Below are 111,137 nucleotides of genomic sequence, written 5' to 3'. Positions count from 1 at the left end.
CTGCTGATCGCCCCTTCACAGCGGCTGGATGTGATCGCAGCTCGACACGCGGACGCCTTGCCGCAAACGGTCAAAAGCCTGTTGCGCACCCTGGGGGCAAGTCAGACCACTTTTCACGGGCAAGGCAATGCATTGGTCAGCTACCTGCTGTTTGAAGCGGCTTACACCCGCGAACTGATGGCCCTGGGCGAATCCGATGCCCAACAACAACGGGCCGACATCGAGCGGTTCTTCGGTTGGACCGCCAAGGCCTGATGGCCACACAGGCGACCATCCAGCACAGCAGGGCCGCAGGCTGTTAGCGTCTAAAATCAAAAGCTTGCCTTCAAGGTTTTAAGCCACTCCCGACATGTCTAAGCGCCAACTCTTCGTCACCACCGCCCTGCCGTACGCCAACGGCAACTTTCACATCGGCCACATCATGGAATACATCCAGGCCGACATCTGGGTGCGGTTCCAGCGCATGCAAGGCAGCCAGGTCAATTTTGTGGGCGCCGACGACACGCACGGCGCACCGATCATGATCGCCGCCGAAAAGGCCGGCAAAACGCCACAGCAGTTCGTGGCCGACATCGCCGCAGGCCGCAAGCCCTATCTGGACGGTTTTCACATCGCCTTTGACAACTGGCACAGCACCGACGCGCCTGAAAACCACGCGCTGGCCCGCCAGATTTACCGCGACCTGCGAGACATCAGCGCCGCCGACGGCGGCTCGCTGATCGAGGTGCGCTCGGTTGAACAGTTCTTTGACCCCCAAAAGAACATGTTTTTGCCCGACCGCTTCATCAAAGGCGAGTGCCCCAAGTGCCACGCCAAAGACCAGTACGGCGACAACTGCGAAGTCTGCGGCGCGGTCTATGCCCCGACCGACCTGATCAACCCGTTTTCGGCCCTGTCCGGGGCCAAGCCCGAGCTGAAAACCTCAGAGCACTTTTTCTTCAAGCTGTCTGACCCGCGCTGCGTCGCGTTTTTGACCCAGTGGACACAAGACGGCAAGCTGCAACCCGAGGTGGCCAACAAGGTCAAAGAATGGTTCAGCGTGCGCACCAACCCCGATGGCACGACCAGCGAAGGCCTGGGCGACTGGGACATTTCGCGCGATGCGCCCTACTTCGGCATTGAGATCCCCGATGCGCCCGGTAAATACTTTTATGTGTGGCTGGATGCGCCTGTGGGCTACTTGGCATCGCTCAAAAACCTGCTGGACAAGCGCGGCGAAGACTACGACGCCTACATGGCCAACCCGAATCTGGAGCAGATCCACTTCATCGGCAAAGACATCGTCACCTTCCACACCCTGTTCTGGCCCGCCATGCTGCACTTTTCTGGCCGCAAAACGCCCAACAAGGTGAACGTGCACGGCTTCTTGACGGTGAACAACGGCGAAAAAATGAGCAAGAGCCGAGGCACGGGCCTGGACCCGCTCAAGTACTTGAGCTTGGGCATGAACCCCGAGTGGCTGCGCTACTACCTGGCCGCCAAGCTGTCGGGCCGCAACGAAGACATCGACTTCAACGCCGAAGACTTCATGGCCCGCGTCAACAGCGACTTGGTGGGCAAGTTCATCAACATCGCTTCGCGATCAGCCGGTTTCATTGCCAAGCGTTTTAACGGCCAACTGGGCACCGTCAGCGCCGACGGCCAAGCCCTGCTGGCGGCACTGCAAAGTGCAACGCCCGGCATTGCCGCCTTTTACGAAGAGCGCGAATACGGCAAAGCCTTGCGCGAAGCCATGCTGCTGGCCGACAAGGTCAACGCCTATGTGGACCAAAACAAGCCTTGGGAGCTGGCCAAGCAAGAAGGCATGGATGCACGCCTGCACGATGTGTGCAGCGCCTGCATCGAAGCCTTCCGCCTGCTCACTCTGCAGCTCAAACCCGTCCTGCCCGCTTTGGCCGCTCAGGTCGAATCGTTCTTGAACGTCGCCCCCTTCACCTTTGACGCAGCGCAGACCCTGCTGGGTACGGGCCACGGCATCAACGCCTACCAGCACCTGATGCAGCGTGTGGACATCAAGCAACTTGAATCGCTCTTTGAAGCCCCCGAAGTGGCGGTGCCTGTGCTGATCCCCGGTGGCGAAGAGATCGCACCCACCATCAGCATCGATGACTTTGCCAAGGTCGATCTGCGCATCGCTGAAATCGTCAACTGCGAGCCCGTCGAAGGCTCGGTCAAGCTCTTGCGCCTGACACTGGATGTGGGCGAAGGCCGCACCCGCAATGTGTTCAGCGGCATCGCCAGCATGTACAAGCCCGAAGACCTGATCGGCAAACTGACGGTGATGGTGGCCAATTTGGCACCGCGCAAGATGAAATTTGGCGTGAGTGAAGGCATGGTGCTGGCCGCCAGCCACGCCGATGAAAAAGCCGAACCGGGCATCCATGTGCTCCATCCCTGGCCCGGTGCCAAGCCCGGCATGCGGATTCACTGATCCCTGAGCACACCCTGGAACGCTGCACATGTTTCCCCTGATCCGTGGATGGACCGATGTGCAACGAAGCCCAGAGGCCAATTTGCGTCTGGGCTGGGTGCTGAGTTTTGTGGCAGGTGCCACCAATGCGGGCGGTTTTTTGGCTGTTGGGCAATACACCTCGCACATGACCGGCATCGTCTCATCGGTGGCGGACGACGTGGTGCTGGGTCATTTCGGCCTGGCTGCGGCTGGACTGACCTGCCTGATGGCCTTTGTGTTGGGCGCGATGTGCACCGCCATCATGGTCAACTGGGGTCTGCGCCAGCGTTTGCACAGCAGTTACAGCCTGCCTCTCATGCTCGAGTCTTTTGCCCTGCTGGTATTTGGCCTGTTTGGGGCCGCCATTGCAGCCTGGTCACAGCTGTTCTTGCCCATCACCGTGCTGTTGCTTTGCTTCATCATGGGTTTGCAAAACGCGGTCATCACCAAAATCTCCAAAGCCGATATCCGAACCACCCACATCACGGGCCTGGTCACCGACATCGGCATTGAGCTGGGCAAATGGGTTTACATCAACCGTTTGGATGGTTCAACCTCGGTGCGGGCCAACCGCGAACGTCTGAGGGTTCAAACCGGCTTGGTCATGGGATTTTTGATAGGCGGGCTGCTGGGTGCGCTCGGGTTCAAGCACTTGGGCTATGTGACCACCGTGCCCTTGGCTGCGCTGCTTTGGCTGCTGAGCCTGCGCCCCTTGCTCGATGACTTGCGACAACGTGCCGCATGATTTTCGACCACGCCATGAATAAACACCCTCCAATCCCATGAACTGGCCACAAGCAACCCACTTTTTCAGACCCCGATTGCTGGACAGTCTGGCTGGCTACAACCGCCAAAGGTTGACCCAAGACATGGGCGCGGGCATCACAGTCGGGGTGGTGGCTTTGCCGCTGGCCATGGCCTTTGCCATCGCCTCGGGCCTGAAGCCCGAAGCGGGTCTGTTCACGGCCATCATTGCGGGCTTTTTGATCTCAGCCTTGGGCGGCAGTCGCGTGCAAATTGGCGGTCCCGCAGGCGCGTTCATCGTCATCGTCTACGGCATCGTCGAACGCTACGGCCTGGCCAATCTGATTCTGGCCACGGCCATGTCGGGGGTTTTGCTGTTTTTGATGGGCCTGTTCCGACTCGGTTCCTTGATCCGTTTCATCCCGGTGTCGGTCGTGATCGGCTTCACCAACGGCATCGCGGTGCTGATCATGCTGTCGCAGATCAAGGACTTGATGGGTCTGAAAATCCAGGCCATGCCCGCTGACTTTTTCAGCATGCTGAATGTCTTGGGCCAAAACCTGCACACCGCCAATCTGGCCGCTTTGTTGGTGGCCTTGGGCTCTTTATCGCTGTTGGTCGGCTGGATGCGCTTGGGCCGCCGCCTCGAAAACACCCCTTACCGCTGGGTCAGCTTGGTGCCGGGCTCCATCATTGCGCTGCTGTTTGCCACACTGGCCTGCTTGGGCCTGTCTTTGCCGGTGGAAACCATCGGCAGCAAATTCGGTGGCATTCCGGCCGTCATGCCCAGCTTCCAGTGGCCTGCGTTCAGCTGGGACAGTGCGCGCTTTTTGCTCATGCCCACCCTGACGCTGGCGCTTTTGGGGGCAATCGAATCGCTGCTCTGCGCCCGGATTGCCGACGGCATGATCGGCGATCGTCACAACCCCAACCAAGAGTTGATGGCGCAGGGCGTGGCCAACTTTGTCACCCCCTTCTTTGGAGGCATGCCGGCGACCGGCACGATTGCCCGCACCATCACCAACATCAAAAGCGGGGGCAACAGCCCCATTTCGGGCATGGTGCATGCACTGACCTTGCTCGCCGTGGTGTTGCTGGCGGCGCCTTTGGCTGGGCATGTGCCCCTCGCGGCGTTGGCGGCCATCTTGATGTTTGTGGCCTGGAACATGGGCGAATGGCGCGAGTTTTTGCTGCTGCGCCATTACCGCCTACCCTACCGCGCCACCTTGTTGGCGGTGTTCTTTTTGACGGTCGTGTTTGACCTCACAGTCGCTGTTGAGGTGGGCCTGATCACGGCCTGCCTGACCTTCATTTACCGAATCTCGAGCCTGAGCCGCAGCGAACCCGTCAGTTGTCTGGAGCATCCCGGACTGGCAGGGCACGAGGCCCGCATTCAGGCTTGGCGCTTGTACGGTGCGCTGTTTTTTGGGGCCGTCAAGTTGGTCGAGGACATCGAAGACAAGACCCACACCCCCGTGCTGGTGCTTGACCTGAAAAACGTGATTTATGTGGATTCTTCGGGGGCCGATGCCCTGATGAACCTGATCGACACCTGTCGTAAAAAAGAGGTGCAGCTGATCATTTGTGGTTTGTTGCACCAACCCCTGGACATCGCCGGACGCAGTGGCCTGCTGGAACACCTGGAAGGGCGGCTCGAGCCAGACCTGCCTGCCGGCCTGCAGCGGGCCGTCAGCCTGGTGATGCGTCCGGGCCAGTAAAATCCTCACCTTCGGTTTGCAGCGTGCCTGATTGGGCACCCGGCTCACCCCACTTTGTCTGCCAGAAAGTCCTCCATGTCCATTTTTCGCCGTCCTGACTACACCTCGGACACTACACAGTTCATTGAGCAACTGAAGGCGCAACGCCCCGAGCTGGAAGCCGAACAGCGCCAAGGCCGTGCTTTGCTGTGGGACAAACAACTGAGCCGTAACGAACAACAAGAATTCAAAGAAGCGCGTGTGGCCCAAAAGCCCTACGTTTACCAGACCCAACCGACCTGAATTTCAGGCTGAGCGCTGCGCGGGCGAAGCCATTTCCCGCTGCGGCGTTCACCACTGGCTCGCCCATGACCGCATCTACCCCACCCACCGAGCTGCCTGTGCCGCTGCAAGACGCACCTGCGTCCATGCCGCTGGTGGTTGACCATGTGGCTGTGGCCCGTTTGTACGGCGAACCGCTGTTTTCGATGCCCACCGACCTGTACATCCCGCCGGATGCGCTGGAGGTGTTTCTGGAGGCTTTCGAAGGGCCTCTGGATTTGCTGCTCTATTTGATTCGAAAACAGAACTTCAACATCCTCGACATTCCGATGGCTGGCGTCACGCGCCAATACCTGACCTATGTTGAAGAAATCCGGCAGCGCAATCTGGAGCTGGCGGCCGAATACCTGCTGATGGCGGCCATGCTGATCGAGATCAAATCGCGCATGCTTCTGCCGCCCAAAAAGGTGGCCGAAGGCGAAGAAGCCGAAGACCCACGAGCCGAACTGGTGCGCCGTCTGCTCGAATACGAGCAGATGAAGCTCGCCTCCATGCAGCTGAACGTGATCCCTCAATACGGTCGCGATTTTTTGCAGACCCAGGTCTACATTGAGCAAAGTCTGCAACCGCGCTTCCCGGACGTCAGCATGGACGAACTGCAAGCGGCCTGGCGCGACATTTTGAAACGCGCCAATCTGGTCCAGCACCACAAAATCAGCCGCGAAGAACTGAGTGTGCGCGAGCACATGACCATCGTGCTCAAGCACCTGCAAGGCCGCAAATTTGTGGAGTTTGAGCACCTGTTCGACCCCACCTTGGGCACGCCCGTACTGGTGGTGACCTTCATCGCCTTGCTTGAACTGGCCAAGGAAACCCTGATCGAGATCACCCAAGCCGAGGCCTTTGCGCCCATTTATGTGCGGCTGGCTTACACGCCCAACTGAGCCCGGAACCCCTCACTGATCTTGCCCACAGGCCAACGCTTTTGCCCGAACGATGCGGGCGACGCAGCAAGTTCATAGCAGCGCTACAGCCAACGACCCACCACGACTTCATCCATGCTCATCGCCCGCTCTATCGCCGAACTGCGCCAGCACCTGGCCCGCAGCAGCCGCCCCGCCTTTGTGCCCACCATGGGCAATCTGCACGCAGGTCACACCACACTGATCGACCGGGCCAAACCTCTGGGCGACTGCACCGTGGCCAGCATCTTTGTCAACCGCTTGCAGTTTTTGCCCCACGAAGACTTTGACAGTTACCCCCGCACCTGGGAAGCAGACTGCGCCAAGCTGGAGGCCGCAGGCTGCGACGTGGTGTTTGCCCCGCGCGAGACCGACCTGTACCCCGAGCCCCAAACCGTCAAGGTTCAAGCCGACCCGGTGCTGGGCGACATCTTGGAAGGCGAATTCCGCCCGGGCTTTTTCACGGGTGTGTCCACCGTGGTCATGAAGCTGTTCATGAGCGTGTTCGCAGGCAAGACCGAGGGCGTGGCCGTGTTCGGCAAAAAAGACTACCAGCAGCTCATGGTGATCCGCCAGATGGTGCGCCAGTTTGCGCTGCCCATTGAAGTGATGGGCGTCGAGACCTGCCGGGCTGCCGATGGCCTGGCCTTGAGTTCGCGCAACGGCTACCTGTCAGAAGCCGAACGCGCCGAAGCGGTGCAACTGTCATTGGCTTTGCGTGAACTGGGGCGAGATGCCTTGGCGGCTGCCGACGCGCTGCACGCCCATTTGCCCGCGCTGGAGGCCAAGGCCATGGCAGGCCTGCGCCAACGTGGTTGGCAAGCCGACTACCTCACGGTTCGCCGTCGCCACGACCTGCAAGCACCGCAGGCGGGTGATGCGCTGGTGGTGTTGGGCGCGGCAAAACTGGGTGCCACCCGTCTGATCGACAACTTCGAAATCTGAGTCTGCCGTCACGGCTGAGCAGAAGGCTTAAACAGCTTCGCCCCGAGGCCCACGCCCCATCAAGACCTGCACAGCCTCAGACGCCTTCAAACGTCCATCGAGCAGCGCCACCACCGCTTCGGTGATGGGCATGTCAACGCCCAAACTCTGGGCGCGTTGCCACACGGTGCGCGCGCTGTAGACACCTTCGGCCACATGACCCAGTGAGGTCACCGCCTGCGCCAGGCTCAGGCCTTGCGCCAACAACAGGCCTACTTTGCGGTTTCGGCTGAGGTCACCTGTGGCGGTCAACACCAAGTCACCCAAGCCCGACAGGCCCATAAAAGTTTCTGGCTTGGCCCCCAGAGCCAGGCCCAAACGGGTCATTTCGGCCAGCCCCCGTGTGATGAGTGCGGCACGGGCGTTCAGTCCCAAGTCCAGGCCGTCACAAAGACCCGTGGCAATGGCCAGCACGTTTTTGACGGCACCACCGACCTCAACCCCGACGATGTCGTCGTTGGCATACACACGCAGCGCAGCGCCATGAAAAGCCTTGACCAGCGCCTCGCGCACCGACGCGTGCGAACTGGCAGCCACCAGTGCGGTGGGCTGGCTGCGGGCCACCTCTTGGGCAAAGCTTGGCCCATTCAGGGCCCCGGCCAGGAGCGCGGGCGCGACCTGAGCTTGCACCTCATGAGGCATGAGGCCCGTGTCGGCCTCAAAGCCTTTGCACAGCCAGGCCACAGATGCGGGCACACCCTGCAGCGCTTGCAAAGTGCTGCGCAGGCCGGCCATGGGGGTGGCGATGATGAACAGGTCTTCGGCGCTGGCGTGTTGCACCAACGCGGCCAGCGGGCCTGAAGTGATCGCGAGATCGGCAGGCAGCACGATGCCGGGCAGGTAGCGCTCATTACTGCGCTGCTGCTGCATGGCTTGCGCCTGCGCTGCGTCGCGTGCATGCAAACTCACTCGATGGGCCATAGGCTGGCGGCTGGCGGCAATGGCCAGCGCTGTGCCCCAAGCCCCTGCACCGATGATGGTGATCTGCATGCCGGGCGCGTGCTGTTTTTACTGCTGAGGGGCCGCAGCTTGCTGGGCTTGCTGCTGCTCGTACATGGCCTGGAAGTTGATTTCGGCCAAGTGCACAGGCGGGAAGCCAGCACGGGTGATCAAGTCGGCCACGTTGCCGCGCAAATAGGGGTACACGATTTGCGGGCAAGCAATGCCCATGATCGCGCCCATCTGGTCTTCGGGCACGTTGCGGATTTCAAAGATGCCGCCTTGCTTGCACTCGACCAAAAACACGGTCTTGTCAGCGATTTTGGTGTGCACTGTTGCGGTCACGCAGACTTCAAACACGCCTTCGGCCACGGGAGTGGCTTCCACGCCCAACTGAATGTCCACGCTGGGTTGCTGCTGCTCCAGCAAGATCGCGGGCGAATTGGGCTGCTCGAGTGAAGCCTCTTTCAGGTAAACGCGCTGGATCTGGAAAACAGGGGCTTGGGCTTCGGTGTTGACAGCGGTATCGGTCATGAGAATCTCTTCAAAAAATACGGGCAGTCCACAGGGAACCGCCCAAGGATGAAACAGGTGAATTATCGGCGATCAGAAACAGGCCTCGGCCCGAGGCCCGCCTGTGAAAACCCTAGGGCGTCAGTGACAACCCGCGAGAGTTCAGGCCGCTTGCAACAAAGGCAGCAAACCGCCTTTGGCATCGAGCGCCATCAGGTCGTCGCAGCCACCCACGTGGGTATCGCCCACATAGATTTGCGGCACGGTGCGGCGTCCGGTGGTCTGCATCATGTGGTCGCGCTGGACGGGGTCCAAGTCGATGCGGATTTCTTCAATCTGCTCAACGCCTTTGGCTTTGAGCAACTGCTTGGCACGGATGCAATAAGGGCAAACGGCGGTGGTGTACATCTTGACGGCTTGCATGAGGTGCTCCTTGGATCAGGCTTTTTCAACAGGCATGCTGGCGGCTTGCCAGGCATTGAGGCCACCGGCCAGAGACTGCACATTTTCAAAACCCAGCTTGCGGGCAGTCGCTGCAGCGCGGGCCGAACGCGCACCCACCTGGCAAACCATCACCACTGGGGCCGATTTGCTTTTGACAACTTGGGCCAGTTTGTCTTCGAGTTGCCCCAAGGGCAGGTTTTTGGCACCGATCACATGGCCACGCGCAAATTCGTCGGGCTCGCACACGTCAATCACGATGGCTTTTTCGCGGTTCATCAGCTGCACCATGTCTTGGGGGCTGAGGCCACTGCCTTTGTTCAGAACAGGAAAAAGCAAAGCCACGCCCGAAGCCAAAGCCACGGTGATGAGCATCCAGTTGTCGAGGAGAAATTTCACGAATCAGACCTTTGTAAGCCACAAAACACCGGCCCGTCAGCGGGCCGCCAAGCAGCGATTCTAAAATGACGGCCTTATCCTCTGTTTTGACCCCTTGTTTTTACAGCCCAGCTGCTGCCTCACCATGTACAAAATCGTCCTCATCCGCCACGGCGAATCCACCTGGAACCTCGAAAACCGCTTCACGGGCTGGACCGATGTCGACCTGACCCCCACCGGCGTGAGCCAGGCCATGTCGGCCGGCAAACTGCTCAAAGCCGAAGGCTGGGACTTTGACCTTTGCTACACCTCGGTCCTCAAACGCGCCATCCACACCCTTTGGTACACCCTTGACGAGATGGACCGCACCTGGCTGCCAGTGGTCAAGGACTACCGCCTGAACGAGCGCCACTACGGCGCCCTGCAAGGCCTGAACAAAGCCGACATGGCCAAGCAGTTCGGCGACGAGCAGGTGCTCATCTGGCGTCGCAGCTACGACACGCCTCCTCCGGCGCTGGAAGCCACAGACACCCGCTGCGAGCGCAGCGACCGCCGCTATGCCAATGTGGACGTCGAATCGGTGCCACTGACCGAGTGCCTGAAAGACACCGTGGCCCGCGTGCTGCCCGCCTGGAACGACAGCATCGCCCCCAGCATCAAGGCCGGCAAGCGCGTGCTGATCGCCGCGCACGGCAACTCGATTCGCGCCCTGATCAAGTACCTGGACGGCATTTCGGACACCGACATCGTGAACCTGAACATCCCCAACGGCATCCCGCTGGTGTACGAGCTGGACGACAATTTGAAGCCCATCCGCCACTACTACCTGGGCGATGCCGAAGCTGCAGCCGCTGCCGCTGCCGCAGTGGCCAGCCAAGGCAAAGCCTGAGCCAAACCGAACTGGCACAAGGTGATTCACCGTTCGCACAAACACCCGTCACTGGCGGGTGTATATTGACCCGCTTCTGACTGGACATACTCAAGCACATGAGACAAAAACTCAAGATCGCGGGCTGGATCGGCATAGGCGCACTGGCTGGCGCACTGACCACCGTGTCGCTGCAAACGGTGGCACGCGGCAACATGGCTCCCCTGCCACTGGAAGAGCTGCAGCAACTGGCGGCTGTCTTTGGCATGGTCAAAAGTGACTACGTTGAGCCTGTGGACGAGAAAAAACTGATCACCGAAGCCATCTCCGGCATGGTGGCCAGTCTGGACCCGCACTCCCAGTATTTCGACAAAAAGAGCTTCAAAGAATTCTCTGAGGGCACCACCGGCAAATTTGTCGGCGTGGGCATCGAGATCAGCCAGGAAGACGGTTTGGTCAAGATCGTTTCGCCCATCGAAGGCTCTCCAGCCGACCGTGCTGGCCTCAAAACCAACGACCTGATCACCAAGATCAACGACACCGCGGTCAAAGGGCTGTCGCTCAACGAAGCGGTCAAGCGCATGCGTGGCGAACCCAAAACCAAGGTGTTGCTGACCATCTTCCGCAAGTCTGAAAACCGCACCTTCCCGGTCACCATCGTCCGCGAAGAGATCAAGACCCAGTCAGTCAAGTCCAAACTGATCGAGCCCGGCTACGGCTGGATTCGCGTGTCGCAGTTCCAGGAACGCACCGTGGACGACTTCGCCCGCAAGATCGAAGAAATGTACAAAGAAGACCCCAAGCTCAAAGGCTTGGTGCTCGACTTGCGCAACGACCCGGGTGGCCTGCTCGATGCGGCGGTGGCCCTGTCTGCCGCCTTCTTGCCCGAAAACGTCACGGTGGTCACCACCAATGGCCAGCTCGAAGAAAGCAAATTCACCTACAAAGCCACGCCCCAATTTTGGCGTCGCAACAGCAGCAACGACCCGATCACCCGCATGACGCAGGCCACGGGCGGTGCCCTGAAAAAAGTGCCTTTGGTGGTGCTGGTCAACGAAGGCTCGGCCTCGGCCAGCGAAATCGTGGCCGGTGCACTGCAAGACTACAAGCGCGGCACACTGATGGGCAGCCAGACCTTTGGCAAGGGCTCGGTGCAAACCGTGCGCCAATTAGGCCCTGACACGGCGCTCAAGATCACCACGGCCCGTTACTACACGCCCAATGGCCGCGCCATTCAGGCCAAAGGCATCGTGCCCGAGGTGATGCTGGACGAAACCGAAAACGGCAATGTGTTCTCGGCCTTGCGCACCCGCGAAGCCGATCTCGAAAAACACCTGTCCAACGGCAAAGAAGCCGAAGAGAAGAAAGACCCGGCCCGCGAAAAAGCCCGTGAAGACGCGCTCAAAAAGCTGGAAGAAGAGTCCAAAAAACCCGTGGCTGAACGCCGCCTGCCCGAGTTCGGCTCGGACAAAGACTTCCAGTTGATCCAGGCCCTGAACCAACTCAAAGGCTTGCCGGTCAAGGCCAGCACCACGTTGGCCGAACGCAAGACCGAAAAGAAAGAAGACTGAGCGCCATGGACAACGCGAATGGATGACGCGCAGCTGCTGCGCTATTCGCGGCACATCCTGCTCAACGAGCTGGGCATCGACGGCCAGGAAAACCTGCTGGCCTCACACGCCCTGATCATAGGCGCCGGCGGGCTGGGCTCTCCGGTCAGCCTGTATCTGGGCAGTGCCGGAGTCGGCCACATCACTGTGGTCGACCACGACACAGTGGACGCCACCAACTTGCAGCGCCAGATTGCCCACACACTGGAGCGGGTTGGCCAATCCAAAGCCGAATCGGTGCGCACGGCCATTGCGCAGATCAACCCCGACGCACAAGTGAGCGCCATCTCGCAGCGGGCCGACGCGGCCTTGCTCGACACACTGGTGGCCAAAGCCGACGTGGTGCTGGACTGCTGCGACAACTTTGAAACCCGCCAGGCCGTGAATCTGGCCTGCGTGAAACACCGCAAACCACTGGTCTCTGGTGCGGCCATCCGCATGGACGGGCAGGTCTCGGTCTTTGACAGCACCCAGCCCGATGCCCCCTGCTACGCCTGCATCTTCCCCCCCGAGCAAGCGCCCGAAGAAACCCGCTGCGCCACCATGGGCGTGTTCGCGCCTTTGGTGGGCATCATCGGCACGGTGCAAGCCGCCGAAGCCCTCAAGATTTTGAGCGGCATGGGCAGCCAGATGGCCGGACGTTTGTTGATGCTCGACGGGCGTGCGCTGTCGTGGACCGATATCCGCATGCAGCGCAACCCGGCCTGCCCGGTGTGCGCTGCGCACCGTCAGGGTTGATCCGGGCCGCGCAAGCCAGCATGCGGTCGCCGGGCAGCTGCTGCAAACAGCGCATCAATGCAGGCGCTGGCAGAACTCAGCTGCCATGGCAAGTGCCGTGGAATTTTCTGAACACGGGCGGCGACATGGCGACTTCGTCTGCCGCAAACACACCTGTCTTTTGTTTTTGAGCCTGATGCTGCAAGCCTGCATACGGGCCTTTTCCGGTGCGAAATCGGTAAGCCCAAGCCATGCCAGAGCGCACCATCTCGGCCCCCAGATCGACGCCATCGACTGACAAACGCCCGATCTGGCGACCATAAACATCCTGGCCATGATCGGTCACCTGAACCGGCTTGCGCAGTGCCAAGAGAATCATGGCGTCGCGGGCTTCGGGCCCACCGGGTTGGCAGATTTCGGGGGCATCAATGCCTTCAATGCGCAATTTGACAGGCTCATGCTGGCCTTCACGCACCAATAAAACCGTGTCGCCATCCATGACCCAACTGACCCAGCCTGTCCAAACCTCAGAAGCCTGCCCCGCACAAGGCAGTGCCAAGGCCAACGCACAAAACCACCGACGCCACACCGTCATGACGCATCCTTGCCGCGCTGACCCTGGCGGCGATTGGCCTTGGGCAAGTCCGGGCTCAGCTCGGTCAACAAGGTTTGGGCACGGGCCTGCAAGCGCTCCAGTGCTTCGTCAAATTGAGCGGCCTCTTCGGGCTGCAGAGCTTTCAATATGTGGCCGTTGATCGCCTGAATCTGGGGCATCAACGCCTCATAAAGCTGCCGCCCTTCAAGGGTCAGACTCACCAATGCGCTGCGCCGATCGTTGGCAGGGATGGTACGCAGCACCAGTTGTTTTTGCCCCAAAGACGTCAAGGTCCGCGAGGTGCGAGCGCGGTCACGGTGCATGCGTTCGGCCAGGGCTGAAGGTGGCAAGCTGCCGTTTTCATACAACTGGGCGACCACCGCCCATTCGCGCCGGGTAATGCCATAACCGCCCTCACACAAGCGCACCACCATGGTCCCCGCCACGCTCGACAAACGGCCCAGCCTGTACAAAAGCAGGTCGTCAATCGACGCCAGACGTTGGGATGGGGACAAGGGCATCAGGGTTTTCCGGGGGGATGGTTGATTAGATCAATTGTCGGTCAAGCCACTACATTCTGACTTGCCCTGCGCTTTCAACGGGGCCATTTCAGCCCTGCACAAACGGAGACTTTCATGAAATCGATCCCAAGCACCAACCGCCTGAGCATCTGCAACTTCAGCCGCCGCAGTTTGTGCTTGCTGGCGCTGTCACTGGCAGCACTTTCGCCCAGCCTGCAGGCCCAAGACAAACCGCCGCTCAAGATCGTGGTGGGTTTTCCGCCCGGGGGCTCGGCAGACATTTTGGCCCGCATGGTGGCCGACGCCCTGCGCGAAGACTTTGGCACCATCGTCGTGGACAACAAACCCGGCGCAGGTGGACGCATTGCCTTGAATGCGGTCAAGATCGCCAAACCCGATGGCCAGACTGTGATCGTGTTGCCCAGCGGCCCCATGGTGCTGTTTCCCCATGTTTATAAAAAGCTCGACTACGACGCGGTGAAAGACTTCACCCCCGTCTCGCAAATTGCCCACTTCCAGTTTGGCGTGGTGTCCGGCCCCGCCAGCAACGTGAAAAATGTGGCCGAGATGGTGGCCAAGGCCAAGAGCGATCCAGGCAATGCAAGCTACGGCACCCCTGGCGCGGGCACCTTGCCACACTTCATGGGCGTGTTGATGGAGCAATCGGCAGGCATCAGCCTGAACCATGTGCCCTTCCAGGGCGGCGCACCGGCCAACAACGCGCTGCTGGGCGGCCACATCGGGTACAAATTTGACGTGGTGTCCGAGACCGCCGAAATGCACCGCGCGGGCAAGGTCCGCATCATTGCCGTGACCGGCAGCCAGCGCGACCCGCAAGTGCCCGAAGTGCCCACGCTCAAAGAATCGGGCATCAACATGGATGCCACGGCCTGGTTTGCCATGTATGGCCCTGCCGGCCTCAAAGGCGATGCACTTGGCCGCCTTGAAAAAGCCATGATGAAAATCGCGCGCGACCCGGCCATTAAAGACAAGATGCTCAAGCTCGGCTATGAGCCCATTGGCTCTAACTCGGTCGATCTGGCTGCGGCTCAAAAAGCCGATCTCAAGCGCTGGGAAAAACCCATCAAGGCCACGGGCGTGCAACTGGACTGAAGGCGTGCCTGTCCGCACTCTGCTTTCCAAGCGCTCCTCACTCTGCATCGGCTGCTTGCTGATCACCCACTGACACACAAAAAACACATGAAAAAATCACTGACACCTTGGGGCGCAGCGCTGTGCCTGGGCATGGCCGCCTGCACCCTTTCAGTCCCTGTATGGGCCCAAAGCTACCCCAGCAAACCCATCAAATTCATCACCAACTTCCCGGCGGGTGGCCCGGCTGATTTTTTGGCCCGTTCAGTCGGTGAATACATCACCACCCAGTCCAAGCAGGCGGTCGTGGTTGAAAACAAACCCGGCGCAGGCGGCAACATCGGGGCTGACTTTGTGGCCAAGAGCCCAGCCGATGGTTACAACGTGTTGTTCGGCATTGACACCACCTTCACGGTCAACCCGTACATCTACAAAAACATGGCCTTCAAGCCGGCGGACCTGCGCCCCATCATGGTCATGGTCTCTTCGGGTCTGCTGGTCGGCGCGCACCCCAGCACCGGCTTCAAAACAATCAAAGACCTGATCGCCCAGGGCAAAGGCAAGGGTCTGAACTTCAGCAGCGCAGGCAGTGGCAGCCCGGGTCATTTGGCGGCCGAGATTTTCATGGACGCGGCGGGCATCACCATTCAGCATGTGCCCTACAAAGGCAACACCCCGGCCGTGACCGCTGTGCTGGCTGGCGAAGTGGATGCGGGCGTGCTGGCCACACCCGGCATGCTGCCCCATGTGAAGACTGGCAAGATCACCGCACTGGCCGTGACCAGCCGCCAGCGTTCACGCTCGGCAGCGGAGATTCCCACTGTGGCCGAAGCGGGCTTGAAAGATCTGGAGCTGGAAGTGCTTTACATCGCCATGGTCCCCGCAGCCACGCCCGAGCCCGTGGTGCAATGGCTGCAAAAAGCCTTCACCGACGCCTTGAACCGGCCCGACAAACAAACTCAACTGGCGAGCATGGATCTTTTCTACGAAGGTCTGATCGGAGCGGACGCGGTCAAACGTCTGAGCGACCAATCCCAGCGCTACGGCCGCGTGGTCAAGTCCACTGGCATGAAAGTCGAATGAACGCCATGACCCACACCACGGCACAACGCCCCAACATCATCTTCATCGTGGCCGACGACCTCGGCTTTGCCGACCTGGGTTGCTACGGGGGCCGCGATGCGAAGTTCGGCAAGGTCTCGCCCGTGCTCGACCAACTGGCCGCTGCAGGCCTCAAGTTCACGCAGGGTTATTCCAACTCACCCGTGTGCTCGCCCACGCGTTTTGCGCTCATGACTGCGCGCTACCAGTACCGCCTTCGCGGCGGGGCCGATGAGCCCATCAACAGCAAAAGCAAAGGCAGCACCGTGCTGGGCCTGCCGCCCGAACACCCCACACTGCCATCACTGCTCAAGGCCAGTGGCTACCGCACCGCGCTGATCGGCAAATGGCACCTGGGCTACCCGCCTCACTTCAGCCCGATCAAGTCAGGCTACGAAGAATTTTTTGGCCCCATGTCGGGCGGGGTGGACTACTTCACCCACGCCAGCAACAACGGCACGCACGACCTGTACACCAACGAAGAAGAAAAGCACGAAGACGGTTATCTGACCGATCTGATCTCCAACAAGGCGGTGGACTTTGTGAACCGCATGGCCCCCGGCGCTGCACAGGGCTCACCATTTTTCTTGAGCCTGCACTACACCGCGCCGCACTGGCCCTGGGAAACCCGCGAAGACCACGCGCTGGCACAAGAGGTCAAGGACGACCTGTTCCACCTGCACGGCGGCAACATCCACACTTACCACCGCATGATCCACCACATGGACGAAGGCATTGGCTGGGTGGTCGATGCACTCCGAAAAAACGGGCAGCTTGACAACACCCTCATCGTCTTCACCAGCGACAACGGTGGCGAACGCTTCAGCGACAACTGGCCGCTGGTTGGCGGCAAGATGGACCTGACCGAAGGTGGCATCCGCGTGCCATGGATCGCGCACTGGCCTGCCGTCATCGCACCGGGTGGCACCTCGACCCAGCACTGCATGACCATGGACTGGTCGGCCACCATGGTCGAACTGGCGGGCGCAAAGGCCGATGCCAACCACTCTTTTGACGGGGTGTCGCTGGCTCCCGTGCTGCGCGATGCCCAGCAGCAGTTTGAGCGGCCGCTGTACTGGCGCATGAACCACCGTGGCCAACGAGCGCTGCGCATGGGTGACTACAAATACCTGCGGGTAGACGGCAACGACTATTTGTTCAACATCCCGGCCGACGAACGTGAACGCGCCAACCTGGCCAAACACCAGCCCGAGAAGCTGCAAAGCCTGCGAGCCGCGTGGGAAGCCTGGGATGCCACCGTGCCCGCCATTCCCGAAGACGCGACCATCAGTCTGGGTTATTCGGTCAAAGACATGCCGCAGCGCTGAACGCGTGGCGGCTAAGATCAGGCATGCCTGATATGCAACGATTTTTAACCTTCCGCCACTGGCCTCGCCTGACCGCCCCTCTGGCCCGCACCGAAGTGCTGGCCGGGCTGACGGTGGCGCTGGTCATGGTGCCGCAGGCCGTGGCCTATGCGGGGCTGGCTGGCATGCCGCTGGTCACAGGCCTTTACACCTGCCTGATTCCCGCCCTGCTGGCCGTGTTGTTTGGCAGCGCCAACCGCTTGTCGGTGGGGCCAGCCGCGCTCACCTGCGTGCTGATTGGGGCATCGCTGACGGGCATGGCCGAACCCGGCTCGCCCGAATGGGTGGCGCTGGCGGTGTGGTTGTCATTGCTGTCGGGGGCCATTCAACTGTTGCTGGGGCTGGGCAACTACGGCTGGCTCATCAACCTGGTCAGTGCGCCCGTGATGATGGGGTTCACCCAAGCGGCCTCCTTGCTGATCATGGCTTCGCAAGTGCCCGGTTTGCTGGGCATTCAAGCCTGGCATTGGCATGTACAAAGTTGGCCCGCTTGGCTGACCGGCTGGTCCGCGCTGTTCGGACTCAGCAGCCTGGTAGCGCTGCTTTTGTTGCGGCATTTCAAGCCGCGCTGGCCCGGCATCATGATCGTCATGGGCATCGCCTCGGCCGTCGCTTATGCCACCGATTACCAGGCGCACGGCGCGGTGGTTGGCTTGCTGCCTTCGGGCTTGCCCAGCTTTTATGGGCCCAATTGGCCGGGCCTGACGGTGCTCAACCAGCTGTGGGTGCCCGCCATGGTGATCGCTTTGGTCAGTTTTTTAGAAACCGCCTCCAGTGCCCGCATCGAATGCCGGCGCGACGGCAAGCGCTGGGACGACAGCACCGAACTGTTCAGCCAAGGCCTGGCCAAACTGGCCTCTGCCTTTTCAGGCAGTTTTGCCACCAGCACCTCGTTTTCGCGCTCCGCACTCATGCTTTATGCGGGTGCACGCTCGGGCTGGGCGGTGGTGGCCTCAGTGGGCTTTGTGCTGCTGGCCTTGCTCATCCTCATGCCCGCGCTGCAATACGTGCCGCGCTCGGTCATGTCGGCGGCCGTGATCGTGGCTGTGCTCAATTTATTCCAGCCCCGCCAGTTTTTGACGCTCTGGCGCATCGGCCGCATCGAAACCATGACAGCGGGCATCACCTTTGCCATGACCTTATTGACCGCGCCGCGCATTTACTGGGGTGTGATGACCGGGGTGCTGGTGGGCCTGAGCCACTTTTTGCACACGCGCCTGCACCCGCGCATCATCGAAGTGGGCCTGCACCCCGACGGCAGCCTGCGCGACCGCCATCTGTGGAAACTGCCCCCACTGGCCCTCCACCTCTACGCGCTGCGCATGGACGCCGAACTGGACTTTGCCGCCGCCAGCGACTTTGACCGGGCCATCACCGACCACCTGGCCCGCCACCGCGCTGTGAAGCATGTTTGCCTGTTTGCGCAACCCATCAACCGGATCGACGTGACGGGTGTGGAGACCTTTGGGCAGCTGCACCGACAACTGGCCAGCCGGGGCATCACCCTGCACATCAGCGGCATCAAACTGCCCGTGGAAACCGCCTTGCGCCGCGCAGGTGAGCTCCAGGACAGCCCTTATCTCAAGCTCTACCGCACCGATGCCGAGGCCCTGCAAGCCCTGGCGCAATTGGCCCCACTGCCCGACGACATTGCGGCAGCGGCCATCTGAAGCGATTCAAGCCGGAATTTCAGCCTCGACCAACAGCGCCAGCAGCTGCAAGGACTCCTGCCAACCCAAGCAACAAACCTCAGCGGGAATCAGGTCAGGAATACCCGCCTGCTCAATGTTCACCTCGGTGCCGACCAGCACCGTTTTGAAAGTGATGGTGGTCACCATCTCGCCCGGCAAATTCGAATCGTCAAAGCGGTCGGTGTGGCTCAAGCGTTCACTGGGCAACAGCTCCAAAAAGGTGCCGCCAAAACTGTGGCTCTGCCCATTGCCCAGGTTGGTAAACGACATGCGATAGCCACCGCCCACACGGGCGTCCATCTCATGCACTCTCCCTGTGAAGCCGTGCGGCGGCAACCACTTGGCCATGGCATCGGGATCGATGAACGCCCTAAAAACGCGCTCGGCAGGGGCGCGAAAAACGCGTTGAAATTTCACGGTATGGGGCATGGCTCTTTCTCCAAAAAAAGGGCATTTTGCCTACGATCAGGCCAAACCCTTTTCAAACTCCGTTAAACGCTTATGAATCGAACGCAGTTCTGTGATGTCGGTCCAGCGTTCGATCAGGTAAGAAAACGCCTCGTTGACTTTGCCAAAGGCATTGCTGACTTGTTGGATCACACCCAGCGTGATCAGGCCCGTAAAGAGCGATGGCCCCATCAGCAGATACGGAAAAATCACCGTCGACTGGCTGTAGAAGTTGCTCCAGAGGTTGAAGTAGGCGTAATGGTTGAACAAACGGAAATTGTTCAAGCGCACCCCGGTGAACAAATTCAAGACCGTGGGCAAGTCCATGCGGCTGCGGTCGTCTTCGGCATAAACCAAATCCTTGCGCAAAGCGGCCTCGGTCTTCTGGTTGTTGTACTCCAGCCCCGGCAAGTGAATGCCCACAAACCACGACAACACCGTGCCACCGAGCGCTGTAAACAGTGCCACCCAAAACAGAGACCCCTCAAACTGCAACCAAGCAATGGCCATGCCCTTGGAAAGTGCCCACAAGATCGGAATGAACGACGCCAACGTGAGCACCGCCCGCACCAATCCCAAGCCCAGGTTCTCGGTTTGGCGGGCAAAACGCATGCAGTCTTCTTGAATCCGCTGCGAAGCGCCTTCGACCGTCTCGCTCGTTTTTTGCCAGCGCGGCAAATACGTCTCGGTCATGGCCTGACGCCACCGAAAAGCGTAGTGCGAGGCCAAATAGGTTTCGAGGCTGCGCAGCAACATGTAAGGGAAAGCGATCCATGCGAACTGCTGCATGAAGCCCCAGAACTTGGCCAGCCCGCCGGCCTGCTCGGGCTTTTGCAACAAGTCATAAAACTCACCATACCAAGTGTTGAGCTTGACCGTCTGCTGCACCGTGATGAACACCAGCGCCACCAACACCAACAAACCACCCCAAGACCACAAGGCCCAGCGGCGCGAGAGAAAGAAACTGCGGAACATCAGAAAAACCTCACCATCACAAAGACACCGCCTCACCCAGTGACGCGGGGGATTAGGGCGAACATGACAACGCCCCGCAAAGACTCGGGCAACTCAAAGCCCCAAGAAAACAGACATGCGGTGCAACTCTTCTTCCAGCGCCAGCGCAAAGGCTTTGCCCTTGGGGGCCGCATTGACAAAGCCCACATCGGGCGTAAGCACACCCGACTTGGCACCGACATTGGCCCACCCAATGACCTGATCATGCCAAAGCAAAGGCATGGCGTAGTGACCACGCACCCGCTTGGCCGCTGGCGTATAGGCCTCAAAGCGGTAAGCCCAGCCCCACAGCTGCTCAAAACGGCGTCTGTCCCAGACCACCGGGTCAAAAGGTGCCAACAAACGCAGCTGATCATCCACCTCGTGGCGACGCGAAGCCGGGCTCTCGCCTGCGGGCCAAAACCACGTCGTGCCATCAACCACCACACTGGGCAAACGCAAGCGCGCACGCGCCAGCACGTCTGGGCGCTGCGCTCGCCATTGCGGCACACCGCCGGCCAACAAACTCAGCAACTGCCCCAAACTGGCGGCGGGCAAAGGCGCGTATTTCGCCACGATCACATCCACCAACTGGTCCATGATGGCTTCGGGTTCAAGCCCACACGGCTCGTGCTCGCGAACGGCATACAGGCGCTGCCCGCCTTCGCGCCGCGCCACCCGCAACCAACCGCGGTAATGCATGCCATCCAGCAACTGGGTGCTGGCCTTGCTGTTGCCCCCAAACCAATTGACCACGCGCCCATGGTCAAAATGCGCATCCACCTGCGCGGGCCTGACCACGCCAGCCTCTCGCACAAAGGCCAACACCTCTTGCGCCTGCTGGATGCGGCTGGCCGACCACACGATGCGGGGCGTGCGCGGGTGCATCAGGTGGTGCACATCGCGCCGCACAAAACCATAGTTGACGAAAAAATCTTCCTCCACAGGCATTTGGGCATAGCGCAAATCCAGATCCCCTACCCGATAGCCCGCCACACGGTGGCGCAACGTCAGGTCTTGCGCACGCGCAGGCGCACACAAAGGATCGGCCTGCACAAAACCCAGGCGCTGCAAAGCCTTGGGCAAGGTCGTGGGCGCAAACAGACTGCGCGCGATCGCGTAACGGCGCAGTTGATCCAGAGTCAAAGCGGAAGAAGCCATGCTTGAATCATGCCGCATGGCCAATAGCGGTGGCCTTGAGCAGTTCGCTCACGTCCTGCGTGCTCGCCATCACTTGTGCGCGGCCATCCAATACGCCACCAAGGCATTGGCGTGGCCATGGCCCATGCTGTGCTCGGTCTTGAGCCAAGCAACCATCTCCATGTGTTTCATGCCTGCGCACGTTTGGAGCAAATCCAGCCAATGGGCGATGGGCTGGCCATACTTCTTTTCGATGGATGGGAAATACGAAGCGGGGCCTTTGGGTTTTTCGAGGGGGGTCATGGGAAAAACTCCACATGGTGATCGCCTTGGCGGCCTATGTACATGACGCGTTGGCCGCGCAGGAAGACGCTGTAGGACTGCACGCCGGCCTGCATGGCGCGGGCGCAAAAGTCGCGGAATTTTTGGCCTTGGGTTTGGCTGTCGTGGATGGCGGCTTTGAGCGCTGGCAGGTCAAACGCTTGGGCGACAGGTGGCAAGCCCTCATAAAGCAGCGGGGCCAACACCACCCCGCCCTGCACACCATAAAACCTGAATTGCAGCGCCAAGCAGTCCACCTGGTAATGGTCCACCCCCTCTTGCATCAAGCGCCCCACGATGTCGGGAAAAGGCATGCTGCCGGTGAGTGTGGCTGTGGCCAGTTGCTGGAGGGTGGTGGCGTTCATATTCTGAAATGGGCGTTGCGGTGCAAAGCGCAAACCACGCTCATGGTGCGGAGTGCAAACCGATCATATTGCCTTCGGTGTCGACCACCATGGCAATGAAGCCGTTGGCGCCATCCTTGGGACTGGCCCTCTGTTCTACATCTTCAGCTTGGCAATATACTGTACGCAATTACAGTTAATCGGACATGCTCCGCTCCCTCTTCATCGACTTCAACAGCTACTTCGCTTCGGTCGAGCAGCAGCTCGATCCGGCTTTGCGCGGGCGGCCTGTGGGCGTCGTACCGGTCATGGCCGATTCGTCGTCTTGCATTGCAGCCAGCATTGAGGCCAAGGCTTTTGGCGTCAAAACCGGTACTCGCGTATCGGACGCCAAGCGGCTGTGCCCTGGCATCGCGCTGGTGCTGGCCGACCACGCCAAGTATGTGGAGGTGCACTTGCAGGCCGTGGCCGTGGTGGACCGGCTGGCGCCCGTTCGGCAAGTGCTGAGCATTGACGAGATGGAGTGCGAGCTGACGGGCCGCTGGCGCGAGCGTGATCGGGCCGTGGCGCTGGCGCGGCAAATCAAGGCGGCGCTGCTGGCCGAGGTGGGCCAGTGCATGCGCACGTCCGTGGGCATTGCGCCCAACACCTTGCTCGGCAAGCTGGCGTCTGACATGCACAAGCCCGATGGTCTCACGGTGATCGAACAGCACGAGTTGCCTGAGCGGTTATTTCACTTGAAACTTTCAGCCATTCAGGGCATTGGCCCACGCCTGTTGGAGCGGCTGGCGCGTTGTGGGATTGGGTCGGTCGAGCAGCTGTATGCCGCGCCGAGAGACTTGTTGCACACGGCTTGGGGCGGGCTGGCGGGCTCTGACATGTATGACCGGCTGCGCGGCCAGTGGTACGGGCCACGCGCCACGGTGGCACGGTCGCTGGGGCATTCACATGTGTTGCCGCCCGATTTGCGCCACCCGGCAGGGGCACATCAGGTGCTGCACCGCCTGACGCAAAAGGCCGCCATGCGGCTGCGCAAGCAGGGGTTTTATGCCACAGCCATGCAGGTGTTTGTGCGCTGCGACCACCGCTGGCAGCGCGAATCGGGCGGCGAGCGCTCTGTGCATGTGGGCGAGACGCAAGACACGGGCTTTTTGTTGCACACACTGGACCAGCTTTGGTTCAGCGGCTTGCACCAATTACAACGGCCGCAGGCTGTGGGTGTGCAGCTGTGCGGGCTGGTGCTAGCGAGTCAACACACGCCTGATTTGTTTGATTTTCACGAAGAAGCCCCTGGCGTTACGGCGTCACAAACCTTGCAAAATCACCCCGTGCAACGCGACCGCACTCGCCTGATGTCGGCCATGGACGCGCTCAACCGCACACACGGCAAAAACGCAATTTATTTTGCCAGCGCTCACCACGCGCTCGATGCGGCACCGATGCGCATCGCGTTCAACAGGATTCCTGATCTGGAAACAGAGCGCTGAGGCGGCATGGGCACGCCCCACCGTTCAGGCCGTGACGATCCAGCCTTCGAGCGGATCGCAAGGCGGCAGGCCGTATTGCGGGTGTCCGGCTTCGTGCTGTTGCTGCGCCCAAGCCGCCTGCATCAGGCAAAGGGTGGCATCGAGTGCATCGCCGCTGGCGTCATCAGCCAGACGACCCAACAGCGCGTTGCTGGCCACCAGTCGCAAGCCCAGACGGGTCTGTCCGCGCTCCAGTGCGCCCAACAGTTCGCGCCGGGCCAACAGGCGTTCGGGGGTTTGTTTGGCTTTGTCGTCGCTTTTGTAGCTGGTGTTGCCCAGTACCTCGCGCGCCAGCAGGCCAGGGTAGGCCTCTAGCGCCACACGACGCACGTCGCCTGCGTGCAGGCCGGGCAGGTGCACACCCGCCTGACGCAGCAGAGGCACGCCCGCGTGCAGCATGTAGGCCACAGGCGGGTTGACCCATTTCATCGACGGGCTGGAGCCCGCCGGTTTGTCGGCAGCGCGGTGGGCAAACTTGCCACCCACTGGGCGGGCGTTGCAAAAGGCCGCAAATTGCTCGCGTATTTGGGGACGCTCCAAGGCGCAGTAGTGGTCCATGCAGGCGGTCCAGTCGGTGGGCCAACCCAAGGTGTGCACCAGCTCTCGTGGCAGGCCAAAGGGCAAGTCAAAGCCGCCCACCCAGTCGGCAGGCTGGGCCAGCCATTGACCAAAAGCGCTCAAGGTTTCAAAGGTGTGCAGTGCCTGCAACTGCACCCTGCCCTGTCGGGCTTGGCCCAGCGCCAGCACGATGGGCTTGCGTTTGCTGGGGCTGCTGGAGAAGTCGCAGCCGATGAGCTGCATCGGATCAGGCGCGCCCGATGATGGACGCTGTGGCCATCAGCTCTTCGAGCAAGGCCAAAGAGACTTTGCCCGACACGCTGTACGGGTCCAACTCGGCACGCTCGGCGTATTTGAGCAGGATGTTGGTGTTGACTCGCGAGGTGTCGACCTGGCCCATCGTCCAGCCGCCAAAGCGGCGCTCGGTGATCTCTTCGTAATGCAGCAAAACCACTTCTTTGTGGCGGGCATCTTTCTGGATGTGCCCGTACAACTCGCTGACAGCTCCACGGCCGCCTTCGATGGCTTGCAGGAAAATACCGCCGCCATAGCAAAGGATGCCGGTGATGCCGGTACTGGGGTTGAATTGGCGCGACTGGGCGAGGATCGAGTCGATCATCTCGGGGCGGGGGTCCACAGCGCGGCTGGCGTAAAGCAGGCGTACCAACATGGGTCAGTTCTTTCCGGGAATCAGGGCCAAAAATTCACGACGCAGGTTGACGTCCTTGAGGAAGGCACCGCGCATGACCGAGTTGATCATTTTGCTGTCCATGTCTTTCACGCCACGCCACCCCATGCAGTAGTGACTGGCTTCCATGACGATGGCCAGACCATCAGGTTGGGTTTTACGCTGGATCAGGTCGGCCAGTTGCACCACGGCTTCTTCCTGGATTTGGGGTCGCCCCATGATCCATTCGGCCAAGCGGGCGTATTTGGACAGGCCAATCACGTTGGTGTGCTCGTTGGGCAGCACGCCGATCCAGATCTTGCCAATCACGGGGCAAAAGTGGTGGCTGCAGGCGCTGCGCACGGTGATGGGGCCGACGATCATCAGTTCGTTCAGGTGCTCGGCATTGGGGAATTCGGTGATCTCGGGGCCCTCGACGTAGCGGCCCTTGAACACTTCTTTCAGGTACATCTTGGCCACGCGGCGCGCGGTGTCGCCCGTGTTGTGGTCGTTCACGGTGTCGATGACCAAGCTGTCGAGCACGCCCGCCATTTTGCCGGTGACTTCGTCCAGCAATTTTTCTAACTCGCCAGGTTCGATGAACTCGGCGATGTTGTCGTTGGCGTGGAAGCGCTTGCGGGCCGCATTGATGCGCTCGCGAATCTTGACGGAAACGGGTACGCCTTCGTCTTCGGGCGTGGCGGCAGAAGCAGTCATGGCGTCTGGGGCTTTCATTAACATGGCGAGGATCGTAACAGCGATTGCAGTCCCTGCTGACCCTGAGACAGAACGCCCATGCCAGCCCCGGGGAATCTGGCGTTCAGTAGCGATTACCGCTCAAAAACAGCGCCAGCCGCATCAAGCCAAAGGCCAACCGGTCGCGCCACCTTTGGTGCCAGGCTCTTTGGACATCCACCTCAGCCAGCACCGGCTTGCTTTGCAGCTCGATCGCCGAGTGCAAGCGCTGGTAAAGCTGCTGGGCAAAAGCTTTGTCGGCTACCACCACATTGGCCTCACGCGCCAACAAGAGGCTGAGCGGGTCCAGATTGGACGAGCCCACCGTGGCCCAAGGCCGGTCGTTGTTCGGATCGATCACGGCCACTTTGGCGTGCAAAAAGCTGGCCTCATACTCGTGAATCTCGATGCCCGCAGCCAACAACACGCCATACACCGGGCGGGCTGCGTGGTATTGCATGAAGTATTCGTAACGCCCTTGCAGCAGCAAACGCACCCGCACGCCCCGGTGCGCGGCGTGGATCAGGGCTTTGCGCAAGCGGCGTCCAGGCAAAAAATAGGCATTGGCGATGACGATTTCATGACGGGCAGCGCCAATCGCTTTCAAATAAGCGCGTTCAATCTGGCTGCGGTAAAGCACGTTGTCACGCAACAGCAAGCCCGCCTTGGCCACCAAACGGCCATCCAGCGCGTGCGCATCGTCACGCGTCCAGGGCAAATGCAGCCCTGCCGCCCGAAAGGAGCTGAACGCCTCCGGAAACTGTTGCTGCCGGACATGGCGCACACCCTGTATGCGCCACCACAGTTGCGCCATGGTTTCCTGCATTTGCTGCACCAAAGCGCCGCGTGCGCAAACGGCAAAGTCCAGCCGGGGCTGGGCCAAGGTGCCATGGTGCGGGTCGTACCAGTCGTCCAAGATGTTGATGCCGCCACAAAAGGCCAGATGGCCGTCGATCACGCACAGCTTGCGGTGCAGGCGTCGCCAACGGCTGGGGATCAACAAACCCAAAGTGCCCAAGGGGGAATACACCCGCCACTCAACCCCCGCACGGGCAAAACGCTCACGCCACTCAGGCGGCAGGCTGGGGGTGCCCACCCCATCGACCACCACCCACACGCGCAAACCCCGCAAGGCGGCCCGCTCCAGCGCCTCGGCCACCATGGCCGCTGCGCCATGAAAATCAAAAATATAGGTCTCGATGTGCACCTGCGACCGGGCCTGCTCCAGCGCAGAGACCAAGGCCTCGAAATAGGCTTGCCCGCCTTCGATCAAGCGGATCTGGTGACCGTCTCGCAAGGGCGGACCGTGGCGCATGTTCAATCCGTCCAGGCGAACTCGGCGACCAAGGGCAAGTGGTCAGACATGCGCTGCCATATGCGACCGGCAGGGGCCATGGCGTGAACGGGGGTCAGCCCGCGTGCGTACACATGGTCGAGCTGATTCAGGGGCAAACGCGAGGGATAGGTGGGCGTGGGCTGCTCGCGCCATTCGCCAAAGCCCGCCTTGGCCATGCGCCGCCCCAGGCCCGTGCCCCAGTCATTGAAGTCACCCGCCACCAACACGGGCGCGTGGGCCGGGATGGTCTGGTCAATGAAGGCCAGCAACTGCACCACTTGACGCACCCGGCTGGCGGGCACCAGGCCCAAATGCACCACGACCACATGCAGCACCCGGTCAACCACTTGAACCGTGGTGTGCAGCAAACCCCGTTGCTCAAAGCGGTGGTCCGAGATGTCTTGGTGTTGGTGCGACAACACGGGCCAGCGCGAGAGCAAGGCATTGCCGTGCTCGCCATGGCGGGTGATGGCGTTGGTGCGGTAAACCGACTCGTAGCCTTCAGGCGCCAGATAGTCGGCTTGCGGCTGGCTGGGCCACTGAGAAAAGTAGCGTTCTTCGCGGCGGTGCATGCGGCGCACCTCTTGCAAACACACGATGTCGGCGTCGAGCTGCTCCACCGCATGCGCCAGGTTATGGATCTCCAGCCGCCGCGCAGGCCCCAGCCCCTGCACACCTTTGTGGATGTTGTAGGTGGCCACGCGCAAGATGGGGTGTTCGTGTCGTTGGGGCATCAAAGGCCGATCCGGTTCTCAAAACGCGGCAGCATCAAAATTGCCTCGGCGTTGGATGGCGAAAAACAATGGTCCGCTGCGGCCTGCCAATGCAGCCATTGCCAATCGGTGTGCTCGGCAGGGCTTAAGGTGATGGGCGTTTGCTCGGGCACGCACAGGCCAAAAACCCGCTCGGTGTTGCGGCTCACTTCGGGGGCATAGCGCCAGCGCCAAACCGGGTAAATGTCGTACACGTTTTCCAGCTGCCAGTCTTGCAAGCGGCACTGGGGGTGTCGCGCATCGATGCCGGTTTCCTCTTGCACCTCGCGTGCGGCCGTATCGGCCCAGTCTTCGTCCCAAAAATCCTTGCTTCCGGTGACCGACTGCCAAGTGCCTGCGTCGGTCCGCCGAATCAGCAAGACCTGGCCGCTGAGGGTGTAGATCACCACCAGAACAGATTGGGGAATTTTGTAGTTCGTTGAGGTCACGCAGTCATTCTAGGCAGCCCAGGTCTTGCTAGGATTGAGCCATGTCGTCTTCACCCGCCCATTTAGTGCCTTTGTTGCTGCAAGCCCACCAATTGAGCGGCGGGCCGGCCGGCCACATGGCCATTGAAGATCTGAGTTTTGCTTGGTCTGCGGGCTTGCACTGGGTGTGCGGCGACGAAGGCAGCGGCAAAACCAGCCTGTTGCGCCTGTTGGCAGGCGATTTGCAGCCGCTTGCTGGCACGCTCCAAACGCCACAGGGCGGCGTATTTTGGGTGGACTTGAAAGGCCCTGAGCACGACCAGACCACCGTGCAAGCTTGTTGGGACCAGCTGCAAACCCGATACCCCCAATGGCACAACGAACTGCTGCAAGACCTGTCAGAAGCACTGGACATGGAACGGCACCGACACAAACCGCTCTACATGCTGTCCACCGGCAGCCGTCGCAAAGTCATGCTGATCGCGGCCCTGGCATCGGGCACCACCATCACCTTGCTCGACCAGCCATTTGCCTCGCTCGACCAAGTCTCCATACGGGTGATCAAAGACTTGTTGCATGACACCACTGAGTGCTCTGGCCGTGCCTGGATCGTGGCGGACTATGAAGCACCGGGTGATTTGCCACTGACCAGCGTGCTGAACCTGGGCACTGCGGCATGACCTGAAAGCATCGCCGCCTGTAGATCGCAACGACTTGAGAAGCCATCGGCATGGATGGCTTGAGTCCAAGTGGCTAAAAAGTCCTGAGCGAACTTCTCGCGGTGCTCGCCTTGTGCACAGCAATGGCCAAGTGACGCCACTGTTGGCAAGCTCACGCAACGGAACTCCCCCAAGATGGGGCCAGAAAAATCAAGATATCCATCGATTGCGAGCAGTGCCTGAACACCTTTTCTGATCTATGCCCCATAATGCGTGCGTGTACGTCATAAAAAACGGCACAAGTCAGGTGATCGGTCAGTTTCGCGCGCTACGGCGGCAGTTTTCAGTTTGTTGTGCTTTCGGGACCCCATCGCTTTGTTTTTTTGTATTTCTGAGGAGTCCTCCATGGGCAATAAACTTTACGTCGGCAACCTGCCGTACACCGTCCGCGACGAAGACCTGCAACAGGCATTCGGCGAATTCGGCGCCATCACCAGCGCAAAAGTCATGATGGAACGCGATACAGGTCGCTCCAAAGGCTTCGGTTTTGTGGAAATGGGCAGCGATGCCGAAGCACAAGCCGCTATTGCTGGCATGAATGGCCAATCTTTGGGTGGCCGTAGCATCACCGTGAACGAAGCCCGTCCGATGGAGGCACGTCCTCCACGTACCGGTGGTTTCGGTGGTGGTGGCGGCTACGGCGGTGGCGGTGATCGCTCCGGCGGTGGCGGCGGTTACGGCGGCGGTCGCTCCGGTGGCGGCGGCGGCTACGGCGGTGGCGGCGATCGCTCCGGCGGTGGCGGCTACGGCGGTGGTGGCGGCGGCCGCGGCGGCTACTAAGCCCTGCGTATCCCGTTAACGGCAGCAATGCCGTTGCAAAATTTCTAGTTCAGCTTTTCGCTGAGCTCAGACATCAAAGGCTTCAAGACTTCGGTTTTGAGGCCTTTTTTGTGTCGCAACACACGCGCTGGACTTGAAAGAAGCAGCGGAGTAACCGGCACGACCAGCCGGGGGCCACAAAAACCAACGCCACCCGAAGGTGGCGTTGGTTATGGCGGGTGTTAGGTTAGCTAGCGCGACTTACGCTGCTTTGACCGCATCCAGATTGCGCAAGCGAATGTGCAATTCGCGCAATTGCTTCTCGTCCACAGGGCTCGGCGCTTGTGTGAGCAAGCACTGTGCGCGTTGGGTCTTGGGGAAAGCAATCACGTCTCGAATGGACTCAGCACGGGTCATGAGCGTGACGATACGGTCCAGGCCGAAGGCCAAGCCGCCATGGGGTGGAGCGCCGTATTGCAAGGCGTCGAGCAAGAAGCCGAACTTGAGTTGGGCTTCTTCGGGTGTGATCTTCAACGCGTCAAACACTTTTTGCTGCACGTCAGCGCGGTGGATACGCACCGAGCCGCCGCCCATTTCCCAGCCGTTCAACACCATGTCGTAGCCCTTGGAAATGCATTTCTCTGGGGCGGTGACCATCCAGTCTTCGTGGCCATCTTTAGGCGCAGTGAAGGGGTGGTGCACGGCGGTATAGCGCTGGTTTTCGTCGTCGTATTCGAACATGGGGAAGTCAACCACCCACATCGGCGCCCAACGGTCTTCAAACAGGCCGTTTTTCTTGCCGAACTCGCTGTGACCAATCTTGATGCGCAATGCGCCAATGGCGTCGTTGACAACTTTTTCCTTGTCGGCACCGAAGAAAATCAGATCGCCGTTTTGCGCACCAGAGCGCTCCAGCACAGCGGTCAAGGCGGCGTCGTGGATGTTCTTGACGATGGGCGACTGCAAGCCGTCGCGGCCTTTGGACAGGTCGTTGACGCGGATGTAGGCCAAGCCCTTGGCACCGTAAATCTTGACGAACTCGGTGTAGGCGTCGATCTCGCCACGGCTGATGCCGCCGCCTTCGACCGAGCCGTTGGGCACGCGCAGGGCGACCACGCGGCCACCTTTCATGTTGGCAGCGCCTGAGAACACTTTGAAGTCCACATCGCCCATGACGTCGGTGACTTCGGTGAACTGCAGTTTCACGCGCAGATCAGGCTTGTCGGAGCCGTAGATGTGCATGGCGTCTTGGTAAGTCATGACCGGGAACTCGCCCAGGTCCACACCAATGGTTTTCTGGAAAACGCGCTTGATCATGCTCTGGAACATGTCGCGGATTTCTTCTTCGGTCAGGAACGATGTTTCGATATCGATCTGGGTGAATTCGGGCTGGCGATCGGCGCGCAAGTCTTCGTCGCGGAAGCACTTGGTGATCTGGTAGTAACGGTCATAGCCCGCCACCATGAGCAGCTGTTTGAACAGCTGGGGCGACTGGGGCAAGGCAAAGAACTGGCCATCGTGAACACGGCTGGGCACCAGATAATCACGCGCACCTTCAGGTGTGCTCTTGGTCAGCATGGGCGTTTCGATGTCGATGAAACCGTTCTCATCAAGGTACTTGCGCACTTCCATCGACACCTTGTAACGCAGCATCAGGTTGTTTTGCATGTACGGACGGCGCAGGTCCAACACGCGGTGCGTGAGGCGAGTCGTCTCGGACAGGTTTTCTTCGTCGATCTGGAAAGGCGGTGTGACAGAGGCATTGAGCACGATCAGTTCGTGGCACAGCACTTCGATCTTGCCGCTTTTCATGTTGTCGTTGGTGGTGCCGTCAGGGCGGGCACGCACCACGCCTTTGATCTGCACGCAAAACTCGTTGCGCACGTCTTCGGCCACCTTGAACATCTCGGGACGATCAGGGTCGCACACCACCTGCACGTAGCCTTCGCGGTCACGCAGGTCGATAAAGATCACGCCGCCGTGGTCACGACGGCGGTTGACCCAGCCGCACAGGCTCACGGTTTGACCGGTCAGGGCTTCGGTCACCAGACCGCAATAGTGGGAACGCATGGACATGTTGTTGGACTTTCTTAATTCTGAAATTGTGTGGCGTGCAAGCTGGAAGGCAATGGACTGACCAGCTCACAAAGGCTGTTGGGAGGCCGCTGGGGCGACAGGCAAGGCGTCGGGACCGCCTGGAACCACAACCCCCATGGAGATGATGTATTTCAGCGCGTCGTCGACGCTCATCTCGAGTTCGATCACATCGGCTTTGGGCATCATCAGGAAGAAGCCCGAAGTCGGGTTGGGTGTGGTGGGCACATAGACACTCACCATGGGCTGACCCAAGTGTTTGGCGACCTCGCCGCCAGGCGTGCCGGTCAAAAAGGCGATGGTCCATGAGCCTTGCCGCGGGTACTGCACCAGCAAAGCCTTAGAAAAAGCATTGCCGCTGCCCGAAAACAGGGTGTCAGCCACCTGCTTGACGCTGGTGTAAATGCTGCGCACCACCGGGATGCGGTTCATCAGGTTGTCCCACTGGCGCAACCACCATTGGCCAAACATGTTGGCCACAAAAACACCCGTGGCAAAAATCACCAAGGCCACCAAAATCACGCCAAGACCAGGTACACCGCGCAGCAACTCGGCCAGCTTGTGCATGCCCGGGATCAGGGTGTCAGCGGCCAGCAAAATGGCCAGAAAAATGCCATCCAGCAGCCCGACCAACCAGGTCAACACCCAGACGGTGATGCCCATGGGCAGCCACACCAAGAGACCGGTGATGAAGTACTGTTTGAAGCTGCGTTGTTTCATGAAGAGGCAATCAATGTGGACAGGTCAGTGGCAGGCGCAAGATGCCGCACAGCCACCGGAGGCCGCTGGCGTACTCGACTCGGCTGCACCCGCACTGGCACTCGGGGCGTCAGAAGTGGCAGGTGCTACGGCATCGGTGGCAGTGACTGCGGAGGCTGCTGCACCTGTGGCTCCGCCGCCCTTGAAATCGGTGGCATACCAGCCTGTGCCCTTGAGCTGGAAACCAGGGGCTGTCAGTTGTTTGCTGAACTGGGGGGCACCGCAGGCGGGGCATTCGGTCAGGGCCGCATCGGACATTTTTTGCAGCACATCCTTAGCATGGCCGCAGGCGTCGCACTTGTAGGCGTAAATGGGCATGAAGAGGTTCCTGGAAATATTTTTTCAACCCTAAATTGTAAGTCGAACCCCTTGCCTGCCTGGACATGTGGCTTGAAACATCTCGGCCCCGGAGTCACAGGGGTGGTCAAACCGCGCAGACACGGGCAAAGTTCTCTCTTATACAATTCCGCGCAGGCCCCTCTGGTGGCGACCCGATGCGGCCCTGCATACCCACGCTTTATGGAGCTTTCACGATCATGAACAAACGTTTTTTACTGACCGCTTTGTGTGCTTTGGCCTTGGCCGCGTGCGGCAAAAAAGAAGAAGCCCCCCAGGCCCCCGTGAGTGCAGCGGCCCCGGTCAACACCGAAGAAAAAGTGTTGAACATTTACAACTGGCCCGACTACATCACCCAAGACATGGTGGCCAATTTCGAAAAAGAAACGGGCATCAAGGTCAACTACCAAACCTTTGAGAACAACGAGGCCCTGCAAGCCAAGCTGATCGCTGGCAACTCGGGTTATGACCTGGTGGTGCCAGGCGCGGTTTTTGCCAAGTCCCAAATCGAAGCCGGTTTGCTGCGCCCCCTGGACAAGGCCCAAATCCCCAATCTGGCCAATCTGGACCCCGCGATCATGGCCAAGCTCGACAAAGTCGATCCAGGCAACACCCACCTGATCCCTTGGGCTTGGAGTTTCACCACCGTTGGCATCAACAAAGCCAAAGTGGCCAAAGCGCTGGGCAACACCCCCATGCCCGAAAACGCCTGGGATCTGGTGTTCAACCCTACCTACACCAGCAAACTCAAGTCTTGCGGCATTGCTTACCTCGATTCGCCCACCGAAATCATGCCGCCAGCCCTGCACTACATTGGCAAAGACGCCTACTCTGCGGACGCGGCTGACCACAAGGCCGCTGGTGAGATGCTGAGCAAAGTGCGCAAAGACATCCGCTTGTTCTCCAGCACCATGATCGACGATCTGGCCGGTGGCAAGGCCTGCGTGGCACTGGGCTGGGCGGGTGACATCAACATCGCCAGCTCGCGCGCCGTGGAAAACAAGAGCGGTCAAGAGATCGAAGCCTTGTTGCCCAAAACCGGTGGCCTGCTGTTCTTTGACAACCTGGCCGTGCCCAAGGATGCCCAGCACCCCAACAATGCCATGGCCTTCATCAATTACTTCTTGAAGCCAGAAGTGTCCGCATCGCTGACCAATGAGCTTAGCTACGCCACCGCCAACAAGGCCAGCGTGGCACAGGTCACCCCTGAAGTGGCCAACAACAAGGCTGTTTTCTTGGATGCTGCCGCACTGCAAGTGGCGGTCTCGCCATCGAGCCTGTCCAACGCCACGCGCGAATCCATGACATCGGTCTACACCGCCTTCAAAAAAGGCAAATGACAACGCGCCTCTTGCCGCGTGATTGAAATCAGGCTGTGCACATGTCCCATGTGCACAGCCTTTTTCTTGAGTTCAGAAAGACGACATGACGCCCCCTGTGCCCACCGACAAAGCCGGATTTCTCCAGATTCAGAACCTGGTCAAGCGATTTGACAGCGTGACAGCGGTCGACGATGTGTCGCTAAATATTGGCAAAGGTGAAATTTTTGCCTTGCTTGGCAGCTCGGGTTGCGGCAAGTCGACCTTGCTGCGCATGTTGGCTGGGTTTGAGACGCCATCGGCAGGCCAGATTTTTTTGGGCGGGCAAGACATCAGCCAACTGCCGCCTTATGAGCGCCCCATCAACATGATGTTCCAGTCGTATGCGCTGTTTCCCCATCTGTCGGTGTGGGAGAACATCGCCTTTGGCCTGCGCCGCATGGGCATGGACAAAGACAGCATCAGCGAGCGCGTGCAAGCCATGCTCGACTTGGTGCAATTGCAAAAATTTGCCAGCCGCAAACCGCACCAACTGTCCGGCGGGCAACAACAGCGTGTGGCCTTGGCCCGCAGCCTGGCCCGCAAACCCCAGCTGCTGCTGCTGGACGAGCCCTTGGGCGCATTGGACAAAAAGCTGCGCGAGCAAACCCAGTTTGAACTGGTCAACATCATCGAATCGATTGGCGTGACGTGCGTGATGGTCACCCATGACCAAGAAGAGGCCATGACCATGGCTTCGCGCATCGCCGTGATGAGCCATGGCCGAATCTTGCAACTGGGCAGCCCCACCGAGGTCTATGAAGCCCCCAGTTGCCGCTTTGTGGCCGATTTCATTGGCAATGTGAACCTGTTTGACGGGCACTTGTCACGCACCGAGGCCAGCGAATCCGAACTCACCACGCCGCAAGGCCGTTTCACGCTCGGCCACGGCACCTCTCACCCTTTGGGCATGGCGTTGGCATTGGCCGTGCGCCCAGAAAAAATCCAAATCGACAAGCGCACACCCCTGGCCGGATCGGCTGAAACCGCCAATGTGGTGTCGGGCGTGGTGCGCGAAATCGCCTACATGGGCAGCTACAGCACTTATGTGGTTCAGTTGACCGACCACAGCGTGATCAAGGTCACCCAGACCAACCGCAGCCGCAACCACGAAGGCGACATCGTTTGGGGCGACACCGTTTATTGCTCATGGGGCACCCAGGCCGGGGTGTTGTTGTCGTCATGATCCATTTCCTGTCTCAATTGGTGGAGCGCTTGCGCTTGGGGCGGCGCACGGTGCTGGGCATCCCCTTTGTGTGGTTGTGGGTGTTCTTTGCGGTGCCCTTTTTGATCCTGATGCGCCTGAGCGTGACCGACATGGGCGATCAGCTCAACCCCTTTGCCAGCTTGCTGTCGCACACCGAAGCCGGTGGCTGGAAACTGCATTTGAAGTTGAGCCACTACATCAGCCTGGTGGTCGATGACAGCGGTGAATTCGGCCAGACGCTGTACACCGAGTCGTATCTGCTGTCGCTGAAATACGCTTTTTGGACCACGTTTTTTTGCCTGCTGCTGGGCTACCCGTTTGCCTACTTTTTGGCCAGGTCTTCGGCCAACACACGCCCTGTTTTGCTGCTGATGGTGATGCTGCCTTTTTGGACATCGTTTTTGCTGCGCGTGTATGCCTGGAAAGGCATCTTGGCCGATCAAGGGATCATCAACAACGCGCTGATCGCCTTGGGCCTGATCACCGAGCCGGTGCAAATGCTCTACACCGACATTTCGATGCTGGTGGGCATGACCTATGTTTACCTGCCATTCATGGTTTTGCCGCTGTACGCCACATTGGTCAAGCTGGATACCCGATTGCTCGAAGCGGCGTATGACTTGGGCGCCAGCCCTTGGAAGGCGTTTTGCCTGATCACCATACCGCTCAGCCGTGCTGGCATCGTGGCGGGCTCGATGCTGGTGTTCATCCCATGCTTGGGTGAATTCGTGATCCCCTCGCTACTGGGTGGCGCCGAAAACGTGATGATCGGCCGCGTGGTTTGGGACGAAATGTTCAGCAGCAACAACTGGCCTCGCGCTTCGGCACTGGCCATCATGATGATTTTGTGGGTCGTCATTCCGCTGGCTTGGTACAACGCCCGGGTCGCCCGTCAGGCCCAGGAGGAGCGATCATGATGCGCCGCATTCAAGCCCACATTGGCAAAGTGTGGATGACCTGCATCTACGCCTTTTTGTATGCGCCCTTGGCGTTCTTGGTGGTGTTTTCTTTCAACAGCACCCGACAAGACAGCCATTTCACGGGTTTTTCTTGGCGCTGGTACGAAGCATTGGCCCGCGACTCGCGCTTGCTCGAAGGCTTTTGGCTCTCGCTCAAGGTGGCGGTGATCAGCGCCTCTTTCTCGGTGGTACTGGCCACCTTGGCCGCCTATGCACTGGTGCGTTACACCCGTTTCAAGGGGCGCAACCTGTTCAGTGCCATGCTCAATGCCCCGCTGGTCATGCCCGAAGTGATCATTGGCCTGTCGTTGCTGCTGCTGTCGGTGGGCACACAGCGCGTTTTTGGCTGGCCCGAACGCGGCATGACCACCATTGTGCTGGGCCATGTGCTCTTGGGCATGGCTTATGCCACCGTGGTGATCCAGTCACGCCTGAAAGAAATGGACCGGACGATCGAAGAAGCCGCCATGGACTTGGGCTGCAAACCCAGCCAGGTGTTTTTTCTGGTGACCTTGCCCAACATCTCGCAAGCGCTGCTGGCCGCTTGGCTGCTGACGTTCACCTTGTCATTTGACGATGTGGTGGTCTCGGAATTCCTGTCAGGCCCGGGCGTGACCACCTTGCCGCAGGTCATCTTCAGTTACGCCAGAAGGGGGGTCAACCCCTCCATTTACGCGGCGGCCAGCTTGCTCATGCTGGTGGTGACCTTGGCGGTCATCGGCTTTGGCATTTACACCGCACGGCAGGCGCGCAAGACCAGGGTGTCAAACGGCGTCTGAGCCGAAAGTCACCCGCTAAGCGCCTCGGTTTAGAGGGTAGGCAAATAAACCCAGACCTGAAAAGCCAGCAAGCTCATGATGAAACCCATGCCCAAATAAAGCAGGATTTGCAGCAAAGCGTTGGTGCGGCGTTGCTCGGCCAGCAATTTTTCCAGCTGACGAGCGTCTTGTTGACGCGGTCTTTGCAAGTACTCGTGCAACAAGCGTGGCAACTGGGGCAGCAGCTTGGCGTAATGCGGTGCTTGGTCTTTCAACTGCTCCAGCAATTTCTTGGGGCCAATCTGGTCCAGCATCCATTTTTCCAGGAAGGGCTTGGCTGTGCTCCATAAGTCCAATTCGGGGTCGAGCTGGCGACCCAGGCCCTCGATGTTGAGCAGGGTTTTTTGCAGCAAGACCAGCTGAGGCTGAATCTCGACCTGGAAACGGCGAGAGGTCTGGAACAAGCGCATCAACACCATGCCCAGCGAAATCTCTTTGAGCGGACGGTCAAAATAAGGCTCGCACACCGCACGGATGGCCGACTCCAACTCATCCACACGGGTGTCTGCGGGCACCCAGCCCGACTCGATGTGCAGCTCGGCCACGCGTTTGTAATCGCGGCGGAAAAATGCCGTGAAGTTTTGCGCCAGATACTCTTTGTCGTATTCGGTGAGCGTGCCCACGATGCCGAAGTCCAAGGAGATGTAGCGGCCAAAAGTCTCGGGTGCCAGGCTGACCTGGATGTTGCCCGGGTGCATGTCGGCATGGAAAAAACCGTCGCGGAACACCTGCGTAAAAAACAGCGTCACGCCATCGCGGGCCAGCTTGGGAATGTCCACACCAGCGGCACGCAGGCGTTCCACATGACTGATGGGCACACCGTTCATGCGCTCCATCACGATCACCTCGGGCTGACAGAAGTCCCAGATCATCTCGGGGATCAGCACCAGATCAAGGCCCTGCATGTTGCGACGCAGCTGGGCCGCATTGGCGGCTTCGCGCACCAAATCGAGCTCATCGTTCAGGTATTTGTCGAATTCGGCCACCACTTCACGGGGCTTGAGCCGTTTGCCGTCGGCGCTCAGGTTCTCAACCCAACCGGCCATCATGCGCATCAGGCTCAGGTCTTTTTGGATCACCGGCAGCATACCGGGACGCAACACCTTCACCGCCACTTCGCGCAGTTCGCCCGACTTGCTGCGCAAGGTGGCAAAGTGGACCTGCGCAATGGAAGCGCTGGCCACGGGTTGACGTTCAAAGCTTTCAAAAACTTCGTCTACCGGTTTACGAAATGCACGCTCAATGGTGGCTACCGCGATGTCGGAGCTGAAAGGCGGCACACGATCCTGCAACTTCGCCAACTCTTCGGCGATGTCCAAGGGCAGCAAATCGCGTCGGGTAGAAAGCACCTGACCGAACTTCACAAATATGGGCCCCAGCCGCTCCAGCGCCTCGCGCAAACGCTCGGCACGGGGAGACCTCAGGTCACGGCCCAGCGACAGAATCCGGGCCAGCAGGCGAATCCAGGGTTTTTGAAAACTGGAGAGCACCAGCTCATCCAGGCCGTAGCGCAGGACGATGAAGACAATGAACGCGCCGCGACCGATGCGGCTCATGCTGCAGCACCCACCGACGTGCCAGGGGCGCGCTGGGCGACAAAACCGCGCAGCGCTTGCATGGCTTTGCGTGCGACCTGCGCAAGGGAGTGGGCTGCAGCATCTCCCACCAAACGGGCCAGGTCTTCTTCGGCGTCCCAGCGCACATGGTCGATCAACCAGTTGACTTCAGCCGCCAGTTGCACATCGCCCTCGATGCGCACTTTGGGTTTGTCACCCCGCGCCAGGGCCGAAGCCAAAGAGACAGGCGACTCTTCGGTCACAGACAAGCGCAAATCAAAGCCGTCAAAACGACCACGTTCCAACAAACCCGCCGGGGTGGGCGTGAGCTGGAGTTGGATGCGGTCCCAGACCAGCTCGATGCGCTGGCCTTTTTGCCGCGCCAAGCGGGCCATGGCCTCGGGTTCACTCATCAACACATGGTTGAGGAAAAGTACGAGACGGTTGACCGACTCATCAACCACCCAAGCCGGGGGTTGAAAATTCGCAGCCATTTGGCTGACCATATCGGGAAGAGCCTGAGCGGCCCATGAAAAAGGGGACTGTGTTGCCATAGTCCCCGATTATTCCCGAAAGCGGAGCCCCATTCGGGGCCAGGCTTTATTGGAGTGCTTGCACGCCAGCGACCAACCAGCCACCGCCTTGTTTGGATTTGGTCATGTTCCAGACTTCACGGAATGAGCTGGGGCCTGCGGACGCGTCTTCGCGGATCATGCCGTTGAACTCGACACTGGCCAAATAAACATCGGCCTGCTCTTCAATACCCAGCAACTGGGCTTCCAGCATGACCACTTCGGTCTTGTTGGGCTGACCGGGGAACTGGCTTTCGCGTTCGGCCAACTGGCTGCGAATCTCGGACACCATGGTGTCGGTCATCATGGAGCGCAGCATGGAAATGTCCGAACGGTCCCAGGCGTCTTGCAAAGTCACAAAATTGCGCTTGGCTGCCGTGACAAAACTGTCCACGTCAAATCCGGCTGGAATACCCCAAGCTTGGTTGCCACTCAGGGCTGAGCCGATCATGGAGCCGGTGCTGGCCTCGACAGCCGAGCTGTCAAAGCGGGTGTTTTGGCCTTCCCAAGGGCGAGCCGAGGCGTCGTTACCCACTTTTTCTGGGTTGTACTGCTTCAAAGATGCAGGCTGATCGGCCGAGGCACCCGCACCTTGGTAAGCGAAACCGCCTTGGTTGCCCGATGCCGCATTGCGCCGTGAGCGCATGAACATGCCAATCGCGGCCATCACAGCCACACCAATCAACAACGCCATCAGGACGTTGCCAAAGGCACCGCCCATGCCCAGGGAGTTGGCCAGCCAAGCCAGGCCAAGGCCTGCGGCCAAGCCACCCAGCATGGCACCCCAGGGTTTCTTGGGTGCAGCAGCGACGGGTGCGGCGGCCGGCTTAGCGGCGTTGGCAGCTGCGGCATTTTGGGCAGGTGCAGCGGGCGTTTGCGGCGCTGCATCACGTTTGGTGACCTGATTCGATTGCTGGCCAATGGACTTGCCGCCGCCCATGCGGCGGGCGGCTTCGGCATTGAGGCTACCCAGGGCCAATACGCCTGCGAGCATCAGTGTCATCAACTTGTTCATGGTGTCTCCAACTTCGGTCCAAAAAATTGATCAAATGAGCATCAACATTTGATACCCATGTGCAAGGCTACCACCCCGGCCGACAAATTGTGAAAATCGACATGGCCAAATCCGCTGTTTTTCATAAGGGTTTTCAGCTCATCCTGGCTGGGGTGCATCCGGATGGATTCGGCCAGATAGCGGTAACTGTCGGCGTCACCCGCCACCAGCTTGCCCATGTGCGGCAGGATCTTGAAGCTGTACCAGTCATAGACCTTTTCGAGCGGCTTGGCCACTTTGGAAAACTCCAGCACCAGCAATTTGCCCCCCGGCTTGAGCACCCGGCACATCTCCTTGAGCGCAACATCTTTGTGCGTCATGTTGCGCAGGCCAAAGGCCACGCTGACCACGTTGAAGTGGTTGTCGGGGAACGGCAACTTCTCGGCATCGCACACCAGCGTGGGCAGCGCTAGTCCCAGGTCAACCAGGCGGTCGCGCCCGGTGCTGAGCATGGCCTCGTTGATGTCGGTGTGGACCACACGCCCGGTGGCACCCACTTTTTTGGCAAACGCCATCGACAAGTCGCCTGTGCCGCCCGCGATGTCCAGCACCTGATCGCCCTCTTTCAGGTTGGCCACCTGCACGGTGTAGGCCTTCCACACGCGGTGCAAGCCCATCGACATCAGGTCGTTCATCACGTCGTATTTGGACGCAACAGAGTCAAACACGCCGCGGACGTGCTGGGCTTTTTCTTTTTCGTCGACGGTCTTGAAACCGAAATGGGTGGTGCTCATGGCAACTCTTTCAACCTGAAATTCAATGGCTATGACCGCAGCTGCTGCCCGTTTTTTCGAACATGGGTGCATCACGGCTGACCCCCGCAGCTTGCAGGCGGTCTTCATATTGTTTCCACAGCGCGTCTTGCTCAGAACCCAAAAAGTACAGGTACTCCCAAGTAAAAAGTCCCGACTCATGGCCGTCTGAAAAAGTGGGTTTGACAGCGTAATTGCCCACGGGCTCGATCTCGGCAATCGACACGTTGCGTTTGCCCGTTTGCAGCACTTCCTGGCCCGGGCCGTGGCCCTGCACCTCGGCCGATGGCGAGTACACGCGCATCAACTCGAACGGAATGCGGAACTGCGCCCCATCAGAAAAGCCGATTTCCAGCACCTTGCTCTGACCATGCACCGTCAATGACTCGGGCGTTGGGGTTTCTTTTTTCAATCCGGCCATGTTCTGCTTTCAGCGGTTAAACCAACACACGTTCAATGCCACCGGCATTGGCTGCGCTCACGTACTCAGGCATCCAGTTCTCACCCAGGATGTGCTTGGCCATCTCGACCACGATGTAGTCGGCTTCAAGGAGGCCATTTTTCATGTCATCGCCGAAGCGCGACAAACCTTGCAGGCAGCTGGGGCAGCTGGTCAAGATCTTGACGTTGGCTTGCGGGGCCAGGGCACCGCTCGAACGCAAAGCGGCTTCGCCCTTGAGCAGCTCTTCTTCTTTGCGGAAACGAACCTGGGTCGAGATGTCGGGGCGAGTCACGCCCAGCGTGCCCGACTCACCGCAGCAACGCTTGCTTTCTATCACGTTGTCACCCATCAAGGCCTTGACGGTTTTCATGGGCTCTTGCTGCTTCATGGGGCTGTGACAAGGGTCGTGGTACAGATAGGCACCGCCCGCATCCAGCTTCATGCCTTTTTCGAGCAGGAACTCGTGGATGTCGATGATGCGGCAGCCAGGGAAAATCTTGTCAAACTCGTAACCCTGCAGCTGGTCGTAGCAGGTGCCGCAGCTCACCACCACGGTCTTGATGTCCAAGTAGTTGAGCGTGTTGGCCACCCGGTGGAACAGCACGCGGTTGTCGGTGATGATTTTTTCTGCCTTGTCGAACTGGCCCGAGCCTTTTTGCGGGTAGCCGCAGCACAGGTAGCCCGGTGGCAACACGGTCTGCACGCCCACATGCCAGAGCATGGCCTGCGTGGCCAAACCCACCTGGCTGAACAGGCGCTCGGAGCCGCAACCGGGGAAGTAAAAAACAGCCTCGGATTCCGAGCTTGTGGCCTTCGGGTCTCGGATGATCGGCACGTAATCGTTGTCTTCGATGTCGAGCAAAGCACGCGCTGTTTTCTTGGGCAAGTTGCCCGGCATCTTCTTGTTGATGAAGTGGATCACCTGCTCTTTGATGGGCGCGGAGCCCACCGATGCGGGTGGCGCACTGGTCTGCTTGCGGGCCACACCCTTGAGCAAACCGGCGACAAAGCGCTGCGCCTTCATGCCCACACCCACCATGGCCATACGGGCCAGCTTGATGGTCTCGGGATTGGTGGCATTCAACATGAACATGGCCGCGGCATTGCCGGGGCGGAAGCTCTTTTGGCCCATCTTGCGCAACAGGTTGCGCATGTTCATCGACACATCGCCAAAGTCGATGTTCACCGGACAAGGCGTCAGGCACTTGTGGCACACCGTGCAGTGGTCGGCCACGTCCTCAAACTCTTGCCAATGCTTGATCGAAATGCCCCGGCGGGTTTGCTCTTCGTACAGAAAAGCCTCGACCAGCAACGAGGTCGCCAAGATTTTGTTGCGCGGGCTGTACAGCAAATTGGCACGCGGCACATGCGTGGCGCACACGGGCTTGCACTTGCCGCAGCGCAGGCAATCCTTCACGCTGGCGGCGATCGCGCCGATGTCGGACTGCTGCATGATCAGCGACTCGTGGCCCATCAGGCCAAAGCTGGGGGTGTAGGCATGCGTCAGGTCAGCGGCATGCACATCGTCGCCCAGACCCGTCAGGGCCGCGCCACGCAGCAGCTTGCCTTTGTTGAAGCGGCCTTCGGGGTCCACTTTGGCCTTGTAAGCGGTGAAGTTGGCCAACTCGGCATCGGTCAAAAACTCCAGCTTGGTGATGCCAATGCCGTGCTCTCCCGAGATCACCCCATCCAAACTGCGGGCCAGCACCATGATGCGGGCCACCGCTTCGTGCGCGGTTTGCAGCATCTCGTAGTTGTCACTGTTGACCGGGATGTTGGTGTGCACATTGCCGTCACCGGCGTGCATGTGCAGCGCCACCCACACGCGGCCCTTGAGCACGCGCTGGTGGATGGCATTGACTTCGGTCAGGATCGGCAAAAAGGCCGAACCTGAAAAGATGTTCTGGAAAGCCGGACGGATTTGTGTCTTCCAGCTGGCTCGCAGGCTGTGCTCTTGCAACTGGGGGAACAACGCATCCACTTGCGTCAGCCAACCTTGCCATTGCAATTGAACCTGGCGCACCACCGCCAAGGCTTGTGCCACACGGTCTTCCAGCAGTTCAGCAGAGGCGATCTCGTTGGCGTCGTCTTGCTTGCCCAGAGGCAAGTTGCCACGCTCCAAAAAGGCTTCGAGTTCACGGCAAAAGTGCAGCTTGTTGCGCAAGCTCAATTCGATGTTGATGCGCTCGATGCCGTCGGTGTACTCGGCCATGCGAGGCAGCGGGATCACCACGTCTTCGTTGACCTTGAAGGCGTTGGTGTGGCGCGAGATGGCGGCGGTTTTCTTGCGGTCGTGCCAGAACTTTTTACGCGCTTCGGGGCTGATGGCAATGAAGCCTTCGCCGCTGCGCGAATTGGCAATGCGCACGATCTCAGAAGTCGCCTTGGCCACATCGTCGGCGTTGTCGCCTGCGATGTCACCGATCAGCACCATCTTGGGAAAGCCACCGCGCTTGGACTTGGTGGAATACCCCACCGCCCGCAAATAGCGGTCGTCCAGGTGCTCCAAGCCGGCCATCACGGTGCCGGTGCGCTTTTGCTCAGCAAACATGAAGTCTTTGATTTCGACGATGCTGGGCACGGCCTCGCGGGCGTGTCCAAAAAACTCCATGCACACGGTGCGGGTGTGCGTGGGCATGCGGTGCACCACCCAGCGGGCGCTGGTGATGAGGCCGTCGCAGCCTTCTTTTTGCACGCCGGGCAGACCGCTCAAGAACTTGTCGGTCACGTCCTTGCCCAAACCTTCTTTGCGGAAAGTCTTGCCTGGGATCACCAGGGTTTCGGTGCGGATCGGGGTTTTGCCATCGGCCTTGAAATATCGCAGCTCAAAAGTGGCCACTTCGGCGTCGTGGATCTTGCCCATGTTGTGGTCCATGCGCACCACGTCCAGCCATTCGGCGTCGGGGGTGACCATGCGCCAGCTGGCCAGGTTGTCGAGCGCCGTGCCCCAAAGCACCGCTTTTTTGCCACCTGCGTTCATGGCGATGTTGCCGCCAATGCAGCTGGCTTCGGCCGAGGTCGGGTCCACCGCAAAAACAAAACCGCCGCGCTCGGCCGCATCGGCTACGCGCTGGGTAACCACACCGGCTTCGGTGTAGATGGTGGGAATGGGGTGCGCGATACCGGGCAGGTCGATCATCTCAACCTCGGTCATGGCTTCGAGCTTTTCGGTGTTGATGACCGCGCTCTTCCAGGTCAAGGGAATAGCGCCACCGGTATAACCCGTGCCGCCGCCCCGAGGGACGATGGTCAGGCCCAGGTCGATACAGCCTTTCACCAGCCCGGCCATCTCGGTCTCGGAATCGGGGGTCAGCACCACAAAGGGGTATTCCACGCGCCAGTCGGTCGCATCGGTCACATGGCTCACGCGCGAGAGGCCATCGAACTTGATGTTGTCCTTGGCCGTCAGGCGCCCCAGGGTCTTTTGCACCTGGCTGCGCAGCTTGGCCATCCGCACGAAACGTTCGCTGAATTGCGTCACCGCCTGCGTGGCCAAATCCAGCAACTGGCCCACCAAAGCATCGCGAGAGGCATCTGCCTCGGGGGTCCGGCGCTTTTGCACCTCACCCAGGCGGTGCTGCAAGGCCTCGACCAGCAGTTTGCGACGGCCGGGGTTGTCCAGCAGATCGTCTTGCAAATATGGGTTGCGCTCGACCACCCAAATGTCACCCAGCACCTCGTACAGCATGCGGGCCGAACGGCCTGTGCCGCGCTCTTCGCGCAACTGGTTCAGCAAGCCCCATGCAGGTTCCCCCAGCAAACGCACCACGATTTCGCGGTCAGAAAAGCTCGTGTAGTTGTAGGGAATCTCGCGCAGGCGAGGCGCATCGGCGTCGGCTTGCATCAAATGTTGGAGCGTGGTGGGTGCATTCATAGGGATGGGCGCGGTCAAATGCGTTCTAAATACGCGGTCAGCCAGACCTGGACGGAGGCGTCATACCGGCTGGGCCTGAATGTTACCGCAGTGCAACAAACACACGCCGAACAGAGGGACACCTGTCGCCCAAGGCTCTGGGCGTCATGGAAACCCCGGGTTGTCACAAATTGGTCATGCTATTTAAATACTCTGGCCATGAACCAGTGCCACACTCGTGCTGGGATTTGCTTATTTTTTAAGCAAAACAACTCATTTCTTCAGGAATTGCCATGAAACTCAAACTGACTCTTTCCGCTTTGGCCTTGAGCCTGGCCAGCCTTTCTGCCCAAGCCCAAACCGAAATCCAGTGGTGGCACTCCATGGGTGGCGCCTTGGGCGAGTGGGTCAACGACCTGGCCAAGGACTTCAACGCCAGCCAAAAGGACTACAAAATCGTACCCACCTTTAAAGGCAGCTACGACGAATCCATGACCGCAGCGATTGCCGCTTACCGCGCAGGCAATGCGCCGCACATCCTGCAGGTGTTTGAAGTGGGCACCGCTACCATGATGGCCAGCAAGGGCGCCATCGTGCCAGTGGGCAAGGTCATGACCGATGCCGGCCTGAAATTCGACCAAAACGCCTATGTGCCCGCCGTGGCCGGTTACTACACCGCGCCCAACGGTCAGATGCTGAGCTTCCCGTTCAACAGCTCCACGCCTGTCTTTCATTACAACAAGGACGCCTTCAAGGCCGCGGGCCTGGACCCCAACACGCCGCCCACCACCTGGCCTGAAGTGGCGCTGGCTGCTGCCAAGCTCAAGGCCAGCGGCCACAAGTGCCCCTTCACCACCAGCTGGATCAGCTGGACGCAGCTGGAAAGCTTCTCGGCCTGGCACAACACCGAATTTGCCACCAAGGGCAACGGCATGCGCGGCATGGATGCACGTCTGAGCTTCAACACGCCCTTGCATGTGCGCCACATCGACAACCTGGCCAACATGGCCAAGCAGGGCTTGTTTGTCTACAAAGGCCGCGGCAACGCAGCTGACGCTACCTTTGTCTCAGGCGAATGCGCCATGGCCACGGGCTCCTCGGCCCTGTATGGCAGCGTGGTGCGCAACGGCAAATTTGGCTACGGCATCGGCACCCTGCCTTATTACCCTGATGTGAACGGCGCACCGCAAAACACCGTGATCGGCGGTGCCAGCCTGTGGGTGATGAGCGGCAAGAAAGCGCCTGAATACAAAGGTGTGGCCCAGTTCTTTGCTCATCTGTCCAAGGCCGATGTGGCAGCGGCCAGCCACCAGCGCACGGGCTACCTGCCTGTCACCACGGCCTCTTTCGAGTTGACCGAGAAGGCTGGCTTCTACAAAAAGAACCCCGGCACCGACGTTTCGGTGACGCAGATGATCCGCAAGACCACCGACAAGTCGCGTGGCGTGCGTCTGGGCAACTTTGTGCAAATCCGCACCATCATTGACGAGGAACTCGAAGGGGTGTGGAGCGGCAAAAAGGGCACCAAGGAAGCCCTGGACATGGCCATCAAGCGCGGCAACGAACAGCTCGAACGCTTCGAAAAAGCCAACAAATAATGTCCCTTCCGGCATCCGGAGTGGTCAGCACATGAAAAAAGCAGAGGCAGCGCCTCTGCTTTTGCACATTATGGATTGACACTTCACACCCCGGTTTTGCAAAGAATGTATGGAAAAACGCGTCCGTTTCAAATCCCGATGGCTGCCGTGGCTGCTGATTGCGCCGCAGCTGAGCATCGTTTTGGTGTTCTTTTTCTGGCCCGCCGGGCAAGCGCTTTACCAAAGCGTGTTGCAAGAAGATGCCTTTGGCGCATCCCGAGAATTTGTGGGCATGGAGAACTTCTCCCGACTCTGGCACGACAGCGGCTATCTGGAATCGTTTAAAACCACCGCCGTGTTTTCACTTTTGGTGGCCGTCATGGGCTTATCGGTGTCGTTGCTGTTGGCCGTGATGGCAGACCGTGTCGGGCGTGGCGCGGGCCTGTACAAAACACTGCTGATCTGGCCCTATGCGGTGGCCCCGGTAGTGGCTGGCGTGTTGTGGCTTTTCATGTTTGCTTCGCCCATGGGCGTGGTGGGCTATGCGCTGCGGTCCATCGGCATCGAGTGGAACCACCTGCTCAACCCCAACCACGCCATGGCACTCATCGTGATGGCTGCGGTCTGGAAGCAGATCTCCTACAACTTTCTGTTTTTTCTGGCGGGTTTGCAATCCATTCCCAAATCACTCATCGAAGCGGCGGCCATTGACGGGGCCAGCCCTTGGCGACGGTTCTGGACCATCGTGTTCCCGCTTTTGTCGCCCACCACCTTCTTTTTGCTGGTGATCAACATCGTTTACGCCTTCTTTGACACCTTCGCCATCGTGGATGCCACCACCCACGGCGGGCCGGGCAAGGACACGGCTATTCTGGTTTACAAGGTGTATTACGACGGCTTCAAGGCCCTGGACATGGGGAGCTCGGCGGCGCAGTCGGTGGTGCTGATGGTGATCGTGGTGGCCCTCACCGTCTTGCAGTTCAAATTTGTCGAGAAGAAAGTTCAATACTGAAATGATCGAACGACGCCCCGGCCTGCAGATTCTGCGGCATGTCATCTTGCTCATCGGCGTGGCCATCGTGGCCTTTCCGCTGTACCTGACTTTTGTCGGCTCTACCCAAACAGCCCAACAAATCAACCAGAGTGTGCCCATGTCGCTGCTGCCGGGCAGCCACTTTTGGGAAACCTACCGCCTGACACTTTTTGGTGGCCCCAACTCGCAAGGCAGCCCGCTGCCCGCCATGTGGCCCATGATGAAGATCAGCCTGATCAGCGCCCTTGGCATTGCGATTGGCAAGATCGCCATCTCGCTGCTGTCGGCCTTTGCCATCGTGTATTTCCGCTTTCCGCTGCGCAATCTGGTGTTCTGGATGATCTTTGTCACCCTGATGCTGCCGGTCGAGGTGCGCATCAGCCCCACTTACGAGGTGGTGGCGGGTATCGGCATGCTCAACAGCTTTGCTGGGCTAACGGTGCCACTGATCGCCTCGGCCACAGCCACTTTTTTATTCAGGCAATTTTTTCTGACCATTCCTGACGAGCTGGTTGAGGCCGCCCGCATGGACGGGGCCGGGCCGATGCGCTTTTTCAAGGATGTGCTGCTGCCCCTGTCGGCCACCAACATCGCGGCGCTGTTTGTCATCCAGTTCATCTATGGCTGGAACCAATACCTGTGGCCACTGCTGGTGACCACCAGCGAAGACATGTACCCAGTGGTGCTGGGCATCAAGCGCCTGATTTCGGGCGAGTCTTGGACCGAATGGAACGTGGTCATGGCCGCCGCCATCCTGGCCATGCTGCCACCGGCACTGGTCGTGGTGCTGATGCAAAAATGGTTCGTCAAAGGCCTGGTTGATACGGAGAAATAAATACGCCGGGGACAGACCCATGCGAAGCGTTGCTCTGTCCCCGTCAAATTAAAAACCCGAGGACAGACCCATGCGAAGCGCTGCTCTGTCCTCGTCAAATTAGTAAAAAAATCATGGCTTCCATCACCCTCTCCCACATCCTCAAAACCTATGGCACGGGTGCCAAGGCCAACACCGTCATCCACGACCTGAGCGCCAGCATCAGCGACGGTGAATTTGTGGTCATCGTCGGGCCTTCGGGCTGTGGCAAATCCACCTTGCTGCGCATGGTGGCGGGCCTCGAAGACATTTCGGGGGGCACCATTTCAATCGGCGAACGCGTGGTCAACGAGCTCGAGCCTGCCGAGCGCGACATTGCCATGGTGTTCCAGAACTACGCGCTTTATCCGCACATGAGCGTGTTCGACAACATGGCCTATGGCCTGAAGATCGCCAAACGGCCGATCGAAGAAATCAAGGCCCGTGTGGACAAGGCCGCCGGCATTCTGGAACTCTCGCACCTGTTACAACGCAAACCACGCGAATTGTCGGGTGGCCAGCGCCAGCGCGTGGCCATGGGCCGCGCCATCGTGCGCCAGCCGCAGGTATTTTTGTTTGACGAGCCGCTGTCCAACCTCGACGCCAAACTGCGTGCACAGACCCGACTGGAAATTCAAAAGCTGCACCGCAACTTAAGCATCACCAGCCTGTTCGTGACGCACGACCAAGTCGAAGCCATGACGCTGGCCCAACGCATGATCGTGATGAACGGCGGTCACATGGAGCAATTTGGCACGCCCGAAGAGGTCTACAACCGACCAGCCAGCACCTTTGTGGCCAGCTTCATCGGCTCGCCGCCCATGAACTTGCTACGGCACGCCCCAGGCACCGCCGAAAATCGCATTTTGGGCATTCGGCCCGAGCACCTGGACATCACACCCGTTCAAAACGTGGGTGGATGGTCATTGACCGCCGACACGGTGGAACTGCTCGGTGCAGAGCGCCTAGTGCACGCCCGTTTGGGTGATGAAACCCTCACCCTGCGACTGGACGAATCGGTTGCGCCACCGCAACTAGGCCAAAGCTTTTGGGCCACGCCCCGCGCCGACAGGGTGCACTGGTTTGACGCCCAGACCCAAAAACGCATCGCCTGAACTGCCCATGACACACTGGCCCTACCCGCGCTGGATCGCCCACCGAGGCGCTGGCAAACTCGCTCCCGAAAACACCCTGGCCGCGTTTGAATTGGGCGCAACGCACGGCTTTCGCATGTTCGAATGCGACGCCAAGCTCAGCGCCGACGGTGTGGTATTCCTGATGCACGACGCCACACTGGAACGCACCACCAACGGCCAAGGCATCGGGGGCAAACAAAGCTGGCAAGCGCTGTCGCAGCTTGATGCGGGCAGCTGGCATTCGCGCCGCTATGCGGGCGAACCTTTGCCCACGCTTGAAGCGCTGGCCGGGTTTTGCCTGGCCCATGGCCACCACCTGAACATCGAGATCAAACCCACCCCGGGCACCGAAACAGCCACAGGCGAAGCCGTGGCCCGTCTGGCTGCCAGGCTCTGGCAAGGGGCCAGAGTGCCGCCGCTTTTGACCTCGTTCCAACCCGAGGCCTTGGCCGCAGCCCAAGCAGTCGCCCCCCTGCTGCCAAGAGGCTTGCTGGTGGACACGCTGTGGCAAGGCTGGTTTGAGAAAGCTCTTGAGCTGGACTGCATGGCCGTGGTGGCCAACTACGCCCTGTGGGACGCCGTCACCGTGGCCCAAGTGCACGGCGCAGGCCTGCGCTGCCTGAGCTACACCGTCAATGACCTCGATGCCGCCCAGCACCTGCTGGCCCTGGGCACAGACGGCATCATCACTGACCGGGTGGATTGGGCCGAGTCTTTGATCAGGGCTTGACCCCTCTCACAACAAAGCATCCAGCCCCTTGCGATCCAGCAAATTCAACAATTTGAGCGATGGGCCGCTGGGGTGCTTTTCGCCAATCTCCCATTTGCGCACGGTGGAGGCACTGGTGTTTAACACCGAAGCCATCACCGTCTGGCTCAAATTGTGCTGCTCACGCAAGGCTCGGATTTGGGCGCTGTCATAGGGCGCAATCGGCTCCATGCACAGCGCCTCGACCTTTTGCATCTTGCGCTTGTCAATAAAGCCCAAACGATCCAGGTCCGCCGCTGTTTCGTACACCGTGCCCAGCACACGGCTAGCGACTTGTGGTTTGGATGGGGATTTAGCTTTAGTGCTCATGGCAAATTTCCTGTAATGAACCGTCCTGCAAGCCACCTTCCAGCTGTGGGCCCGTCAAGCCAAGAAGTTGTTCCGCCAGCCACTGCAATGCCTCCAGCTCTGTGCGTGGCCACCAACGTGCGGATGCCCCCCGCGCTTGCCGCGACCGGGCAAAGCCACGCGCTTTTTAAGCACATCGCCACCCAGATCGGCATCGACCAAACCACTCACCATCTCTCGCTCAGCCAGACACAAAAGGTCATCTGACAGGTCGGTTTTGCGCATCCATTTGGAAAATTGGCGGGTTTTGAAGACGCGGCGCATCAGCCAAAGTGTGCCACCGAGTGATATAGAAATCAACGAAAATCAGTTGATTACAGGTGAAAGCCGACTAAGCCCTTTGAACTGGCGACAGCTAGTCATCCGTTCGCCCACTATTGTTTAGTTTTTGACAACAGTGTTGTCCACTGAATTCGCCTTGGCAAACGTCAGGATCACTTCACGAATGATCTTGCGTTGCGCAGCGGGGAGCTGCAAAAAAGCGTCGAAGGTTTCACGCTCCACGTAGCCAGCCCCCTCGTCCCATCGTTTTTTGTGCTGCTGTACTGACAAACGCACGGCATCGCCAAATCGTAAAACATCTGGTTCTATCTTCAGCCACTCAGCCAAAACCAGCATCTTGTCTTGCATTGGGATCGACCGGTTGTTCAGCCATCCCCACGCTGCCTGATTGCTGATCGACTTGCCTGGCCAACGCAAATTGAACTCATGCTCCAAAACCGAAGGGCTGGCCACGTAGCCAGCTTGGATCATGGCTGCACGCAAACGCTCGGTGAATTCAATTTTTTCATTCATTCAAGCAAGCTACAAACCACTTGAGATTTTTTTCAAGAAGCTGTTGAGTATGATTACAACAATCAGTTGAAAACTGAATCAACAGCTTATTGAGTCCATTGCATGCCCAAGTCCCTCCTCGAACAACTCCCCGACATCGTGGCCAATGGCCGCAAACAAGCTGAAAAAATCCTGGAAGGCATCGAGAGCCGCCACCGCGTGGGGCTGCAAACCCGTGAAGTGGTGCTGCCAGCCCGCGACACCGCTGCGCAAGACTGGGTCACCCAGCAAAACAGGACCAGCCAGCGCGAGGTGTTTGCACCGGGGCAAGCCAGCCTGATCGAAAACACACAAGCCACGTTAGGCGCCACGCCCGAAGCGCCTTGGGCCAATCGGCTGATTTATGGCGACAACCTGCTGGCCATGGCGGCCTTGCTGGCGGGGGACGAGAACACGCCCAGCCTGCGCGGCAAAGTGGACTTGATCTACATCGATCCGCCTTTTGACTCCAAGGCCGACTACCGCACCAAGGTCACCCTACCGGGTGTAGAGATCGAACAAAAGCCCACCGTCATCGAGCAATTCGCCTATTCAGACACTTGGAGCGACGGCACCGCCTCGTACTTGGCCATGATCACCCCGCGCTTGATCCTTCTGCGCGAAATGCTTGCTGATTCCGGTTCTATTTACGTACATCTTGATTGGCATGTAGGGCATTACGTAAAGATACTGCTTGATGAAATTTTTGGGAAAAAACATTTCGACAACGAAATTGTTTGGCATTACAGCCAAGGCGGCAAATCAACCGAGGGTTTTGCCAAAAAACACGACTTGATGTTTGTTTACACCAAAAGTTCAGATCGCTTTTTTGATGGCAAAGCTGTACGAATGCCATTCACTCCCCATAAGCAGGACAAATCGGGCAAGAACTATGGCGGCCGAATGGGTGTGGATGAAGACGGTCGGGAATATGTAGAAAAATGGGGCACAGGAAAGAAAAAACTTTACCGCTATTACCTTGATGAAGGAAAAGTGCCAGAAAACGTCTGGTCGGATATTCAATCAATTCAATCCGATGCAGGCGAACGATCCGGCTACGCAACACAAAAACCTGAACCCCTTCTTGAAAGAGTGATCCTCGCATCAAGCCCACTGAATGGCGTCGTATTGGATATTTTTGGTGGCTCTGGCACAACAGCAGCTGTCGCAGAAAAACTAGGCCGCCGCTGGATCACTACAGACCTCGGCAAACCTGCATGCATGATCATGCGCAAACGCCTGATCGACCAAGAGGCCAAGCCCTTCCTTTACCAGGCCATTGGCGACTACCAAGTCGAAGCAGCCAAAGCCACTTTAGGCCGCGATTTCCGCATCGGTGATTTGTCACAAATTGTGTTGTCGCTCTACGGTGCCCTGCCCCTGCCACCCGATGTGAACCCGCAGCGCAATTTGGGACAAATTGCGGGCATGGCACTCGGCGCTGGACGTGGCAGCAAAACCCTGGTGCTGGCCGACTCGCCGAACAAGCTCACCGGCATGGCCACACTCAAAAAGGCCATCGCGCAGCGCGACAACCTCATGGGGGGTTGGGACCGCGTGGTGGTTCTGGGCTGGAACTTTGAGCCCTCGATTGGCGAAACCATCACCGCGCTCAATGACAGCCGCCTCGAAGTGCTGGTCATCCCGCCGGACCTGATGGACCGCCTCAAGAAGAAAGGCGGCATCGACAAGCTGCGTGGTCAAGTGCGTTTCTCGTCACTGCAATACCTGACCATCGAGCCGATCACGCGTCAAGTGTCAGCCAGTGCAGGCGATGCACCCCCGACCGAAACACTTACGGTCAAGCTCAAGAACTACGTGTTGCTGTCGCCCGAGGCGATCAACCTAGACGACGCCAACCGCCAAGCCTTGCAACAAGTAGCCAACAAGGAGCCGCTGGCCCTGATCGAATATTGGGCGGTGGACCCGGACTACGACGGCAAGGTGTTCCGCTCGGTCTGGCAAGACTACCGGGGCAACACCGCCAACGATGCCGATGTGCTGCGCGTGGTCACGCAGGCGCAAGTGACCGTTCCGTCAAAAGCTGGGGCTCGCAAGGTGTGCGTGCGTGTGGTCGATGTGTTTGGCTTTGAAGCCGAAGTGGTGGCCACTGTGGAGGCCGCATGAGCACAGCCATCCACAAAGCCGATGACCAACTGGCTCTGGCCGCAGGCCTTACAGCCAAAACCAATCAGCTCTGCCTGGGACTGGAATCGGGCGCGGCAGACATTTTGGAACTGGTCACACCCACTACTGCCGATTTGCTGGCCTGGTGGTTTGGCGAAGACATGGTGATGGCCCGTGGCGGATTGAACTTCCATGCTGGACAAAAGCAGGCCATTTTGAACGCCATCGTGGCGCACGAGGTGCTGGGCGCTGGCCTTGACCGCTGGACGCTGCTGGACTTGTACCGCGCCGCCGCACCCGATGCGCTGCTGACGGGGACACGTTTGAACGAAGTTTCTGCCGACAAACACGGCCACCCCAAGTACTGCTTGAAGATGGCCACCGGCACGGGCAAGACATGGGTGTTGCAAGCGCTGATGATTTGGCAACTGCTCAACAAAACCGCCGCTCTGGTCGAAGGGATCGACGACCCGCGATTTACACGCCAGTTCATGGTGGTGGCACCGGGCTTGATTGTTTATGAGCGTTTGCTCGATGCGTTTTGCGGCAAGCTGGTTGCTGGTGGCAATGGCTCGCGTGACTTTGCCAGCTCGGACATGGCCAAATTTTCTGACCTGTTCATCCCCGAGGCGCACCGCGAATCGGTGTTTGCCTTTGTGCGCGGCAACGTGTGCAGCAAAAACGAGATTGCCCTCAAAGCCACGGGCAACGGCATGATCGCCATCACCAATTGGCACCTGCTGGCCGAAGGCGATGTGACCGAGGACATTGAAGAAGTCGAAACATTGGGCGCACCGCTGGACCCTCAAGACGTGGTGGCCCAGGTGCTGCCGCTGACGCCCGGACGCGCCACGGGCAACAGCCTGGACGTGCTGGACCGCCGCTATGCACGTGGCAATGTGCTGGAGTTTTTGGCGCAACTGCCCGAGCTGATGGTGTTCAACGACGAGGCACACCACATCCACGAGTTCAAGCGCGAGGGTGAGACCACTGAGGTGGAATGGCAAAAGAGCCTGAGCCGCATTGCCCTGACTAAGGGCCGCCGCTTTGTGCAGGTGGACTTTTCGGCCACGCCCTACAACGACGTGGGCTCTGGCAAGAACAAGCGCAAGGTGTACTTTCCTCACATCGTGACCGACTTCGACCTGAAAAGCGCCATGCGTGCCGGGTTGGTCAAGTCGCTGGTGCTAGACCGCCGCAAGGAAATCGGCGCATTGCCGCTGGAGTTCAAGGCCGAGCGCGATGAATCGGGCAACCCGGCTCTGAGCGAAGGCCAACGCGTGATGCTGAGGGCAGGCTTGGCCAAGTTGCGTAAGCTGGAAAAAGATTTTGCGGCTATCGACCCGCACCGCCACCCCAAGATGCTGGTGGTTTGCGAAGACACCACCGTGTCACCGCTGGTGGCCGAATTCTTGCGTGACCAGGAAGGCTTGAGCGAAGACGAGGTGATGACCATCGACTCGGGCAAAAAGGCCGAGCTGGGTGAAAAGGACTGGGCACCTGTGCGGGAGCGCCTGTTCAGCGTGGACCACCACGCCACCCCGCGTGTGATCGTGAGCGTGTTGATGCTGCGCGAAGGCTTTGACGTGAACAACATCTGCGTCATCGTGCCGCTGCGCTCCAGCCAAGCGCAGATTCTGCTGGAGCAAACCATCGGGCGCGGCCTGCGCCTGATGTGGCGCGACGCGGAATACAACGACATCAAACGCGAAAACCGCGAACTGATCGAGGCCAGCAAAGAACCCGGCAGCTTGCTCGATGTGCTGTCCATCGTGGAGCACCCTGCGTTTCAGTCTTTCTATGACGATCTGATCAACGAAGGCCTGGCGGGCACCACAGGCGATGACGACGGTGACGGCAGCTCGGCCACAGGCGACGTGATCGCGGCTGAACTGCGCGAAGACTTTGAAGCCTTTGATTTCGGCATCCCGTTCATCCTGCAAGAGGCCGACGAACTGCGCGACCACAACCAGATCGACGTGACCACCTTGCCCGCCTTCACGGCCATGACGGCGGACCAGCTCAAGGGCATGCTGGGCAAGGGTGACACCTTTGTCTCGCAAGACCTGCAAAGCGCCACGCTGTTTGGCGACTACCGGGTGGACGGCGCGGTGATGAACGTGAGCGGCTACAACGATTACCTGTCACGCCTGACGCGGCGCATCAGCCAGGCGCTGAGTGAGCCACTGCCCAAAGGCAACAAGATCGCCACGCACCTGGCCAAGCCCTATCTGCAAGTGAACACCGCCGAGCTAACGGGCTGGATTGACGACTACGTCTGGACGCAACTGTTTGCAGGCACCTTCAACCCGCTGGAAGATGAAAACTGGCGCTTGCTGCTGTTGCAACCCGTGGTGGACCACATCACCAAGGTGTTTGCCGTCGGCTTGCTTGAATCGGAAGAAAAGCACACCACAGGTCAAACCGAAGTGCACCTGCGCTATTTGAGCGAAGTGCCCAAGCTCATGGTGCGCGAGAGTGCGTCGCTGGAAGTGTCCAAGTGCGTCTACACCCGGCTGGGCTGGCCCAGCCGCAACGGCGGGCTGGAACGCGCCTTCATCCACTGGGCACAAGCCGACACACAAGTGCTGGCGTTTTGCAAGATCAGCGAAAACCGCCACACCTTTGCCCGCCTGCGCTACGTGAAAGACGATGGCTTGCCCGCCTTCTATTCACCCGACTTTTTGGTACGCACCGCTGGCGCGGTTTACTTGGTCGAAACCAAAGGCCAAGAACAAACCATCCACCCCAACGTGCAACGCAAACTGAAAGCCGCGCTGGCGTGGTGTGAACGCATCAACAACCTGAGCGAAGAACAGCGCGGCGGTCCGCCTTGGCATTACGTGCTGCTGGGCGAGACTGTGGTGTACGAGTGGCAGGGCAAAGGTGCACGGCTGGCAGAGCTGCTGGACTATGCAAGGCTGCGGCCACTGGGTGAGGCGTCCTTGCAGCAGCGCTTGATTTGAAACGGAGCAATGCAATCAAAAACGCACGGCCATGCTGTGCGTTACGAGTTGTTGCGCTGTGTCCAAGCCCTAAGCAAAACCCACTCCAAAGTCGCGGCCGCCAGCACCAGGGCGGCGTAGGTGGCCATGGTGCCGTCGTTGCCTTGCAAAACAAGGCCCAGCGTCAACACACCGACCCCGACCAAAAAATGCCACAGCATGTGCTGTCGCCGTCGCCCGCCAACACCCATCACCCAACGCCCAGCCCAAGGCATCAGCAGCGCCATGGCCAGCGCGGGCAACACAAAATTGAACAAATGCAGGATCAATTGCCAGACGGTCATGGGTCTTGAACGGTTGATGAACAGAGTAGATGGGCGCGCAGCGCGCCAACAATTGTGCACCCAAAGCACCCTCGTGCTGGATGTCTAACCGTCGCCACGAGGGGGTTTCTATAATCGGCGCATGGCAGTTTGGACTCTGGGCTTGAATCACACCACTGCGCCGCTGGATCTGCGCGGCCGGTTTGCCTTCGCCTTGGACCAACTGGCCCCCACTTTGCAGGGTTTGCGGACCAATTTGGCCTTGAACCTGGACCAAACGCCCGAAGCGGCGATTTTGTCTACCTGCAACCGCACCGAAATTTACTGCGCCGCCGACCACGCGGCCACCGCCGACACCTTGCGCTGGTTGGCTGAAGCCGGTGGTGTCTCGACACAAGAACTCCAATCACACACTTACTTGCTCGAAGGCAACGAGGCCGCCCGGCACGCTTTTCGGGTGGCCAGCGGGCTCGACTCGATGGTGCTGGGCGAAGCGCAAATCTTGGGCCAACTCAAAGACGCGGTGCGCGCTGCCGAACAGGCCGGTGCCTTAGGCAGCACGCTCAACCAGTTGTTTCAGCGCAGCTTTGCCGTGGCCAAAGAAGTGCGCACAGCCACCGAAATCGGGGCCCACTCGATCAGCATGGCCGCAGCCTCGGTGCGCTTGGCCAGCCAGCTGTTTGAAGACCTCAAAGACATCAAGGTGCTGTTTGTTGGCGCGGGCGAGATGATCGAGCTGGTGGTGACTCACTTTGCCGCCAAACAGCCAAAAGCCATGGCGATTGCCAACCGCAGCCTAGAGCGCGGCGAAAAACTCGCCAGCCGCTTTGGTGCCGAAGTCATGCGCTTGGCCGACCTTCCCGACCGTTTGCACGAATTTGATGCCGTCATCAGCTGCACCGCCAGCACCCTGCCCTTGATCGGCTTGGGTGCTGTCGAGCGGGCACTGAAAAAACGCAAACACCGCCCCATGTTCATGGTCGATCTGGCGGTGCCGCGCGACATCGAGCCAGAAGTCAAGGCGCTGGAGGACGTTTACCTCTACACCGTGGACGATCTGGCCAGCGTGGTGCAAGCGGGTCAGGCGCAGCGCCAAGCCGCTGTCGCCGAGGCCGAAGTCATCATCGACGCGGGTGTTCAAAGCTTCAGCCACTGGCTGGGCCAACGCGATGTGGTGCCCCTGATTCAGCAATTGCAAACCCAGGCCGATGCTTGGCGTGAGGCCGAAGTGGCCCGCGCCCGAAAACTGCTGGCCAAAGGTGACGACCCCGAGGCGGTGCTGGATGCCTTGGCCAAAGGCCTGACCCAAAAGATGCTGCACGGCGCTTTGGCCGAACTGCGCAGCGCCGACCCCGCCCACCGCGAGCTGACCATGCAGACGGTGCAGCGGCTGTTTTTGCGGCAAGAGCGTTAGCGCTGACTTGGCAAGTCGGCGCTTGCGCACCGGCAAAACGCAACTCGCGGACAAGCGCTTGAGCGCCAACGCATGTCAGATCTCAGGGCACAGGCCCTGACCTCCAAAATTCTGGTCGAATGAAACCCTTTCTCATCCAACAACTCGAACGCTACGCCTTGCGCCTGACCGAGCTGGACTTTTTGCTGTCCCGCGAGGACATCATGGCCGACATGGCGCAGTTCCTGAAGCTCTCGCGTGAACACGCAGAGGTCAGTGCCGTGGCGACCCGATTTGCCCGATTTCAGCAACGCAACGCCGACTTGGCTGCCGCACAAGCCATGCTGGCCGACGCCGAACTGCGTGAGATGGCCGAAGAAGAAGTCAGCAGCGCGGTGGCCGAGCTGAAAACACTCGAGGCCGATTTGCAGCGCATGCTGCTGCCCAAAGACCCCGACGACGCTCGCCCGGCTTTTGTCGAAATCCGCGCGGGCACCGGGGGCGACGAGTCGGCCCTGTTCGCCGGCGACTTGCTGCGCATGTACTCGCGTTTTGCCGAGAGCCAAGGCTGGCGGTGCGAGGTCGTTTCTGAATCGGTGAGCGAATTGGGCGGCTACAAAGAAGTGGTGGTGCGCATCGAAGGCGACAACGTTTACGGCGCACTCAAATTCGAGTCGGGCGGTCACCGCGTGCAGCGCGTGCCCGCCACCGAAACGCAAGGCCGCATCCACACCAGCGCCTGCACCGTGGCGGTCTTGGCCGAACCGGACGAAGCCGAAGCCATCAAGATCAACCCGTCGGATTTGCGCATTGACACCTACCGCGCCAGCGGTGCGGGCGGGCAGCACATCAACAAAACCGACTCGGCGGTGCGCATCACCCACTTGCCCACCGGCATCGTGGCCGAGTGCCAAGATGGCCGCAGCCAGCACAGCAACAAGGCCCAGGCCCTGAAAGTGCTCACCGCCCGCATTCAGGAAAAAAACCGCGCCGAACGCGCTGCCAAAGACGCCGCCGAGCGCAAAAGCCTGATCGGCAGCGGTGACCGCTCAGACCGCATCCGCACTTACAACTTCCCACAAGGCCGCCTGACCGACCACCGAATCAACTTGACCTTGTACAAGCTGCTGAGCATCATGGAAGGGGATTTGAAGGATGTCATCAACGCCTTGCAAGCCTACGAAGCCGCTGAGCAACTGGCAGCACTTGAAATCGGGGCCACCACTTGATGAACGCCACCGACCTCACCTTGACCCAATGCCTGAGCCAGGCCCATGCACTGGGCCTGGCCCGGGTCGATGCGCAGATGCTGCTGCTGCACAGCGTGGGCCGACCGCTGCATGACCGCGCCTGGCTGCTGGCCCACGACCACGACAGCCTGACGCCCGCACAGCAAGTCACATGGCAAGACGCGCTCAAGCGCCGTCAGGACGGCGAGCCGGTGGCCTACATCACCGGGCGAAAAGATTTTTTTGGATTGACCTTGGCTGTGGATGCCCGTGTGCTGGACCCCCGCCCCGACACCGAAACCCTGGTGGAATGGGCCTTGGCCACCCTGCCTGAACCCCATGCACCGAACACCCCCAGCTGGCGCATTCTCGACTTGGGCACCGGCAGCGGCGCGGTGGCTTTGGCCCTGCAACATGCACGTCCCGATGCACAGGTGTGGGCTGTGGACGCCAGTGAAGATGCTTTGGCCGTGGCCAGCGCCAATGCACAACGTCTGAATTTGCCAGTGCAATTTGTGCACAGCCACTGGATGGATGCGGTGGCAGGCCCGTTTGAGTTGATCGTCTCCAACCCCCCTTATGTGGCCGAGCATGACCCGCACCTGGCGGCCCTGACTCACGAGCCCTTGCAAGCCCTGACCAGCGGTGTTGATGGGCTCGATGACATTCGCCAGATCATTGCCCAAGCCCCCAGCCGATTGGCCCCGGGCGGCTGGCTTTTGCTGGAACACGGATGGGATCAGGCCCAAGCCGTGCAGCAACTGCTGCGCGAGGCGGGGTTTGGACTGGTCCGGTCACACCAGGATCTGTCGGGTGTTGACCGTTGCACAGGTGGGTGCTTTGAATCAGAGAGATAATCCAACCCATTCGAAATCGGCACCATTTGGAGCAAAGACCATGAGCGACACCCAACAACGCATCGACGAACTCGTCAAAGGCAACGACATCACCCTGTTCATGAAGGGCAGCGCCAGCTTCCCCATGTGCGGTTTTTCTGGCCGTGCCATCCAGATCCTGAAGGCCGTTGGCGTCGATACCAAGACCGTCAAGACAGTCAACGTGCTGGACGATGCAGAAATTCGCCAGGGCATCAAGGAATACAGCAACTGGCCCACCATCCCCCAGCTCTACGTCAAGGGCGAGTTCATTGGCGGCTCGGACATCATGATGGAAATGTACGAATCGGGTGAACTGCAACAGGTGATCAACGGCCAAGCCTGATTAGCCTGGCGGGCACACACCCTTGGTCTCAAGGGTCTGAATTTAAAGCCCCGACGCCATGAAAAAAGCCAGTCAATTGACTGGCTTTTTGCTTTCTACCGAGCTCAGCTCAACGGAACTTCGATTGTGGAATGACTTTCACATCACCGTCCAAAGAACCGATGTAAGCAGCAATGGCCTTCAGTTCGGCATTGGAGTACTGCTTGGCGATGCCACCCATCACGCCGTTGCTACGGCCCCAAGTGGCTTGGTTTTCCACTTTGTAAGATTTGAGGGCCACGAACAAGAAGTCTTTGTGCTGACCGGCAATCTTGGGGTAGCTCGGGTCAATGGGCTTGGAGAAGTTGTCGCCGTGGCAAGACACGCAAGCGCCTTTTTGCAGCAAAGCAGCCACTTTGGCATCGGGTGCCTTGGGGGCGCTGGCCACAGGCTCGGTTTTGCCGTGTTGCTCGTAGTAAGCGGCCACGTCAGCGATGTCTTGGTCGCTCAGGCTGTCGGCAATGCCGCGCATGGTGGGGTGCTTGCGCTCGCCTTTTTTGTAGGCGGTCAGGGCGGAGGCGATGTATTTGGCGTTTTGGCCAGAGATCATCGGCACGCGATAAACCTCAGGGAAACTGGCTTGGTAGCCCTTGATGCCGTGGCAGCCGATGCACATGGCAATCTTCTGCTCAGCGGCTTTGGCATCGCCCTTGATCTCTTGGGCATGGGCGGAGACAGCGGTCACTGAGGCGACAGCCAAGGCAAACATTGAGGTCAGGAGCTTGTTCATTTTGCTTACACAATCCAAATGATTGATAAAAATCAACTGCGGATTATATCGGGCTGGCCCTCATAATCCTGACAAGCTTCTTTCCTGTTTTTGAGAACTCTCCGATCATGAAATTCCAAGGTACCGAAAACTACGTCGCCACTCAGGACCTGATGCTGGCGGTCAATGCGGCCATCACCCTCAAACGCCCTCTGCTGGTCAAGGGTGAGCCAGGCACCGGCAAGACCATGCTGGCCGAAGAAGTGGCCCAAGCGTTGGGGCTGCCCTTGCTGCAATGGCACATCAAGTCAACCACCAAGGCTCAGCAAGGTCTGTATGAATACGATGCCGTTAGCCGCCTGCGCGACAGCCAGCTGGGCGACGCAAAGGTCAAGGACATCGAGAACTACATCATCAAGGGCGTGCTGTGGCAAGCCTTCACCTCGGAAACTCCGGTGGCCATCTTGATCGATGAAATCGATAAAGCCGACATCGAATTCCCGAACGACTTGTTGCGCGAAATCGACCGCATGGAGTTTTACTGCTACGAAACCCGCCAGCTGATCAAGGCCAAGACCCGCCCGTTGGTGTTCATCACCTCCAACAACGAAAAAGAACTGCCTGACGCCTTTTTGCGCCGTTGCTTCTTTCACTACATCAAGTTCCCCGAAGCGGACACCATGCGCCAAATTGTGGCCGTGCACTTCCCGACGCTCAAGCAAGACTTGCTGGCTTTGGCACTCAAGACGTTTTATGACGTGCGCAACCTGCCTGGCCTGAAGAAAAAGCCCTCGACCAGCGAGCTGCTGGACTGGCTCAAACTCTTGGTGGCCGAAGACATCCCCCTCGAAGCCCTGCAAAGCGCTGACCAAAAAGTGTCTGTCCCACCGCTGGTGGGTGCCCTGCTGAAGAACGAGCAAGACGTGACTTTGTTTGAAAAGCTGGTGTTCATGAACCAGCGCAACCGCTGAGCTGCCGCCATGACCACACCCAACCCCTTGCTCGAAGGCCTGTCTGACGCTGTCGGCTTCGTCGGCGGCGCCTTGGCTGGCTATTGGGCCGGCAAATGGCTCGGCTGGAACATCTTCAGCGCAGGCTATGACAACGCCAGCATCGGCGGCATTTTGCTGGTCGGCCTCGGCGGTGGCGCTGGCTTGCACCTGGCGCGCTTTTGGCGCGGCAAACAAAAATCCAAAGATTCCGACACGCCGTCATGAGCGACTGGATCACCCCCACGACCCTGAGCGGTCAGCATGTGGCACTGGTGCCTCTGTCTGCCACACACCACGACGATCTGGTGGAGGCCGTGCGCGATGGTGAACTCTGGCAGCTTTGGTACACCACTATTCCCACCCCCGGGGGCATGGCTGCCGAAATCACACGCCGTCTGGACTTGCAAGCCAAAGGCAGCATGTGCCCGTTTGCCGTGATCGACCCGGTATCCGGCCGCGCCGTTGGAATGACCACTTACATGAACATCGATGCGGCCAACCACCGCGTCGAAATTGGCTCGACCTGGTACCGTCAAAGCGTGCAACGCAGCCGGCTCAATACCGAGGCCAAACGCCTGTTACTAACGCATGCCTTCGAGCAACTGGGCTGCATCGCGGTGGAGTTGCGCACGCATTACTTCAACCAGCAAAGCCGCCGCGCCATCGAGCGCTTGGGCGCCAAGCTCGACGGCGTGCTGCGCAGCCACCAGATCAACCCGCACCCGCTGGCTGCAGGCAGCCTGCGCGACACCTGCGTGTACAGCATCATCGCCAGCGAATGGCCGACGGTGAAGGCGCATCTGGACTTTCAATTGAGCCGCAACGGCCTCGAGGACAAACGGCCATGCTGATCGATTTTTTCTACACCCTGCGTGCCGCCAAGCTGCCGGTATCGGTGCGCGAGTATCTGACCCTGCTCGAAGCCTTGCAAGCCAATGTGGTCGGCCCCGCATCCGAGGCCTGCAGCATCGACGACTTTTACCACCTGGCCCGCACGGTCATGGTCAAAGACGAAAAGCATTTCGATAAGTTTGACAAAGCTTTTGGCGCCTACTTCAAGGGCGTGGAGATGCTGACCGACTTCACCAAAGAAGTGCCGCTCGACTGGCTCGAAAAAATTCTCCAGAAGGAACTCACACCCGAACAAAAAGCGGCCATCGAAAAGATGGGCTGGGATGAGTTGATGGACACGCTCAAAAAGCGCCTCGAAGAACAAAAAGAACGCCACGAAGGCGGCAACAAGTGGATCGGAACAGGCGGCACCTCACCTTTTGGCAACGGTGGACACAACCCGCAGGGCATTCGCATCGGCGGCAAAGGTGGCAACAAAAGCGCCGTCAAGGTGTGGGAACAACGCGCCTACAAGGACTACGACGACCAGCAAGAGCTGGGCACGCGCAACATCAAAGTGGCACTGCGCCGTTTGCGCCGTTTCGCCCGCGAAGGTTCACACGACGAGCTGGACTTGGACGGCACCATCCGCAAGACCGCAGCCAATGCCGGGTACCTCGACATCATGATGCGGCCAGAGCGCCATAACAATGTGAAAGTGCTGTTGCTCATGGACGTGGGCGGCACCATGGACGACCACATTGCCCGCGTCGAAGAAATGTTTTCGGCCGTCAAGGCCGAGTTCAAGCACCTTGATTTTTATTACTTCCACAACTGCGTCTATGACTTCATGTGGAAGAACAACAAGCGCCGCTATGCAGAGAAGTTCCCAACCTGGGACATCCTGCGCAAGTACAACAAAGACTACAAGCTGATCTTCATCGGGGATGCCACCATGAGCCCTTATGAGATTTTGCAAAAAGGCGGGAGCGTCGAATACAACAACGAAGAGGCCGGGGCCGAGTGGCTGCAACGCCTGACGCACACCTTCCCCAAGTTCGCCTGGATCAACCCCGAGCCACAAGGCGTCTGGCAGTACCGCCAAAGCATTTCGATCATCCAGCAGCTCATGAGCAACCGCATGTACCCACTGACCCTCAAGGGGCTGGAAGATGCGATGCGGATGCTCAGCAAGTGAGCCTGTGGCTGCAAGGCGGCCCTGTAAAATACAGCGCTTGCCACCGTAGTTCAATGGATAGAACTCTCCCCTCCTAAGGGAGTGATACAGGTTCGATTCCTGTCGGGGGCACCAAACTTTTAACGTCTGCCCTGCCGGTCGTTCACGCCCTGATCGGCCCCGCCGCCACCAAGCGCTGAATGGCTCGTCGCAATGGGGCTGACCGGGCTGTTTGCCCCACAGAGTTCACGCTGTAACGATGTCCTGATGGCAGCAGGTGCAACTGAACCCCCAGCATTTCAATCTGCTCCAGGCTTTCAAGTTCGTTCACATTGGATTGCATCTGCGACGGGTCAATCAAGGTCACAGTGCCTTGGCCAATGACTTCAATGGCAGCGCCCCGCTCGATCACCAAAGCGGTATCTTCGTCGATACCGACCCCCAGCAAATCCGGTCGCATGGCCAGAGTTGACAGCAAACGCGCCAGCCGTCTGCGCTCTGAAAAGTGCTGGTCCACCACAGCTTGCGACAGCAGCCCCAGGCCAATGTCGGTGTCTACCGCTTCTTTGCTGGGACGGAGTACCGCAGGCCCTTGGGCAATCATGTGGCGCGACATGACTGCCGCACCCGCACTCGTGCCACCAATGCAGCAACGGTTCAGGTGAAAGGACTGGTGCAATGACTGGTAGGCCGGGGTGTCCCACAAGGTGTCCATGAGTTTGGACTGGTCTCCACCGCTCATGAAAATGCCATCGGCTTGCAAGATCTCGGACTGCAGTTGGGGTGCATGGGCGCTGACGCGGTCATTGAGTGCCAGCCGCTGCACGTCTTCCACGCCCAACGACTTGAAGACATTTAGGTAGCTTTGCCAGACAGCTTGCGGATCCCCGCTGGCAGCGGTGATGATGCGAATACGGGCTTGGCTGCCGCCACAGTACTCGACGTATTTGCGCAAAATAATCCGGTCCTGCAAGCGGTCTTCAGCGCCGCCCACAATCACCAATCTGGACAATTTTGTGCCCTGCGCCAAGGCAGGCAAGCCTGCAAGGGCGGCAGCGCTCACGCCCATGGCTGCCGTCATTCGTCCCAAAATATCTCGTCGGTTCATGCTCGAACTCTACCCGATGAACCACCAAGAGCTGTGTGCGTTGGCCCCTTCAAAATGCCACTTTTTCAGCTTCGAGGTAGGCCAAGCTGATGTACTTGCCGATATTGCCTTCATAGCCCTGCATGGTCTTGGCCCGCAAGGACACACGCGGGTCTTTCAAGACGGCCAGTTTGGCCTCGGCTTCTGACTGACCGTCTTCGACCGCCTTCAGGCAAGGCGCCCATATGCCCGCCAAGAAATCACCATAGGTCTGGAGCAGGTCTTTACCGGGCTGGCCGTGTCCCGGCACCCAGATCTGCTCGCCCGCTGCCGCCATAAGCGCTTTGTAGTATTTGAAGGTGCCAGGGTACGAACCTTCGTCCATGTTGGCAATGCGGTTGGTCATGGCGATATCGCCCACTGCGGTGAGCTTGTCCTGCACCACTTCCACGCACAAATCAGAAGGGGTGTGCGCCGTGCCGTAATGGTGCATGCGCAAGCTCACGTCGTCAAACTGAATCACTTGGCCGTGCTGCACCGGCGTGTTGGGCAAGACCACCTCGGTGCCCAAGGTGGACTGGTTGGTCCAGCGCTCCATCAGGCTGCGCCAGAGATTGCCCTCAGCCCCCTTGAGTTTTTCAATGGTGCTGGGCAATGCATAAATGGGCAGCTTGTCGCCGTAGGTTTTGACAAAAGCGTGGTTACCCAGCCAATGGTCGCCGTGGTAATGGCTATTGAACACCGCCACCACCGGCTTGTCGGTCACCCTGCGAATCATGCGGATGGCCATCTGACCGATTTGCAGTGAGGCGCCGGAGTCGATCACCACCACCCCGGCCGAGGTCACGACAAAAATCACATTGGCCATCATGCCCCGGTTTTCAGGGGTGGGAAACCCATCGGGAGAGTAGATCAGCCAGACGTGCGCCGACAATTGTTTGGCAGGAATATCCGCCACGGGGGGACCTTCAATGAACTCCTGCGTTTGTTGTGCCAGCAAACGGGCTTCGGGCCACAAAGCGACACTGCCCAATGCGGTGCTGGCCAATATCAAATGTCTTCTTTTCATTGGGATCCCCTCATGCAAAACACAGTGCCTTTCGGCACTGTGTTTGTCCATCACGCAGCGTAACCTTTGTTTGGCAAAGCGCCCATGATTTTGGGGGCATTGAGCTTGCGCGGCTTGACGCGGCCACCCTGTGCCTTGAGCCAAGTCTCCACCACATCCCAGACTTGTTTGTTGCCCTGGTTGCGGGCTTCTTCGGCCACAGGGGCCCAACCCGCGACCTTGTATTTTTTACCGGCATCAATGAGTTGGCCTTTCAGACGCAAATCGCCGATGCGATTGCCCATGGTGCCCACAGGGTTGCAGCTGTATGACAAACCGCCCACGCGCACCATGTCACCACCTTGTTGGTAATAAGGATCGGGGTTGAACAGGTTGTCGGCCACGTCTTCCAGGACGGTCTTGATGGTCTCGCCCGTCATCTCGGTCACAGTGGCATACGAGTAAGTGGTGGCGGTCATGTCGAGCAACCATTCGCGTGTGATGGCCTGACCTGGCAACAGCGTGGTGCCCCAGCGGAAGCCAGGAGAGAAAGCAATTTCGGCACCTTGCACATCCAACAACGCATCGACCAGCAACTGGTCGCCAGTGCCATTGAAGTTGCCACGGCGGTACAACATGCCATCGGTCACAGCCAGCTTTTCAGACAGTTTGGACTCGTAGGGTGCACGGATCTTGGTGATCAAAGCGTCCATCTCGGGATCGGCCGGCAGCATGTTGGAGAACACAGGCAACAATTTGTAGCGGAAGTCACTGACCTTTTTGTCTTTGACATCAAAGTCGAGCACACCCAAAAACTTGCCATTGGAGCCCGCATTGGTGACCAACGTCTTGCCGCCTTTGTTGGCGATGATCGAGGCCACAGGCATGCCATCGTGCGTGTGACCGCCCATGATGGCATCGATGCCGCTCACGCGGCTGGCCATCTTCAAGTCCACGTCCATGCCGTTGTGGCTGATGACGACCACGACCTGAGCACCTTTGCCGCGGGCTTCGTTGACCATCTTTTGCATGTTCTCGTCCTGGATGCCGAACTCCCAGTCGGCCACCATGTAACGCGGGTTGGCAATCGGGGTGTAGGGAAATGCCTGGCCGATGATGGCGCAAGGCACGCCATTGATTTCGCGGATCACATATGGCTTGAAAACCGGGTCGCCAAAGTCATTGGTCTTGACGTTCTGCGCCACAAAATCGACCTTGCCGGCAAAGTCTTTCTCAACGATTTCTTTCACGCGCTCCATGCCCAAGGTGAATTCCCAGTGCCCGGTCATCACGTCAACGCCCAGCAATTTACAGGCATCGACCATGTCCTGACCGTTGGTCCACAGGCTGGTGCCCGAGCCCTGCCAAGTGTCGCCACCGTCGAGCAACAAAGCGCCGGGACGGCTGGCCTTCATGCGTTTGACCAACGTGGCCAAGTGCGCAAAACCACCGACTTTGCCGTAACGTTTGGCGGCTTTTTCGTAATCAAGGAACGTCAAGGCATGCGCCTCGGCGGTGCCCGGACGGATCTTGGCCACTTGCAACAAATACTCACCCACCAAATGCGGCAAATTGCCCTGCATGGAGCCAATGCCCATGTTGATGCTGGGCTCGCGGAAATAAATCGGCTTGAGCTGCGCATGGCAATCGGTCATGTGCAAAAACGACACATTGCCGAACTTCGGGATGTCGTACAGGCCATTGGAAGCCGTGGCCGCGCTGGCTTCGGCAAAAGAGCCCATGCTCATGCCAGCCATCGTGCCGGCACCCATGACTTGGATAAATTCGCGTTTGGAGAGATTCATATTTGCAATCACTGATATATACGGGGCTAAAAAACCCGGGCGAGCCGGGTTTTCGAGGGCTTACTGGTTGACGGGCGATTTGGGGTCGAGCAACAAGCCAACAACGTGGCGCACTTGGGTCTCGTTCAAGATGCCCATGTGGCCAGCGCGTGGCATGTTGGAACAGGCGTTGTAAGCCTTGGCGTTCCAAACCTTGCCCCAGGTGTATTCGACGATGGCTTTGCTGGCCGGATCGTCCGGGTTGGACACGCCACGGATCTTGCCGTAGTTGTACAAGCTCGGACCAATCGTGCCGTAAGAAATCTCTTTCTTGTCCATTTGGTGGCAGTTGTAGCAATTACCGCCATTGACCGTATCGGCCGTATCGCTCCAAGTCAAGCCTCGGCCACTTTGGGCAATTTTTTCGCCCTCTTTCCAGTCGCCAATGAATTTTCCATCCGATGGCCACTTGATGGCTTTGAAGTTGGCTTCTTCGATGGCCTTGGCCGTTTTTTCATCCAGCGGCTTGCCAGCCACATCGGCGTCGCTGCAAGCGCGGTTGGTTTCGTCAGTGGCGGTGATGCGCTCTACTTTGACAGCACCTTCGTCACGGAAAGAAGTCTTGACAATTTTGTCGGTCAAAGCGTTCAGTTCGGCAAGTGAAGGGCCGGATGCGCAGCCTGCAGCCACCAAAGCGGCCGTCAAGCTGGCCAATACAAGTTGGGTCTTTTTGTTCATGTGGTTCTCCTGGTCAGGTCAGCGTTTGATGGCCGGTGCGATCGAGACAGCACCCTTGGCATTCACGCCCAAATAGGTGGCCAAAGCGACAGTGGCGTCACTGGCAAAACCGGGATAGGGAAAGCGTTGCTGGCGGTAGCAATCGTTCAGGCGCAATTGCATGCTCCACATCTGACCATTCGACACGCGGTAGGCAGGCCAAGCAGCAAAACCAACGCCGTCACCGGGGTTCTTGCTCAGGATTGGCAAGTCTTGCAAACGAATGCGTTTGCCCTCTTCGCCGTGGCAAGACGCGCAAGAAAAATCATGGGGGCCGCCACGTTGAAAGAACAGGCGCTTGCCCACTTCGTAGAAGGTTTGTTCTTGCTGGTGTGACTGAGAGAGATTGAACTTCAAGCCCTTGGATTCGGCAGCGATCCAAGTGGCCAAAGCGGTGACGTTGGCCATTTCGCCACGCCCAAAAGCAGTCTTGGAAATTTCAGCGGCATTGAAGCCTTGCAAAGTTTCCATGCAGGTGACAAGACGGGATTCCAGGTCTTGCATGCGCTGAGTGTCAGCAAAATAACGAGGCAAAGACACAAAAGCACCCTTCACCACCCCCGGCCCTTGACCCAGATCGCACTTTTCGAGCGAAGCATTTTTGGGTCCGCGCGCTTTTTTCCAGAGGTCTTCGCCTTTGGCTTCAAAAAGCTCAGCCGGGTTGCCGTCTTGCAACATAGCCCGGTATTCATCAATGCCTTGACTGGCCGTTTTTTGGGCCATTGCCGGCGCTACAGACAGGGCCAAGGCCACTGCCATCGAAAGGGTTGCTGCTTTTTTCATTGTCACCTCTTTGGTTTGATCAAACGCAAAAAGGGTGAAGTGCTGACTTCACCCTTTTCCAACTCAACAGAAGATCACGACACCGTGGCTTCGTCGGTGCGGCTCTCGCCCTTGTTGTCTTTCCAAGTCACTGCAATTTTGTCACCGGCTTTAGCGCCTTTGACTGCGAATTGCAGAAACGGGTTTTTGGACACTGCAGGGCCCCATTCAGCGGCCAGCACTTGCTTGCCGTTGAGGTTAGCTGTGACTTCCTGGATGTACCAAGCTGGCACGGTTTTGCCGGAAGCGTCTTTACGCTGACCGGACTCCATCTCGTGGCTCATTAGCACACGGACAGTTGCTTTGTCGCCCGAGGCTTGGGCACGAATGCGCATTGGATCTGCCATTTTTTTCTCCTAAATCTTTCAATGAATCAATGTGAGGTCGGATGTTTGCAGTGGCTTAACCGCCGCAACCACCCAAGGTGACCTTGACTTCTTTTTTGGCCCACAAGGCTTTGCCGTCGTTCATGATGGCCACAGCGTAGACATCGGAAGACTGGCCCATTTTGGCGCGGGTCGTGAAATTGGTTTCCACGGCATCGGACACATGGAACATGGCCACGAGGGCTGCGGGGTTCTTCTCGACCAAAATCAGCATGTGCTTGACGCCTGGCAGTGCTGTGCTGGCACCCAAAGGCACCACAGCACCGTTTTCAGCGATGTCCGGACCGGTGATGGTCACGTCTTTGCTTTCGGCCATGCTGGCAGCGCCAGCGGCTTTGGCTGCGTCTTGCACCGACTTGGCTTCGAATGCGGCTTTGTTGAAGGCAGCGTGGGCAAACTGAGGGAAGCCAGCAGAGGCCAAGAGGCCCGCCACAACAGCGGTTTGCTTGAGTGTCTCACGACGGTTTTGCATCTGATATCTCCTTGATGATTGAGTGATGCTATTGAAACAGGTTCAGCAGTACAACGGGGAAAGTCCGTATTACTTGCTGGCCCCCTTGGAAATCCATTCGGCAATTTTCTTGGCGTCAGCCTCAGGCAGCGATTGTGGCGGCATTGGAATTTGTCCGTACACGCCAACACCACCAGCCTTGATTTTGCCTGCCAAATAATCTACTTTGCCGGCATTTTTCTTGGCCACTTCATTGAAGCCAGGGCCGACAATTTTCTTGTCCACGCCATGGCATGCGGTGCAGCTGTGCTTGTTCAAGAGTGCAATCGCCGCTTTGGCTTCGTTGTTTTCTGGCTTGACTGCAGCAACAGGTGCGGCAGCGGCTGCGACCACGGGCATACCGGCCTTGGGTTCAGGCTTGGTCGTGTCTGCGCCGCGTTGGGCACCCACGTTGCGGTTTTGCTCCAGCAAGTTGCCGTGGGCATTGCGTGCAAAGTCGGGCAAGAAAGAAGCCACTTTGGGTTCTGGCGTGCAGTCTTTCATGCAAACCTTGTTGGCTGTGTCAGGCTTTTTCACGCCTGCAAACTCGTTGCCTGGCCACATCGCATGCTGGGTTTGCATGCCATTGCGGTTGGGCATGCGGGCCTGCACTTCGGCGATGTTCTTGTCTGACAGCACATAGTTGTCAGGCACGATATTGGCCAAGTTCAACAAAAATGCCGTGACAGCGTAAACCTCTTCAGTGGTCAAGGTCTTGGGGTTGGTCCAAGGCATGGCACGGTTGATGTAATCCCACACGGTCGAGACCGACGCCACTTTCATGATCGTGGTCCGGCCAGGGTAGTCGGAGCGGTTCAAGTTGGCAACGCGCCCATTCTTGATGTCTTCAGCGGTGGTACCGCCAATCAGGGGGCTGAACACTTCACCAGACTCACCAAAGACACCATGGCAGTGAGCGCACTTGCCCTCCCACACATCTTGGCCTTTGGCGACCGAACCCGAACCCGCAGGCAAGCCCTTGAAGTCGGGACGCACATCGATGTCCCATTTGGCCACTTCTTTGGGCGTGGCATCACGGCCCACACCGGGAAACTTTGAACTCTGGGCAGAGGCCATACCAGCCACTGCCAGCAAAGCCACCGTCAAAACGGCATTACGAAACCTGGACATTTTTCACCTCACCGTTTTCCTGCACCAACCACGACTGGATGGCGTTGTTGTGATAAATCGAACGCGTTCCACGCACACCGCGCAACTGCTGGTAGGTGGGCTGAACATGTCCCGTGTCGTCTTGCGCACGGCTTTGGATGATGGCGGGCTTGCCGTCCCACACCCAGTCGAGGTTGAAACGCGACAAAGCTTTGGACAAGACCGGTGTTTCCAGTCGAGCCTGACGCCAATTGCGACCACCGTCAGTAGACACGTCCACGCGTTTGATCTTGCCTTTGCCCGACCAAGCCAGTCCTGTGATGTTGTAAAAACCTTTGTCCAGCAACACCTGACCACCGGATGGCGTGGTCACCACGCTTTTGACTTCCTGGATGTTGGTGTACTGGCGGTGCATGCCACCGGGCTGCAAATCGATGTAGTGAATCGCTTCGTCTTTGGCAGCATAGGGCTTGTCACCCACTTCGACGCGGCGCAGGTACTTGACCCAGCTCACGCCTTGCACACCGGGCACCACCAAACGCAGGGGATAACCGTTTTCGGGGCGCAGCATTTCACCGTTCTGACCATAGGCCACGATGACTTCGCCCGAAGTGATCAAGCTCATGGGAATGGTGCGGGTCATGGACGACCCATCACCGCCTTCGGCCAACACAAACTTGCCATTTTTCAAGTCAGCACCAGCCAACTCCAGCAGAGTAATCAAGGGCACGCCCGTGAACTCGCTGCACGACAACATACCGTGGGTGTATTGCACGGTGGGCACGGCCACGTTGCCCCACTCGGTCGCGCTGTTGGCGCCACACTCAATGAAGTGGAAACGCGAGACCGAAGGCAAACGCATGATCTCGTCCATGGTGAACACCATGTTCTTTTTGACCATGCCGTTGATCATGAAACGGTGCTTGGAGGGATCGATGTCCCACCAGCCTTGGTGGTGCCGCTCGAAGTGCAAACCACTTGGCGTGACGATGCCAAACAATGACTGCAGTGGCGCGAACGACACCGAAGCCTGCGTCGTCTGTGTGAGGCCGGGGCTTTGGCGGCGCTGCAAGTTCGCTTCGAACTTGGAGGGCTTGCCGTACCCTTCGACGGCCACACCTTGACCCAAGCCCACTGCGTGCTCGGGCAAGGTCAAGATATTGGGATCGCCGCCCTCGACGGGCACTGGGTTGCCCTGTGCCATGGCCATGGGGGCAACGGCACCTGCAGCCGCAGCTGCAAAGGCATTGCGAATGAAATCACGGCGGCCTTTTTTGCCTTCGGCAAAAACCTCCTTGACGCCACTTTGGGTCAGGAAGTTTTCAGGTGCTTTTTGCACTCTTCCTGAATGGATGCTGTCTTCTTTCACACAAACTCCTCGTTTTGAGTTGTCAATTCACTGCCACATCGATGGCCACCTGTGTGCACACGGCACGGCAAACCATCACAGCAGATTCGTCTGCAATCCGATAAAACATCTGAGCCCCCTGACGACGTTTGCCCAAAATGCCCGCCCTGTACATGATGTTCAGATGCTGCGACATATTGGGTTGCGCTACATCAATGTGGTCCAGCAATTGCCCTACGTTTTTTTCCCCTTGGCACAACTCGCTGATGATGCGCAAACGAATGGGCGTTGACAGTACGGCAAACAACTCAGCCGCCTTCTCAAACACTTCATCCATTTCTTCGCTCATGCGTGCTTTGCTGTTAGGTTCGTATATTCGGATGTGCGAATATATACGATAAACGATGAATCTGATTCAGGGATTACACCAACACACCTCTGATCAAAAAAATCTCTGATCAGAGGGTTGCCATCATCAATAGCTGTAGTTCATGAGAAATTGATAATTGGTTTGTGCATGCGAAATGCTCACACCAGAACCCGAGGTAACAGACACTTTCGGTGCGTGTGATACCGCTGCATCCAAGCCCAACTTATCGCTGATCCGATAGCTCATACCCGCAGTAAAGTGCTTTTTCACAATTGCAGGAAACAGTGGGTTAACGTAATTGTCTGGTATCGGATTGCTAGATTGGCTAAAGCCTGCACGCAAGACAAGGACTTCACTCGTTTTGTAAGACCCACCCAAAGACACCACGGTTTGATCTTTCCAGTTTTGAGGCATTGAAAAGTCAACCTGTCCTCCCATACCTGCACTGATGTAAGTCATATTGAAACTTTTCATCACATCGCGCCAGCCAATTCTCTTGATATCTGCGACCAATGTCAAAGCAGAATTGGCTTTGAAGGCAAAGCCCAAGGCTGTGCTGCTAGGCATTTGAAAATCACGAACGATGATTTGTCCTTGGTCCATGAATCCACCTGCAGCGCTCATGCTTGCACCAGTAGAATTTGTTTTCATATCGCCCACATTGGTTTTTAGGTGGTGCGTGATGCCCAGAGACAAATTAGGGCTAGCTTGGTAAACAGCACCCAACTTGCCAGTCCAGCCGGTAGATGTTGCTGCACCTGAAAAATCGCTGTTGTTCGAAAAATCAATTCGTGCCCATGACGCCGCAGCAAGCTGCGGAAGAGCACTGCCCAAATTCCCAGATGGCATACCAGTAACCATACCCCCTAACTGCTGCCCGCTTGCTGCCATCTTCATGTCAAGTCCCGACCATGTGTAGTCCAGAGAACCGCCGACACTCAATTGCTCGTTGACTTTGAAAGACAACGGAAAAATCACACGACCTGCACCCAATTCAGAGCGCACACCACTGCCAGACCCCATAGCCAAGAAACTGTCAGCTCCGTATTCAGTCCCCATGCCACCTTGTCCAAAAATACCCACACCCCATGTCATCTGATCGCTCTTACGAACCCAGCCCAAAGCTGGCATGACGTAAGAAGTTCCACTGGATGAAGCTACAGGCATTCCTTGCATACTTGATTTAACGTTAGGCCCCAATATGCCCATAGCTACATCAAGACGGGAACCAACCAACCCCAATTGCAATGTTGCAGGGTTGTTCATCATGCCGGCCGTACCGTTGTAATAAGCTGTTGATGCTCCGCCCTGTGCTAGCGACTCAGGGCCATAGCCCTCCATCAACATGCCATTGGTAGCCCAAGCTGTCGAACCCGTGGCCAAAACAGCGGCCAGCACGGTGGCGCGCAAAGTGTTGATTTTTTTCATTGTTGTCTCCAGTTTTTTTCAGATCAAAACTCACCCTTGCTGCCGCGTTCCATCATTTCCCAAATGGTGTCGCGAACAGCTTTGGCTTCTTCTTTGAGGGGCGATGGCAGCTTGCGGCCCATCTTCACCATCATGTCCATATTGAGTGTGTACAGCCACAGGCCGTCTTCTTTTTCAACCATGGACACACGGCAAGGCAAGTAAGCTGCCATGTGCGGGCTGAAATCGACCATGCGGCGTGCTGTCGCAGGCGAACAGAACGAGTACACGGTCAGCAGTTTTTCTTTTTTGCCCGAACGTGCTTCGAGCTCTTTTGACAAAGGCAAAGTGCCCACATCGCGCATGTTGCGCTCTGTCGCCACTTGTTTGAGGACTTGCTCGACCTCTTGGGCGGTCACGCCCTGCTTGACTTTGCGCTCCCAGGTGGTGGCCACAGCGATATCGCCTTCGCCTTCAACCCAGCGATCCCACATGCGACTGGCTTCTGAGCCCGCACCAGACTCCAACTTGCCGAGGGTGCTGATGGTGCCGCAGCCGGTCAACCAGATCGAGCTGGCCAAAACGGCCCATTTCATCCATGTGAAAGATTTACGCATTGATATTCTCCTGAAGTCTCGCAATGAAGGGGACCAACCAGACGCACCATGTGCCTTGTTGGGTTGATATCGATCATCCTTGACGCAGAAGAAAACGGGTATCGGAAGATACCCTATACCCTATGGGGTAAGGTATTTGTCAGTTCAAATTAAATTGAATCCTTAAATCTCTATTTGAACTTGTAATGGTTTCGATTGAGTACCGCAGCGACCGAATTGACCTCTTCAGGGAACATGCCCAAATTCAATTCGGTGTTGCATTGCTCGACCATGCCTCGCAGCAATGCGGCACTGTTGATGCGACCCTGGGGTTTATAGATGGCACTGCCATCACCCCCGACTTTGCCCACATGGCAAGCCACGCATTGGCTGTCAGCGATTAATTTTTCGCCCAACTTGTAATCCGCATCCTTGAAGATCGCTGGTTGTGCCTGGACACAGAAAGTAAAGAAGGCAACCGTGCAGGCTAGCAGCAAAGACGTGCGCAATTTCATGTTTTTTCTCCCATTAAAAAAGCCGCTCAAAGGATAACCTTTGAGCGGCAAGAAAAAAGCCACGAGTACCAATCGAGCTTTCTAAACAACCATCAATTTTGACCCGTTGTGCGGGTAGTTGAATTTACTTGGCACCCGCCAGAATCCAGGCCGCCAACGTATTGGCATCGGCGTCGCTCAAAGCGGCTTGCGCGGGCATGGGAATCGGACCCCACTTGCCAGAACCACCCGCCTTGATGCTCTTGGCCAAAGTGGCGACGGCGTCTTTTTGACCGGCATATTTTTTGGCGACGTCTTGGTAAGCAGGGCCAACCAGTTTTTTATCGACCGCGTGGCAGGCCATGCAGGCGTTTTTCTTGGCCATGTCCATGTTGGCGAAAGCGGGGGCAGACAACAAGGCCGACACGGCGGCAACGGCAAAAATCAATTTCATGAGAACTCCTGAAAGAATTAATATAACTGGCGGCTAATTTAACCGAAATCGAAGCCCCTTTGGACACTTGGAGCTCGCTCGCTCATCAGGGATTTCACTGAGACAGCAAAAACAAGACGCCAATATGGGAAGCCAGACTCACTCGAACGATGGTTGTTCGGGTTTGACCACTGATTTGCCGGCGGCTGCCCAGGCGTCAAAGCCGCCCGCAATCGAACTCACATTCAGGTAGCCCATGCTTTGCATGGTTTGCGCAGCAAGCGCGGCACGGCCACTGGTTTTGCAATACAACACCACCTTCAGGTCACGGCCCGACAAAGCGGGCGTGCCGCTGAGCTTGAACTCCAGCAAGCCCCGTGGCACCAACACAGCGCCAGGCAAATGGCCCGCCGCAAATTCATCGGCTTCGCGCACATCGATCAACACATCCGATTGCTGGATGGCCGCCTCGGCTTCTTGCAGGGCAATTTCGCGGATGTCAGTTTTGGCTTGCGACACCAAGTCATGGGCTGTTTTCATGTCGGTCTTCTCCAGTTCGAAATCTGATAAATCAAGGGGCTAAATGGGCATTGAGGGCTTGCAGGCTTTGCACCGACATGGCACCGGTCAAAGCATCCAGTTGCAATTGCGTGAGCAGCAAGTCAGCCTGTGCACGCAACCACGCCAGCTCGGCCTGAGCCGCATCGTTTTCGGCTTGCAGCAGTTCCAGCGTGGTGCGGTCGCCCACTTGCCGACCCAAACGGGTGGCATCTAGCCGAGCCGCGCTGGCTTGCCACGATGCCTTCATGGCCGCCAAACGGGCAGGCCCGGTTTGCAAGGCCAGCCACACCGAACGGGCTTGCTGTTGCGCTTGTTGCAGAGCCAAGTCGTATTCGGCTGAGGCTTTGTCTGCCGCGCTCACCGCCTCTTGCAATTTGCCGCTGCGCCAGCCGCCTGTGTACAAAGGCACATTCAGGCTCAGGCCGAGCATCTGCTGGCTTTGGGTGTTGGAAGATGGGCCAAAATCGCCCTCCCCGCTCAGGCGGTCCCGCCCTGCGGAGGCCACAAAATCGAGCGTGATACCGCCACTGCGCTCGTGCTTTTTAAGCTCTTGCAGGGCCACATTCCACTGGGCTTTTTGCAACAGCACGCCTGTGTTGGCTTGACGCACCTGCTCTTGAACCTGCGCCAAAGCGGGGACGGCAGTCAATGTCCGTTCGGTTTTGGGCACATGGAGTTTCAGGGCGTCGACGCTCAAGCGGGTGGATTCGGCCAGCACGCTACGGGCCATTTGCACATCGCTTTCGGCGGCGAGCAACTGTGCTTGCAGGCCCGTGGCACGGGCCGTGGCTTCGTGCGTATCGGTCACAGGCAAATCGCCCAGTGCAAAACGGTCTTTGACTTCGGTCAGCGAACGGCTGACGGCGGCATACTGGTTTTTCAGCACCTGTTGCTGGCGCTCCGCCACCAGCAAGTTGAAATACCTTTGCGCCGTGAGCTGCATGAACTGCTGCTGCGCCCAATCGGCACGCAGTTCGGCCACGCTGGCAGCTTTTTGCAACTGCGCTTGCTGCGCCTGGCGCTCAGGGCTGTACAGCGCTTGCTTGGCTTGCAACGACCAACGTGTTGAAGTGGCAGCGCTGGCCGAGGTGGCGAAGCTGCCAGGCATGGCCGGCTGACCACCCACGGCAAACTGTGCGCCCTGTGTGCTGGTATCTGCCGACATGGCCCCCACACTGGCACTGCCCATCAGCACCGGACGCCAGACGGCTTTGGCCTGCGCTTCGTAGGCTTGCACCGATGAGCGCGTAGCCTGAACCACCTGCATCTGCGGGTCGTGCTGACGCGCCTGTTCCCAAGTTTGCAGCAAATCCAAAGCCTGCACAGAAGGGCTGGCCAGCAAGGCCGCCAGCACCCAGCCGCTCAGTGGCCGGGGTTTGAACAAGGGCGTTCTCATGTCGTGCGTGCCGTCAAATCAGCTGCCGGCCTCAACGCCCAGTTTGCGCAAGATGGATTCCATCAAGCACCACTTGGTCAGGGCGCTTTGCAGCAGGTTAGCGCCCACAAAAGCGGTAAACGCCAGCCACCACGCGCTCACAAAAATGGGGCTGCCCTGCACGCCCAAAGCCAAAGACAGCAAGATGAAGGTCCCTGCGACCAAACGAACGATTTGCCAAGATTTCATGATTCAAACTCCGGTTGATGAAATTAAAAACTCAGGCCTCGTACTTTTTTCGGTACGCGACGTAATACAAAGTCGGGATGACAACCAGCGTCAGCACCGTGGACACAAAAATGCCAAAAATCAGCGAAATGGCCAAGCCGTTGAAGATCGGGTCATCCACAATGAAAAAGGCCCCGATCATGGCCGCCAGGCCCGTGAGCATGATGGGCTGAGCGCGGGTGATGGCCGATTGCACGATGGCCCGCTTGAAATCCATGCCGGTTTGCACTTGCAGGTTGATGAAGTCCACCAACAAAATCGAGTTGCGCACGATGATGCCCGCCAGCGCGATCATGCCGATCATGCTGGTGGCTGTGTACTGCGCATTCAGCAGAGCGTGGCCCGGCATCACGCCAATGATGGTCAATGGAATCGGGGCCATGATAATCAGCGGCGTGAGGTAAGAACCAAACTGTGCCACCACCAACAAATAGATCAGGATCAGACCAACGCCATAGGCTGCGCCCATGTCACGAAACGTCTCGTATGTAATCTGCCATTCGCCGTCCCACTTAATGCCGTAACCGCGCCAGGCATCGTCGGGCTGGCTGATGAAATATTCTTCGACCAGCGCACCGTCGGGCCCCTGGATTTTGGCCACATCGCCACGCATCTTGAACAAACCGTACAAGGGGCTGTCCACCTTGCCCGCCATGTCGGCGTTGACAAAATTCACCGGCAGCATGTCCTTGTGAATGATGGGCTGCTCACGCAAGGTGTCGCTCACGGTGACCAACTCGCGCATCGCCACCACTTTGCCCGTGGCGGTTTTCACGCCCAGTTGCAACAAAGCATCCAGATCGCCATGCAGTTGCTCGGGCAACTGAATCAAGGCGGGGACCGGGTATTTGCTACCGTCGTGCAGGTAAGTCACCGATTCGCCAGCCAAACCGGCACGCAAAGTGGTCACGATGGCTTGTTGCGACACACCCAGCACAGCGGCCTTGCGGCGGTCCACCAGCAAAATCTTGCGCGGTGCATCGGCGATCGAGCTGTCGTCGATGTCCACCACGCCTTCGGTCTTTTCAAAGACAGCACGTACCGATTTGGCCACCTGACGGCGCCCCTCAGCATCCGGACCATAAATTTCAGCCACGATGGGCGACATCACAGGCGGGCCCGGCGGCACTTCGACCACCTTGACATTGGCACCGTGTTTGCGGCCAATCTCTTGCAAGGCCGGACGCACACGGGTGGCAATGACATGGCTCTTGTCGCTGCGCTCGGACTTGCGCAGCAGATTAACTTGGATGTCACCCAGTTCACTGCCAGCACGCAGGTAATACTGACGCACCAAACCATTGAAATTGATGGGCGAAGCCGTACCCACGTAAGCCTGGTAGTGCGTGACCTCGGGCACCGTGGCCAAAAGGCCACCCAGCTCGCGCATCACGGCAGCGGTTTTCTCAAGAGGTGTGCCTGCAGGCATGTCCACCACAACCTGAAACTCCGACTTGTCGTCAAAAGGCAGCATCTTGAGCATGACCAAACCCGTCGCGGGCAGCACCAAAGACAAGGCGATCAAACCGGCAATGCCCAAGCCCAGCAACTTGCGGTTTTGACCGCCTTTTTGCGTGTCCAGCAATGGCTGGAAAATCTTTTCAAACAGGGGTTCGAGCTTAGCGCTCAGGCCAGTGTGACCGCCCCCTGACGCGTTCTCGCCGTGTGCGTGGTCAGACGGCTTCATCCACATGCCCGACAACCAAGGCGTGATGACAAACGCAATGGCCAGCGAGAGCAGCATGCCCAAGCTGGCATTGATCGGGATCGGGCTCATGTAGGGGCCCATCAGGCCACTGACAAAAGCCATGGGTAACAAGGCCGCGATCACTGTGAAGGTGGCCAAGATGGTGGGGCCACCGACTTCGTCCACCGCACCAGGAATGATTTCGCGAATGCTTTTGCCCGGATAAAGCTGCTGGTGGCGATGGATGTTCTCAACCACCACGATCGCGTCGTCGACCAAAATGCCGATGGAAAAAATCAGGGCAAACAGCGACACACGGTTGAGCGTAAAGCCCCAGGCCCAAGACGCGAACAAGGTTGCTGTCAGCGTCAAAATCACGGCCACACCGACGATGGCGGCTTCGCGGCGACCCAACGCCATGAACACCAAGGCCACCACAGACGCCGTGGCGAACAGCAGTTTTTGGATCAACTTTTTCGCTTTGTCGTTGGCGGTCTCGCCGTAATTGCGGGTCTCGACCACCACAACATCGTCAGGGATCACTGTGCCCTGCAGTTTCTCGACACGGGCTTTCACGCCATTGGCCACATCGATGGCGTTTTCGCCCGATTTTTTGGTGATCGACAGCGTCACGGCCGCGAATTCTTCACCGCCATTGTTGACGTTGTTGCCGTGCCAAACGTAACGCTCAGCGGGCATCGGGCCATCTTTCACGGTGGCCACATCTTTCAGGAACACCGGCTTGCCCTGCACCACCTGTACCACCAAGTCCGCCACATCACTGGCTTGCGCCAAGTGAGGTCCAGCCTCGATGGCCACGCTTTGGTTGCCACCCAACAATTCACCCACGGGCAAGCCCAAGTTGGCAGATTGCAGGGCCATGCGTACATCGTGCACCGTGACACCAGAGCCATTCATGCGCTGCGGGTCGATTTGCACCAGCGCCGCGCGGTGCGGACCACCGAGGGTGACCACATCACGGGTGCCGGGCACGCGCTTGATATCGGCCTCGATGCTGTGCGCCACGCGCTCCAGCTCAAAAGCGCTCACCTCGGGCGTACGGCCATGCAAGGTGAGTGACACGATCGGCACGTCGTCAATGCCCTTGGGCTTGATCAGGGGTTCGGGCAGGCCCAGGTTACGAGGCAACCAATCGGCGTTTTCGCGGATCGTGTCGTGCAACTTGACCAGCGCCTCGGTGCGCGGCACGCCCACCTTGAACTGCACGGTCATGATGGCCACGCCAGGGCGCGAGACCGAATAAACATGCTCGACACCGGCAATCTTGGACAGCACCTGCTCTGCCGGAATCGACACCATTTGCTCCACATCGCGCACCGATGCGCCGGGGAAGGGCGCGATCACATTGGCCATGGTCACATTGATTTGCGGCTCTTCCTCGCGGGGCGTCACCATCACGGCAAACACACCTAGCAAAAACGCCACCAGCGCCAAGAGTGGCGTGATCTGTGCGCTTTGAAAAGCTGCCGCGATGCGGCCCGACACACCCATTTTTTGCTCGCTCATGGGGTCACTTTCCGGTTTTTTGGCCGAGGGTGGCGGGCTCTGTCACGACGTTCTCACCATCGCTCACACCCGCCAAAATTTCAACGGTCTGGCCTGCTGTACGGCCCAAGCGAACCTGCCGCAAACGCGGCTTGCCTTGGGCATCCATCACGTAAACGCCGGTCATCTCCGCACGGCGCACGATGGCGGTCAGAGGCAAAAACACACGCCCCTCTCGGGCTTCACCCGATGCTTTGGTGGCAGGCACCCAGACCCGGGCAAACATGCCGGGCACCAAGCCCTCAGTGCCTGCAGGCAACGCCACGCGCAGCTGCGCGGTGTGTGTCACGGGGTCCACGGCGGGCAGCAACTGCACGCTGGCTGCGACCGCACTTTTGTGGCCAGCAATGTCATATCGCACCGCCTTCAACTGGGCACGCACACCATCGATCATTGACTGTGGCACGGCCGCGCTCACGCGCAAAGCCGAAGGATCGTGCAGGGTCACCAGCGGACGGCCTGGCATGGCCATGTCACCCAAGGTGACGGTCACATCGGACACCACACCATTGAACGGGGCACGCATGCTGAAAAACCCGGTCTGGGTTTGGGCTGCTCGGGTTTGCGCTTGCTGAGCTTGCACCTGGGCCTGGGCAGCTTCGAACTGGGCTTGGGTGCGATCAAGTGCACCCTGGCTGATGTATTGCTTTTGGAACAGTTGCTTCTGACGATCGAGCTCTTTGCTGACCACGCGCAAGTTAGCCTGTGCGGCTTCGAGTTGGGCTGTGCTGCCCACCACGTTTTGCTGGGCTGCACTGGCATCGATGCGCAGCAGTTCCTGCCCAGCACGCACCTGATCACCGGCCTTGACGTTCAAGATCACGATGGCTCCAGCCACCTGGCTCGACAAAGTCGCCTGGCGCACCGCCTCGACGACTGCGTCAAGGCTCAGCTCTTGCGTACCTGCTGCGCTGGCTTTGGCGGCCACGCTTTTGACCCCTGCTGTGTCATCTGCGGCCCAAACGGAGGCCGCAGGCAAGCCTGAGAATGCCATGGCCGCAGCCAAAATCAAGCGTCTGTTCATCGGTGCATCTCCATCAAACCGTTAGATTTACACATTTGGTTGTTTGCGTACATACGCAATGATACAATTAAATCCGATAGCCGGTCAATCATTTTGCGACTGACGGCATCCCTAGAATGTGTTGTGGAGCACCCATGAAAGATTTGCCAGCCAAAGCACTTGAACAGATTGCAGCCTATTTTCAGGCGCTGTCGGAGCCCACACGTCTGCAAATTCTGAACCTGCTGCGCGACACCGAGCACAACGTGGGCGAGTTGGCCCAGTTGTCGGGTTATTCGGCTGCCAACGTCTCACGCCACCTGTCTTATCTGGCGCAACACGGCATCGTGGCTCGCGAAAGCCGAGGCACGAGCGTGTTCTACAAAGTGACCGACCCTTCGATTTACGCCTTGTGCGACCTGGTCTGCGCCAACATTGCCCGGCAGTACCAACAGACATCCAGCGACCGGGCCTTATTCAGCTGAAACGCAGCAGACATCGCAAAAAGCTATCATGCGCACCAGCGGCCCCACCCTCTCCCCAGGGGCCCATCAGGAGACTTGCATGAGCCGCATCGTGAACGCCGAGAAAAAGAAAAACCTGTGTGCCCGCCTGGCCCGAATTGAAGGTCAGCTGCGCGGTTTGCAAAAGCTGATCGAGGCCGATGCGGATTGCGAAAAAATTGCCCAGCAAATGGCTGCGGCCCGCAAAGCGCTCGACAAATCCTTTTTCTCCATGGTCGGCTGCATGATCGAACAAGGCGACCAGTCACCCGAGCATGTGGCGGAAATGCTGACCAAATTCGCCTGAAACCCCGCGCTTCTGAAAGTCTCAGGACTTCAGCAGCACCCCATCGGCATCGAGCACACGCACCTGAATCGGGATACCCTGACCCACACTTTGGGTGACGGTGCAAAAGCCCTCGAACTGACCCAGCACACGCTCCAACTGCTCCAGCTTGGCGGCGCTCACCCCCAAGTGCAAAGTAGCCACCATCTCCAGCACGCGCATGCGGCCTTCGGCATTGCGGCCCACCTGGGCTTGCACTTCGCAGCGAAGAGGTTCGGGTTCTTGCTTGAATTTGCGCAGGGCAAACAGCAGCGAATCACTCAGGCAATTGCCCACCGCCGCACACAACAACTGCACGGGCGAGGGGCCCTGGCCTGTACCCAAAGGCGCGGGCTCATCGCTGGTCAACACGGGCATGCAGTCGTCAAAGCGGATGTCAAAACGGTAATCTTGTTGTTGGGTCAATGTGACCGTGATCAGTTTTTCGGTCATGGCTCAGGCCTGCCCTGCTTGCAGGTCATCCCAGGCCTTGACGGCTTCAGCCGCGTACATCAAGGCGGGACCGCCGCCCATGTAGACGCACACAGCCAGCATTTCTTCGAGCTCGGCCCGAGTGGCACCCAGCTTGATCAAGGCTTTGACGTGAAACCCGATGCAGCCCGAGCAGCGCTGCGTGACCCCAATGGCCAGCGCCATCAGCTCTTTGTGCTTGGTGCTGAGCGCGCCCTCGGTCATGGCCGCCTGGGCCAGCTGGCCAAAGGCCTTCATGGCATCCGGCTGGCTTTTGCGAAACGGAACCAGGCATTCGTTGATGTCTTGCATCAGGCCGGGATGGTCAAAAGTGCTCATGGGCTTCACCTTTCATGTCGTGGCTACAAACTGAACGCCGTAAAGGTAAGCTTTTGTGCATGCCCCAGGGCTTATATATAAGCATCAGTCTATATCTTCAGGGTGCACCTGGACTTGCCTTAGATCAAGGCATTCACAGGCACAGCACGCACTTGACCAGCCCAGCTGATGGGCTGGGTTTTCGCACTCAGGATTTGCCTGGTGCCAGCAAATCTTGCGGCTTGACCATGGGCCAGCCGCGCTTGGCCAACTCGCTCATGCCGCCATTCACATAGCGAATGTTGGTGAAGCCCTGCTCTTTCAACCCCTCGGTCACGGCACGCGAGCGGTTTTGGGTATTGCAGATGAGCAAGACCGGCTGATCGGCTCGCTTAGGGATTTCGGCCACGCGTTGCGCCACCTGGCTCATGGGCAGCAAGACCACGCCTTGCGCCACGCCCGTGGCGTGCTCTTGCTGCTCGCGAATGTCGATCATCAACACCTTGCCCGCCTCATGCTCAGCCCGGGCTTGCTCCAGCGACACATTGGGCAGCGCCGCTTCGGGGCTGCAAGCTTGCAGAGCGAGCGCGGCAGCTATCAGAAATACAAAGGCAAAAAATCGAAATTTCGTCATGACCACCTCTCAAAAATACTGAAGTCTTGGAAAAGATACCCAATCATTGACAGCGCTAAGCCGACAAGCCAAGAACCTTCTGTGCATGCCAAATTGACAGGAATTGACCTCCGGAAAACTCAAGGATTGATCAGGAAGTCTGCTGCGCCCAAAGGAGTTCACAGCGCGTCCAGCGGAATCTTCAGGTAGCGCTGGCCATTGTCTTCAGGCGGTGGCATTTGACCAGCGCGCATGTTGATTTGCACCGAGGGCAGGATCAGCACCGGCATGGCCAAGGTGGCATCGCGCTTTTCGCGCATGGCCACAAACTCGACCTCGCTCACACCTTGGTGGACATGCACGTTGTGCTTTTTTTGCTCGGCCACCGTGGTGACGCACTGGGGCTGTCGACTCTCTGGTGGGTAGTCATGGCACAGGTACAGCTCGGTGCTGTCGGGCAGGCTGAGCACTTTCTGGATGGACTGAAACAACACGCTGGCACTGCCGCCAGGAAAGTCGCAGCGGGCAGTGCCATAGTCAGGCATGAACAAGGTGTCGCCCACAAAGGCCACCTGCCGTGCGGGCACAACAGCCGGATCGGTCACCAAATAAGTCATGCAGGCCGGCGTGTGGCCAGGGGTGTGCATGGCTCGGGCTTGCAAAGTACCGATCTGAAAACTTTCACCATCGTCCAGCAAACGATCGAACTGACTGCCGTCGCGGGCGAATTCGGTGCCCGCATTGAAGAGCTTGCCAAAGACGTTTTGCACGGTGGTGATGTGCGCACCAATGGCCAATTGGCCACCCAACTGTTTTTGCAAATAAGGGGCCGCCGACAAATGGTCGGCGTGCACATGCGTCTCCAAAATCCACTGCACACGCAGGTCAAGGGCTTTCACGCGGCCCACCAGGCGCTCAGCACTGGTGGTGTCGGTGCGGCCTGACTTGGGGTCATAGTCCAGCACACTGTCAATCAACGCACACTGCCGAGTGGACAGGTCTGCCAGGATGTGGCTGAAGGTGAATGTGGCCGGATCAAAAAAAGATTCAATGTGCATGGGGACTGAACTCAGGGCAGATTTTGTAAGAGGACATCTATCATGTTTGACAGCCCTCATGGATGCCATTCATGTGTTTCACTGTACCGCCACCGATTGGCATCGGACATGATTTGACTCAACAGGGACTCCGTTCAATGCTTGGCCGGTCCTGCCGCTTTGGCCGCTGCATCAAAGCCGCCTTTGGCTTTCCACTCTTCCATGCCGCCTTGCAAAATGCGCACGTTGTCCCAGCCTGCCACGCGCAGCGCAAAACCGGCTTGGGCCGACAGCGACCCGGTGTTGCAGTAAATCAGCACAGGCTTGTTTTTGGGGATAGTGTTGCGCTTGGCCAGCACCTGACGCCAGTCCATGTTGACCGCGCCAGGGATGTGTCCCTTGGCAAATTGCGCCGAATCACGCGCGTCGATCACCATCATCTTGGGCCACTCGTCTTTGGGAATTTGCTCGGCAAAAATCACACCGCCGCCGTAGTCCACAAACTCCAGATAAGCCTCCATCTCGTCAGTCACAATCGCTTTGTTATCGGCCTGGGCAGCGGGGGCCAGCAGCAGGCTGCAAGCAGTGGCGGCCACAAGGCACAGCGTTCGGACAGTCATGTCATCTCCAATTCGTCGGTTAATATCAGTGATGATGAATATTGTCATCGAATGAAGGCACGACTTCCAACAAAAGCTTCGGCGACTCATGTTCAGAGACAAACACTTCTTCGCCGTTTTCCTCACGCTGGCCTTGCACGCGGCCGTGTGGCTGCTGGTCAGTGACTACCGTTTCAAATACGTCAGCCCAGCGGATGCGCCCAAAGCCTCTGAAAAAATCGTCTTGCTGGAACTCTTACCGGCACCGCGCCAGGACTTGCCCGAACCCACACCCCCAGTCGCCCAGCCCACCGCCGCCCTGCAGGCCCCGACAGACACGCCTTTGGCGATGTCTTCAGCTGTGTCTGTGCCCCCGGTATCTACAGAGCCCCCTCGCGCGAGCATGGCAGCCCCCCCGCCGCCAACGGCCGAAGAATGGGCTTTTGCCGCCAACTACACAAACAAAAACAGCAAGGGCTACCGTTACAGCTGGGGCCAGCAGGTGCGCAGCATGATGGGCACCGCCGTTGAAGGCCCCGACCAGGGCGTGGTGCGCTTTCGCATCGAGATCGCGCCCGACGGCAGCTTGACGCAAGTTCAAACCCTGTGGACCACCTCGGCTGTGGCGGAACAACTTGCCCGCCAAGCCATTAAGAACATGCCCCCGCTTCCGCCCACCCCGACCGGCAAGCCTTTGGTGTTTGAGAAAACCATTTCCTTTTCGCCCTTTGCCAACGACGGGTCACCTCTTTACAAAGACGACTGCCTGCCCGACCCACCCGTTTTTCGCAATCCGTTTGCCTGGGATGGCCGATCGCCCCAAGTGGTGGCTGCGCCTGCCCCGGCAACCAAACTTGACCCACAAGCAATGGAAGAATGTCTGCGGCAATTGCCCAAAGACAGCATCGAAGCCGAAAGCGCGCGCGACCAGCGCCTGATGGAACGATGGGGCTCCAGCCAAACGGGCCGTTGATCTGCTCGCTGGCATCGCAAAGACCCACAAGGCCTTGCTTAGCAACGCGTCGAACCCTGGTCAGTAGGAAATCAGCGGCAGTTGTTGTACAGCTTGCATTTCGCCTCATGGCCCATGGCTTTGGCGAAATCAGGCACCTTGCAGCGCGCGAAGTCTGCAGCGTCGACTGCAGAAGGTACACCTGATTCGCTGATGCCTTACAGCGCAGGCACAACTCGGCTCCTTTAGTGGGACACCCCAGCGCCAACAGCAACAGAAACAGCAACAGCAAGACAGGTGGCACACGCTGGCTTCGTGCGCGGGATGCAGCTGGATGGGCCACACCAGCAACATGTGCCACATGGATTGACATGGATCAAATCAATACCTCAGCAGCTTTTTAGAATCCGGCTCAGCCAAGAAGCTTGGGCTTTTTATTCACTGTTGACGGAGACACCACATGAAACACATCGCTGCCTGGGTTCTGGGCATGAGCCTCTCAAGCCTGGCCTTTGGCCAAGCCGCCACCATCGCGGTCGGCACCCCTTTGAACATCATCGACACCCAAAAATCGGTGACCGTGAACACCGTCAAAGGCCCGATCACCATCACCCGCACCATGACGGCTTGCGCCAAAAACGGCGGCAACCTGCAGCCACTTGTGCCTGTGACAGGCGTGCACCCGGTGGGCGAGATTGAAATCCTTGAAGCCCTGAGCGACCGTAACGCCATCGTGTTGGACATGCGCGACACCAACGACCGTGTCAAAGGCACCATTCCCGGCTCGGTCGGCATTCCATACACCGAAGTCGCTGCCCGCATGAACGAGTTGGGTTGCAAGAAAAACGGCAGCCAGTGGAACTGCGAAACGGCCAAAAAGGTTTACGCCTTTTGCAACGGTCCAGTCTGCCCACAAAGCCCCATGGCCATCAAAGCCATGACCCGCGATGGCTTTCCGGCTGACAAAATTTATTACTACCGCGGCGGCATGCTGGACTGGGACGCACTGGGCCTGACCAGCGTCAAAGACGAGTTTTAAGCCCCCCTTCGCCCTCAAGCCTTAACGCATTAACAAGGCTTCATTGGTGATTTCGTAACGTCTGCCTTGTTTGTCGCAAGGCTTCAGGGCACCGTCGCGCACCAAGGCGCTGATTTCGCGGCTCACGGTTTCGAGTTTGATGTCGAGCATGGCACCCATGTCGTCTCGTGCAAAAAACGAGGTGATGCCGGGCTGGTCGGGGTCACGCATTTTCAGGGCCAGGGCGGCCACGCGTTGGCGGGCCGAACCGAAGTTCAAATCGGCCAGCCAGTCATCGGCATCTTTCAGGGCTTGCTGCCACTTTTGCATCAGGCGCTTGTGCAGGCGCGGCGAGTTGGCAGACAGGTGGTGCAAGACCGCCAAGGGGATGCGGCAGACCTGCGCTTCCACCAGCGCAATGGCTTCGGTGTCATAACGTGCGTTGGCCAGCGCTTCCAAGCCCGCCACGTCGCCTGGACGCAACACGCGCACGATGCGTTCGCGCCCGTCGGCGGTGGCCCGCACCAGCTTGACCATGCCTTTGCGCAATGTGAACACGCCCAAAGCGGTTTCGCCTTCGGTATAGAGCGCAGCATCGGCAGCAAACACCATGTCGTCAATGGGCGTGTGGATTTCGCCAAAATCTTGCTCATTCAGGTCGGCAAACAGCACCATGTCGCGGATACCGCAGTTGCGGCAATCCGAGGTGCCTTTCCAGGCCGAATCAATCTTGATGGGAATCATCGTTTGAATCTAGCACGTCCACCGTGCCCTCCGCTGACGCGGAGACGCACATCAAATGGCTTTGCGTCCTTGGACGATGCGCTCTTCCAGGTAAGGGCCGTAAAAGTCGGGCAAATAGGCCCCCTCCATGCGCTCAGCCACCTCTTTGCCCCCGGGTCCGAAAAACAGCAACGTGGGGGTGATTGAAATTTTCCACTGGCGGGTGAGCTGGTCGTGGGTGGTGAGCTTGCCCGCAAAGTCGAGCACGGGCTGGTTCTGACGCATGTCCACCTGGACGATGACGGTGCCCGTTTTTTGCATGGGCGAGAGGTGACTTTGCCGGGCTTGACGGCAAAACACGCACCCATCCAGACTGACCATGACGATCAGAGGCTGTTTGTTTTTAAGGGCACGGGCCAATTCGTCGGGCAGCGACTGGGCTGCGGGCAAGGTGGCGGCACCACCAGACTGCGCCAGCGCGGGTGTTGCGCAAAGTGATACCCCCACCCGTAAAAGCCAGTCACGACGATGCCAAACAGATGGTTGAAAGAGGCTTACAGGGTGGTTCATGGCTTGCAGAACGTGGACAATAGCGGGTTTTGCGCAGGCGGAAAAGGCTTTGCCATTCCGCTGCTTTTGAATATAAGAAACCAATGAATTATTGGAGAAATCCGTGAATCTCGCAAGCTTGCTCGAAACCTGGGGAGACTCGAATGTACTGGCGATGGCAGGTGCCTTGGTCGGTTTCATCTTTGGCTTGGCCGCCCAGCGCACCCGGTTTTGCGCCCGCGCGGCCGTGATCGAATGCTGCGAAGGCCAAGCGGGTGATCGTTTCAGCGTATGGTGGCTGGCCTTTGGGGCTTGCTTGGTGGGCGTGCAGGCGCTGGTTCTGGCGGGCTGGCTCAAGCCGTCGGATTCGCGTTACATCGCCTCGCTCGGCAGCATTTCTGGGGCTGTGTTGGGCGGTTTGTTTTTTGGTGCCGGCATGATCCTCACGCGCGGCTGCGCCAGCCGTTTGCTGATCTTGTCGGCGAACGGCAATTTGCGCGCCCTGTTGTCGGGCTTGGTGTTTGCGGTCACGGTTCAGGCCAGCATTGCCGGTTGGCTGGCCCCGGCCCGCCAAGCCATGACCGCTTGGTGGCCCGTGAACGGCGGGCCTTCGCGTGACTTGTTGCAGCTCTCGGGCATCGGCCCATCGGGTGGAATGGTGTTGGCCTTGCTGGCTTTGGCTACCGGTTTTTACTTTTTCTTCAAGACCCACCAACGCCGCTGGGGCCTGGCGCTGGGCGCGATCATCGCAGGTCTGAGCATTGCTTTGGGCTGGGGGCTGACCCAAGCCATCGCCCTGCAATCTTTCGAAGCGGTGCAAATCCAGAGCCTGAGTTTCAGCAGCGGATCGGCCGAGATGCTGATGCGCGCACTGTCCACCAGCACTTCGCCCAGCGCAGGCTTTGACGCGGGCTTGCTGCCTGCAACGTTCTTGGGCTCTTTGCTGGGCGCGCTGGTTGGCGGCGACTTCAAGCTCGAAGGATTCAAAACCGAGAACAAACTGGGCCATTACCTGATCGGTGCCGTGCTCATGGGTTTTGGTGCTGTGCTGGCTGGCGGATGCACCGTGGGCGCGGGCATGACCGGGGGCTCACTGTTCTCGCTCACGGCTTGGCTGACCCTGATCGCTATCTGGCTGGGCGCAGGCATGGCCTGGCGCATCAACCGCCGCATGGGTTGGCCGATCTGAGTCTTGCTTGTCATGATGCGCGTCAATCGCGCAGTACCCGTTAAGGCGTACATTTCATATCAGCAATGACTGATATGAATGGAGCAACCCATGTCAATGGCGCAATGGTTGGAGACTTACGGGCAAGGCACCGTGTTGGCCGCAGGAGGCGGGCTGATCGGTTTGTCCTTTGGATTTTTGGCACAGCGCTCGCGTTTTTGCCTGCGTGCAGCGGTCATTGAGTTTTGGCACCGCCGCTTTGGCGACAAGCTGTCGGTGTGGCTGCTGGCCTTTGCCTCGGCGGTGATTGGTGTGCAGCTCATGGTTTTGATGGGCTGGCTGGACACGGGCAGTGCGCGGCAAATTTCGGCCAAAGGCAGCATCTCGGGCGCCATGATCGGGGGCTTGCTTTTTGGCGTGGGCATGGTCATGACGCGCGGCTGCGCCAGCCGTTTGCTGGTTCTATCGGCCAACGGCAATTTGCGCGCCCTGCTTTCTGGGCTGATCTTTGCCGTGACCGCACAGGCCGCTTTGGCGGGGGTGTTATCGCCTTTGCGAACCCACATCAGCAGTTGGTGGACTGTTGACGGCGGTGCGCCGCGTGACCTGCTGGCCCTGACGGGCATGGACCATTGGGCGGGTTTGTTCATGGGCGGCATCTGGCTGGCGGCGGCCTTGCTTTTTGCTCTGCGCAGCCCGCAACGCAACAAATGGATGTGGTTGGGTGGTATTGGCACGGGCTTGTCGGTGGCGGCGGCCTGGGGCTTCAGCCAATGGGTGGCGGCCGAGTCGTTTGACCCCGTGCAAATTCAAGGCCTGACTTTCAGCGGCCCCTCCGCCGAGTGGTTGATGCGGGTGCTGCATTGGCCCGCACCGGCCATCGGCTTTGACTTTGGCCTGATGCCCGGGGTCTTCATCGGTTCCTTGATCGGCGCACTGATCGGCAAAGACTGGAAGCTGGAGGGTTTTTCTGACGGCTACAGCATGCGCCGCTACATCGGCGGCGCGGTCTTTATGGGCTTTGGCTCGATGCTGGCAGGTGGCTGCGCCGTGGGCGCGGGCGTGACGGGTGGGGCCATTTTTGCCCTGACCGCCTGGTTGAGCCTGGTGGGCATGTGGGTGGGCGCAGGCCTGACCGACCGCTGGCTCGATGGAGGGGCTTCTGCCAAACCGACCTCCTTGCCCGCTGAGGGTTTCAAGAGACCTTGATGTGGTGCGGCTTGGCGCAGACCCCGCGCCCTTCACCCATTGCGGGCAATGAGAAGTGCTCTGGGGGGCACCATCGCAACAACGGGTGTCGCGCATTCAAGCGGATGTGGGCCCGTAAGCGCGCTTATTTGCCACTCAGGTATTCGGCCACGGCGGCCATTTCAAGCGGCGACATTTTGCTGGCGATGGCGTGCATGACGGCGTTGTCGTTGGTGCGTTCGCGCAGGTTGAACTGCTTGAGCTGCGTTTCGGTGTAGCCCGAATACTGGCCCGCCAGGCGCGGCAAAGCGGTCGTGCCCTTGGCCTCAGCGCCGTGGCAGCTGGCACAAGCGGCCAAGCCACTGTATTTATTGCCGTTGTGGTAAATGTATTTGCCCACAGCAGCCAGCCCGGCATCTTTGGGCGGTTCAACTTCGATGGTCTTCTTTTCAAAGAACTGGCCCAGCGCCACCATTTCATCGGGTGTCAGCTTGGCCACCATGTCGGCCATGGCTGTGCTTTTGCGTTTGCCGGTCTTGAAGTTTTCCAGCTGCTTGGCGGTGTATTCCCAGTGCTGGCCTGCCAAGCGCGGAAACACCTCACTGGACGATTCGCCCTCGGCACCATGACAGACAAAACAGACACCGCCCACGATTTTTTTGGCACGGGCTTCGTCGGCCTGCGCCATGGCCGAGGATGACAGCCAGGCTGCGCACAACAACAAAATGGCAGGAGCCAAACGACTGGGAGTAAAACGTGTGTTCATGATCCACCTCGACATCGAACGCATCAAAATGCAAAACCAAAAAACGCCATAAAAAAACGCCGCGAGTCTCGTGACTGCGGCGCTTCTTAAAGGCCTCATCAAGCCAGCGTATCGGCCCAAATGTTGCGCGCCCAAGCCAGGGCGTAGCGGCCTTCCAGCTCGTTGGCCGCACTCGACACCCCGCCGGAGCCGGGCACTGCCAACATGGTCTTTTTGTCGGCGTCGTATTTGTGCACGCTGGCAACGTGAACCACGTCTTCCGAGCTGACAAAGCTGTAGCAGGTGTTGTTGTAGATGGGCATCGGATTGACTTCTTTGCCCATCAACAAGGCGATGACCGCTGCGGCGCAGGTCTTGCCGTGCTGGTTGGCCATGTGGCCCGACTTGGGCATGCCCGGCGCAATTTGGATCGAGTCGCCCAGGACGTGCACATTTTTGGCAGCCTTGGACTCAAAGGTGAGGAAATCCACTTCGCACCAGCGCTTGTTGGCTGTGGCCAAGCCGGCATTGACGGCAATGTCGCCGGCACGCATGCTGGGAATCACGTTCAAGACATTGGCCTTGATGTCGTCGTTGAACTCGAACTTCAAGGTGTTGGTGGCCGCGTCGACATCGGTCACGTTGTGTTTGCCACGGTATTCGACGATGCCTTTGTAACGCTCGGCCCAGGCCTTCTTGAACAAAGGACCTTTAGAGGTCACGTCGTCGTTGGCATCCAAAATTAGCACCTTGCTCTTGGGCTTGGCCTTGGTGAAGTACTCAGCCACTTGGCAGGCACGTTCATATGGGCCGGGAGGGCAACGGTAGGGGGCCAGCGGGATCGACATGGCAAACACGCCGCCATCGGGCATGGCTTCGAGTTGCTTGCGCAGCGTGACGGTTTGAGCGCCCGCTTTCCAGGCGTGCATGACCTTGTCTTTGGCACCGGCCTTGTTCATGCCAGGCAGTGTTTCCCACATGAAATCGACACCGGGCGAAACGATCAAGCGGTCATAAGTCAGCTCGGTGCCGCCCGCCAATTTAACGATGCGTTTGTCGGCGTCGATGCTGTTGACACGGTCTTTGACGATCGTGACACCGTGGCGCTTGGTCAGGTTGTCATAGGGCGTGGTGATCTCGGCAATGGTTTTGCTGCCGCCGATCACCAAGTTGGACATGGGGCACGAAATGAAGGAATCATTGGGCTCGACCAAGGTGACCTGGATCTTGTGCTCCGACCACAGGCGCAGGTATTTGGCTGCCGTCGCACCCGAATAGCCCCCACCAATGACCACCACTTTGGGGCCGCTGCCACCACCCACGGTGGCACAACCAGAAACCAGTCCCATGGCACCCAAAGCGGAGCCGGTCTGCAAAAAATGACGACGTTGCATGGCGGTTTTCCTTATTTCTTTTGTGCAGCAAAGTAGCTGGCGATGGCAACGATTTGCTCGTCGGAATAGCCCTTGGACAGCTGGTGCATGATGGTGGCGGGCTTGCGGCCCGCTTTGAAGTCGAGCATTTTCTTGACCATGTCATCCTTGTTGGCACCGGCCAAGGACTCCATGCCGGGCTGAGCACGGCCGTCGGTGCCGTGGCAGGCGGCGCAAGAAGCGGCCCAGCTGCGCACATGCAGCGGATCGACCTGGGCTTGGGCCAGGCCAGACAGGGCAAGCAAAGCAGCCGCTGTCAAAGCGTGTTGAATCTTCATGGGTTTTCCTCGAAAAAGACAGACAGGACGAATGGACGTCTCAACGCCCATCAGGGACGCAAATAGACAAATTTCTCGTTGGCCTGCAACTTGGCCACTTCAGCGACACCCGATGGCACCACCTTGGTTTCCATCAACAATTTATCCGGCGAAATTTTTCGGCTCACCAAGGTGTTGTTGCACACCCGAAACTCAACGCCTTTGCTGGCGAGATCACTGACGCTGCCTGCGAATGGCTGGTCCATCTGGTTGGTGGCCCCGTCCAACAAAAAGTCGATGCCCAAGCCATGTGTGACCACCACGATCTTGGCAGTCGGGTCTGCGGCCAGGTGATTGCGGATATTGCCGATGGCACGCGAAGCCTGCGGAATGCCTTCGCTCAGGTGATAAACCACCTTGATGTCGGCCCAGGTCAAAGTGCAGGCCAACAGGCCAGTGATCAAAAGCAGGGAACGCTTCATTAGTAACTCCTTATGGATGGATGGTAGCGTGATCGGCAGGGAGGGTGGGCCCGTGAAAACCCGACCCGAAACTGACGCTGTTCTTTCATTCGACTTCGCTGGCAATCTGCACGCACACCGCGCGGCACAGCGTGACCACCCGGTCGTTGACGATGCGGTAGAAAATTTGTACGCCTTCACGGCGCTTGCCCAGCACACCCGCCTGATACAGCGTGTTCAGGTGCTGAGACATGTTGGGCTGGGTGGTGTCGATTTCGCTGAGCAATTCGCCCACATTTTTTTCACCGTTGCACAAAGCACTGATGATGCGCAGGCGCATGGGGGCAGACATGACACGAAAGACCTCGGCGGCTTTTTCAAACACCTCTTCCGATTCGGTCAGGATGTTGTCTTCTACGGGGGCTTGTTTGGCCATGGTTTGTGTTTCCATTGTTGTTCGAATGGCTGCACGATTGTCCAACAAAAAGACCGTGCAACCGCCCTCAAGAGGACAGGGGATTGCCGCATTGTGGCCAATTTCTACCCAAGGGCGAACCATTGATTTGTTGTTTGCTTATACAAAGAACAAGATATAGCCGCACTGACCTGCCGCCCCCCTGCAGCCAAACACCGCGTCAAAGCCTGTTCAAAGAGGCGGCCAGGCCCATGTTCTTGTCTAATATAGGCCCATGACTGCACACCATCCACTGAGACAACGGTTGTTCCTGATTTTGGAACTCAAGGGCCACAAAGACAAAAAGGCCGCTTGGTTGTTTTCATGGGTGCTGACCTTGATGGTGCTCAGCAATGTCGTGGCCGTCATTCTTGAATCAGTGCCCGCAATCCACGCCCAATACGGCACGGTATTGGCCGTGTTCGACACGGTGTCGGTGCTGTTTTTCAGTGTGGAATACCTGCTGCGCATCTGGACGGCCGCAGAAAAAAACAAACACGTTCAGCACACTGCGGCACGCCGACGGCTGCGCTACATGCTCAGTTTTCACGGCCTGGTCGATTTGCTCGCAGTCTTGCCCTTCTTTTTGCAATCCTTGTTGCCCGGTCTGGATTTGCGCTTTTTGCGTGTCATCCGGATCATGCGCATCTTGAAGTTGTCGCATTACTCCACCGCACTGGAAGACCTGATTGCCTCCATCTATGCAGAAAGAGACGCCTTCATCTCGGCGCTTTACCTGCTGGCGCTGTCGATCCTCATCACTTCATGCCTGATGCACTACGCCGAGCACGCCTTGCAAGCCGACAAATTCGGCACGATTCCCGATGCGATGTGGTGGTCCATCATCACCATCACCACCGTGGGGTATGGCGATGCAACGCCCATCTCAGCCTGGGGGAAAGTGATTGGGGCTTTCACGGCACTGTCCGGGGTTTTCACGGTGGCGCTGCTGACCGGCATCGTGGCATCAGCATTTGCAACTCGCGTGCGGACACAGGAAATCGAATTCACCACCGAGGTCGAAGAAGTCCTCAAAGACGGTCATGTGAATGCGAAAGAGCGACGGACCATCGAACATTTGCGTCAGGAATTCAGCCTCACCGAAGATCACGCCCAAGCCATCGTCCGGCAAATCATCGAAGAACAATCCCTGTACGAGAAGAAGTCCGTTTAGGCCAACGCGAAAGGGGTATCACGCCCCCGTACGTTCATGGTTTCAGGATTTCGTTTGCCGCAACGTCCGGCTGAGCAGGATCACGGGGATCAAACCCACCAACACCAGCGCCAACGAGGGCAAAGCTGCTTCGCCCAGGCGCTCATCCCGCGCCAATTGGTAGGCTACCACGGCGAGCGTGTCGCTGTTGAAAGGCCTCAACACCATGGTGGCGGGCAGCTCTTTCATCACGTCCACAAACACCAACAGCATGGCGGCCAGGGTGGTGCGTTTCAGCAAGGGCGCGTGCACACGGCGCATCAGTCCCCAACCGGTCACGCCCAGCATGCGGGCCGAATCGTCCAGACTGGCCGGAATGCGGGCATAGCCGCTTTGCACCGACTGCAGCGCCACCGCGCAAAAACGCACGAGATAGGCCCAGACCAGCCCCAAAGAAGTGGCCGTTATCCATGCGCCAGCCGACGATGCGGGCCAGGTCTGCTGAATCCAGCCCACGGGCAAGAGCAAGCCCACCACCACCACCGCGCCGGGAATGGCATAACCCAAACCCACCAGCTGGATGGCCCCTTGGCTGATGCGGTCTGCGCGGGTGCGCACACTGAAGGCCAACGCCAGCGCCACGCCCACCGCCAACAATGCAGTCACCGCACCCAGACGCAAACTGGTCAGCGCCCATTGGGCAAAGCGATCCCACGGCAGCTCGGTGGTCTCACCCGCCATGGCCCGCAACATGATGAGAACCGGCAAAACAAAACCCAGCATCACGGGCAAGCTGCACACGGCCCAAGCCATGACCCGGGAAGCACCCTGCAACGCGACGGGCTGCGCCTCGGCAGAGCCTTGACGCGAGCCGCGCCCTTGGTTGAAGCGCATGCGCTTTTGTGCACGCTGCTCCAGCTGAAGCAAGACCACCACCACGGCCAACAGCACGGTGGCCAATTGCGCCGCCGCAATGCGGTTGTCCATGGACAACCAGGCTTTGTAAATGCCGGCCGTGAAAGTCTGGATACCGAAGTAGCTGGACACCCCAAAATCAGCCAGCGTTTCCATCAGCGCCAGCGCCACCCCAGCGGCCACTGCCGGGCGGGCCAATGGCAAGGCAATTTCGCGAATGCGGCGTGACAGCGGTGCGCCTAGCAGTCTGGCCGCTTCCATCAAGCCCGAAGCCCGTTCGACCAAGGCCGTGCGGGCCAGCAAATACACATACGGGTAAAGCGACAAAGTGAACACCAGCGCCGCGCCCCAAATGCTGCGCACATCGGGCCACAAACGACCTTGTAAACCCAGCGCTTCGCGCAAGGCCACCTGCAGTGGCCCGCTGAACTGCAAAAAGTCGGTATAGGCATAGGCCACCACATAAGCGGGCATGGCCAAAGGCAAGAGCAGCAGCCATTCAAAAGCGCCACGCCCTGGAAAATCGAACAAGGTGACCAGCGCCGCCGTAGCCAGCCCCAGCACAGTCACCCCCACCGCCACCAACAAACACAGGCTCAAGGTGGTGAGCGCGTAATCGGGCAGCACGGTGCGGCCCATTTCCAGCAAGATATCGGCGCTTGGCCCGCTCCATTGCAGCCACGAACCCAGCACGGCCAACACCGGCAAGGCCAAAGCCAATGCCAGCAAGGCGAAAAACAAGGAAGGGAGCCCCGATAAACGGCGGGCCAGGGTGGTCAGCATCAAGAAAGCGGGTTCAACAAGGTCATGGCTTATTGTAGGAGCCCGCCTGATGGCGATCAGCCCACGGCCATGAGAGGCCGACCCAACCTGCCTACAATTCAACCCATGTTTCTAGAACTGCGCCAACTGGACATCCAATACCCCGGCAACCCCACGCCCGCCGTGAGAGGGGTCAACCTGGGCTTGCATGCGGGCGACATTGGCGTATTGATCGGGCCATCTGGCTGCGGCAAAACCACGCTGCTGCGTGCGGTGGCCGGACTGGAGCCGGTCTCGGGCGGAAAAATCTTGTTGTCTGACCGCGTGGTCAGCGAACCCGGTCACACCGAACCGGCCGAGCGCCGTCGCATTGGCATGGTGTTTCAAGACTACGCGCTGTTTCCCCATATGGATGTGGGCCGCAACGTGGGCTTTGGACTGGCGCACCTGCCCAAAGCTGAGCGCCAAAAGCGCGTGACCGAAGTACTGACCCTGGTCGGCCTCGAAGGAGCAGACAAACGCTACCCGCACGAACTGTCGGGTGGCCAACAGCAACGCGTGGCACTGGCCCGGGCTTTGGCACCCCAACCCGACTTGCTGCTGCTGGATGAGCCTTTTTCCAACCTCGACATTGACCTGCGCGAACGCCTCGCACACGAGGTGCGCAACATCCTGAAAGCCGCCAAAGCCACCGCCTTGTTGGTCACGCACGACCAGCTCGAAGCCTTTGCCATTGGCGACGTGATTGGCGTGATGAACGAAGGCATCCTCCACCAGTGGGACGATGCCTACAGCCTGTACCACCGCCCCGCCACCCGCTTCGTCGCCGACTTCATCGGCCACGGTGTCTTCACCCCCGCGACGTTGCGCGAAGTGGATGGCCAGCTGATGGTGGACACGCCCGTTGGCACATTGACCGATGTGGCCGAATGCCCCTTGCCTTGCGCCTTTGAGGGTGGCCAATGTGACGTGTTGCTGCGGGCCGACGACATCGTGCACGACGACCATGCCCCAGTGAAGGCCGAAATCATCCGCAAAGCCTTTCGCGGATCTGAATTTTTATACACCCTGCGGCTGGCCAGTGGCGACCTGCTGATGGCCCACGTACCCAGCCACCACGATCACAAACTGGGTGAATGGATCGGCATACGCGCCGAGGTGGACCACGTCGTCACCTTCAACCGCGCCTGCCCGGTGTACAACCGCGAACTCTGCCAAATGCCTTGCGCCAAGGCAGAGGCCTGCGAACACACCGACCCGCAATACCAGCCGGTCAAGTTCGTTTCATAAAGTGCTTGATTGCCTTGTGCAGACGGGAAGATGAGGCCGGGTAGGCTCTCCCGCCATCACCTGACGCAGTAGTAATAGAGCTCGTTCGCACGAACTTCGCTTTCTGGACGAATCGGTGAAGGGTTGGGCAAATCGGGCGCCAAGACCATGTGGTTTGCCAAAGCCCAAACACGCCCGACCGTTCTGACACCTTGGTTCCAGTCTCCCAGATTGGAAACGAATTCGTATTCTTCGGCCGTCGGCAGGCGCGCCTGAATGCTGCGGCAAGTCCGCTCTGCTGCCGCCGCACTGCTGGTGTGACTGATCGGCACACCCGGCGCGCCGATCAGCTCAAGCGTGCGATTGCCCATCTTGACTTTGGATGGGAACTGCGTGTGTTGGAATTCTGCAAACAACTGACTGCTGATGGCCAGCATGACTTGATCGGGTCGGCCCCTGGCTTGGTAGTTGTATGTTCGCCCCGAGGTGACCTGGATATGCAAAGTCACCAACAGATCACCCTTGCAAGTCGGCGCATAAGAGTAAGTACCCCAAGCCATGGCATTGAGTTTGCCCAGCATTCCGGCGTCCAGATAACCTTGTCGTTTTTCATCGCGCAAATCACGGGCCAACGCGTAAATGGGGGCCGGATTGAAAAATGTGATGTTGCGGTTGCGTGGCTGCAGCTTGGTGTACTGGGCATCCAGGGAGGCTTTAAGACTGCCTTCGAGCAACACGTCCATCCCCTTGCCGGCAGTGGCTCGCTCACGATTGAGTTGGGTGTTGCGGTCTAGTGCGTTGAGCAAATCAACCAGCTGTGCAGGGTCTGCGCCAGCGTTGAGCAAATGGATGAGTTGCTGGCTCAAGTTCTTGTGATTTTCTTGCGCCGTGCTCCCATAAGCATCTTGAAACTGGCACAAGTCCTGTCCCTTGATGAAGGGCACGGTTTGCCAGACGGTGATAGGGCTGTAGTGGTCAGCCCAAGCAGGAAGGCAACACGCAAGCCATAACAAACCAATGAATTTCATGTGTGGGCTCAATGGAAGATTCGAATTTAAATGCTAACTGATATTCCGTTTCAGGCTTTGTTTTAAATCACCTTGAAAGTTGACGCAATCTGTCAATGACGCTCCCTCAGACTGACTGCTGCCGCAGGTCAATGCACCCGTTTACAAAATTCGCAATGCAGCCCATGATTACTTTAATTTTTTAAAACAAAATTATTCATGGAGGCGCCATGCTGGACAAACTCGGCAACCCGCAAAAGTTGGGGGCGATCGACGATGCGCCTGTGGTGCACTGGGTCCAGCAACTGCTGGAGCAGGCGGTCACCCTCAAAGCCTCTGACTTGCACTTTGAGCCGTATGAACGCCATTACCGGGTGCGCATGCGCATCGACGGCGAATTGCGCGAAATTGCAACACCGCCCATGGCGCTGAAAGACCGCCTGTCCTCTCGCATCAAGGTGCTCTCGCGACTGGACATTGCCGAAAAACGCCTGCCTCAAGACGGTCGCATGAAGCTGCAATTGGCCAACGGCCGCGAACTGGACTTGCGTGTCAGCACCTTACCCACCTTGTTTGGCGAAAAGCTGGTGATCCGGGTGCTCGACTCCGCCCAGGCCCAACTCGACTTGAACCAACTGGGTTACGAGAGTGAAGACTTGGCCCGTCTGGTGGAAGCGATTCACCGCCCCCACGGCATGGTGCTGGTGACCGGGCCCACGGGCTCGGGCAAAACGCAATCGCTTTATGCCTGTCTGAACCGGCTCAACACGGCCGAAGTGAACATCGCCACGGTGGAAGACCCTTGCGAAATTCAGCTGCAAGGCATCAACCAAGTGAATGTCCAAGACAAGCCCGGCCTGACATTTGCCATCGCTTTGCGTGCTTTTTTGCGACAAGACCCGGATGTCTTGATGGTCGGCGAGGTGCGCGACCTGGAGACAGCCAACATCGCCATCCAGGCGGCCCAGACAGGCCATCTGGTGTTGTCCACCTTGCACACCAACGACGCGCCCAGCACCTTGGTGCGCTTGCGCAACATGGGCGCCGCCTCGTACAACATTGCGGCCAGCGTGACCCTGATCACGGCCCAGCGCCTGGTGCGCTGTCTTTGCCCTCTGTGCAAAGAACGCGTGTCCCTGCCTGCGCAGGTGTTGCTGCAAGCAGGTCTGCCCGCCGATTTGCTGCTTGGCGATGCCGTTGAAGCCTTCAAGCCTGTGGGTTGCACACATTGCCACAAAGGGTTTGCGGGGCGCACCGGTATTTTCCAGGTCATGCCCGTGACTGCAGACATGCAGGCCCTGATTTTGTGCGATGCGGGCAACCAGGAAATGACCCAACTGGCGCAGCGTGAGGGGGTCGCGTCATTGCGTCTGGCAGGTCTGCGAAAAGTACTCAAAGGCATCACCTCGCTCGACGAGGTTTTGGCCAACACGCGGTACGGTGCATGAGCCAGCACGACACACCCGCCCCGACCCCGGTTTTTGCATGGCAGGGTCGTGATGCCCAAGGCCGCCCCACTCAAGGACGCCTGAATGCACACACAGCCGGACTGGCCCGCGCCCAATTGCGCAGACAAGGCGTGCAGTCTGTACGGCTGCAGCGTTTGTGGTGGGACAGACCGCCCCGTGTGCGCCCAGGTGACCTGTCGCTCATGACCCGGCAACTGGCGGCACTGCTGCGGGCGGGGGTTCCCCTTTTGCAGTCGTTGGACATGTTGTCGCGCAGCTTGACGTCTGTGGCGCTGTTGAACATCGTGCAACAAGTGCACAACGACGTGGCGTCTGGCTCGGCTTTGCATGAGGCCTTGGCCAGGCACCCGGCCCATTTCACAAGGCTTTACACCAGCATGGTTCAAGCGGGCGAGTCGGCAGGCATTCTGGACACCATGATGGAGCGCCTGGCGCACACACTGGAGAAAAACGAGGCCTTGCGCTCGCGCGTGCGTTCAGCGCTGGTTTACCCCACGGCGGTGATGGGTGTGGCCATCTCCGTGCTGGTGCTGATCTTGGTGTTTGTGGTGCCCGTGTTCGAAGACGTGTTCAAGTCGTTCGGAGCCGAATTGCCCTGGGCCACACAAATCGTGGTGGCACTGAGCGACGGCTTGAGCGCATCTGGCCCTGTGGCCGTTGTGGTCGCGTTGCTGTGCCTCTGGTTTTGGCAGCGCCCGCAAGCGGGTCAAGCCCAGTTCAAAGCAGCCAAAGACCGCTGGCTGCTCAAATTGCCGATGCTGGGGCCGCTGATGGGCACCGCGGTGGTGGCACGGTGGGCGCAAACCTTGTCAGCCTTGCTGTCGGCAGGCGTTCCCTTGGCAGAAGCATTGGGGCCAGTGGCCCAAGCCTGCGACCACAGCGTGTATGAAGGTGTGACATTGCAATTGCAAAGGCAGGTGACACAAGGCAGCCGATTGAGTGAAGGCATGGCCCAAAGCGACCGTTTTCCGCCCATGATCGTGCAGCTGTGCGCCACGGGCGAAGAAACCGGGGCCATGGACCAGTTGCTGGCACGCGCGGGTGGCCTGATGGAAACCGAACTGGATGACCGGGTCAACGGCCTGTCCAGTTTGCTCGAACCCTTGATCATTGTCGTCTTGGGCGGTCTGATTGGCGGTATTCTTGTGGCCATGTATCTGCCTATTTTTCGCTTGGGTCAGGTGTTCTGAAATGACCACCGATTTCCTACTATGGGGCGGCTTTGCCCTGCTGGGCCTGGTGGTGGGCAGCTTCCTGAATGTGGTGATTCACCGCTTGCCCCGCATGCTGGAGGCGCAATGGGCTGAGGCCATTCGCGAACAAGGCCCTGACACCCCTACCGATAGGCCATCACCCAAGCCTTTCAACATCGCCGTGCCCAGATCGCATTGCCCCCACTGCGGGCATGTGCTGTCATGGTCCGAAAATATCCCGGTGCTCAGTTACCTGGTGCTCAAGGGTCGTTGCAGCCAATGCCACTCGGCAATAGGCTGGCGCTACCCGGTCATTGAACTGTTGACCAGTATTTTGTTTGTCTGGAGCTTTTCCCGATACGGCATGAGCGGCGCTGCTTTGGCCTGGGCAGGTTTTGCCGCCGCTTTGCTGACCCTGGCGGCCATTGACGCCGACACCACCTTGCTGCCCGATGCCATCACCCAACCGTTGGTGTGGGCTGGTTTGTTGGCGGCCAGCCTGGGGCTGAGCGATGTCAGTTTGTCCACGGCCTTGTGGGGGGCCGTGGCGGGTTACCTGTTTTTGTGGTCGGTTTATTGGCTCTTCAAGCTGATAACCGGCAAAGAGGGCATGGGCCAAGGTGACTTCAAACTGCTGGCCGCGCTGGGCGCCTGGCTGGGCTGGCCCGCATTGCTGTCGCTGGTGCTGATGGCCTCCATCACAGGCGCCATCGTGGGTATCTGGCTGCGTGTGCGCCAGCGCCTGCCCGAAGACGGCTATATTCCGTTTGGTCCCTTTTTGGCCTTGGCAGGTTTGTGGGTCATGGCCTTTGGTCACCTGCCGGGCTTGGCTGTTTAAGCATGAACACTCAGCGTATTTGGCGCATCGGCCTGACCGGTGGCATTGGCAGCGGCAAAAGCACCGTGGCCGCCCTGTTGGCAGCCCGTGGTGCCGCAGTGATCGACGCTGACGCGATTTCACGCAGCGTGACGGCCCCGGGCGGACGGGCTATGGCTTCCATTGTTCAAGTCTTCGGACCCCAAATGATCGATGCCCATGGCGCCATGGACCGACAAGCCATGCGTGAACAGATTTTCAAGTCTGCCGATGCCAAAAAGCAGCTTGAAGCCATCATTCACCCGCTGGTGAGCCAGATCACCACAGAGCAAGCACAGACTGCCTTGCAAAACGGCCAACGTTGTTTGGTGTTCGACGTTCCTCTTTTGGTGGAGTCGGGCGAACGCTGGCGCAAGCAAGTAGACCGGGTGATGGTGGTGGACTGCGATGCCGCCACACAAAGACAACGGGTCATGGCCCGCAGTGGGCTGGCAGCCGAAGAAATCGACCGCATCATCGCACTCCAGGCCTCACGTGCACAACGCTTGGCCTGTGCCGATGTGGTGGTCTTCAACCAAGGCCTGAATCTGGCTCAATTAGAGGCGCAAGTGGCTCTGGTGGCGGCTGACTTCGGGCTATGATGGCGGCACTGGAAAACGCCGCGTGATACTGTACGAATACCCCTTCAACGAACGCATACGCACTTACCTGCGACTGCAACAATTGTTCAACCGCTTGGGCCAATTGATGGCCCGCACGGAGGCGCTCGATCACCACTTTGCACTGACCACTTTGTTCGAAATCATCGAAGTGGCCTCGCGCTCGGAGTTGAAGTCTGACGTGCTGAAAGACCTCGAACGCCAAAAGCAGCTGTACAACGGCTACCGTGGCAATCCGGCCATCTCCGAAAAAGCCCTTGACGGACTGATTGCCCAACTGGACGAGCACTTCGAAGCCCTCAACCAGGTCAGCGGCAAAATTGGCCAAAGCCTGAACGACAACGATTTCCTGATGGCTTTGCGCAGTCGCGCTGTCATCCCTGGCGGCACTTGCGAGTTTGATTTGCCCGCCTATTTTGCTTGGCAACACCACGATGCGCCAAGCCGTGCCAGCGATTTAGCGCAATGGGTTGCACCGTTCGGCCCCTTGGCCCAAGCTGTCCAGTTGCTGCTGAAAATGTTGCGCGAATCCGGCAGCAGTCAAAAAGTCATGGCCACGGCAGGACAACTGCAGCAAAACCTGCCGCAGGGCCGGACGTTTCAGCTGTTGCGGCTCAAAATTGACCCCTCATTGGGCATCACCCCTGAAATCAGCTGCAACCGTTTGCTGGTGGTGATCCGCATGATGCGACAGCAAAGCGATGGCAAGTTACTGGCCACCACCGAGGACGTGCCTTTTGAGATGTCTTTGTGCGCATGAGCGACTCGAACACGCCCCAAGACTTCGCACCGCGCAAGGTACGCTGCCCCGCCTGTGCAGGCCTGAGCCTTTACAGCAGCACCAACCCCTATCGCCCGTTTTGCAGCGCCCGCTGCAAGGGTGTTGACTTGGGCGCTTGGGCCAGTGAAGAGTTCAAACTGCCCGACGAAACGCCGCCCGACGAGCCCTTTGGCGATCCGCGTTTGCAATAAATCAGCAACGGGCCCGCGCCCAACGAAATTCAGCTGTGCGTAGCACCGCTGAACTGACGCTCTTCGGCAAGCCAGCCCAGTACCGGCACCGTACCCGGCAGCACCGGCACCATGCTCACCGGCAAACTCTGCCAAGCATGTGACTGGCCTTCGCGCATTTGCAGCTCGCCTTGCCAATGCCAGACTTTGCAAAAATGCAGCCGCACCAAGGCGTGCGGGTAATCGACCATCTGGATTTTCCAGGCCTGCGCCTCGCCGATCGTGATGCCCAACTCTTCTTGCAACTCTCGGCGCAGGGCTTGTTCGACCGATTCACCGGCTTCCAGCTTGCCGCCCGGAAACTCCCAATAGCCTGCGTAGACCTTGCCATCGGGGCGCGAGGTCAGTAAAAACTGGCCATCGGTTTGCATCAACACGCCAACCGCCACATCGACCACCGCACGTTCGGTCTGGTCTGCGCCCACGTCTTCGCGAGCGCGTTCCCCGTCGGCCACCAACAGGCCGGTGCTCATGCCTGATCCGATTGGCGACCCATCATGTCGCGGGCAAACTGGTAAGCCACACGGCCACTGCGCGAACCGCGCTCCAATGCCCACAGCAAAGCATCAGGTCTAGCCGCGTCGATTTGCGCGGTTGTGGCACCCAAGGCGCTGAGCCACTGACCCGCAATGGTCAGGTACTCGTCTTGCGAGAAGGGGTAGAAACTGATCCACAAACCGAAGCGCTCGGACAGGGAGATTTTCTCTTCCACGCCTTCGCCCGGATGCACTTCGCCATCGTCGGTGTGTTTGTAGGTGAGGTTCTCGCTCATGTACTCGGGCAGCAAATGGCGTCGGTTGCTGGTGGCGTACACCAGCACATTGGGGGTTGATGCCGCCACAGTGCCGTCGAGGATGGATTTGAGGGCCTTGTAGCCCGGCTCACCATCTTCAAAACTCAGGTCATCGCAATACACAATGAACTTTTCATCGCGTCCGGCCACCACCTCGATGATGTCGGGCAGATCGATCAGGTCTCCCTTGTCCACCTCGATCAGGCGCAGGCCTTGGGGTGCGTAGGTGTTGAGGCACGCCTTGATGAGCGACGATTTGCCGGTTCCGCGTGCGCCCGTCAGCAGCACGTTGTTGGCCGGGCGGCCCTGCACAAACTGCTCGGTATTGCGTTGCAGCTTTTCCTTTTGATCGTCGATTTCCTTCAGATCAGCCAGCGTCATGGCCGCCACATGGCGCACCGGCTCCAGCACGCCATGGCCGGACGAGCGCTTGCGGTAACGCCAGGCAATGGCCTGCGTCCAATCAGGGGCCGACAAGGGCTGAGGCAAAACCGACTCGATGCGGTCCACCAACTGGCTGACTTTGGCCAGCAGTTGGTCCAATGCAGATGGGGCGACTGAGTTCATGAACGGTAATCCGCGTTGATGGTGACGTATTCATGGCTCAAGTCGCAGGTCCAGACGGTGTCGCTGGCTGTGCCTCGGCCCAGGCCCACGCGCACAGTGATCTCGCTGCCCTTCATGACGCGTTGGCCATCTTCTTCGCGGTATTCGGCACGGCGCCCGCCTTGCGACACCACATGCACGTCGTCCAAGTGCAACTCGATCAAGCCTTGGTCCAGATCGGTGATGCCCGCATAGCCCACCGCTGCCAGGATGCGGCCCAGATTCGGGTCGCTGGCGAAGAAAGCCGTTTTAACCAAGGGCGAATGCGCGATGGCGTATGCCACCTGACGGCACTCGTCAGCTGTCCGGCCACCCTCGACCTGCACAGTGATGAACTTGGTGGCACCTTCGCCATCGCGCACGATGGCATGCGCCAGCTGGCGTGCCACGTGCATCAAGCCCTGCAGCAAGGCCTGGCCGTCAGCACTGTCCAGCGAAGTGATGGGCGCGTTGCCTGCCTTGTGCGTGGCGATCAGCATGAACGAGTCGTTGGTCGAAGTGTCGCCATCGATCGTGATGCGGTTGAACGAGCCATCGGCCAATTGTTTGGCCAGTGGGGCCAACAAAGCAGGATCGATGCAAGCGTCTGTGGCCACAAAGCCCAACATGGTGGCCATGTTGGGGCGAATCATGCCTGCGCCTTTGCTGATGCCGGTGATGCTGACCGTCTGGCCGCCCACTTTCACCTGCGTGCTGGCTGCTTTGGGCACGGTGTCGGTGGTCATGATGCCTTCAGCCGCCTTGGCCCAGTGCGCGGCTTGCGCGTCGGCCAAAGCAGCGGGCAAGCCCGCCACGATGCGGTCCACGGGCAGCGGCTCCATGATCACGCCCGTTGAAAACGGCAAAATTTGTGCGGATGTGCATTGCAGCAAGCTGGCCAGGGCCTCGCAGGTCTGGCGTGCATGGGCCAAACCCGGTGCGCCGGTACCCGCGTTGGCGTTGCCGGTGTTGATGACCAAGGCCCGCACGTCGCTGCCCGCGGCCAAGTGCTCACGGCACACTTGAACGGGCGCAGCACAAAAGCGGTTGCTGGTGAACACGCCCGCCACACTGGCACCTGGCTCCAGCAAAAAAACGGTCAAGTCTTTGCGGTTGGCTTTGCGCACGCCGGCTTCGGCAATGCCAATGCGAACGCCCGCAATCGGGCTCAATTGGGCGGGGTCCAATGGTGGCAAATTCACAGGCATGGTGATCCTTCAGGAAAAGAGAAAATAATTTTTCGGACGCACACAAACGAAACGGGCCGAAGCCCGTCTCATCCGCGCAGCAAACTCAGGCGAGTTTGCCGTGGCATTGCTTGAACTTCTTGCCGCTGCCACAAGGGCAAGGCTCGTTGCGTCCAACAGGGCCAAAGGCTTGCTGCAAACCCGCCAGATCAGCGGCCACGGTTTGTGGCTCACCCGACTCATCGGGCGCGCTGTAAGTCACGTTGCTGATGTGCTCGGCACGCTCCTCAATGTCTTGGGCCGCCTGTTCGATCTGGTCGCCCGAATCAATGCGCACCGTCATCAAGGTGCGGGTAACTTCGTTTTTGACCGCGTCGAGCAACTGGCCAAACAACTCAAACGCTTCGCGCTTGTATTCCTGCTTGGGTTGCTTTTGCGCATAACCACGCAAGTGGATACCTTGGCGCAGATAATCCAGTGCGCTCAGGTGCTCGCGCCAGTGCGTGTCGATGCTTTGCAGCAAGACCATGCGCTCAAATGAGACAAAGTTCTCAGCCCCCACGCTGTCGAGCTTGGCCTGGAAATGGGCGTTGGCCGTGGCCACCACCATCTCCAGAATTTCTTCGTCGGTGATGGCATTGGAGGCCTGGACCTTCTCGCGCAAGTTGACTTCCAGCAACCACTCATCGGCCAACGCTTTCTCAAGGCTGGCCAAGTCCCATTGCTCTTCCACCGACTCGGCAGGCACGTATTGGCGCACCAGATCGACAAAGCAGCCTTCACGCAATGAAGCGATCTGGCTGTTCAGGTCTGCGGCATCCAGAATGTCGTTGCGCTGCTGGTAGATCACTTTGCGCTGGTCATTGGACACATCGTCGTATTCCAGCAATTGCTTGCGGATGTCGAAGTTACGCGACTCCACTTTGCGCTGCGCGCTTTCAATGCTGCGCGTGACGATGCCCGCTTCGATGGCCTCGCCTTCAGGCATCTTCAAACGGTCCATGATGGCGCGCACGCGGTCTCCCGCAAAAATGCGCATGAGCGGATCGTCCAGGCTCAAATAAAAACGCGAAGAACCGGGGTCGCCTTGGCGGCCCGAACGGCCACGCAATTGGTTGTCAATGCGGCGCGACTCATGGCGTTCGGTGGCGATGATGCGCAAACCGCCCAAAGCCTTGACCTGTTCGTGCACCATTTTCCATTGCTCACGCAGCTCGGCCACGCGAACTTGGCGTGCGTCTTCAGACAAGCTTTCGTCGGTCTCAGCGGCCTGGATGTCTTTTTCGATGTTGCCACCCAGCACGATGTCGGTCCCACGACCGGCCATGTTGGTGGCGATCGTGATCATGCCGGGGCGACCTGCTTGAGCCACGATGTCGGCCTCGCGGGCGTGCTGCTTGGCGTTGAGCACCTGGTGCGGCAACTTCTCTTGCGTCAGCAGCTGGGCAATCAACTCAGAGTTTTCAATCGAGGTGGTACCCACCAGCACAGGCTGACCGCGCTCGTGGCATTCGCGAATGTCGGTGATCGCGGCGTTGTAACGCTCTTGTGATGTCTTGTACACACGGTCGAGTTGGTCTTCACGCTGGCTCTTGCGGTGCGGCGGAATGACCATGGTCTCCAGGCCATAGATTTCCTGAAACTCATACGCTTCGGTATCGGCCGTTCCGGTCATGCCACCGATCTTGTTGTACAGGCGGAAATAGTTCTGGAAGGTGATGGAGGCCAGCGTCTGGTTTTCGGCCTGGATCTGCACATCTTCTTTCGCTTCCACGGCCTGGTGCAAGCCATCGCTCCAGCGACGACCGGTCATCAAACGCCCGGTGAATTCGTCCACGATCACAATCTCGCCCTCTTGCACCACGTAATGCTGATCGCGGTGGTACAGGTGCTGTGCACGCAAGGCCGCGTTCAGGT

117 protein-coding genes, 1 tRNA gene and 1 pseudogene (2 of these 119 cut by a window edge) are annotated in these 111,137 nt (G+C 58.8%); 51 read left to right on the top strand and 68 right to left on the bottom strand.

The window, feature by feature from the left end; genetic code table 11:
* From ACZ5RG_RS02485 to panC, 7 genes are all read left to right on the top strand, one after another.
* Positions 1–255: the 3' portion of a patatin-like phospholipase family protein gene (locus ACZ5RG_RS02485; RefSeq protein WP_464447695.1), read on the top strand. It extends 936 nt beyond the left edge of the window; 255 of the gene's 1,191 nt are visible here — the last part of the coding sequence; the start codon falls outside the window, past its left edge; its stop codon occupies positions 253–255.
* Between the two features lie 94 nt (positions 256–349).
* Complete coding sequence (gene metG / locus ACZ5RG_RS02480; protein WP_464447694.1) at positions 350–2,431, top strand: methionine--tRNA ligase; 2,082 nt, start codon at positions 350–352, stop codon at positions 2,429–2,431.
* Between the two features lie 28 nt (positions 2,432–2,459).
* Positions 2,460–3,197 (top strand): YoaK family protein, encoded by a 738-nt coding sequence (locus tag ACZ5RG_RS02475; protein WP_298600763.1) that lies wholly within the window; start codon positions 2,460–2,462, stop codon positions 3,195–3,197.
* Between the two features lie 37 nt (positions 3,198–3,234).
* Positions 3,235–4,914: a SulP family inorganic anion transporter gene (locus ACZ5RG_RS02470; RefSeq protein WP_315234759.1), complete on the top strand. Its 1,680-nt coding sequence runs from the start codon at positions 3,235–3,237 to the stop codon at positions 4,912–4,914.
* Between the two features lie 75 nt (positions 4,915–4,989).
* Positions 4,990–5,196, top strand: a complete 207-nt coding sequence (locus ACZ5RG_RS02465) for a DUF3460 family protein (RefSeq protein WP_312260986.1) — start codon at positions 4,990–4,992, stop codon at positions 5,194–5,196.
* 65 nt (positions 5,197–5,261) lie between these two features.
* A complete protein-coding gene (locus ACZ5RG_RS02460) occupies positions 5,262–6,119 on the top strand; it encodes a segregation and condensation protein A (RefSeq protein ID WP_298600754.1) in 858 nt (285 codons plus the stop codon).
* Between the two features lie 114 nt (positions 6,120–6,233).
* Positions 6,234–7,082, top strand: a complete 849-nt coding sequence (panC, locus tag ACZ5RG_RS02455) for a pantoate--beta-alanine ligase (protein WP_464447693.1) — start codon at positions 6,234–6,236, stop codon at positions 7,080–7,082.
* A 27-nt stretch (positions 7,083–7,109) separates the two neighbouring features.
* On the opposite strand, the gene ACZ5RG_RS02450 is transcribed toward panC, so the two are convergent.
* From ACZ5RG_RS02450 to ACZ5RG_RS02435, 4 genes are all read right to left on the bottom strand, one after another.
* Positions 7,110–8,111 (bottom strand): NAD(P)H-dependent glycerol-3-phosphate dehydrogenase, encoded by a 1,002-nt coding sequence (locus ACZ5RG_RS02450; protein WP_312260982.1) that lies wholly within the window; start codon positions 8,109–8,111, stop codon positions 7,110–7,112.
* Positions 8,112–8,129: 18 nt separating this feature from the next.
* Positions 8,130–8,594 carry a protein-export chaperone SecB gene (secB, locus tag ACZ5RG_RS02445; RefSeq protein WP_298598709.1) on the bottom strand — a complete coding sequence of 155 codons (465 nt, stop codon included), beginning with the start codon at positions 8,592–8,594 and terminating at the stop codon, positions 8,130–8,132.
* A 141-nt stretch (positions 8,595–8,735) separates the two neighbouring features.
* Positions 8,736–8,996: a glutaredoxin 3 gene (gene grxC, locus ACZ5RG_RS02440; RefSeq protein ID WP_019430075.1), complete on the bottom strand. Its 261-nt coding sequence runs from the start codon at positions 8,994–8,996 to the stop codon at positions 8,736–8,738.
* 15 nt (positions 8,997–9,011) lie between these two features.
* Positions 9,012–9,413, bottom strand: a complete 402-nt coding sequence (locus tag ACZ5RG_RS02435) for a rhodanese-like domain-containing protein (RefSeq protein ID WP_298598713.1) — start codon at positions 9,411–9,413, stop codon at positions 9,012–9,014.
* Between the two features lie 124 nt (positions 9,414–9,537).
* On the opposite strand from ACZ5RG_RS02435, the gene gpmA reads away from it, so the two are divergent.
* From gpmA to ACZ5RG_RS02420, 3 genes are all read left to right on the top strand, one after another.
* Positions 9,538–10,281 (top strand): 2,3-diphosphoglycerate-dependent phosphoglycerate mutase, encoded by a 744-nt coding sequence (gene gpmA / locus ACZ5RG_RS02430; protein ID WP_298598716.1) that lies wholly within the window; start codon positions 9,538–9,540, stop codon positions 10,279–10,281.
* 98 nt (positions 10,282–10,379) lie between these two features.
* The gene (locus ACZ5RG_RS02425; RefSeq protein ID WP_298598720.1) at positions 10,380–11,831 is read left to right on the top strand and encodes a S41 family peptidase; all 1,452 of its coding nucleotides are present in this window, start codon (positions 10,380–10,382) and stop codon (positions 11,829–11,831) included.
* A gap of 18 nt (positions 11,832–11,849) precedes the next feature.
* On the top strand, positions 11,850–12,608 hold the full coding sequence (locus tag ACZ5RG_RS02420) for a HesA/MoeB/ThiF family protein (protein ID WP_464447692.1): 759 nt from the start codon (positions 11,850–11,852) through the stop codon (positions 12,606–12,608).
* Between the two features lie 76 nt (positions 12,609–12,684).
* On the opposite strand, the gene ACZ5RG_RS02415 is transcribed toward ACZ5RG_RS02420, so the two are convergent.
* Positions 12,685–13,182 carry a thermonuclease family protein gene (locus ACZ5RG_RS02415; protein WP_464447691.1) on the bottom strand — a complete coding sequence of 166 codons (498 nt, stop codon included), beginning with the start codon at positions 13,180–13,182 and terminating at the stop codon, positions 12,685–12,687.
* The gene (locus ACZ5RG_RS02410) at positions 13,179–13,703 is read right to left on the bottom strand and encodes a MarR family winged helix-turn-helix transcriptional regulator (protein ID WP_298598731.1); all 525 of its coding nucleotides are present in this window, start codon (positions 13,701–13,703) and stop codon (positions 13,179–13,181) included. The genes ACZ5RG_RS02415 and ACZ5RG_RS02410 overlap by 4 nt, the downstream gene beginning before the upstream one ends.
* A 114-nt stretch (positions 13,704–13,817) precedes the next feature.
* Here ACZ5RG_RS02410 and ACZ5RG_RS02405 point away from each other — a divergent pair, with 114 nt between their 5' ends.
* From ACZ5RG_RS02405 to ACZ5RG_RS02390, 4 genes are all read left to right on the top strand, one after another.
* Entirely contained in the window at positions 13,818–14,816 is a 999-nt protein-coding gene (locus ACZ5RG_RS02405; RefSeq protein ID WP_464447690.1) for a Bug family tripartite tricarboxylate transporter substrate binding protein, read from the top strand.
* 87 nt (positions 14,817–14,903) lie between these two features.
* Positions 14,904–15,878 (top strand): Bug family tripartite tricarboxylate transporter substrate binding protein, encoded by a 975-nt coding sequence (locus ACZ5RG_RS02400; RefSeq protein WP_464447689.1) that lies wholly within the window; start codon positions 14,904–14,906, stop codon positions 15,876–15,878.
* A gap of 5 nt (positions 15,879–15,883) precedes the next feature.
* On the top strand, positions 15,884–17,224 hold the full coding sequence (locus ACZ5RG_RS02395) for a sulfatase family protein (RefSeq protein ID WP_464448170.1): 1,341 nt from the start codon (positions 15,884–15,886) through the stop codon (positions 17,222–17,224).
* Positions 17,225–17,247: 23 nt separating this feature from the next.
* Entirely contained in the window at positions 17,248–18,933 is a 1,686-nt protein-coding gene (locus ACZ5RG_RS02390) for a SulP family inorganic anion transporter (RefSeq protein WP_464447688.1), read from the top strand.
* A gap of 6 nt (positions 18,934–18,939) precedes the next feature.
* Here ACZ5RG_RS02390 and ACZ5RG_RS02385 read toward each other — a convergent pair whose 3' ends face one another.
* The 5 genes from ACZ5RG_RS02385 to ACZ5RG_RS02365 form a co-directional block, all read right to left on the bottom strand.
* The gene (locus ACZ5RG_RS02385) at positions 18,940–19,383 is read right to left on the bottom strand and encodes an SRPBCC family protein (RefSeq protein WP_464447687.1); all 444 of its coding nucleotides are present in this window, start codon (positions 19,381–19,383) and stop codon (positions 18,940–18,942) included.
* A 36-nt stretch (positions 19,384–19,419) separates the two neighbouring features.
* On the bottom strand, positions 19,420–20,376 hold the full coding sequence (locus tag ACZ5RG_RS02380; RefSeq protein WP_312260962.1) for a putative transporter: 957 nt from the start codon (positions 20,374–20,376) through the stop codon (positions 19,420–19,422).
* 93 nt (positions 20,377–20,469) lie between these two features.
* Complete coding sequence (locus ACZ5RG_RS02375; RefSeq protein WP_464447686.1) at positions 20,470–21,555, bottom strand: DNA glycosylase AlkZ-like family protein; 1,086 nt, start codon at positions 21,553–21,555, stop codon at positions 20,470–20,472.
* Between the two features lie 69 nt (positions 21,556–21,624).
* Entirely contained in the window at positions 21,625–21,837 is a 213-nt protein-coding gene (locus ACZ5RG_RS02370) for a DUF4287 domain-containing protein (protein WP_298598750.1), read from the bottom strand.
* Positions 21,834–22,220, bottom strand: coding sequence for a DUF1398 family protein (locus tag ACZ5RG_RS02365; protein ID WP_298598753.1), 387 nt, complete (start codon positions 22,218–22,220; stop codon positions 21,834–21,836). The genes ACZ5RG_RS02370 and ACZ5RG_RS02365 overlap by 4 nt, the downstream gene beginning before the upstream one ends.
* Before the next feature lie 185 nt (positions 22,221–22,405).
* Between ACZ5RG_RS02365 and ACZ5RG_RS02360 the strand changes: the two genes are divergently transcribed.
* Entirely contained in the window at positions 22,406–23,686 is a 1,281-nt protein-coding gene (locus tag ACZ5RG_RS02360; protein ID WP_298598755.1) for a Y-family DNA polymerase, read from the top strand.
* Between the two features lie 24 nt (positions 23,687–23,710).
* Here the strand turns inward: ACZ5RG_RS02360 and ACZ5RG_RS02355 are convergent, their stop codons facing one another.
* From ACZ5RG_RS02355 to nudB, 6 genes are all read right to left on the bottom strand, one after another.
* A complete protein-coding gene (locus ACZ5RG_RS02355) occupies positions 23,711–24,526 on the bottom strand; it encodes a DUF429 domain-containing protein (protein ID WP_464447685.1) in 816 nt (271 codons plus the stop codon).
* Positions 24,527–24,530: 4 nt separating this feature from the next.
* A complete protein-coding gene (locus ACZ5RG_RS02350) occupies positions 24,531–24,953 on the bottom strand; it encodes a BLUF domain-containing protein (protein WP_019430089.1) in 423 nt (140 codons plus the stop codon).
* Positions 24,954–24,956: 3 nt separating this feature from the next.
* Positions 24,957–25,685 (bottom strand): GTP cyclohydrolase I, encoded by a 729-nt coding sequence (gene folE, locus ACZ5RG_RS02345; RefSeq protein WP_019430090.1) that lies wholly within the window; start codon positions 25,683–25,685, stop codon positions 24,957–24,959.
* Positions 25,686–25,770: 85 nt separating this feature from the next.
* Complete coding sequence (gene clsB / locus ACZ5RG_RS02340) at positions 25,771–27,000, bottom strand: cardiolipin synthase ClsB (RefSeq protein WP_298598765.1); 1,230 nt, start codon at positions 26,998–27,000, stop codon at positions 25,771–25,773.
* Between the two features lie 2 nt (positions 27,001–27,002).
* Complete coding sequence (locus tag ACZ5RG_RS02335; protein WP_298598768.1) at positions 27,003–27,755, bottom strand: endonuclease/exonuclease/phosphatase family protein; 753 nt, start codon at positions 27,753–27,755, stop codon at positions 27,003–27,005.
* On the bottom strand, positions 27,755–28,222 hold the full coding sequence (gene nudB / locus ACZ5RG_RS02330; RefSeq protein WP_298598771.1) for a dihydroneopterin triphosphate diphosphatase: 468 nt from the start codon (positions 28,220–28,222) through the stop codon (positions 27,755–27,757). The genes ACZ5RG_RS02335 and nudB overlap by 1 nt, the downstream gene beginning before the upstream one ends.
* Before the next feature lie 41 nt (positions 28,223–28,263).
* Here nudB and ACZ5RG_RS02325 point away from each other — a divergent pair, with 41 nt between their 5' ends.
* Positions 28,264–28,881, top strand: coding sequence for an ABC transporter ATP-binding protein (locus tag ACZ5RG_RS02325; protein WP_464447684.1), 618 nt, complete (start codon positions 28,264–28,266; stop codon positions 28,879–28,881).
* Between the two features lie 384 nt (positions 28,882–29,265).
* A complete protein-coding gene (locus tag ACZ5RG_RS02320; protein WP_315237020.1) occupies positions 29,266–29,700 on the top strand; it encodes an RNA recognition motif domain-containing protein in 435 nt (144 codons plus the stop codon).
* Between the two features lie 240 nt (positions 29,701–29,940).
* On the opposite strand, the gene aspS is transcribed toward ACZ5RG_RS02320, so the two are convergent.
* The 3 genes from aspS to ACZ5RG_RS02305 form a co-directional block, all read right to left on the bottom strand.
* On the bottom strand, positions 29,941–31,755 hold the full coding sequence (aspS, locus tag ACZ5RG_RS02315; protein WP_298602044.1) for an aspartate--tRNA ligase: 1,815 nt from the start codon (positions 31,753–31,755) through the stop codon (positions 29,941–29,943).
* A gap of 66 nt (positions 31,756–31,821) precedes the next feature.
* On the bottom strand, positions 31,822–32,493 hold the full coding sequence (locus ACZ5RG_RS02310) for a DUF502 domain-containing protein (protein WP_464447683.1): 672 nt from the start codon (positions 32,491–32,493) through the stop codon (positions 31,822–31,824).
* 24 nt (positions 32,494–32,517) lie between these two features.
* Positions 32,518–32,850 carry an FmdB family zinc ribbon protein gene (locus ACZ5RG_RS02305; protein WP_315237022.1) on the bottom strand — a complete coding sequence of 111 codons (333 nt, stop codon included), beginning with the start codon at positions 32,848–32,850 and terminating at the stop codon, positions 32,518–32,520.
* A 218-nt stretch (positions 32,851–33,068) separates the two neighbouring features.
* Between ACZ5RG_RS02305 and ACZ5RG_RS02300 the strand changes: the two genes are divergently transcribed.
* The 4 genes from ACZ5RG_RS02300 (at position 33,069) to ACZ5RG_RS02285 (ending at position 37,171) form a co-directional block, all read left to right on the top strand.
* Positions 33,069–34,208 (top strand): extracellular solute-binding protein, encoded by a 1,140-nt coding sequence (locus tag ACZ5RG_RS02300; protein WP_312260938.1) that lies wholly within the window; start codon positions 33,069–33,071, stop codon positions 34,206–34,208.
* A gap of 85 nt (positions 34,209–34,293) precedes the next feature.
* A complete protein-coding gene (locus ACZ5RG_RS02295; protein WP_298602056.1) occupies positions 34,294–35,412 on the top strand; it encodes an ABC transporter ATP-binding protein in 1,119 nt (372 codons plus the stop codon).
* Positions 35,409–36,350, top strand: a complete 942-nt coding sequence (locus tag ACZ5RG_RS02290) for an ABC transporter permease (RefSeq protein ID WP_464447682.1) — start codon at positions 35,409–35,411, stop codon at positions 36,348–36,350. The genes ACZ5RG_RS02295 and ACZ5RG_RS02290 overlap by 4 nt, the downstream gene beginning before the upstream one ends.
* A complete protein-coding gene (locus tag ACZ5RG_RS02285) occupies positions 36,347–37,171 on the top strand; it encodes an ABC transporter permease (RefSeq protein WP_464447681.1) in 825 nt (274 codons plus the stop codon). The genes ACZ5RG_RS02290 and ACZ5RG_RS02285 overlap by 4 nt, the downstream gene beginning before the upstream one ends.
* Before the next feature lie 29 nt (positions 37,172–37,200).
* Here the strand turns inward: ACZ5RG_RS02285 and ubiB are convergent, their stop codons facing one another.
* The 6 genes from ubiB to ACZ5RG_RS02255 are packed head-to-tail and all read right to left on the bottom strand — an operon-like array spanning position 37,201 to position 45,460.
* Positions 37,201–38,766, bottom strand: a complete 1,566-nt coding sequence (gene ubiB, locus ACZ5RG_RS02280; RefSeq protein ID WP_315139110.1) for a ubiquinone biosynthesis regulatory protein kinase UbiB — start codon at positions 38,764–38,766, stop codon at positions 37,201–37,203.
* The gene (locus ACZ5RG_RS02275; protein WP_464447680.1) at positions 38,763–39,320 is read right to left on the bottom strand and encodes a hypothetical protein; all 558 of its coding nucleotides are present in this window, start codon (positions 39,318–39,320) and stop codon (positions 38,763–38,765) included. Before ACZ5RG_RS02275 ends, ubiB begins: the two co-directional genes overlap by 4 nt.
* A 46-nt stretch (positions 39,321–39,366) precedes the next feature.
* Positions 39,367–40,353: a Tim44 domain-containing protein gene (locus ACZ5RG_RS02270; RefSeq protein WP_464447679.1), complete on the bottom strand. Its 987-nt coding sequence runs from the start codon at positions 40,351–40,353 to the stop codon at positions 39,367–39,369.
* A gap of 41 nt (positions 40,354–40,394) precedes the next feature.
* Positions 40,395–41,126: a bifunctional demethylmenaquinone methyltransferase/2-methoxy-6-polyprenyl-1,4-benzoquinol methylase UbiE gene (gene ubiE, locus ACZ5RG_RS02265; protein WP_298602075.1), complete on the bottom strand. Its 732-nt coding sequence runs from the start codon at positions 41,124–41,126 to the stop codon at positions 40,395–40,397.
* Positions 41,127–41,148: 22 nt separating this feature from the next.
* The gene (locus ACZ5RG_RS02260) at positions 41,149–41,565 is read right to left on the bottom strand and encodes a gamma-butyrobetaine hydroxylase family protein (RefSeq protein WP_464447678.1); all 417 of its coding nucleotides are present in this window, start codon (positions 41,563–41,565) and stop codon (positions 41,149–41,151) included.
* A 16-nt stretch (positions 41,566–41,581) separates the two neighbouring features.
* Positions 41,582–45,460 (bottom strand): DUF3683 domain-containing protein, encoded by a 3,879-nt coding sequence (locus ACZ5RG_RS02255; protein WP_464447677.1) that lies wholly within the window; start codon positions 45,458–45,460, stop codon positions 41,582–41,584.
* A gap of 272 nt (positions 45,461–45,732) precedes the next feature.
* On the opposite strand from ACZ5RG_RS02255, the gene ugpB reads away from it, so the two are divergent.
* The 5 genes from ugpB to ugpQ all read left to right on the top strand — a co-directional run bounded on the left by ugpB (position 45,733) and on the right by ugpQ (position 50,768).
* Entirely contained in the window at positions 45,733–47,037 is a 1,305-nt protein-coding gene (ugpB, locus tag ACZ5RG_RS02250; protein ID WP_019430110.1) for a sn-glycerol-3-phosphate ABC transporter substrate-binding protein UgpB, read from the top strand.
* 109 nt (positions 47,038–47,146) lie between these two features.
* Positions 47,147–48,028 carry a sn-glycerol-3-phosphate ABC transporter permease UgpA gene (gene ugpA, locus ACZ5RG_RS02245; RefSeq protein ID WP_298602085.1) on the top strand — a complete coding sequence of 294 codons (882 nt, stop codon included), beginning with the start codon at positions 47,147–47,149 and terminating at the stop codon, positions 48,026–48,028.
* A 1-nt stretch (position 48,029) separates the two neighbouring features.
* Positions 48,030–48,884 carry a sn-glycerol-3-phosphate ABC transporter permease UgpE gene (gene ugpE, locus ACZ5RG_RS02240; protein ID WP_464447676.1) on the top strand — a complete coding sequence of 285 codons (855 nt, stop codon included), beginning with the start codon at positions 48,030–48,032 and terminating at the stop codon, positions 48,882–48,884.
* Positions 48,885–48,997: 113 nt separating this feature from the next.
* Positions 48,998–50,017: a sn-glycerol-3-phosphate ABC transporter ATP-binding protein UgpC gene (gene ugpC, locus ACZ5RG_RS02235; RefSeq protein WP_464447675.1), complete on the top strand. Its 1,020-nt coding sequence runs from the start codon at positions 48,998–49,000 to the stop codon at positions 50,015–50,017.
* A gap of 7 nt (positions 50,018–50,024) precedes the next feature.
* Positions 50,025–50,768 (top strand): glycerophosphodiester phosphodiesterase, encoded by a 744-nt coding sequence (gene ugpQ / locus ACZ5RG_RS02230; protein ID WP_464447674.1) that lies wholly within the window; start codon positions 50,025–50,027, stop codon positions 50,766–50,768.
* Between the two features lie 6 nt (positions 50,769–50,774).
* Here the strand turns inward: ugpQ and ACZ5RG_RS02225 are convergent, their stop codons facing one another.
* The 3 genes from ACZ5RG_RS02225 to ACZ5RG_RS02215 all read right to left on the bottom strand — a co-directional run bounded on the left by ACZ5RG_RS02225 (position 50,775) and on the right by ACZ5RG_RS02215 (position 51,908).
* Entirely contained in the window at positions 50,775–51,116 is a 342-nt protein-coding gene (locus ACZ5RG_RS02225; protein ID WP_464447673.1) for a helix-turn-helix domain-containing protein, read from the bottom strand.
* A 54-nt stretch (positions 51,117–51,170) separates the two neighbouring features.
* A complete protein-coding gene (locus tag ACZ5RG_RS02220; RefSeq protein ID WP_464447672.1) occupies positions 51,171–51,419 on the bottom strand; it encodes a type II toxin-antitoxin system RelE/ParE family toxin in 249 nt (82 codons plus the stop codon).
* A gap of 117 nt (positions 51,420–51,536) precedes the next feature.
* The gene (locus tag ACZ5RG_RS02215) at positions 51,537–51,908 is read right to left on the bottom strand and encodes a transcriptional regulator (protein ID WP_464447671.1); all 372 of its coding nucleotides are present in this window, start codon (positions 51,906–51,908) and stop codon (positions 51,537–51,539) included.
* Between the two features lie 144 nt (positions 51,909–52,052).
* On the opposite strand from ACZ5RG_RS02215, the gene ACZ5RG_RS02210 reads away from it, so the two are divergent.
* Together ACZ5RG_RS02210 and ACZ5RG_RS02205 are read left to right on the top strand one after the other, a co-directional pair.
* Positions 52,053–54,095 carry a site-specific DNA-methyltransferase gene (locus ACZ5RG_RS02210; RefSeq protein WP_464447670.1) on the top strand — a complete coding sequence of 681 codons (2,043 nt, stop codon included), beginning with the start codon at positions 52,053–52,055 and terminating at the stop codon, positions 54,093–54,095.
* Positions 54,092–57,061 carry a DEAD/DEAH box helicase gene (locus ACZ5RG_RS02205; protein ID WP_464447669.1) on the top strand — a complete coding sequence of 990 codons (2,970 nt, stop codon included), beginning with the start codon at positions 54,092–54,094 and terminating at the stop codon, positions 57,059–57,061. Before ACZ5RG_RS02210 ends, ACZ5RG_RS02205 begins: the two co-directional genes overlap by 4 nt.
* 41 nt (positions 57,062–57,102) lie before the next feature.
* Here the strand turns inward: ACZ5RG_RS02205 and ACZ5RG_RS02200 are convergent, their stop codons facing one another.
* Entirely contained in the window at positions 57,103–57,384 is a 282-nt protein-coding gene (locus ACZ5RG_RS02200) for a hypothetical protein (RefSeq protein ID WP_464447668.1), read from the bottom strand.
* Between the two features lie 121 nt (positions 57,385–57,505).
* Between ACZ5RG_RS02200 and hemA the strand changes: the two genes are divergently transcribed.
* The 4 genes from hemA (at position 57,506) to grxD (ending at position 61,206) form a co-directional block, all read left to right on the top strand.
* On the top strand, positions 57,506–58,777 hold the full coding sequence (hemA, locus tag ACZ5RG_RS02195; protein ID WP_298602099.1) for a glutamyl-tRNA reductase: 1,272 nt from the start codon (positions 57,506–57,508) through the stop codon (positions 58,775–58,777).
* 119 nt (positions 58,778–58,896) lie between these two features.
* Complete coding sequence (prfA, locus tag ACZ5RG_RS02190; protein ID WP_464447667.1) at positions 58,897–59,985, top strand: peptide chain release factor 1; 1,089 nt, start codon at positions 58,897–58,899, stop codon at positions 59,983–59,985.
* Positions 59,985–60,842 (top strand): peptide chain release factor N(5)-glutamine methyltransferase, encoded by an 858-nt coding sequence (gene prmC / locus ACZ5RG_RS02185; protein WP_464447666.1) that lies wholly within the window; start codon positions 59,985–59,987, stop codon positions 60,840–60,842. Before prfA ends, prmC begins: the two co-directional genes overlap by 1 nt.
* Before the next feature lie 40 nt (positions 60,843–60,882).
* Positions 60,883–61,206 (top strand): Grx4 family monothiol glutaredoxin, encoded by a 324-nt coding sequence (grxD, locus tag ACZ5RG_RS02180; protein ID WP_019430119.1) that lies wholly within the window; start codon positions 60,883–60,885, stop codon positions 61,204–61,206.
* A 109-nt stretch (positions 61,207–61,315) separates the two neighbouring features.
* Here grxD and ACZ5RG_RS02175 read toward each other — a convergent pair whose 3' ends face one another.
* A complete protein-coding gene (locus ACZ5RG_RS02175; protein WP_298602108.1) occupies positions 61,316–61,975 on the bottom strand; it encodes a c-type cytochrome in 660 nt (219 codons plus the stop codon).
* Positions 61,976–62,082: 107 nt separating this feature from the next.
* Between ACZ5RG_RS02175 and ACZ5RG_RS02170 the strand changes: the two genes are divergently transcribed.
* From ACZ5RG_RS02170 to ACZ5RG_RS02150, 5 genes are all read left to right on the top strand, one after another.
* Complete coding sequence (locus tag ACZ5RG_RS02170; protein ID WP_298602111.1) at positions 62,083–62,925, top strand: AAA family ATPase; 843 nt, start codon at positions 62,083–62,085, stop codon at positions 62,923–62,925.
* A gap of 9 nt (positions 62,926–62,934) precedes the next feature.
* A complete protein-coding gene (locus tag ACZ5RG_RS02165; protein WP_298602113.1) occupies positions 62,935–63,171 on the top strand; it encodes a hypothetical protein in 237 nt (78 codons plus the stop codon).
* Positions 63,168–63,797, top strand: coding sequence for a GNAT family N-acetyltransferase (locus tag ACZ5RG_RS02160; RefSeq protein ID WP_464447665.1), 630 nt, complete (start codon positions 63,168–63,170; stop codon positions 63,795–63,797). The genes ACZ5RG_RS02165 and ACZ5RG_RS02160 overlap by 4 nt, the downstream gene beginning before the upstream one ends.
* Positions 63,791–64,975, top strand: a complete 1,185-nt coding sequence (locus ACZ5RG_RS02155) for a vWA domain-containing protein (protein ID WP_298602117.1) — start codon at positions 63,791–63,793, stop codon at positions 64,973–64,975. The genes ACZ5RG_RS02160 and ACZ5RG_RS02155 overlap by 7 nt, the downstream gene beginning before the upstream one ends.
* Positions 64,976–65,014: 39 nt before the next feature.
* A tRNA-Arg gene (locus tag ACZ5RG_RS02150) sits at positions 65,015–65,089 on the top strand.
* 28 nt (positions 65,090–65,117) lie between these two features.
* Here ACZ5RG_RS02150 and ACZ5RG_RS02145 read toward each other — a convergent pair.
* The 19 genes from ACZ5RG_RS02145 to ACZ5RG_RS02055 form a co-directional block, all read right to left on the bottom strand.
* Complete coding sequence (locus tag ACZ5RG_RS02145; RefSeq protein WP_464447664.1) at positions 65,118–66,062, bottom strand: cyanophycinase; 945 nt, start codon at positions 66,060–66,062, stop codon at positions 65,118–65,120.
* A 49-nt stretch (positions 66,063–66,111) separates the two neighbouring features.
* The gene (locus tag ACZ5RG_RS02140; protein ID WP_464447663.1) at positions 66,112–67,110 is read right to left on the bottom strand and encodes an MBL fold metallo-hydrolase; all 999 of its coding nucleotides are present in this window, start codon (positions 67,108–67,110) and stop codon (positions 66,112–66,114) included.
* Between the two features lie 50 nt (positions 67,111–67,160).
* Positions 67,161–68,894: a thiosulfohydrolase SoxB gene (gene soxB, locus ACZ5RG_RS02135; RefSeq protein ID WP_298602124.1), complete on the bottom strand. Its 1,734-nt coding sequence runs from the start codon at positions 68,892–68,894 to the stop codon at positions 67,161–67,163.
* Positions 68,895–68,954: 60 nt separating this feature from the next.
* Positions 68,955–69,611: a sulfur oxidation c-type cytochrome SoxX gene (gene soxX, locus ACZ5RG_RS02130; protein ID WP_464447662.1), complete on the bottom strand. Its 657-nt coding sequence runs from the start codon at positions 69,609–69,611 to the stop codon at positions 68,955–68,957.
* 18 nt (positions 69,612–69,629) lie between these two features.
* Positions 69,630–70,433 carry a sulfur oxidation c-type cytochrome SoxA gene (soxA, locus tag ACZ5RG_RS02125; protein WP_298602130.1) on the bottom strand — a complete coding sequence of 268 codons (804 nt, stop codon included), beginning with the start codon at positions 70,431–70,433 and terminating at the stop codon, positions 69,630–69,632.
* A gap of 74 nt (positions 70,434–70,507) precedes the next feature.
* Positions 70,508–70,819: a thiosulfate oxidation carrier complex protein SoxZ gene (gene soxZ / locus ACZ5RG_RS02120; protein WP_298602132.1), complete on the bottom strand. Its 312-nt coding sequence runs from the start codon at positions 70,817–70,819 to the stop codon at positions 70,508–70,510.
* A gap of 55 nt (positions 70,820–70,874) precedes the next feature.
* Positions 70,875–71,330, bottom strand: coding sequence for a thiosulfate oxidation carrier protein SoxY (gene soxY, locus ACZ5RG_RS02115; protein WP_298602135.1), 456 nt, complete (start codon positions 71,328–71,330; stop codon positions 70,875–70,877).
* A gap of 69 nt (positions 71,331–71,399) precedes the next feature.
* On the bottom strand, positions 71,400–72,479 hold the full coding sequence (locus ACZ5RG_RS02110; protein WP_464447661.1) for a c-type cytochrome: 1,080 nt from the start codon (positions 72,477–72,479) through the stop codon (positions 71,400–71,402).
* Positions 72,463–73,827 carry a sulfite dehydrogenase gene (gene soxC / locus ACZ5RG_RS02105; RefSeq protein WP_315139153.1) on the bottom strand — a complete coding sequence of 455 codons (1,365 nt, stop codon included), beginning with the start codon at positions 73,825–73,827 and terminating at the stop codon, positions 72,463–72,465. The genes ACZ5RG_RS02110 and soxC overlap by 17 nt, the downstream gene beginning before the upstream one ends.
* A 22-nt stretch (positions 73,828–73,849) precedes the next feature.
* Entirely contained in the window at positions 73,850–74,155 is a 306-nt protein-coding gene (locus tag ACZ5RG_RS02100; RefSeq protein ID WP_298602142.1) for an ArsR/SmtB family transcription factor, read from the bottom strand.
* Positions 74,156–74,281: 126 nt separating this feature from the next.
* Positions 74,282–75,604, bottom strand: a complete 1,323-nt coding sequence (locus tag ACZ5RG_RS02095) for an OmpP1/FadL family transporter (RefSeq protein ID WP_298602145.1) — start codon at positions 75,602–75,604, stop codon at positions 74,282–74,284.
* A gap of 23 nt (positions 75,605–75,627) precedes the next feature.
* Positions 75,628–76,200 carry a DUF302 domain-containing protein gene (locus tag ACZ5RG_RS02090; protein WP_298602148.1) on the bottom strand — a complete coding sequence of 191 codons (573 nt, stop codon included), beginning with the start codon at positions 76,198–76,200 and terminating at the stop codon, positions 75,628–75,630.
* 170 nt (positions 76,201–76,370) lie between these two features.
* Positions 76,371–76,694: a hypothetical protein gene (locus tag ACZ5RG_RS02085; protein ID WP_298602151.1), complete on the bottom strand. Its 324-nt coding sequence runs from the start codon at positions 76,692–76,694 to the stop codon at positions 76,371–76,373.
* Positions 76,695–76,818: 124 nt separating this feature from the next.
* Entirely contained in the window at positions 76,819–77,127 is a 309-nt protein-coding gene (locus tag ACZ5RG_RS02080; protein WP_298602154.1) for a c-type cytochrome, read from the bottom strand.
* A gap of 138 nt (positions 77,128–77,265) precedes the next feature.
* A complete protein-coding gene (locus ACZ5RG_RS02075) occupies positions 77,266–77,646 on the bottom strand; it encodes a rhodanese-like domain-containing protein (protein WP_298602157.1) in 381 nt (126 codons plus the stop codon).
* 31 nt (positions 77,647–77,677) lie between these two features.
* Positions 77,678–79,063 carry a TolC family protein gene (locus tag ACZ5RG_RS02070; RefSeq protein WP_298602160.1) on the bottom strand — a complete coding sequence of 462 codons (1,386 nt, stop codon included), beginning with the start codon at positions 79,061–79,063 and terminating at the stop codon, positions 77,678–77,680.
* A gap of 18 nt (positions 79,064–79,081) precedes the next feature.
* Positions 79,082–79,291, bottom strand: coding sequence for a YgaP family membrane protein (locus tag ACZ5RG_RS02065; RefSeq protein WP_019430141.1), 210 nt, complete (start codon positions 79,289–79,291; stop codon positions 79,082–79,084).
* Positions 79,292–79,322: 31 nt separating this feature from the next.
* On the bottom strand, positions 79,323–82,544 hold the full coding sequence (locus ACZ5RG_RS02060) for an efflux RND transporter permease subunit (RefSeq protein ID WP_464447660.1): 3,222 nt from the start codon (positions 82,542–82,544) through the stop codon (positions 79,323–79,325).
* A gap of 4 nt (positions 82,545–82,548) precedes the next feature.
* Positions 82,549–83,607: an efflux RND transporter periplasmic adaptor subunit gene (locus ACZ5RG_RS02055; protein WP_464447659.1), complete on the bottom strand. Its 1,059-nt coding sequence runs from the start codon at positions 83,605–83,607 to the stop codon at positions 82,549–82,551.
* Between the two features lie 134 nt (positions 83,608–83,741).
* On the opposite strand from ACZ5RG_RS02055, the gene ACZ5RG_RS02050 reads away from it, so the two are divergent.
* Positions 83,742–84,071 carry an ArsR/SmtB family transcription factor gene (locus ACZ5RG_RS02050; protein ID WP_298603065.1) on the top strand — a complete coding sequence of 110 codons (330 nt, stop codon included), beginning with the start codon at positions 83,742–83,744 and terminating at the stop codon, positions 84,069–84,071.
* A gap of 79 nt (positions 84,072–84,150) precedes the next feature.
* Positions 84,151–84,396 carry a metal-sensitive transcriptional regulator gene (locus ACZ5RG_RS02045; protein ID WP_019430145.1) on the top strand — a complete coding sequence of 82 codons (246 nt, stop codon included), beginning with the start codon at positions 84,151–84,153 and terminating at the stop codon, positions 84,394–84,396.
* 21 nt (positions 84,397–84,417) lie between these two features.
* Here the strand turns inward: ACZ5RG_RS02045 and ACZ5RG_RS02040 are convergent, their stop codons facing one another.
* From ACZ5RG_RS02040 to ACZ5RG_RS02020, 5 genes are all read right to left on the bottom strand, one after another.
* Complete coding sequence (locus tag ACZ5RG_RS02040) at positions 84,418–84,867, bottom strand: OsmC family protein (protein ID WP_464447658.1); 450 nt, start codon at positions 84,865–84,867, stop codon at positions 84,418–84,420.
* Positions 84,868–84,870: 3 nt separating this feature from the next.
* On the bottom strand, positions 84,871–85,224 hold the full coding sequence (locus ACZ5RG_RS02035) for a carboxymuconolactone decarboxylase family protein (protein ID WP_315237065.1): 354 nt from the start codon (positions 85,222–85,224) through the stop codon (positions 84,871–84,873).
* A 187-nt stretch (positions 85,225–85,411) separates the two neighbouring features.
* Positions 85,412–85,837, bottom strand: coding sequence for a rhodanese-like domain-containing protein (locus ACZ5RG_RS02030; protein WP_464447657.1), 426 nt, complete (start codon positions 85,835–85,837; stop codon positions 85,412–85,414).
* A 158-nt stretch (positions 85,838–85,995) separates the two neighbouring features.
* Positions 85,996–86,874, bottom strand: a complete 879-nt coding sequence (locus tag ACZ5RG_RS02025; RefSeq protein WP_464447656.1) for an MBL fold metallo-hydrolase — start codon at positions 86,872–86,874, stop codon at positions 85,996–85,998.
* Positions 86,875–87,008: 134 nt separating this feature from the next.
* Complete coding sequence (locus ACZ5RG_RS02020; RefSeq protein ID WP_312260477.1) at positions 87,009–87,473, bottom strand: rhodanese-like domain-containing protein; 465 nt, start codon at positions 87,471–87,473, stop codon at positions 87,009–87,011.
* 88 nt (positions 87,474–87,561) lie between these two features.
* On the opposite strand from ACZ5RG_RS02020, the gene ACZ5RG_RS02015 reads away from it, so the two are divergent.
* Together ACZ5RG_RS02015 and ACZ5RG_RS02010 are read left to right on the top strand one after the other, a co-directional pair.
* Positions 87,562–88,425 carry an energy transducer TonB family protein gene (locus ACZ5RG_RS02015; RefSeq protein ID WP_464447655.1) on the top strand — a complete coding sequence of 288 codons (864 nt, stop codon included), beginning with the start codon at positions 87,562–87,564 and terminating at the stop codon, positions 88,423–88,425.
* Between the two features lie 439 nt (positions 88,426–88,864).
* Positions 88,865–89,443: a rhodanese-like domain-containing protein gene (locus tag ACZ5RG_RS02010; RefSeq protein ID WP_464447654.1), complete on the top strand. Its 579-nt coding sequence runs from the start codon at positions 88,865–88,867 to the stop codon at positions 89,441–89,443.
* A gap of 21 nt (positions 89,444–89,464) precedes the next feature.
* Here the strand turns inward: ACZ5RG_RS02010 and ACZ5RG_RS02005 are convergent, their stop codons facing one another.
* Complete coding sequence (locus tag ACZ5RG_RS02005) at positions 89,465–90,166, bottom strand: Crp/Fnr family transcriptional regulator (RefSeq protein WP_312260479.1); 702 nt, start codon at positions 90,164–90,166, stop codon at positions 89,465–89,467.
* Between the two features lie 51 nt (positions 90,167–90,217).
* Positions 90,218–90,652 carry a thioredoxin fold domain-containing protein gene (locus ACZ5RG_RS02000; protein WP_464447653.1) on the bottom strand — a complete coding sequence of 145 codons (435 nt, stop codon included), beginning with the start codon at positions 90,650–90,652 and terminating at the stop codon, positions 90,218–90,220.
* Positions 90,653–90,818: 166 nt separating this feature from the next.
* Between ACZ5RG_RS02000 and ACZ5RG_RS01995 the strand changes: the two genes are divergently transcribed.
* Complete coding sequence (locus tag ACZ5RG_RS01995) at positions 90,819–91,883, top strand: YeeE/YedE family protein (RefSeq protein WP_464447652.1); 1,065 nt, start codon at positions 90,819–90,821, stop codon at positions 91,881–91,883.
* Positions 91,884–91,973: 90 nt separating this feature from the next.
* A complete protein-coding gene (locus ACZ5RG_RS01990) occupies positions 91,974–93,071 on the top strand; it encodes a YeeE/YedE family protein (RefSeq protein WP_298598681.1) in 1,098 nt (365 codons plus the stop codon).
* Positions 93,072–93,195: 124 nt separating this feature from the next.
* On the opposite strand, the gene ACZ5RG_RS01985 is transcribed toward ACZ5RG_RS01990, so the two are convergent.
* From ACZ5RG_RS01985 to ACZ5RG_RS01965, 5 genes are all read right to left on the bottom strand, one after another.
* Positions 93,196–93,816, bottom strand: a complete 621-nt coding sequence (locus ACZ5RG_RS01985; RefSeq protein ID WP_298598678.1) for a c-type cytochrome — start codon at positions 93,814–93,816, stop codon at positions 93,196–93,198.
* A 98-nt stretch (positions 93,817–93,914) separates the two neighbouring features.
* Positions 93,915–95,189: an FCSD flavin-binding domain-containing protein gene (locus tag ACZ5RG_RS01980; protein ID WP_464447651.1), complete on the bottom strand. Its 1,275-nt coding sequence runs from the start codon at positions 95,187–95,189 to the stop codon at positions 93,915–93,917.
* Between the two features lie 11 nt (positions 95,190–95,200).
* A complete protein-coding gene (locus ACZ5RG_RS01975) occupies positions 95,201–95,506 on the bottom strand; it encodes a c-type cytochrome (protein WP_298598672.1) in 306 nt (101 codons plus the stop codon).
* A 50-nt stretch (positions 95,507–95,556) separates the two neighbouring features.
* Positions 95,557–95,967, bottom strand: coding sequence for a DsrE family protein (locus ACZ5RG_RS01970; protein WP_312260484.1), 411 nt, complete (start codon positions 95,965–95,967; stop codon positions 95,557–95,559).
* Between the two features lie 85 nt (positions 95,968–96,052).
* On the bottom strand, positions 96,053–96,382 hold the full coding sequence (locus ACZ5RG_RS01965) for an ArsR/SmtB family transcription factor (protein ID WP_464447650.1): 330 nt from the start codon (positions 96,380–96,382) through the stop codon (positions 96,053–96,055).
* A gap of 253 nt (positions 96,383–96,635) precedes the next feature.
* Here ACZ5RG_RS01965 and ACZ5RG_RS01960 point away from each other — a divergent pair, with 253 nt between their 5' ends.
* The gene (locus ACZ5RG_RS01960) at positions 96,636–97,574 is read left to right on the top strand and encodes an ion transporter (protein ID WP_464447649.1); all 939 of its coding nucleotides are present in this window, start codon (positions 96,636–96,638) and stop codon (positions 97,572–97,574) included.
* Between the two features lie 42 nt (positions 97,575–97,616).
* Here the strand turns inward: ACZ5RG_RS01960 and ACZ5RG_RS01955 are convergent, their stop codons facing one another.
* Positions 97,617–99,251 (bottom strand): ABC transporter permease, encoded by a 1,635-nt coding sequence (locus tag ACZ5RG_RS01955; RefSeq protein WP_312260487.1) that lies wholly within the window; start codon positions 99,249–99,251, stop codon positions 97,617–97,619.
* A gap of 105 nt (positions 99,252–99,356) precedes the next feature.
* Between ACZ5RG_RS01955 and ACZ5RG_RS01950 the strand changes: the two genes are divergently transcribed.
* A complete protein-coding gene (locus ACZ5RG_RS01950; RefSeq protein WP_298598660.1) occupies positions 99,357–100,520 on the top strand; it encodes an ABC transporter ATP-binding protein in 1,164 nt (387 codons plus the stop codon).
* 56 nt (positions 100,521–100,576) lie between these two features.
* Here ACZ5RG_RS01950 and ACZ5RG_RS01945 read toward each other — a convergent pair whose 3' ends face one another.
* Entirely contained in the window at positions 100,577–101,527 is a 951-nt protein-coding gene (locus ACZ5RG_RS01945) for a hypothetical protein (RefSeq protein WP_298598657.1), read from the bottom strand.
* A 248-nt stretch (positions 101,528–101,775) separates the two neighbouring features.
* Here ACZ5RG_RS01945 and ACZ5RG_RS01940 point away from each other — a divergent pair.
* The 6 genes and pseudogenes from ACZ5RG_RS01940 to ACZ5RG_RS01915 all read left to right on the top strand — a co-directional run.
* Positions 101,776–102,954, top strand: a pseudogene (locus ACZ5RG_RS01940) (GspE/PulE family protein); the annotation flags it as partial.
* Positions 102,951–104,165, top strand: coding sequence for a type II secretion system F family protein (locus ACZ5RG_RS01935; protein ID WP_464447648.1), 1,215 nt, complete (start codon positions 102,951–102,953; stop codon positions 104,163–104,165). The pseudogene ACZ5RG_RS01940 and the gene ACZ5RG_RS01935, both read left to right, overlap by 4 nt.
* A gap of 1 nt (position 104,166) precedes the next feature.
* Positions 104,167–105,006 (top strand): prepilin peptidase, encoded by an 840-nt coding sequence (locus ACZ5RG_RS01930; RefSeq protein WP_464447647.1) that lies wholly within the window; start codon positions 104,167–104,169, stop codon positions 105,004–105,006.
* A 2-nt stretch (positions 105,007–105,008) separates the two neighbouring features.
* Entirely contained in the window at positions 105,009–105,626 is a 618-nt protein-coding gene (gene coaE / locus ACZ5RG_RS01925; protein WP_312260490.1) for a dephospho-CoA kinase, read from the top strand.
* A 22-nt stretch (positions 105,627–105,648) separates the two neighbouring features.
* Entirely contained in the window at positions 105,649–106,404 is a 756-nt protein-coding gene (gene zapD / locus ACZ5RG_RS01920) for a cell division protein ZapD (RefSeq protein ID WP_298598647.1), read from the top strand.
* Positions 106,401–106,616 (top strand): DNA gyrase inhibitor YacG, encoded by a 216-nt coding sequence (locus tag ACZ5RG_RS01915; protein ID WP_298598644.1) that lies wholly within the window; start codon positions 106,401–106,403, stop codon positions 106,614–106,616. The genes zapD and ACZ5RG_RS01915 overlap by 4 nt, the downstream gene beginning before the upstream one ends.
* A 29-nt stretch (positions 106,617–106,645) precedes the next feature.
* Here the strand turns inward: ACZ5RG_RS01915 and ACZ5RG_RS01910 are convergent, their stop codons facing one another.
* From ACZ5RG_RS01910 to secA, 4 genes are all read right to left on the bottom strand, one after another.
* On the bottom strand, positions 106,646–107,128 hold the full coding sequence (locus ACZ5RG_RS01910; protein ID WP_312260491.1) for an NUDIX domain-containing protein: 483 nt from the start codon (positions 107,126–107,128) through the stop codon (positions 106,646–106,648).
* Positions 107,125–108,015, bottom strand: coding sequence for an ATP-binding protein (locus tag ACZ5RG_RS01905; RefSeq protein ID WP_464447646.1), 891 nt, complete (start codon positions 108,013–108,015; stop codon positions 107,125–107,127). The genes ACZ5RG_RS01910 and ACZ5RG_RS01905 overlap by 4 nt, the downstream gene beginning before the upstream one ends.
* A complete protein-coding gene (argJ, locus tag ACZ5RG_RS01900; RefSeq protein WP_298598636.1) occupies positions 108,012–109,241 on the bottom strand; it encodes a bifunctional glutamate N-acetyltransferase/amino-acid acetyltransferase ArgJ in 1,230 nt (409 codons plus the stop codon). Before argJ ends, ACZ5RG_RS01905 begins: the two co-directional genes overlap by 4 nt.
* A gap of 85 nt (positions 109,242–109,326) precedes the next feature.
* Positions 109,327–111,137: the 3' portion of a preprotein translocase subunit SecA gene (secA, locus tag ACZ5RG_RS01895; protein ID WP_464447645.1), read on the bottom strand. 937 nt of this gene lie beyond the right edge of the window; only the last 1,811 of its 2,748 coding nucleotides appear in the window; its start codon lies beyond the right edge, outside the window — the gene reads right to left on this strand; it ends in the stop codon at positions 109,327–109,329.

This window comes from Limnohabitans sp. TEGF005 (assembly GCF_055394835.1).
This window is presented reverse-complemented; position numbering and strand designations above follow the sequence as displayed.

Coding starts and splice junctions, on each gene's coding strand:
- ugpB (WP_019430110.1), top strand. CDS start 45,733: ATGAAACTCAAACTGACTCTTTCCGCTTTGGCCTTGAGCCTGGCCAGC.
- ACZ5RG_RS02335 (WP_298598768.1), bottom strand. CDS start 27,755: ATGCCCCAACGACACGAACACCCCATCTTGCGCGTGGCCACCTACAAC.
- ACZ5RG_RS02255 (WP_464447677.1), bottom strand. CDS start 45,460: ATGAATGCACCCACCACGCTCCAACATTTGATGCAAGCCGACGCCGAT.
- ACZ5RG_RS02320 (WP_315237020.1), top strand. CDS start 29,266: ATGGGCAATAAACTTTACGTCGGCAACCTGCCGTACACCGTCCGCGAC.
- soxB (WP_298602124.1), bottom strand. CDS start 68,894: ATGAATCTCTCCAAACGCGAATTTATCCAAGTCATGGGTGCCGGCACG.
- ACZ5RG_RS02260 (WP_464447678.1), bottom strand. CDS start 41,565: ATGGCCGGATTGAAAAAAGAAACCCCAACGCCCGAGTCATTGACGGTG.
- ACZ5RG_RS02375 (WP_464447686.1), bottom strand. CDS start 21,555: ATGGCTTCTTCCGCTTTGACTCTGGATCAACTGCGCCGTTACGCGATC.
- ACZ5RG_RS02405 (WP_464447690.1), top strand. CDS start 13,818: ATGAAATCGATCCCAAGCACCAACCGCCTGAGCATCTGCAACTTCAGC.
- ACZ5RG_RS02355 (WP_464447685.1), bottom strand. CDS start 24,526: ATGCAGCTCATCGGCTGCGACTTCTCCAGCAGCCCCAGCAAACGCAAG.
- ACZ5RG_RS02140 (WP_464447663.1), bottom strand. CDS start 67,110: ATGAAAAGAAGACATTTGATATTGGCCAGCACCGCATTGGGCAGTGTC.
- ACZ5RG_RS02395 (WP_464448170.1), top strand. CDS start 15,884: ATGACCCACACCACGGCACAACGCCCCAACATCATCTTCATCGTGGCC.
- ACZ5RG_RS02300 (WP_312260938.1), top strand. CDS start 33,069: ATGAACAAACGTTTTTTACTGACCGCTTTGTGTGCTTTGGCCTTGGCC.
- ACZ5RG_RS02415 (WP_464447691.1), bottom strand. CDS start 13,182: ATGACGGTGTGGCGTCGGTGGTTTTGTGCGTTGGCCTTGGCACTGCCT.
- ACZ5RG_RS02145 (WP_464447664.1), bottom strand. CDS start 66,062: ATGAACCGACGAGATATTTTGGGACGAATGACGGCAGCCATGGGCGTG.
- ACZ5RG_RS02205 (WP_464447669.1), top strand. CDS start 54,092: ATGAGCACAGCCATCCACAAAGCCGATGACCAACTGGCTCTGGCCGCA.
- metG (WP_464447694.1), top strand. CDS start 350: ATGTCTAAGCGCCAACTCTTCGTCACCACCGCCCTGCCGTACGCCAAC.
- ACZ5RG_RS02310 (WP_464447683.1), bottom strand. CDS start 32,493: ATGAAACAACGCAGCTTCAAACAGTACTTCATCACCGGTCTCTTGGTG.
- ACZ5RG_RS02025 (WP_464447656.1), bottom strand. CDS start 86,874: ATGCACATTGAATCTTTTTTTGATCCGGCCACATTCACCTTCAGCCAC.
- ACZ5RG_RS02210 (WP_464447670.1), top strand. CDS start 52,053: ATGCCCAAGTCCCTCCTCGAACAACTCCCCGACATCGTGGCCAATGGC.
- ACZ5RG_RS01985 (WP_298598678.1), bottom strand. CDS start 93,816: ATGAACACACGTTTTACTCCCAGTCGTTTGGCTCCTGCCATTTTGTTG.
- ugpE (WP_464447676.1), top strand. CDS start 48,030: ATGATCGAACGACGCCCCGGCCTGCAGATTCTGCGGCATGTCATCTTG.
- ACZ5RG_RS02080 (WP_298602154.1), bottom strand. CDS start 77,127: ATGAAATTGATTTTTGCCGTTGCCGCCGTGTCGGCCTTGTTGTCTGCC.
- folE (WP_019430090.1), bottom strand. CDS start 25,685: ATGAAAGCCCCAGACGCCATGACTGCTTCTGCCGCCACGCCCGAAGAC.
- ACZ5RG_RS02005 (WP_312260479.1), bottom strand. CDS start 90,166: ATGATTCCCATCAAGATTGATTCGGCCTGGAAAGGCACCTCGGATTGC.
- coaE (WP_312260490.1), top strand. CDS start 105,009: ATGAACACTCAGCGTATTTGGCGCATCGGCCTGACCGGTGGCATTGGC.
- ubiE (WP_298602075.1), bottom strand. CDS start 41,126: ATGAGCACCACCCATTTCGGTTTCAAGACCGTCGACGAAAAAGAAAAA.
- ACZ5RG_RS02030 (WP_464447657.1), bottom strand. CDS start 85,837: ATGACGAAATTTCGATTTTTTGCCTTTGTATTTCTGATAGCTGCCGCG.
- clsB (WP_298598765.1), bottom strand. CDS start 27,000: ATGCGCCACGGTCCGCCCTTGCGAGACGGTCACCAGATCCGCTTGATC.
- soxA (WP_298602130.1), bottom strand. CDS start 70,433: ATGAAAAAAGCAGCAACCCTTTCGATGGCAGTGGCCTTGGCCCTGTCT.
- ACZ5RG_RS01950 (WP_298598660.1), top strand. CDS start 99,357: ATGTTTCTAGAACTGCGCCAACTGGACATCCAATACCCCGGCAACCCC.
- ACZ5RG_RS02450 (WP_312260982.1), bottom strand. CDS start 8,111: ATGCAGATCACCATCATCGGTGCAGGGGCTTGGGGCACAGCGCTGGCC.
- soxY (WP_298602135.1), bottom strand. CDS start 71,330: ATGCAAAACCGTCGTGAGACACTCAAGCAAACCGCTGTTGTGGCGGGC.
- ACZ5RG_RS02270 (WP_464447679.1), bottom strand. CDS start 40,353: ATGAACAAGTTGATGACACTGATGCTCGCAGGCGTATTGGCCCTGGGT.
- grxC (WP_019430075.1), bottom strand. CDS start 8,996: ATGCAAGCCGTCAAGATGTACACCACCGCCGTTTGCCCTTATTGCATC.
- ACZ5RG_RS02070 (WP_298602160.1), bottom strand. CDS start 79,063: ATGAGAACGCCCTTGTTCAAACCCCGGCCACTGAGCGGCTGGGTGCTG.
- ACZ5RG_RS02385 (WP_464447687.1), bottom strand. CDS start 19,383: ATGCCCCATACCGTGAAATTTCAACGCGTTTTTCGCGCCCCTGCCGAG.
- ACZ5RG_RS02095 (WP_298602145.1), bottom strand. CDS start 75,604: ATGAAAAAAATCAACACTTTGCGCGCCACCGTGCTGGCCGCTGTTTTG.
- ACZ5RG_RS02370 (WP_298598750.1), bottom strand. CDS start 21,837: ATGACCCCCCTCGAAAAACCCAAAGGCCCCGCTTCGTATTTCCCATCC.
- ACZ5RG_RS02040 (WP_464447658.1), bottom strand. CDS start 84,867: ATGACCGAAAAACTGATCACGGTCACATTGACCCAACAACAAGATTAC.
- ACZ5RG_RS02275 (WP_464447680.1), bottom strand. CDS start 39,320: ATGGCAACACAGTCCCCTTTTTCATGGGCCGCTCAGGCTCTTCCCGAT.
- ACZ5RG_RS01935 (WP_464447648.1), top strand. CDS start 102,951: ATGAGCCAGCACGACACACCCGCCCCGACCCCGGTTTTTGCATGGCAG.
- ACZ5RG_RS02420 (WP_464447692.1), top strand. CDS start 11,850: ATGGATGACGCGCAGCTGCTGCGCTATTCGCGGCACATCCTGCTCAAC.
- ACZ5RG_RS02425 (WP_298598720.1), top strand. CDS start 10,380: ATGAGACAAAAACTCAAGATCGCGGGCTGGATCGGCATAGGCGCACTG.
- soxZ (WP_298602132.1), bottom strand. CDS start 70,819: ATGGCAGATCCAATGCGCATTCGTGCCCAAGCCTCGGGCGACAAAGCA.
- ACZ5RG_RS02060 (WP_464447660.1), bottom strand. CDS start 82,544: ATGAGCGAGCAAAAAATGGGTGTGTCGGGCCGCATCGCGGCAGCTTTT.
- ACZ5RG_RS02365 (WP_298598753.1), bottom strand. CDS start 22,220: ATGAACGCCACCACCCTCCAGCAACTGGCCACAGCCACACTCACCGGC.
- ACZ5RG_RS01975 (WP_298598672.1), bottom strand. CDS start 95,506: ATGAAGATTCAACACGCTTTGACAGCGGCTGCTTTGCTTGCCCTGTCT.
- ACZ5RG_RS02100 (WP_298602142.1), bottom strand. CDS start 74,155: ATGAGCGAAGAAATGGATGAAGTGTTTGAGAAGGCGGCTGAGTTGTTT.
- ACZ5RG_RS02215 (WP_464447671.1), bottom strand. CDS start 51,908: ATGATCCAAGCTGGCTACGTGGCCAGCCCTTCGGTTTTGGAGCATGAG.
- panC (WP_464447693.1), top strand. CDS start 6,234: ATGCTCATCGCCCGCTCTATCGCCGAACTGCGCCAGCACCTGGCCCGC.
- hemA (WP_298602099.1), top strand. CDS start 57,506: ATGGCAGTTTGGACTCTGGGCTTGAATCACACCACTGCGCCGCTGGAT.
- ACZ5RG_RS01910 (WP_312260491.1), bottom strand. CDS start 107,128: ATGAGCACCGGCCTGTTGGTGGCCGACGGGGAACGCGCTCGCGAAGAC.
- ACZ5RG_RS01980 (WP_464447651.1), bottom strand. CDS start 95,189: ATGCAACGTCGTCATTTTTTGCAGACCGGCTCCGCTTTGGGTGCCATG.
- ugpQ (WP_464447674.1), top strand. CDS start 50,025: ATGACACACTGGCCCTACCCGCGCTGGATCGCCCACCGAGGCGCTGGC.
- ACZ5RG_RS01955 (WP_312260487.1), bottom strand. CDS start 99,251: ATGCTGACCACCCTGGCCCGCCGTTTATCGGGGCTCCCTTCCTTGTTT.
- ACZ5RG_RS02045 (WP_019430145.1), top strand. CDS start 84,151: ATGAGCCGCATCGTGAACGCCGAGAAAAAGAAAAACCTGTGTGCCCGC.
- ACZ5RG_RS02470 (WP_315234759.1), top strand. CDS start 3,235: ATGAACTGGCCACAAGCAACCCACTTTTTCAGACCCCGATTGCTGGAC.
- ACZ5RG_RS01945 (WP_298598657.1), bottom strand. CDS start 101,527: ATGAAATTCATTGGTTTGTTATGGCTTGCGTGTTGCCTTCCTGCTTGG.
- ACZ5RG_RS01990 (WP_298598681.1), top strand. CDS start 91,974: ATGTCAATGGCGCAATGGTTGGAGACTTACGGGCAAGGCACCGTGTTG.
- ACZ5RG_RS02090 (WP_298602148.1), bottom strand. CDS start 76,200: ATGCGTAAATCTTTCACATGGATGAAATGGGCCGTTTTGGCCAGCTCG.
- ACZ5RG_RS02410 (WP_298598731.1), bottom strand. CDS start 13,703: ATGCCCTTGTCCCCATCCCAACGTCTGGCGTCGATTGACGACCTGCTT.
- ACZ5RG_RS02305 (WP_315237022.1), bottom strand. CDS start 32,850: ATGCCCATTTACGCCTACAAGTGCGACGCCTGCGGCCATGCTAAGGAT.
- ubiB (WP_315139110.1), bottom strand. CDS start 38,766: ATGAGCCGCATCGGTCGCGGCGCGTTCATTGTCTTCATCGTCCTGCGC.
- ACZ5RG_RS02465 (WP_312260986.1), top strand. CDS start 4,990: ATGTCCATTTTTCGCCGTCCTGACTACACCTCGGACACTACACAGTTC.
- prfA (WP_464447667.1), top strand. CDS start 58,897: ATGAAACCCTTTCTCATCCAACAACTCGAACGCTACGCCTTGCGCCTG.
- ACZ5RG_RS02010 (WP_464447654.1), top strand. CDS start 88,865: ATGAAACACATCGCTGCCTGGGTTCTGGGCATGAGCCTCTCAAGCCTG.
- ACZ5RG_RS02015 (WP_464447655.1), top strand. CDS start 87,562: ATGTTCAGAGACAAACACTTCTTCGCCGTTTTCCTCACGCTGGCCTTG.
- ACZ5RG_RS02225 (WP_464447673.1), bottom strand. CDS start 51,116: ATGAGCACTAAAGCTAAATCCCCATCCAAACCACAAGTCGCTAGCCGT.
- ACZ5RG_RS01915 (WP_298598644.1), top strand. CDS start 106,401: ATGAGCGACTCGAACACGCCCCAAGACTTCGCACCGCGCAAGGTACGC.
- ACZ5RG_RS02050 (WP_298603065.1), top strand. CDS start 83,742: ATGAAAGATTTGCCAGCCAAAGCACTTGAACAGATTGCAGCCTATTTT.
- argJ (WP_298598636.1), bottom strand. CDS start 109,241: ATGCCTGTGAATTTGCCACCATTGGACCCCGCCCAATTGAGCCCGATT.
- ACZ5RG_RS02075 (WP_298602157.1), bottom strand. CDS start 77,646: ATGAAAACAGCCCATGACTTGGTGTCGCAAGCCAAAACTGACATCCGC.
- ACZ5RG_RS02220 (WP_464447672.1), bottom strand. CDS start 51,419: ATGCGCCGCGTCTTCAAAACCCGCCAATTTTCCAAATGGATGCGCAAA.
- ACZ5RG_RS02165 (WP_298602113.1), top strand. CDS start 62,935: ATGACCACACCCAACCCCTTGCTCGAAGGCCTGTCTGACGCTGTCGGC.
- ACZ5RG_RS02065 (WP_019430141.1), bottom strand. CDS start 79,291: ATGAAATCTTGGCAAATCGTTCGTTTGGTCGCAGGGACCTTCATCTTG.
- ACZ5RG_RS02295 (WP_298602056.1), top strand. CDS start 34,294: ATGACGCCCCCTGTGCCCACCGACAAAGCCGGATTTCTCCAGATTCAG.
- ACZ5RG_RS02055 (WP_464447659.1), bottom strand. CDS start 83,607: ATGAACAGACGCTTGATTTTGGCTGCGGCCATGGCATTCTCAGGCTTG.
- ugpA (WP_298602085.1), top strand. CDS start 47,147: ATGGAAAAACGCGTCCGTTTCAAATCCCGATGGCTGCCGTGGCTGCTG.
- ugpC (WP_464447675.1), top strand. CDS start 48,998: ATGGCTTCCATCACCCTCTCCCACATCCTCAAAACCTATGGCACGGGT.
- ACZ5RG_RS01965 (WP_464447650.1), bottom strand. CDS start 96,382: ATGGCCAAACAAGCCCCCGTAGAAGACAACATCCTGACCGAATCGGAA.
- ACZ5RG_RS02360 (WP_298598755.1), top strand. CDS start 22,406: ATGCTCCGCTCCCTCTTCATCGACTTCAACAGCTACTTCGCTTCGGTC.
- ACZ5RG_RS01970 (WP_312260484.1), bottom strand. CDS start 95,967: ATGAAGCGTTCCCTGCTTTTGATCACTGGCCTGTTGGCCTGCACTTTG.
- ACZ5RG_RS02085 (WP_298602151.1), bottom strand. CDS start 76,694: ATGAAATTGCGCACGTCTTTGCTGCTAGCCTGCACGGTTGCCTTCTTT.
- ACZ5RG_RS02325 (WP_464447684.1), top strand. CDS start 28,264: ATGTCGTCTTCACCCGCCCATTTAGTGCCTTTGTTGCTGCAAGCCCAC.
- ACZ5RG_RS02170 (WP_298602111.1), top strand. CDS start 62,083: ATGAAATTCCAAGGTACCGAAAACTACGTCGCCACTCAGGACCTGATG.
- ACZ5RG_RS01930 (WP_464447647.1), top strand. CDS start 104,167: ATGACCACCGATTTCCTACTATGGGGCGGCTTTGCCCTGCTGGGCCTG.
- ACZ5RG_RS02290 (WP_464447682.1), top strand. CDS start 35,409: ATGATCCATTTCCTGTCTCAATTGGTGGAGCGCTTGCGCTTGGGGCGG.
- ACZ5RG_RS01905 (WP_464447646.1), bottom strand. CDS start 108,015: ATGAACTCAGTCGCCCCATCTGCATTGGACCAACTGCTGGCCAAAGTC.
- ACZ5RG_RS02380 (WP_312260962.1), bottom strand. CDS start 20,376: ATGTTCCGCAGTTTCTTTCTCTCGCGCCGCTGGGCCTTGTGGTCTTGG.
- ACZ5RG_RS02350 (WP_019430089.1), bottom strand. CDS start 24,953: ATGTTGGTACGCCTGCTTTACGCCAGCCGCGCTGTGGACCCCCGCCCC.
- ACZ5RG_RS02110 (WP_464447661.1), bottom strand. CDS start 72,479: ATGTCCAGGTTTCGTAATGCCGTTTTGACGGTGGCTTTGCTGGCAGTG.
- ACZ5RG_RS02390 (WP_464447688.1), top strand. CDS start 17,248: ATGCCTGATATGCAACGATTTTTAACCTTCCGCCACTGGCCTCGCCTG.
- prmC (WP_464447666.1), top strand. CDS start 59,985: ATGAACGCCACCGACCTCACCTTGACCCAATGCCTGAGCCAGGCCCAT.
- ACZ5RG_RS02160 (WP_464447665.1), top strand. CDS start 63,168: ATGAGCGACTGGATCACCCCCACGACCCTGAGCGGTCAGCATGTGGCA.
- ACZ5RG_RS01960 (WP_464447649.1), top strand. CDS start 96,636: ATGACTGCACACCATCCACTGAGACAACGGTTGTTCCTGATTTTGGAA.
- secB (WP_298598709.1), bottom strand. CDS start 8,594: ATGACCGATACCGCTGTCAACACCGAAGCCCAAGCCCCTGTTTTCCAG.
- ACZ5RG_RS02020 (WP_312260477.1), bottom strand. CDS start 87,473: ATGACTGTCCGAACGCTGTGCCTTGTGGCCGCCACTGCTTGCAGCCTG.
- ACZ5RG_RS02400 (WP_464447689.1), top strand. CDS start 14,904: ATGAAAAAATCACTGACACCTTGGGGCGCAGCGCTGTGCCTGGGCATG.
- gpmA (WP_298598716.1), top strand. CDS start 9,538: ATGTACAAAATCGTCCTCATCCGCCACGGCGAATCCACCTGGAACCTC.
- ACZ5RG_RS02175 (WP_298602108.1), bottom strand. CDS start 61,975: ATGAACAAGCTCCTGACCTCAATGTTTGCCTTGGCTGTCGCCTCAGTG.
- ACZ5RG_RS02035 (WP_315237065.1), bottom strand. CDS start 85,224: ATGAGCACTTTTGACCATCCCGGCCTGATGCAAGACATCAACGAATGC.
- ACZ5RG_RS02155 (WP_298602117.1), top strand. CDS start 63,791: ATGCTGATCGATTTTTTCTACACCCTGCGTGCCGCCAAGCTGCCGGTA.
- aspS (WP_298602044.1), bottom strand. CDS start 31,755: ATGTCCATGCGTTCCCACTATTGCGGTCTGGTGACCGAAGCCCTGACC.
- ACZ5RG_RS02200 (WP_464447668.1), bottom strand. CDS start 57,384: ATGACCGTCTGGCAATTGATCCTGCATTTGTTCAATTTTGTGTTGCCC.
- ACZ5RG_RS02460 (WP_298600754.1), top strand. CDS start 5,262: ATGACCGCATCTACCCCACCCACCGAGCTGCCTGTGCCGCTGCAAGAC.
- ACZ5RG_RS02475 (WP_298600763.1), top strand. CDS start 2,460: ATGTTTCCCCTGATCCGTGGATGGACCGATGTGCAACGAAGCCCAGAG.
- ACZ5RG_RS02285 (WP_464447681.1), top strand. CDS start 36,347: ATGATGCGCCGCATTCAAGCCCACATTGGCAAAGTGTGGATGACCTGC.
- soxX (WP_464447662.1), bottom strand. CDS start 69,611: ATGAACAAAAAGACCCAACTTGTATTGGCCAGCTTGACGGCCGCTTTG.
- grxD (WP_019430119.1), top strand. CDS start 60,883: ATGAGCGACACCCAACAACGCATCGACGAACTCGTCAAAGGCAACGAC.